Origin of the sequence: Pseudomonas sp. SMN5 (genome assembly GCF_052041925.1) — a bacterium.
Classification (GTDB): Bacteria; Pseudomonadota; Gammaproteobacteria; order Pseudomonadales; family Pseudomonadaceae; genus Aquipseudomonas.
Window position 1 is genome coordinate 1 of the sequence record NZ_JBKGGX010000016.1, and the last position, 111,078, is coordinate 111,078.

Annotated in this window: 114 protein-coding genes and 2 tRNA genes (1 of these 116 only partly in view); 39 read left to right on the forward strand and 77 right to left on the reverse strand. The window is 61.2% G+C overall.

Annotated features, from left to right (window positions below):
• Nucleotides 1-293 precede the first annotated feature (293 nt).
• On the reverse strand, nt 294-758 hold the full coding sequence (locus ACLEJR_RS17125; protein WP_245138243.1) for a glycine zipper 2TM domain-containing protein: 465 nt from the start codon (nt 756-758) through the stop codon (nt 294-296).
• A 169-nt stretch (nt 759-927) separates the two neighbouring features.
• Here ACLEJR_RS17125 and ACLEJR_RS17130 point away from each other — a divergent pair, with 169 nt between their 5' ends.
• Nucleotides 928-1,212, forward strand: coding sequence for a hypothetical protein (locus ACLEJR_RS17130; protein WP_440815295.1), 285 nt, complete (start codon nt 928-930; stop codon nt 1,210-1,212).
• Here the strand turns inward: ACLEJR_RS17130 and pdxH are convergent.
• The 4 genes from pdxH to dinG form a co-directional block, all read right to left on the reverse strand.
• Entirely contained in the window at nt 1,160-1,807 is a 648-nt protein-coding gene (pdxH, locus tag ACLEJR_RS17135) for a pyridoxamine 5'-phosphate oxidase (RefSeq protein WP_440815298.1), read from the reverse strand. The two genes, ACLEJR_RS17130 and pdxH, sit on opposite strands and share 53 nt — an antisense overlap.
• A gap of 24 nt (nt 1,808-1,831) precedes the next feature.
• Complete coding sequence (locus ACLEJR_RS17140; RefSeq protein WP_440791034.1) at nt 1,832-2,947, reverse strand: OmpA family protein; 1,116 nt, start codon at nt 2,945-2,947, stop codon at nt 1,832-1,834.
• Nucleotides 2,948-3,064: 117 nt separating this feature from the next.
• Nucleotides 3,065-4,210, reverse strand: coding sequence for a serine hydrolase domain-containing protein (locus ACLEJR_RS17145; protein WP_440815300.1), 1,146 nt, complete (start codon nt 4,208-4,210; stop codon nt 3,065-3,067).
• A 266-nt stretch (nt 4,211-4,476) separates the two neighbouring features.
• Nucleotides 4,477-6,621: an ATP-dependent DNA helicase DinG gene (gene dinG, locus ACLEJR_RS17150; RefSeq protein WP_440815301.1), complete on the reverse strand. Its 2,145-nt coding sequence runs from the start codon at nt 6,619-6,621 to the stop codon at nt 4,477-4,479.
• 100 nt (nt 6,622-6,721) lie between these two features.
• Between dinG and ACLEJR_RS17155 the strand changes: the two genes are divergently transcribed.
• Entirely contained in the window at nt 6,722-7,186 is a 465-nt protein-coding gene (locus tag ACLEJR_RS17155) for a CopD family protein (protein WP_440815302.1), read from the forward strand.
• Nucleotides 7,187-7,318: 132 nt separating this feature from the next.
• Here ACLEJR_RS17155 and ACLEJR_RS17160 read toward each other — a convergent pair whose 3' ends face one another.
• From ACLEJR_RS17160 to ACLEJR_RS17175, 4 genes are all read right to left on the reverse strand, one after another.
• The gene (locus ACLEJR_RS17160) at nt 7,319-8,077 is read right to left on the reverse strand and encodes a collagen-like protein (protein ID WP_440815305.1); all 759 of its coding nucleotides are present in this window, start codon (nt 8,075-8,077) and stop codon (nt 7,319-7,321) included.
• Entirely contained in the window at nt 8,070-8,342 is a 273-nt protein-coding gene (locus tag ACLEJR_RS17165; protein WP_440791042.1) for a DUF1145 domain-containing protein, read from the reverse strand. The genes ACLEJR_RS17160 and ACLEJR_RS17165 overlap by 8 nt, the downstream gene beginning before the upstream one ends.
• Before the next feature lie 143 nt (nt 8,343-8,485).
• Nucleotides 8,486-9,211: an OmpA family protein gene (locus ACLEJR_RS17170; protein ID WP_440791043.1), complete on the reverse strand. Its 726-nt coding sequence runs from the start codon at nt 9,209-9,211 to the stop codon at nt 8,486-8,488.
• A gap of 90 nt (nt 9,212-9,301) precedes the next feature.
• Complete coding sequence (locus ACLEJR_RS17175; RefSeq protein ID WP_440815307.1) at nt 9,302-10,000, reverse strand: OmpA family protein; 699 nt, start codon at nt 9,998-10,000, stop codon at nt 9,302-9,304.
• 191 nt (nt 10,001-10,191) lie between these two features.
• Here ACLEJR_RS17175 and ACLEJR_RS17180 point away from each other — a divergent pair, with 191 nt between their 5' ends.
• From ACLEJR_RS17180 to ACLEJR_RS17195, 4 genes are all read left to right on the forward strand, one after another.
• Nucleotides 10,192-10,689, forward strand: a complete 498-nt coding sequence (locus ACLEJR_RS17180) for a DUF6231 family protein (RefSeq protein ID WP_440791047.1) — start codon at nt 10,192-10,194, stop codon at nt 10,687-10,689.
• Nucleotides 10,690-10,700: 11 nt separating this feature from the next.
• Nucleotides 10,701-11,177: a YchJ family protein gene (locus ACLEJR_RS17185; RefSeq protein ID WP_440791627.1), complete on the forward strand. Its 477-nt coding sequence runs from the start codon at nt 10,701-10,703 to the stop codon at nt 11,175-11,177.
• A 68-nt stretch (nt 11,178-11,245) separates the two neighbouring features.
• Nucleotides 11,246-11,731, forward strand: coding sequence for an LEA type 2 family protein (locus ACLEJR_RS17190; RefSeq protein WP_440815310.1), 486 nt, complete (start codon nt 11,246-11,248; stop codon nt 11,729-11,731).
• A gap of 5 nt (nt 11,732-11,736) precedes the next feature.
• Nucleotides 11,737-11,940 (forward strand): SEC-C metal-binding domain-containing protein, encoded by a 204-nt coding sequence (locus tag ACLEJR_RS17195; protein ID WP_003198420.1) that lies wholly within the window; start codon nt 11,737-11,739, stop codon nt 11,938-11,940.
• Nucleotides 11,941-12,127: 187 nt separating this feature from the next.
• On the opposite strand, the gene ACLEJR_RS17200 is transcribed toward ACLEJR_RS17195, so the two are convergent.
• Nucleotides 12,128-12,685, reverse strand: coding sequence for a cysteine hydrolase family protein (locus ACLEJR_RS17200; protein WP_440815313.1), 558 nt, complete (start codon nt 12,683-12,685; stop codon nt 12,128-12,130).
• A gap of 358 nt (nt 12,686-13,043) precedes the next feature.
• Here ACLEJR_RS17200 and ACLEJR_RS17205 point away from each other — a divergent pair, with 358 nt between their 5' ends.
• The 11 genes from ACLEJR_RS17205 (at nt 13,044) to pdeM (ending at nt 27,936) form a co-directional block, all read left to right on the forward strand.
• A complete protein-coding gene (locus ACLEJR_RS17205) occupies nt 13,044-15,494 on the forward strand; it encodes a penicillin acylase family protein (RefSeq protein WP_440815316.1) in 2,451 nt (816 codons plus the stop codon).
• Nucleotides 15,495-15,742: 248 nt separating this feature from the next.
• A complete protein-coding gene (locus tag ACLEJR_RS17210; RefSeq protein WP_440815319.1) occupies nt 15,743-16,771 on the forward strand; it encodes a ligase-associated DNA damage response exonuclease in 1,029 nt (342 codons plus the stop codon).
• The gene (locus tag ACLEJR_RS17215) at nt 16,768-18,456 is read left to right on the forward strand and encodes an ATP-dependent DNA ligase (protein ID WP_440815322.1); all 1,689 of its coding nucleotides are present in this window, start codon (nt 16,768-16,770) and stop codon (nt 18,454-18,456) included. Before ACLEJR_RS17210 ends, ACLEJR_RS17215 begins: the two co-directional genes overlap by 4 nt.
• 495 nt (nt 18,457-18,951) lie before the next feature.
• Entirely contained in the window at nt 18,952-20,085 is a 1,134-nt protein-coding gene (locus ACLEJR_RS17220; protein WP_440815324.1) for an acyltransferase family protein, read from the forward strand.
• A 270-nt stretch (nt 20,086-20,355) separates the two neighbouring features.
• Nucleotides 20,356-21,138 carry a transporter substrate-binding domain-containing protein gene (locus tag ACLEJR_RS17225; protein WP_440791059.1) on the forward strand — a complete coding sequence of 261 codons (783 nt, stop codon included), beginning with the start codon at nt 20,356-20,358 and terminating at the stop codon, nt 21,136-21,138.
• A 57-nt stretch (nt 21,139-21,195) separates the two neighbouring features.
• Nucleotides 21,196-21,924, forward strand: a complete 729-nt coding sequence (locus ACLEJR_RS17230) for an ABC transporter permease (protein WP_003198406.1) — start codon at nt 21,196-21,198, stop codon at nt 21,922-21,924.
• Nucleotides 21,921-22,631, forward strand: coding sequence for an ABC transporter permease (locus ACLEJR_RS17235; protein ID WP_440791061.1), 711 nt, complete (start codon nt 21,921-21,923; stop codon nt 22,629-22,631). Before ACLEJR_RS17230 ends, ACLEJR_RS17235 begins: the two co-directional genes overlap by 4 nt.
• A 28-nt stretch (nt 22,632-22,659) precedes the next feature.
• Nucleotides 22,660-23,778: a succinylglutamate desuccinylase/aspartoacylase family protein gene (locus tag ACLEJR_RS17240; RefSeq protein WP_440791063.1), complete on the forward strand. Its 1,119-nt coding sequence runs from the start codon at nt 22,660-22,662 to the stop codon at nt 23,776-23,778.
• Nucleotides 23,779-23,791: 13 nt separating this feature from the next.
• A complete protein-coding gene (locus tag ACLEJR_RS17245; protein WP_440791065.1) occupies nt 23,792-24,556 on the forward strand; it encodes an ABC transporter ATP-binding protein in 765 nt (254 codons plus the stop codon).
• 228 nt (nt 24,557-24,784) lie between these two features.
• A complete protein-coding gene (locus tag ACLEJR_RS17250; protein ID WP_440815326.1) occupies nt 24,785-27,271 on the forward strand; it encodes a ligase-associated DNA damage response DEXH box helicase in 2,487 nt (828 codons plus the stop codon).
• Nucleotides 27,271-27,936, forward strand: a complete 666-nt coding sequence (gene pdeM / locus ACLEJR_RS17255; protein ID WP_440791068.1) for a ligase-associated DNA damage response endonuclease PdeM — start codon at nt 27,271-27,273, stop codon at nt 27,934-27,936. Before ACLEJR_RS17250 ends, pdeM begins: the two co-directional genes overlap by 1 nt.
• Before the next feature lie 58 nt (nt 27,937-27,994).
• Here the strand turns inward: pdeM and ACLEJR_RS17260 are convergent, their stop codons facing one another.
• Nucleotides 27,995-28,201, reverse strand: coding sequence for a hypothetical protein (locus ACLEJR_RS17260; protein WP_440791070.1), 207 nt, complete (start codon nt 28,199-28,201; stop codon nt 27,995-27,997).
• A 104-nt stretch (nt 28,202-28,305) separates the two neighbouring features.
• Entirely contained in the window at nt 28,306-28,872 is a 567-nt protein-coding gene (gene dcd / locus ACLEJR_RS17265) for a dCTP deaminase (RefSeq protein WP_017126297.1), read from the reverse strand.
• A gap of 354 nt (nt 28,873-29,226) precedes the next feature.
• Here dcd and ACLEJR_RS17270 point away from each other — a divergent pair, with 354 nt between their 5' ends.
• Nucleotides 29,227-29,436, forward strand: a complete 210-nt coding sequence (locus ACLEJR_RS17270) for a cold-shock protein (RefSeq protein ID WP_002554837.1) — start codon at nt 29,227-29,229, stop codon at nt 29,434-29,436.
• Between the two features lie 194 nt (nt 29,437-29,630).
• On the opposite strand, the gene ACLEJR_RS17275 is transcribed toward ACLEJR_RS17270, so the two are convergent.
• A complete protein-coding gene (locus ACLEJR_RS17275) occupies nt 29,631-30,638 on the reverse strand; it encodes a DUF481 domain-containing protein (protein ID WP_440791072.1) in 1,008 nt (335 codons plus the stop codon).
• Nucleotides 30,639-30,798: 160 nt separating this feature from the next.
• On the opposite strand from ACLEJR_RS17275, the gene ACLEJR_RS17280 reads away from it, so the two are divergent.
• From ACLEJR_RS17280 to ACLEJR_RS17295, 4 genes are all read left to right on the forward strand, one after another.
• Nucleotides 30,799-31,152 carry an MGMT family protein gene (locus ACLEJR_RS17280; protein ID WP_440815329.1) on the forward strand — a complete coding sequence of 118 codons (354 nt, stop codon included), beginning with the start codon at nt 30,799-30,801 and terminating at the stop codon, nt 31,150-31,152.
• A gap of 44 nt (nt 31,153-31,196) precedes the next feature.
• On the forward strand, nt 31,197-32,756 hold the full coding sequence (locus ACLEJR_RS17285; RefSeq protein ID WP_440815330.1) for an AmpG family muropeptide MFS transporter: 1,560 nt from the start codon (nt 31,197-31,199) through the stop codon (nt 32,754-32,756).
• Nucleotides 32,757-32,864: 108 nt separating this feature from the next.
• Nucleotides 32,865-34,580, forward strand: a complete 1,716-nt coding sequence (locus tag ACLEJR_RS17290; protein WP_440791077.1) for a proline--tRNA ligase — start codon at nt 32,865-32,867, stop codon at nt 34,578-34,580.
• A gap of 17 nt (nt 34,581-34,597) precedes the next feature.
• Complete coding sequence (locus tag ACLEJR_RS17295) at nt 34,598-35,551, forward strand: hypothetical protein (protein ID WP_440791078.1); 954 nt, start codon at nt 34,598-34,600, stop codon at nt 35,549-35,551.
• 176 nt (nt 35,552-35,727) lie between these two features.
• On the opposite strand, the gene dinB is transcribed toward ACLEJR_RS17295, so the two are convergent.
• Complete coding sequence (gene dinB, locus ACLEJR_RS17300; protein ID WP_440791080.1) at nt 35,728-36,789, reverse strand: DNA polymerase IV; 1,062 nt, start codon at nt 36,787-36,789, stop codon at nt 35,728-35,730.
• A gap of 279 nt (nt 36,790-37,068) precedes the next feature.
• On the opposite strand from dinB, the gene ACLEJR_RS17305 reads away from it, so the two are divergent.
• Nucleotides 37,069-37,145: transfer RNA gene (locus tag ACLEJR_RS17305), tRNA-Met, on the forward strand.
• A 59-nt stretch (nt 37,146-37,204) separates the two neighbouring features.
• Here the strand turns inward: ACLEJR_RS17305 and ACLEJR_RS17310 are convergent.
• Nucleotides 37,205-37,351, reverse strand: coding sequence for a hypothetical protein (locus ACLEJR_RS17310; protein ID WP_440791082.1), 147 nt, complete (start codon nt 37,349-37,351; stop codon nt 37,205-37,207).
• Between the two features lie 96 nt (nt 37,352-37,447).
• On the opposite strand from ACLEJR_RS17310, the gene ACLEJR_RS17315 reads away from it, so the two are divergent.
• The 3 genes from ACLEJR_RS17315 (at nt 37,448) to ACLEJR_RS17325 (ending at nt 41,608) form a co-directional block, all read left to right on the forward strand.
• Nucleotides 37,448-37,524: transfer RNA gene (locus tag ACLEJR_RS17315), tRNA-Met, on the forward strand.
• 152 nt (nt 37,525-37,676) lie between these two features.
• Nucleotides 37,677-40,319, forward strand: a complete 2,643-nt coding sequence (gene mprF, locus ACLEJR_RS17320; RefSeq protein ID WP_440791084.1) for a bifunctional lysylphosphatidylglycerol flippase/synthetase MprF — start codon at nt 37,677-37,679, stop codon at nt 40,317-40,319.
• Nucleotides 40,319-41,608 carry a virulence factor family protein gene (locus ACLEJR_RS17325; protein WP_440815332.1) on the forward strand — a complete coding sequence of 430 codons (1,290 nt, stop codon included), beginning with the start codon at nt 40,319-40,321 and terminating at the stop codon, nt 41,606-41,608. Before mprF ends, ACLEJR_RS17325 begins: the two co-directional genes overlap by 1 nt.
• 242 nt (nt 41,609-41,850) lie before the next feature.
• Here the strand turns inward: ACLEJR_RS17325 and ACLEJR_RS17330 are convergent, their stop codons facing one another.
• Nucleotides 41,851-43,692, reverse strand: a complete 1,842-nt coding sequence (locus ACLEJR_RS17330) for a potassium transporter Kup (protein WP_440791628.1) — start codon at nt 43,690-43,692, stop codon at nt 41,851-41,853.
• A gap of 335 nt (nt 43,693-44,027) precedes the next feature.
• On the opposite strand from ACLEJR_RS17330, the gene rimO reads away from it, so the two are divergent.
• From rimO to tsaA, 5 genes are all read left to right on the forward strand, one after another.
• Complete coding sequence (gene rimO, locus ACLEJR_RS17335) at nt 44,028-45,368, forward strand: 30S ribosomal protein S12 methylthiotransferase RimO (RefSeq protein WP_440791088.1); 1,341 nt, start codon at nt 44,028-44,030, stop codon at nt 45,366-45,368.
• Nucleotides 45,369-45,615: 247 nt separating this feature from the next.
• Nucleotides 45,616-46,089 carry a GNAT family N-acetyltransferase gene (locus tag ACLEJR_RS17340; protein ID WP_440815335.1) on the forward strand — a complete coding sequence of 158 codons (474 nt, stop codon included), beginning with the start codon at nt 45,616-45,618 and terminating at the stop codon, nt 46,087-46,089.
• Nucleotides 46,090-46,171: 82 nt separating this feature from the next.
• Nucleotides 46,172-46,882, forward strand: a complete 711-nt coding sequence (locus tag ACLEJR_RS17345) for an rRNA pseudouridine synthase (RefSeq protein ID WP_440815338.1) — start codon at nt 46,172-46,174, stop codon at nt 46,880-46,882.
• Between the two features lie 56 nt (nt 46,883-46,938).
• On the forward strand, nt 46,939-47,400 hold the full coding sequence (locus ACLEJR_RS17350; RefSeq protein ID WP_440815340.1) for a DUF1456 family protein: 462 nt from the start codon (nt 46,939-46,941) through the stop codon (nt 47,398-47,400).
• Between the two features lie 194 nt (nt 47,401-47,594).
• The gene (gene tsaA, locus ACLEJR_RS17355; RefSeq protein WP_440815342.1) at nt 47,595-48,293 is read left to right on the forward strand and encodes a tRNA (N6-threonylcarbamoyladenosine(37)-N6)-methyltransferase TrmO; all 699 of its coding nucleotides are present in this window, start codon (nt 47,595-47,597) and stop codon (nt 48,291-48,293) included.
• A 202-nt stretch (nt 48,294-48,495) separates the two neighbouring features.
• Here tsaA and fpr read toward each other — a convergent pair whose 3' ends face one another.
• A complete protein-coding gene (fpr, locus tag ACLEJR_RS17360) occupies nt 48,496-49,275 on the reverse strand; it encodes a ferredoxin-NADP reductase (RefSeq protein WP_003198368.1) in 780 nt (259 codons plus the stop codon).
• A gap of 121 nt (nt 49,276-49,396) precedes the next feature.
• Between fpr and ACLEJR_RS17365 the strand changes: the two genes are divergently transcribed.
• Nucleotides 49,397-50,323 carry a LysR family transcriptional regulator gene (locus ACLEJR_RS17365; RefSeq protein WP_440815344.1) on the forward strand — a complete coding sequence of 309 codons (927 nt, stop codon included), beginning with the start codon at nt 49,397-49,399 and terminating at the stop codon, nt 50,321-50,323.
• A gap of 4 nt (nt 50,324-50,327) precedes the next feature.
• On the opposite strand, the gene ACLEJR_RS17370 is transcribed toward ACLEJR_RS17365, so the two are convergent.
• The 3 genes from ACLEJR_RS17370 to ACLEJR_RS17380 form a co-directional block, all read right to left on the reverse strand.
• Nucleotides 50,328-50,690 (reverse strand): diacylglycerol kinase, encoded by a 363-nt coding sequence (locus tag ACLEJR_RS17370; RefSeq protein ID WP_063322710.1) that lies wholly within the window; start codon nt 50,688-50,690, stop codon nt 50,328-50,330.
• Between the two features lie 71 nt (nt 50,691-50,761).
• On the reverse strand, nt 50,762-51,415 hold the full coding sequence (gene erdR, locus ACLEJR_RS17375) for a response regulator transcription factor ErdR (protein ID WP_440815346.1): 654 nt from the start codon (nt 51,413-51,415) through the stop codon (nt 50,762-50,764).
• 211 nt (nt 51,416-51,626) lie between these two features.
• On the reverse strand, nt 51,627-52,376 hold the full coding sequence (locus ACLEJR_RS17380) for a tRNA-uridine aminocarboxypropyltransferase (RefSeq protein ID WP_440791100.1): 750 nt from the start codon (nt 52,374-52,376) through the stop codon (nt 51,627-51,629).
• 181 nt (nt 52,377-52,557) lie between these two features.
• Here ACLEJR_RS17380 and ACLEJR_RS17385 point away from each other — a divergent pair, with 181 nt between their 5' ends.
• Entirely contained in the window at nt 52,558-52,980 is a 423-nt protein-coding gene (locus ACLEJR_RS17385) for a quorum-sensing-regulated virulence factor family protein (protein WP_245138880.1), read from the forward strand.
• Here the strand turns inward: ACLEJR_RS17385 and ACLEJR_RS17390 are convergent, their stop codons facing one another.
• On the reverse strand, nt 52,981-53,172 hold the full coding sequence (locus ACLEJR_RS17390) for a hypothetical protein (RefSeq protein WP_440815348.1): 192 nt from the start codon (nt 53,170-53,172) through the stop codon (nt 52,981-52,983).
• A gap of 464 nt (nt 53,173-53,636) precedes the next feature.
• On the opposite strand from ACLEJR_RS17390, the gene ACLEJR_RS17395 reads away from it, so the two are divergent.
• Complete coding sequence (locus tag ACLEJR_RS17395; RefSeq protein WP_440791104.1) at nt 53,637-54,755, forward strand: TIGR00730 family Rossman fold protein; 1,119 nt, start codon at nt 53,637-53,639, stop codon at nt 54,753-54,755.
• 46 nt (nt 54,756-54,801) lie between these two features.
• Here ACLEJR_RS17395 and recX read toward each other — a convergent pair whose 3' ends face one another.
• The 26 genes from recX to ACLEJR_RS17525 all read right to left on the reverse strand — a co-directional run bounded on the left by recX (nt 54,802) and on the right by ACLEJR_RS17525 (nt 72,449).
• Nucleotides 54,802-55,269, reverse strand: coding sequence for a recombination regulator RecX (recX, locus tag ACLEJR_RS17400; protein WP_440791106.1), 468 nt, complete (start codon nt 55,267-55,269; stop codon nt 54,802-54,804).
• 8 nt (nt 55,270-55,277) lie between these two features.
• Entirely contained in the window at nt 55,278-56,330 is a 1,053-nt protein-coding gene (recA, locus tag ACLEJR_RS17405; protein WP_440791108.1) for a recombinase RecA, read from the reverse strand.
• A gap of 83 nt (nt 56,331-56,413) precedes the next feature.
• On the reverse strand, nt 56,414-56,914 hold the full coding sequence (locus ACLEJR_RS17410) for a CinA family protein (protein ID WP_440815350.1): 501 nt from the start codon (nt 56,912-56,914) through the stop codon (nt 56,414-56,416).
• Nucleotides 56,915-56,985: 71 nt separating this feature from the next.
• Nucleotides 56,986-57,519 carry a lysis system i-spanin subunit Rz gene (locus ACLEJR_RS17415; RefSeq protein WP_440791111.1) on the reverse strand — a complete coding sequence of 178 codons (534 nt, stop codon included), beginning with the start codon at nt 57,517-57,519 and terminating at the stop codon, nt 56,986-56,988.
• Entirely contained in the window at nt 57,501-58,064 is a 564-nt protein-coding gene (locus ACLEJR_RS17420) for a glycoside hydrolase family 19 protein (protein ID WP_440815436.1), read from the reverse strand. The genes ACLEJR_RS17415 and ACLEJR_RS17420 overlap by 19 nt, the downstream gene beginning before the upstream one ends.
• 101 nt (nt 58,065-58,165) lie before the next feature.
• Complete coding sequence (locus ACLEJR_RS17425; RefSeq protein ID WP_440815352.1) at nt 58,166-59,182, reverse strand: phage late control D family protein; 1,017 nt, start codon at nt 59,180-59,182, stop codon at nt 58,166-58,168.
• A gap of 9 nt (nt 59,183-59,191) precedes the next feature.
• Nucleotides 59,192-59,404, reverse strand: a complete 213-nt coding sequence (locus ACLEJR_RS17430; RefSeq protein ID WP_440791115.1) for a tail protein X — start codon at nt 59,402-59,404, stop codon at nt 59,192-59,194.
• Nucleotides 59,397-59,780 carry a phage tail protein gene (locus ACLEJR_RS17435; RefSeq protein ID WP_245138891.1) on the reverse strand — a complete coding sequence of 128 codons (384 nt, stop codon included), beginning with the start codon at nt 59,778-59,780 and terminating at the stop codon, nt 59,397-59,399. Before ACLEJR_RS17435 ends, ACLEJR_RS17430 begins: the two co-directional genes overlap by 8 nt.
• A complete protein-coding gene (locus ACLEJR_RS17440; protein WP_440815354.1) occupies nt 59,780-61,978 on the reverse strand; it encodes a phage tail tape measure protein in 2,199 nt (732 codons plus the stop codon). The genes ACLEJR_RS17435 and ACLEJR_RS17440 overlap by 1 nt, the downstream gene beginning before the upstream one ends.
• Before the next feature lie 128 nt (nt 61,979-62,106).
• Nucleotides 62,107-62,673: a phage tail assembly protein gene (locus tag ACLEJR_RS17445; protein ID WP_440815357.1), complete on the reverse strand. Its 567-nt coding sequence runs from the start codon at nt 62,671-62,673 to the stop codon at nt 62,107-62,109.
• Between the two features lie 183 nt (nt 62,674-62,856).
• Nucleotides 62,857-63,363, reverse strand: coding sequence for a phage major tail tube protein (locus tag ACLEJR_RS17450; protein WP_440815359.1), 507 nt, complete (start codon nt 63,361-63,363; stop codon nt 62,857-62,859).
• A complete protein-coding gene (locus tag ACLEJR_RS17455) occupies nt 63,363-64,529 on the reverse strand; it encodes a phage tail protein (protein WP_440791123.1) in 1,167 nt (388 codons plus the stop codon). Before ACLEJR_RS17455 ends, ACLEJR_RS17450 begins: the two co-directional genes overlap by 1 nt.
• A 2-nt stretch (nt 64,530-64,531) precedes the next feature.
• A complete protein-coding gene (locus ACLEJR_RS17460) occupies nt 64,532-64,759 on the reverse strand; it encodes a hypothetical protein (protein ID WP_440815362.1) in 228 nt (75 codons plus the stop codon).
• An 88-nt stretch (nt 64,760-64,847) separates the two neighbouring features.
• Entirely contained in the window at nt 64,848-65,105 is a 258-nt protein-coding gene (locus tag ACLEJR_RS17465) for a tail fiber assembly protein (protein ID WP_440815363.1), read from the reverse strand.
• Nucleotides 65,106-65,114: 9 nt separating this feature from the next.
• A complete protein-coding gene (locus ACLEJR_RS17470; RefSeq protein WP_440791129.1) occupies nt 65,115-65,735 on the reverse strand; it encodes a hypothetical protein in 621 nt (206 codons plus the stop codon).
• A 24-nt stretch (nt 65,736-65,759) separates the two neighbouring features.
• The gene (locus ACLEJR_RS17475; protein WP_440815365.1) at nt 65,760-66,290 is read right to left on the reverse strand and encodes a hypothetical protein; all 531 of its coding nucleotides are present in this window, start codon (nt 66,288-66,290) and stop codon (nt 65,760-65,762) included.
• The gene (locus ACLEJR_RS17480; RefSeq protein WP_440815368.1) at nt 66,287-66,931 is read right to left on the reverse strand and encodes a phage tail protein I; all 645 of its coding nucleotides are present in this window, start codon (nt 66,929-66,931) and stop codon (nt 66,287-66,289) included. Before ACLEJR_RS17480 ends, ACLEJR_RS17475 begins: the two co-directional genes overlap by 4 nt.
• Nucleotides 66,928-67,923, reverse strand: a complete 996-nt coding sequence (locus ACLEJR_RS17485) for a baseplate J/gp47 family protein (protein WP_440815371.1) — start codon at nt 67,921-67,923, stop codon at nt 66,928-66,930. Before ACLEJR_RS17485 ends, ACLEJR_RS17480 begins: the two co-directional genes overlap by 4 nt.
• Nucleotides 67,920-68,252, reverse strand: a complete 333-nt coding sequence (locus ACLEJR_RS17490) for a phage baseplate protein (protein WP_245139372.1) — start codon at nt 68,250-68,252, stop codon at nt 67,920-67,922. Before ACLEJR_RS17490 ends, ACLEJR_RS17485 begins: the two co-directional genes overlap by 4 nt.
• Nucleotides 68,253-68,262: 10 nt before the next feature.
• A complete protein-coding gene (locus tag ACLEJR_RS17495) occupies nt 68,263-68,874 on the reverse strand; it encodes a phage baseplate assembly protein V (RefSeq protein WP_440791137.1) in 612 nt (203 codons plus the stop codon).
• Nucleotides 68,875-68,877: 3 nt separating this feature from the next.
• Entirely contained in the window at nt 68,878-69,390 is a 513-nt protein-coding gene (locus ACLEJR_RS17500; protein ID WP_440815374.1) for a hypothetical protein, read from the reverse strand.
• Between the two features lie 38 nt (nt 69,391-69,428).
• Nucleotides 69,429-69,779, reverse strand: coding sequence for a phage holin family protein (locus ACLEJR_RS17505; RefSeq protein WP_440791141.1), 351 nt, complete (start codon nt 69,777-69,779; stop codon nt 69,429-69,431).
• A 109-nt stretch (nt 69,780-69,888) separates the two neighbouring features.
• A complete protein-coding gene (locus ACLEJR_RS17510) occupies nt 69,889-70,533 on the reverse strand; it encodes a hypothetical protein (protein ID WP_440815376.1) in 645 nt (214 codons plus the stop codon).
• A gap of 18 nt (nt 70,534-70,551) precedes the next feature.
• A complete protein-coding gene (locus ACLEJR_RS17515) occupies nt 70,552-70,734 on the reverse strand; it encodes a Com family DNA-binding transcriptional regulator (RefSeq protein ID WP_440791144.1) in 183 nt (60 codons plus the stop codon).
• A gap of 73 nt (nt 70,735-70,807) precedes the next feature.
• Nucleotides 70,808-71,236 (reverse strand): hypothetical protein, encoded by a 429-nt coding sequence (locus ACLEJR_RS17520; RefSeq protein WP_440815378.1) that lies wholly within the window; start codon nt 71,234-71,236, stop codon nt 70,808-70,810.
• A 478-nt stretch (nt 71,237-71,714) separates the two neighbouring features.
• Nucleotides 71,715-72,449 (reverse strand): LexA family transcriptional regulator, encoded by a 735-nt coding sequence (locus ACLEJR_RS17525; protein ID WP_440815439.1) that lies wholly within the window; start codon nt 72,447-72,449, stop codon nt 71,715-71,717.
• A 197-nt stretch (nt 72,450-72,646) separates the two neighbouring features.
• On the opposite strand from ACLEJR_RS17525, the gene ACLEJR_RS17530 reads away from it, so the two are divergent.
• The 4 genes from ACLEJR_RS17530 to fdxA all read left to right on the forward strand — a co-directional run bounded on the left by ACLEJR_RS17530 (nt 72,647) and on the right by fdxA (nt 76,918).
• The gene (locus ACLEJR_RS17530) at nt 72,647-73,372 is read left to right on the forward strand and encodes a zeta toxin family protein (RefSeq protein WP_440815442.1); all 726 of its coding nucleotides are present in this window, start codon (nt 72,647-72,649) and stop codon (nt 73,370-73,372) included.
• Nucleotides 73,369-73,536, forward strand: coding sequence for a hypothetical protein (locus ACLEJR_RS17535; RefSeq protein WP_245139393.1), 168 nt, complete (start codon nt 73,369-73,371; stop codon nt 73,534-73,536). The genes ACLEJR_RS17530 and ACLEJR_RS17535 overlap by 4 nt, the downstream gene beginning before the upstream one ends.
• Nucleotides 73,537-73,878: 342 nt before the next feature.
• The gene (mutS, locus tag ACLEJR_RS17540; protein WP_440815381.1) at nt 73,879-76,446 is read left to right on the forward strand and encodes a DNA mismatch repair protein MutS; all 2,568 of its coding nucleotides are present in this window, start codon (nt 73,879-73,881) and stop codon (nt 76,444-76,446) included.
• 148 nt (nt 76,447-76,594) lie between these two features.
• Complete coding sequence (gene fdxA / locus ACLEJR_RS17545) at nt 76,595-76,918, forward strand: ferredoxin FdxA (protein ID WP_072387901.1); 324 nt, start codon at nt 76,595-76,597, stop codon at nt 76,916-76,918.
• Between the two features lie 684 nt (nt 76,919-77,602).
• Here the strand turns inward: fdxA and rpoS are convergent.
• The 8 genes from rpoS to ACLEJR_RS17585 form a co-directional block, all read right to left on the reverse strand.
• Nucleotides 77,603-78,613 (reverse strand): RNA polymerase sigma factor RpoS, encoded by a 1,011-nt coding sequence (gene rpoS / locus ACLEJR_RS17550; protein WP_440791150.1) that lies wholly within the window; start codon nt 78,611-78,613, stop codon nt 77,603-77,605.
• A 106-nt stretch (nt 78,614-78,719) separates the two neighbouring features.
• Nucleotides 78,720-79,565, reverse strand: coding sequence for a peptidoglycan DD-metalloendopeptidase family protein (locus ACLEJR_RS17555; RefSeq protein ID WP_440815384.1), 846 nt, complete (start codon nt 79,563-79,565; stop codon nt 78,720-78,722).
• A 211-nt stretch (nt 79,566-79,776) separates the two neighbouring features.
• A complete protein-coding gene (locus tag ACLEJR_RS17560; protein ID WP_171061419.1) occupies nt 79,777-80,412 on the reverse strand; it encodes a protein-L-isoaspartate(D-aspartate) O-methyltransferase in 636 nt (211 codons plus the stop codon).
• Between the two features lie 41 nt (nt 80,413-80,453).
• The gene (surE, locus tag ACLEJR_RS17565; protein WP_440815386.1) at nt 80,454-81,203 is read right to left on the reverse strand and encodes a 5'/3'-nucleotidase SurE; all 750 of its coding nucleotides are present in this window, start codon (nt 81,201-81,203) and stop codon (nt 80,454-80,456) included.
• Complete coding sequence (gene truD / locus ACLEJR_RS17570) at nt 81,191-82,249, reverse strand: tRNA pseudouridine(13) synthase TruD (protein ID WP_440815388.1); 1,059 nt, start codon at nt 82,247-82,249, stop codon at nt 81,191-81,193. The genes surE and truD overlap by 13 nt, the downstream gene beginning before the upstream one ends.
• On the reverse strand, nt 82,246-82,719 hold the full coding sequence (gene ispF / locus ACLEJR_RS17575) for a 2-C-methyl-D-erythritol 2,4-cyclodiphosphate synthase (RefSeq protein ID WP_440791158.1): 474 nt from the start codon (nt 82,717-82,719) through the stop codon (nt 82,246-82,248). The genes truD and ispF overlap by 4 nt, the downstream gene beginning before the upstream one ends.
• A 43-nt stretch (nt 82,720-82,762) precedes the next feature.
• On the reverse strand, nt 82,763-83,608 hold the full coding sequence (gene fghA, locus ACLEJR_RS17580) for an S-formylglutathione hydrolase (protein WP_440815391.1): 846 nt from the start codon (nt 83,606-83,608) through the stop codon (nt 82,763-82,765).
• A 93-nt stretch (nt 83,609-83,701) separates the two neighbouring features.
• Complete coding sequence (locus ACLEJR_RS17585) at nt 83,702-84,814, reverse strand: S-(hydroxymethyl)glutathione dehydrogenase/class III alcohol dehydrogenase (protein WP_440815393.1); 1,113 nt, start codon at nt 84,812-84,814, stop codon at nt 83,702-83,704.
• A 107-nt stretch (nt 84,815-84,921) separates the two neighbouring features.
• On the opposite strand from ACLEJR_RS17585, the gene ACLEJR_RS17590 reads away from it, so the two are divergent.
• A complete protein-coding gene (locus ACLEJR_RS17590; RefSeq protein WP_440815395.1) occupies nt 84,922-85,818 on the forward strand; it encodes a LysR substrate-binding domain-containing protein in 897 nt (298 codons plus the stop codon).
• 167 nt (nt 85,819-85,985) lie between these two features.
• On the opposite strand, the gene ispD is transcribed toward ACLEJR_RS17590, so the two are convergent.
• From ispD to tsf, 22 genes are all read right to left on the reverse strand, one after another.
• Nucleotides 85,986-86,693 carry a 2-C-methyl-D-erythritol 4-phosphate cytidylyltransferase gene (gene ispD / locus ACLEJR_RS17595; RefSeq protein ID WP_440791163.1) on the reverse strand — a complete coding sequence of 236 codons (708 nt, stop codon included), beginning with the start codon at nt 86,691-86,693 and terminating at the stop codon, nt 85,986-85,988.
• Nucleotides 86,690-86,968 (reverse strand): cell division protein FtsB, encoded by a 279-nt coding sequence (gene ftsB, locus ACLEJR_RS17600; RefSeq protein WP_030139474.1) that lies wholly within the window; start codon nt 86,966-86,968, stop codon nt 86,690-86,692. The genes ispD and ftsB overlap by 4 nt, the downstream gene beginning before the upstream one ends.
• Nucleotides 86,969-87,139: 171 nt before the next feature.
• Nucleotides 87,140-88,429 carry a phosphopyruvate hydratase gene (gene eno / locus ACLEJR_RS17605; RefSeq protein WP_144923449.1) on the reverse strand — a complete coding sequence of 430 codons (1,290 nt, stop codon included), beginning with the start codon at nt 88,427-88,429 and terminating at the stop codon, nt 87,140-87,142.
• 247 nt (nt 88,430-88,676) lie between these two features.
• On the reverse strand, nt 88,677-89,522 hold the full coding sequence (gene kdsA / locus ACLEJR_RS17610) for a 3-deoxy-8-phosphooctulonate synthase (RefSeq protein WP_053152762.1): 846 nt from the start codon (nt 89,520-89,522) through the stop codon (nt 88,677-88,679).
• A gap of 4 nt (nt 89,523-89,526) precedes the next feature.
• Nucleotides 89,527-91,158 (reverse strand): CTP synthase, encoded by a 1,632-nt coding sequence (locus ACLEJR_RS17615; protein ID WP_440815399.1) that lies wholly within the window; start codon nt 91,156-91,158, stop codon nt 89,527-89,529.
• Between the two features lie 274 nt (nt 91,159-91,432).
• The gene (gene tilS / locus ACLEJR_RS17620; RefSeq protein ID WP_440815402.1) at nt 91,433-92,761 is read right to left on the reverse strand and encodes a tRNA lysidine(34) synthetase TilS; all 1,329 of its coding nucleotides are present in this window, start codon (nt 92,759-92,761) and stop codon (nt 91,433-91,435) included.
• 134 nt (nt 92,762-92,895) lie between these two features.
• Nucleotides 92,896-93,843 (reverse strand): acetyl-CoA carboxylase carboxyltransferase subunit alpha, encoded by a 948-nt coding sequence (locus tag ACLEJR_RS17625; protein ID WP_440815404.1) that lies wholly within the window; start codon nt 93,841-93,843, stop codon nt 92,896-92,898.
• Nucleotides 93,844-93,991: 148 nt separating this feature from the next.
• On the reverse strand, nt 93,992-97,513 hold the full coding sequence (dnaE, locus tag ACLEJR_RS17630; RefSeq protein ID WP_440815406.1) for a DNA polymerase III subunit alpha: 3,522 nt from the start codon (nt 97,511-97,513) through the stop codon (nt 93,992-93,994).
• A 212-nt stretch (nt 97,514-97,725) separates the two neighbouring features.
• The gene (gene rnhB, locus ACLEJR_RS17635) at nt 97,726-98,379 is read right to left on the reverse strand and encodes a ribonuclease HII (RefSeq protein WP_440791175.1); all 654 of its coding nucleotides are present in this window, start codon (nt 98,377-98,379) and stop codon (nt 97,726-97,728) included.
• Complete coding sequence (lpxB, locus tag ACLEJR_RS17640; protein WP_440791177.1) at nt 98,379-99,506, reverse strand: lipid-A-disaccharide synthase; 1,128 nt, start codon at nt 99,504-99,506, stop codon at nt 98,379-98,381. The genes rnhB and lpxB overlap by 1 nt, the downstream gene beginning before the upstream one ends.
• A gap of 2 nt (nt 99,507-99,508) precedes the next feature.
• Complete coding sequence (lpxA, locus tag ACLEJR_RS17645; protein ID WP_440815409.1) at nt 99,509-100,285, reverse strand: acyl-ACP--UDP-N-acetylglucosamine O-acyltransferase; 777 nt, start codon at nt 100,283-100,285, stop codon at nt 99,509-99,511.
• A complete protein-coding gene (fabZ, locus tag ACLEJR_RS17650) occupies nt 100,282-100,722 on the reverse strand; it encodes a 3-hydroxyacyl-ACP dehydratase FabZ (protein WP_440791181.1) in 441 nt (146 codons plus the stop codon). Before fabZ ends, lpxA begins: the two co-directional genes overlap by 4 nt.
• A gap of 105 nt (nt 100,723-100,827) precedes the next feature.
• Nucleotides 100,828-101,883 carry a UDP-3-O-(3-hydroxymyristoyl)glucosamine N-acyltransferase gene (gene lpxD / locus ACLEJR_RS17655; protein WP_440791182.1) on the reverse strand — a complete coding sequence of 352 codons (1,056 nt, stop codon included), beginning with the start codon at nt 101,881-101,883 and terminating at the stop codon, nt 100,828-100,830.
• A gap of 3 nt (nt 101,884-101,886) precedes the next feature.
• A complete protein-coding gene (locus ACLEJR_RS17660; RefSeq protein WP_024779019.1) occupies nt 101,887-102,390 on the reverse strand; it encodes an OmpH family outer membrane protein in 504 nt (167 codons plus the stop codon).
• A 45-nt stretch (nt 102,391-102,435) separates the two neighbouring features.
• The gene (gene bamA / locus ACLEJR_RS17665) at nt 102,436-104,823 is read right to left on the reverse strand and encodes an outer membrane protein assembly factor BamA (protein WP_440791183.1); all 2,388 of its coding nucleotides are present in this window, start codon (nt 104,821-104,823) and stop codon (nt 102,436-102,438) included.
• Between the two features lie 74 nt (nt 104,824-104,897).
• Nucleotides 104,898-106,250, reverse strand: coding sequence for an RIP metalloprotease RseP (gene rseP / locus ACLEJR_RS17670; RefSeq protein ID WP_440815411.1), 1,353 nt, complete (start codon nt 106,248-106,250; stop codon nt 104,898-104,900).
• A 52-nt stretch (nt 106,251-106,302) separates the two neighbouring features.
• Nucleotides 106,303-107,493, reverse strand: coding sequence for a 1-deoxy-D-xylulose-5-phosphate reductoisomerase (ispC, locus tag ACLEJR_RS17675; protein ID WP_440791187.1), 1,191 nt, complete (start codon nt 107,491-107,493; stop codon nt 106,303-106,305).
• A complete protein-coding gene (locus ACLEJR_RS17680; protein WP_440815413.1) occupies nt 107,490-108,296 on the reverse strand; it encodes a phosphatidate cytidylyltransferase in 807 nt (268 codons plus the stop codon). The genes ispC and ACLEJR_RS17680 overlap by 4 nt, the downstream gene beginning before the upstream one ends.
• Nucleotides 108,296-109,051, reverse strand: coding sequence for a polyprenyl diphosphate synthase (uppS, locus tag ACLEJR_RS17685; RefSeq protein ID WP_440791190.1), 756 nt, complete (start codon nt 109,049-109,051; stop codon nt 108,296-108,298). The genes ACLEJR_RS17680 and uppS overlap by 1 nt, the downstream gene beginning before the upstream one ends.
• 13 nt (nt 109,052-109,064) lie before the next feature.
• Nucleotides 109,065-109,622, reverse strand: a complete 558-nt coding sequence (frr, locus tag ACLEJR_RS17690; RefSeq protein ID WP_440791192.1) for a ribosome recycling factor — start codon at nt 109,620-109,622, stop codon at nt 109,065-109,067.
• Entirely contained in the window at nt 109,619-110,362 is a 744-nt protein-coding gene (pyrH, locus tag ACLEJR_RS17695; RefSeq protein ID WP_003189161.1) for a UMP kinase, read from the reverse strand. The genes frr and pyrH overlap by 4 nt, the downstream gene beginning before the upstream one ends.
• 213 nt (nt 110,363-110,575) lie before the next feature.
• Nucleotides 110,576-111,078 carry the 3' portion of a translation elongation factor Ts gene (gene tsf, locus ACLEJR_RS17700; protein WP_440791194.1) on the reverse strand. The gene runs 364 nt beyond the window's last position, so 503 of the gene's 867 nt are visible here — the last part of the coding sequence; its start codon lies off the right edge, out of view; its stop codon occupies nt 110,576-110,578.

Here is a 111,078-nt window from a genome sequence, read left to right on the forward strand (position 1 = left end):
CGCCCCATCAACCACAAGGGCCGAACGCAGGCATTGCGTAGTGGGCAACCCGGCATGGATGCCGGGTTAGCCGCGCAGGGCCATGGATGGCCCATCGCGGCGGGCCCACGGAGCAATGCCGGAGTGAGGGAACACCTCGCCTTGGCGAGGTGCCCAGTGGTGGGGCAAAGCGCTTTTGGTTACTTTTGGCGCTTCCAAAAGTGACCCGCCGTAAGGGCGGAACCCTAAGCAGCCATTACCGCAGCAACGGATCTGCCCCCAATCCCAACCCCAACAACCCCAACAACCCCAACTCAGTGCGACACCCGACTCGTCCCCCCCACAGTCGAAATCCGCACCCGCTCACCCACACGGAACACCTCATTCTCCTGCACCTGCTGCACATAGGCACGCATGCTGCCATCATCTTCACGAACGGTAATTTCCACACCCTGGGTCCGGGTCAGGCCTTCTTCAGTCGCGGAGCCAAGCAACCCGCCCGCAACGGCACCGATCACCGCCGCGACGACGCTACCGCGACCACCACCGATCGCACTGCCACCCACACCGCCCACCACAGCACCGGCCGCGCCGCCGATCGGGGTCTTGGTGCCTTCGATCTTGACCGGACGCAGAGACTCGATGGTCCCCATGCGAATCGTCTGCACGCGACGCGCTTCGTCACGGGAGTAGGAGTCGCCGGTCAGGCTGGACTGGCAGCCGGTGAGCAACATCGCCATCGTGGAAAAGGAAGCAACCAGCAAAACAGACTTACGCATAGCATCACTCCAAAAGACAGGTATTCATTAAACTCCGCGACTTGACGCCTGTCACGGCCTCGCCGGGATAAAATTGTTTTCATTCAGGTGGGATACAGGCGCACCTGAAAAATTCACCCAACAGTAGCGCCAATTTCAGAAACCTGCGTCATCAACGCCGAGATTTTTCATGGATTACTTCATCATCATCGCCACCACCGTCGCCGGTTTGTACTTCCACTGGTGGCTGTACGTACGCATCAAACGCTGGGTGGACCGCGACCTGGCGCTGTCGCTGGCGGGGCAGGATGAGCAGAAGAAAACCTATATGCTGCAACAACTGGCCCGTGCCCGGGCACAAGGCATCAAGCGCCGCGACCTGCCGCAATGGCTCCATACCGCTGCGGCAGCTTACCCCGACACTAAGGCGCCAGACGCTCGCGAGTCCAGTCCGCCCCTTGCAGGCGGTAATTGAGGCGGTCATGCAGACGGCTGGGGCGGCCCTGCCAGAATTCGATGCGCTCGGGCAGCAACCGATAACCGCCCCAGTGCTCCGGACAATGGGGCTGGCTGTCGGTGAAACGCCTTTCGGTGGCCTTGAGCAACTCTTCCAGCTCACCGCGCCCTGCGATGACCCGGCTCTGGGGTGAAGCCCAGGCACCAAGGCGGCTGCCCAATGGGCGGACCTGGTAGTAGGCGTCCGACTCTTGCGGCGTCACCTTTACCACCTTGCCCTCGATACGTACCTGGCGCTCCAGGGTCGGCCAGAAAAACGTCATGGCGGCGAATGGGTTCACCGCCAGTTGCTGGCCCTTGGCGCTCTCGTAGTTGGTGAAGAAGGTGAAGCCCTGGGCGTCCAGGCCCTTGAGCAGCAGGATCCGACAATGCGGGCGGCCTTCTGCGTCCACCGTCGCCAGGGTCATGGCGTTGGCCTCCACCGGGGCCTGTTCGGTTTTCACCGCGTCGGCAAACCATTGGTGGAACAGGGCGAACGGCTCGGACGGGGCTTGCGCCTCGGCCAGGCCATCACGGGTGTAGTCGCGGCGCATATCAGCCAACGCTTGGGTCATGGCGCATTCCTTGTGGTTAGCCCATCACTGCTTGGGGGTATTGGTGGCCGCGACCTTCTTGGTATCGCTGGCGGCCTTGGCCGGTTGGGGTTTCTTTGCCGGCGTGGCGGGCTTGGCCGGGGCTTTCTTCGCCGGGGCCTTCGCTGCAGCTTTTTTCGCCGGGGCTTTCTTGGTGGCCGGCGCCGCCGCTTTCTTCGCTGCGGGGGCCGGCGCCGGGGCGGCCGGCTTGACGTCCTGGGCGGCCACCATCGTCACCGGTGCCGGGGCCGGCATGTTGTACTTGCTCAGCAGTGCCACCATCGTATTGGCCGGGGTCACCAGCAATTCCACACGGCGGTTCAGAGCGCGGCCTTCAGCACTGTCGTTGGCCGCACGGGGCGCCACTGCGCCCATGCCGCGCAGCATCAGGCGATCGCGCTGCAGGCCGCTGAGACGGAAGATCGCGGCCACGGCCTGGGCACGTTCCTGGCTGAGTTTCTGATTGGCCGGCGCGGCGCCCGAGGTATCGGCGTGCCCCAGGACCAACACAGCCGTCTTCGGGTCAGCTTCGAGTACCTTGGCGACGCGAGTGAACGGGCCGAGGGTCACCGGCAACAGCATGGCCGGGCGATCCGGGTTGAAGGAACTGTCCACAGGTGCGGTTACGACCAACACGTTATCGCGGCGCTCAAGTTCCAGCTTGCTGTCCTGGATCGCGGTACGCAGCTTCGGCTCGTAGTCGTCTAGCCAGGCCTGGGTGACCTTGGGATCAGGCATCGGCGCCGCCTTGGTGGTTTCCTGATCCTTACCGCCAAACGGCCACCACCATTTGCCGTTGCTTTCGGCTTCGACCTTGGCAACGGCTGCCGGGGCCTTGGCTTCAGGCTTTGCTTCAGGCTTCACATCGGTTTTTTTGGCAACGTCGCCGGCGTCATCGGAGGAGAACGGCCACCACCAGTGAGTGGCGCTCTCGGCCTTGGCTTGCGGCGCGACGGCGGCCGGCTTCAAAGGCGCAGCAGGCGCCGGCTCCTTGTTCGCGACCTTATCGGAACCGCCGAACGGCCACCAACCACCGCCGCCCTCGGCGTCATTCTGTGGAGTTTGTGCGCAACCGGTAATAGCGAAGCACAGCGCCAGAGCGAGGGTTTTATTCGATGACATTGGATATCCACAAAATGAACTGAAGGAAAAAATGAAGGGCCGGATTCGGCCGCATAAACAGACGCTTGGAAACGAAAAAGGGCACCGGGTTCCCCCGGCCGCAACCCTCGAAGCGGTTTACAGACAAGTGGCAAGCACCCTTGCAAGGTTCTGCGCGCGCGGATCCATCAAAACATAGGGCCCGAGGGTATTGGTCACAAAGCCGAACGCCACGTCATGTTCCGGGTCGGCAAAACCGATGGAGCCCCCCGCCCCTGGGTGGCCGAACGCCCGTGGGCCGAGACCGAATGTTGCATTTGCCACATCCGGCTGGTCGAGCATGCAACCCAGGCCGAAACGGGTCCGAGTCAGCAATGTCTTGTCCTCGCCGAAACTGTGCTGACGTGTCAGTTCATCGAGCATTTCACCTTCCAGCAGGCTGCCATCGAGCAGGCCGGCATAGAAACCGGCCACGCTGCGCGCATTGCCATGGCCGTTGGCCGCCGGTTGCTGCATGCGGCGCCACTCCGGTTTGTTGGTGCTGGTCATGATCGAAGGCGGATTGGTAAAGGCCCGGGTGGTCATGGCCGTGGGTTCTCGCATGGTCACCTGCAGCAGGCGCTGGGCCGCCGCGTCACCGACGTTGCCTTTGCCACGGGCGATGTGGGCCACGCGATGAAATTCTTCATCGGCCAGCCCCACGTGGAAATCCAGGCCCAACGGCTTGGCGACCCGCGCCACGATCGACTCTCCCGGCCCACGCCCGTCCGCCCGGCGCAACAACTCGCCGAGCAGCCAGCCGTAAGTGATCGCGGCGTAGCCATGGCCCTCGCCGGGTGTCCACCAGGGTGCTTCAGCGGCCAGCGCATCGGTCATGGCTTGCCAGTCATAAAGCGCTTCGGGCGGCAGTAAATCACGCAGCGCGGGAAGCCCGGCCTGATGACAAAGCAACTGGCGCAAGGTGATGGAGGCCTTGCCGGCTGCCGCAAACTCGGGCCAGTAACGAGCGACCGGGGCGTCAAGTTGCAGCTTGCCTTCGGCCACCAGTTGCAGGGCGGTAACGGCGGTGAAGGTCTTGGTGCAGGAGAACAGGTTGGCAATGGTGTCGCTGTGCCAGGACTCATGACCATCCTTGTCGGCAGTGCCAGCCCACAAATCGATCACCGTGCGGCCGCCGACCTGGATACACAACGCCGCGCCGCGTTCCTGAGGATCGTCGAACAGCGCCGCGAAGGCTTCGCGCACTGCTTCGAATTGAAGCTCGTAATGGCCTTGAATCTGCACCCGCAACTCCCCTGCTCAAGCACTTCTGGACTGGCCGGCATTGTTCCAGCCATTGGTTCATTTGAAAACAACCGCGGGGCGGTTGGCCTGGGCACCTACCGCTCTTGTGGCGAGGGAGCTTGCTCCCGCTGGGTCGCGCAGCGACCCCAAGGAAAACCAAGGCGATCAGCCTGACAGACCGCAGTGTCTGGCTTTGGGGCTGCCTCGCAGCCCAGCGGGAGCAAGCTCCCTCGCCACGAAAGCCCCCAGCACGATGGCTGTGTCTATCAGGAAATCTCCCGCCGAAACGGCGGCAATGCATTGAGGATCGCCTTGCCATAGCGCTGGGTCACCAGCCTGCGGTCGAGCAAGGTGATGGTGCCGCGGTCTTCCTCGGTACGCAGTAGTCGACCGCAGGCCTGGACCAGTTTCAACGAAGCGTCGGGCACTGAGATTTCCATGAACGGGTTGCCGCCGCGGGCTTCGATCCACTCGGCCAGCGCGGCTTCCACCGGATCGTCGGGGACGGAAAAGGGGATCTTGGCGATCACCACATGTTCGCAATAGGCGCCGGGCAAATCCACGCCTTCGGCAAAGCTCGCCAGGCCGAACAACACGCTGGAATCGCCACCGTCCACTCGCGCCTTGTGCTTGTTAAGGGTTTCCTGCTTCGACAGGTTGCCCTGGATGAAAACCTGCTTGCGCCAGTCACGGTCGAGCCCGTCGAATACGTCCTGCATTTGTTTGCGCGAGGAAAACAGCACCAGCGTACCTCGCGAGCCCTCCACCAGCTCCGGCAGGTCGCGAATGATCGCGGCGGTATGGCCTGCGGCATCCCGAGGATCGGCCTTGAGGTCCGGTACCCGCAGCACGCCGGCGTCAGCATGGTGAAACGGGCTCGGCACCACAGCGGTCACGGCTTTTTTCGGCAGGCCGGCGCGCATACGGAAACGGTCGAAGGTGCCCAGTGCGGTCAAGGTGGCGGATGTCACCAACGCGCCGTAGGCCACGTTCCACAAATTGCGCCGCAGCATCTCGGCCGCCAGGATCGGGCTGGCGTTGACCTCGATATCGAACAGCGAACCGCTTTCGGCCAGGGTCAGCCAGCGCGCCATCGGCGGGTTGTCTTCCGGGTCTTCGGTGGTGAAGGCGGTCCACAACTCCCAGTTGCCCTGTGAGCGCGACAGCAGACTGCCGAACAGCGGATACCACTCCTCGGCCTGGTTGCTGGCGATGCCGATATTGACCTCGCCGTCCATGCCTTCCTTGAGCAGATCGGTCAGGCGCGTGAACAGGTCGGTCAGGCGCGCAAAACCTTTCTTGAGCTCGATGCCCATTTCGCGCATGTGCTCGGGAATCACCCCGCCGACAAACCGATGGCGTGGTCGCTCGCGGCCTTCGACGTCTTCACCGGGCTTGAAATCGGCCACCTGCTCGCAAGCGGTGAACATGAACTGCTGGTGCGTCTTGATCTCCCGCGCAAGCTCGGGCACCTGCTCGATGAACTTGCCCAGGTCGCCCGGCAGCGGGTGCTGGGCCAACAGCTTGGTGAGGTTCTTGGCGGTGGTTTCCAGCCAGTCGGCGGTGGAACGCAGCCGGGTGTAATGGGCGAAATGACCGATGGCCTTGTCCGGCAGGTGATGACCTTCGTCGAACACGTAGATCGTGTCTCGCGGGTCGGGCAATACCGCACCGCCGCCCAGGGCCAGGTCCGCCAGGACCATGTCATGGTTGGTCACGATGACATCGACCTTGCCCATGCCTTCGCGGGCCTTGTAGAACGCACACTGGCCGAAGTTCGGGCAATGGCGGTTGGTGCATTGGCTGTGATCGGTGGTCAGGCGCGACCAGTCGGCGTCTTCCAGCGCCGTGGACCAACTGTCGCGGTCGCCGTCCCACTTATTGCCGGCCAGTTTCTCGATCATGCTGGTGAACAGCTTCTGGCTGGCCTCGTCGACCTCGATCTTGAAGCCTTCTTCCTCGAACAACTGGGCCGTGGCGGTCTGCGCGTGACCTTCCTGGAGCAACATGTCGAGCTTGGACAGGCACAGGTAGCGCCCACGGCCCTTGGCTAGGGCGAAACTGAAATTCAGCCCGCTGTTGCGCATCAGGTCGGGCAGGTCCTTGTAGACGATCTGCTCCTGGAGGGCGACCGTCGCCGTGGCGATCACCAGGCGTTTGCTGGCGGCCTTGGCGGTGGGAATCGCCGCCAGGCTGTAGGCCACCGTCTTGCCGGTACCGGTGCCGGCTTCCACCGCCACGACCGCAGGCTCGCCGCTGCGCCGGCCTTCGTCGTCGGTGTCGATGTCACCTAGGACTTTCGCCACTTCGGCGATCATCAGGCGCTGGCCATATCGCGGCTTGAGGCTCTTGGCTTCGAGAAAACGCGAATAGGCGCCCTGGATCGTGGTTTTGAGTTCGGTGCTGATCATGAATGGTCGGGCGCTAAAAAACGCTGGATAAATTTTCAGTGGTTCGGATCGGCGGCTATCATACCCCGCGAATCGATCCTGCGCAGAACGGAGTAACCCAATGACACTTTTCGCCCTTGTCTACACCCTGCATTTATTGGCGGCCCTGGTCTGGGTCGGCGGCATGTTCTTCGCCTGGATGATCCTGCGACCCGCCGCAATGGCGGCACTTGAAGGTCCTGCCAGGCTCAAACTGTGGTTAGAAGTGTTTCAACGTTTTTTCATCTGGGTCTGGGTCGCGGTGGTACTTTTGCCGATCAGCGGCACAGGCCTGATCCACCTGCGCTTCAGCGGTTTTGAAACCGCCCCGCGTTATGTGCAGATCATGATGGGGTTGTACGTAGTGATGGCGGCCCTGTTCATCCGCATCCAGGCCTTGCAACTGCCGTCATTGCGCAGCGCCGTGGAGGGGCAGGACTGGCCGGCGGGTGCGGCAGTGTTGGGCAAGATTCGCCAGCTGGTGGGCATCAACCTGCTGATCGGGTTGCTGGTGGTGGCGATCGGCGCGGCGCGGCCGATGTTTTGATGGGATTTGCCCGGACACTGGACCCTGTGGGAGCGAGCCTGCTCGCGATGGCGTCGGTTCACTTGACATCTACCTCGACTGACATTCCGCCATCGCGAGCAGGCTCGCTCCCACAGGTTTAATCCGTAGCATTCAAAACCGCTGCACCGTCACCGACCCCGCCGCGCCGACAGGCCCTGGCTGGCCATCCGCACCGGGACGACCGCTTTTGCCACCGTCGGCGGTGTAGACCAGGCAGCCCTTGGCCTTGCCTCCGCTACCGGGCTTGCCGCCCTGCCCGGCGGCACCACCGGCGCCGCCATCGACCGCCACCTTGATCTGCTCGGCAGGGTATGTGCGGGGCAGTTCCAGGCGCACCAGCGCGCCGGCCGCGCCCGGCTGGCCATCGCTGCCATTGCTGCCATCGGCGCCGCGTCCGGCCGAACCCCAGGTGCAACCCGGTGCCTGGCCGTTGGCGCCATCGAGACCGACGTAACCCGGCGCACCGGCGCCACCGCGGGCATCCACCGACAACAACGGTGCATTCAGTGCAGCGAATCGCAGGTTCAGGTCGCGTCCTGGCTTGGCCGCCTTCGTATAAGTACCGGGTGCGCCACGGGCCGTGATCTGGCTGCCATCGGCCAGCTCGGCCTGGGCAACCTTCATGTCCAAGGCCTGTTGCGCCGGCACGATGGCGATCCGCGCTTCGCGCCCCAGGTGCAGTTGTTCGATGGACAATTGGGTGACGTTGGACGGCACCAGCAGCGTACCGTAGTCGGCCACATCCAGCCGCTCCAGGGTCAAGGTGCTGGTGGTGTTGGGCAGGCGCAGCAACGAGTGGCTTTCGACCTGGACGACCTGGGCACTGGCCAAGGGGCACACAAATGCAGCGAGCAGACACAATTTACGCATGGGAAGCCTCTGGCGCGGTCGGGAGGGTTTGCAGGTGGAAGATGCCGAACAGCAGCACGCGCAGCCGATCACGGCCGGAAGAGGGTTGGCCGCCTAAATTCGCTCTGAACAGCAGCAACTCCAGCACATGAACCGCCAGCAGCAGCGCCCCCGCCAGATTGACCAACAGATGCAGCGGATGGACGAACGGCATGATCAGGTTGACCAGCACCACCAGCCAGAACAGCAGGGTCAGCAAGCGCCCCAGCCCCCATAACACCTTCATACGCCCCCCGGGGAACATTATTCTTTGAGGCACAGTAACGGCTCACGCGCGGGCTACGCCAGAGGGCGGGGCAAATTTAATTTGCCGTCCGGCCAGAGTCTCCGGATCGCTTGCCTGGCGATCCGGCGGCTCTGGGTCGGGGCTTAACGTTGCAGGTGCAGTTCAACCCGACGGTTCTGCGCTCGTCCTTCGTCAGTGGTGTTATCGGCCACCGGCTCGCTTTCGCCCTTGCCTTCGCTGGTGAGCTTGTCTGGCGCCAGCCCCTGGGTCAGCAGATATTCCACGACGCTGCTGGCACGCCGTTCGGACAACCGCTGGTTATAGGCATCGGTCCCGACACTGTCGGTGTGACCGACCACGCGGATGCTGACGACATTGGCATGGCTCAGCTTACTCATCAGCCCGTCGAGCTGGCTTCGAGCTTCTGCGGTGAGATCGGATTGATCGAAATCGAACAACACCTTGCCGGCATCGTTGAGGGTGATGACTTCGCTCGCCGGTGCCTGTGGCTCGACCGGCGGAGCACTGGCCGGGTATTGAGGCAGCGGGCAACCATGATGCTCGACGGGAGTATTGGCTGGCGTGTCGGGGCAACGGTCGCGGCGGTCGAACACGCCGTCGCCGTCTTCATCGCCATCCTGGGCGTAGCAGATCAAACCGCCACCCAATACGCCCAGCGCGGCGCCGCCTGCAGCCCAGCCGCTGCTTTCGATGGCCCCCAGGCCGCCGCCGACAAGACCGCCGATCAAGCTGCAGATCGGCCAGGTACGTTGATTGAGAGAGGCGCTGCCGTCGCTGTGAGTGGCGCAACCGGACAACAGGCTGCTGGTCAGCAGCACCGGTAAGACGGCTCTGATGAGAACGTTCATGGTGAAGGCTCCTGTGTCACCGGCCCATACCGGTCACACAGGAGTAAAGACCCGCCTACGCAACTCTACAAGCCGCGCAGGGCTTGGGGTTCAGCGATTTATCCGGATCTCGGTACGGCGGTTCAGGGCACGGCCGTCGGCAGTCTTGTTGTCCGCCACCGGTTGGCTTTCCCCGGCCCCGGACACCGAGACGAAACTGGCACGCGGCACACCCTGTTCGACCAGGTACTGCACCACCGAATCGGCCCGTTTTTGCGACAAGCGCTGGTTATACGCATCGCTGCCGACGCTGTCGGTGTGCCCGGTGACTCGCAGTTGGGCGGTGGACGACTCTTCCTTGAGTCGGGTCGCGACGGTGCTCAACGCCTGCTTGTCAGCCGGGGTCAGCGTGGCTTTGTTGAATTCAAAGTGCACATCCCGGATCACGATGGTTTCTTCCTTGACCACCACCACCGGCTCTTCAACCACTGGCGCCGGGGCGGGTGGAGGGCAACCATCGGCGTCGACCTGCACGCCCTTCGGCGTGCCCGGGCACTTGTCGCGGCTGTCCGGTACGCCGTCACCGTCTTCGTCGCCGTCACCATGGGCCCAGCACCAGGCTCCCGCCACGGTGCCGGCCACCAGCGCGCCAGGGCCGATCCAGGAACTGCTTTCAATGGCGCCCAATCCCGCGCCAACGACGCCGCCGGTGGCCGCACAGATCGGCCAGTCGGTTTTTTGCAAACCTGCGCAACCAGTCAACACACTGGTTAGCAGAACCAGGGGTAACGCTGTGCGAACTATGCTCATCGGGTGTTCTCCTTGAGGGATCGGCTCGGCGCCGATTCAAGGGAGTAAAGACCCGAGTTCGGATCTGCGCCAGCCTTGTGCATTTGCGATGTTCACCCCTGTTTGCGACCCATCGACTCGTTTAAGCACATACCGCTCTAGGCCACGGCGTCCGGGCAGGCTATCGTGGCGGTTCTGAACGAGGATCTCCGATGACCGTTGCCATTTCCGCGCGCACACCCCAGCAAGCCCTGGCGGCCGTGCTAGACCGCTATGCTCCGCAAACCCTGCTGTTGATCGGCGCCAGCGGCTTTCCCGCACTCGACGCGTTCCAGCAGGCCCACCCGGACACCGAGGTGGTTCATGCCGGGCCCGGTCCACTGCCGGATACCGTGGCGGCGCGGCGTTTTGACCTGGCCCTGGCGCTCGATTGCCTGGAGCATTTGCCCAAGCGCGACGGTCTGAACCTGTTGGGCGGCATCCGCAATCTCAACGCCAGCCGTATCGCGGTGCTGGCCGATCTCACCGCCTGCGGTTGGCAGGAAACGGACTTTTTTTCCCTGGCCCTGCAAGCCAGTGAGCGATTCCAGCGCGACGAGCAGGTGCTGACCCTGTTCACCTACGATCTGCTTGAATACAAGCAGGTCCCCGACTGGCTCAACTCACGTTTTTGGGCCAACCCGGAAAACTTTGGAAAATATTGGTGGTAGCCGTGAACACAATGCACACAACCATCTGCCCTTGCGGCAGTGGCATTTCACTGGAGGCCTGCTGCGGTCATTACCACGACGGCCATCCGGCGCCCTGCGCCGAAGCCCTGATGCGCTCGCGCTACAGCGCCTACGTGCTGGGACGGGTGGATTACCTGGTACGCACTACCCTGCCCGCCCAGCAGGGCGGCCTCGACCGCCAGTCCATCAGCGAGTGGAGTGCCAACAGCACCTGGCTGGGGCTGGAGGTGGAGAGCAGCGAGGTGTTCGGCGGGCAACCGGAGCACGCCTTTGTCACCTTCACCGCACGCTGGCACGACGGCCAGGGGGAACACAGCCACCGAGAACAGTCCTCGTTCGTGCAAAACAATGGGCACTGGTACTTCATCGACCCGACCGTGCCGGTCAAGACTGGACGCAACGACAGCTGCCCATGCGGAAGCGGGCACAAATTCAAGAAGTGCTGCGCGGGCTACTTCGCGCGTTGATTTGGGAAAGGTCCGACGCCCCACCCTCTCGCCTGCGGGCTAGACTGAGATAAACCCGAGGCGCGGATATGACCCGTTCATCACCCCTGCTACGCATTGCTTGCCTGCTGCTGTTCGTCGCGCTTGGCGGCTGTGCGTCCTGGTACGGGGAAGACGCCCCGGAGCCGCAGGTGCACCTGGTCAAGGTCGAAGTGGTGCGGGCCCGGCTGCTGGAACAGAAGTTCATGCTGCACTTTCGTGTCGACAACCCCAACGACAGTGACCTGACAGTGCGCGGCCTGAGCTACCGCATCCATCTGGGGGACCTGCTGCTGACCGAAGGCGAGCATGAGCACTGGTTCACGGTCAGCCCGCGACATAGCGCGTACTTCAAGGTGCCGGTGCGCACCAACCTGTGGCCGCAGGTGCGCGAGGTGGTGAAACTGCTGCAAAATCCCCGGGAGCAGATCCCCTATCGGCTGGAAGGCGAACTGGAAACCGGTTTATTCATCGCCCACTACGTGCACCTGGAGCGCAATGGCGTGATAATCGCCGCCGATTTTATTGCGGAGTAACCCCGATGACCCAGCAACCTCACGTTCACGGCCCTGATTGCAACCACGATCACGACCATCATCACGACCATGACCACGGCCACGTCCACGGCCCGAACTGCGGCCATGCCCACCAGGAACCGGTGCGCAATGCCCTGAAAGATGTCGGTCGCAACGACCCTTGCCCATGCGGCAATGGCAAGAAATTCAAGAAGTGCCACGGGGCTTGAGGATTCTGGCGCAGAACTTCTTCGCCTGTTGATCCGTCATCGCGAGCAGGCTCGCTCCCACTGAGGGATGGGCGGTGTGCACTGATCCGGCATCCACCACCGACCAACTGTGGGAGCGAGCCTGCTCGCGATAGCGGTGGATCAGCCGACATCGATCCACCTGTTGCCGACCAAACCCACAGCTCCATCACCCCGCCTCAAGAATCCGCTGCACACTGACCACCGTTGCATATTCGCCATGCAGGTTGCCCAGGGACATGGCATGCACCTCACTGGCCGAACGCGGGTTACCGAAATAATCGGCCTTGTCGAAAGTAAAACAGGCATCCTCAGCGACCCAGGTGTCGAACCCCAGATTGCCCGCCGTGCGGGCCGTGGACTCCACCGAGTTGTTCGTCGCCACACCTACAATCACCAGTTGCCTGGTCCCGGCGCTGCGCAGGTCTGCTTCCAGGCGCGTGCCGCTGAACGCATCCGGCACCTGTTTTTGCACCAGGCATTCCCCGGCCATCGGCTCGAATCGCGGTTGAACCTCGACCCCCGACTGCCCCGGCCAGAACACCGAATCCGGCGAGCGGGACAAATGATGGACATGGATCACCGGCCGCGCCGAGTGCCGCCAGAACGCCAATAACTCCAACATCCGCAGCTCCGCCTCGGGATTGTTACGCGGGCCGAGCCTGGGATGGAGGATGCCTTTCTGTTGATCGATGAGAATCAGCGCCGCGTCTTTGTGTAGCTGCATGCCGGTTTTTCCTTGCTCGGCCCCTTTGGTGTCCCGCACTTGAGCATCACGGGCTGCTACAGGCAAGCCCTCGATCATCGGGTTCACACAAATCCTGTGGCGAGAGAGCTTGCTCCCGCTGGGGCGGTCCGACGTCTCGGGCGAAGCCGCCCTCGCTTTTCAATCGTCAAAGTTGATTGCGCCTGCTGCGCAGCCGAGCGGGAGCAAGCTCCCTCGCCACGGGTAACGGGGCCAGACCGCCATATTCGGGTTTCATCGGCAAAACCACAAATAACCCCCGCCCCCGCTTGCGCGGCCTTCGCCCGCTCACTAACGTAGCGCCTTTATTGGTGCCACCCCCTCCCGCAGGAGCTTTGCCATGGCCTCGCCAGCCTCTATTTCCCTCATCCCCCGGCTCGGCCTTGCCGCCACAGTAGCCAGTGTGCTCGGTTTGAGCGGGTGCCAGACCTGGAATACCCAGGATTCGGTACCGCCCACTTCAGGCGTGCAACCGCTCAAGGGGCTGGCGCAGAACGTCTCGGTCCGGCGCAATGCCATGGGCATGCCGCTGATCGAAAGCAACAGCTTCCATGACGCCCTGTTCACCCTCGGTTATGTCCACGCCAGCGACCGCATCACGCAGATGGTGACCCTGCGCCTGCTGGCCCAGGGGCGGCTGGCGGAAATGTCCGGCGCCGAGCGGCTGGAGGTCGACCGCTACATGCGCGCCGTCAACCTGAAGAAGAACGCCGACGAGCTGTACAAGGCCTCTTCGCCACGGCTCAAGCGGTTCTTCGAGGTCTACGCCCGTGGCGTCAACGCCTACCTGTTCCGCTACCGCGACAAGCTGCCGTCGGACCTGGCCGCCAGCGGATACAAACCTGAATACTGGAAACCCGAAGACTCGGCGTTGATGTTCTGCCTGCTGAATTTCAGCCAGTCGGCCAACCTGCCGGAAGAAATCGCCAGCCTGGTGCTGGCCCAGAGCGTCAGCAACGACAAGCTCGCCTGGCTGAGCCCGTCCTATCCGGATGAGCAATTGCCTTTGGCCGAAGCCGATAAACTCCAAGGCATCCGGCTCAACGGCCAGGTGCCGGGCCTCGCCGAAATCAGTAAGGCCACCGGTCAATTGGCCGAGCTGAACCTGTTGAACGTGGCGTCATCAAGTAACTGGGCCATCGCCCCGCAACGCAGCCGCAGCGGCAAGAGCCTGCTGGCCAGCGACAGTCACGGACCGCTGGTTGCCCCGTCGCTGTGGAGCCCGGTGCAGATCCGTGCGCCCAAGTATCAGGCCGCCGGGGTGTCGGTGGCGGGTATTCCGATGATCCTCGCCGGCTTCAACGGTAAAGTCGCGTGGAGCATGACCAGCGTACTGGGGGACAACCAGGACCTGTTCCTGGAAAAAATCCGACGTCAGGGCAATGGTCTGTCCTACGAGGTCAACGGCAAATGGCAGCCGGCAACGGTGCGCAACGAAACCTACTTCATCAAAGGTCAGCGGCCGATTCGTGAAGCGGTGTTCGAGACCCGCCACGGCCCGCTGCTCAACAGCGCCCAAGGCCCGGCTATGGCCAACGGTTTCGGCCTGGCCTTGCAGACGCCGAGCTTCAGCGACGACAAGACTCTGGACGCGTTCTTCGACCTGTCCCGGGCCCAGAGCGCCGAGAAAGCTTCCGATGCCAGTCGGGAAATCCGTGCCCTGGCCGCCAACCTGGTCTTTGCCGATGCCAGCCACATCGGCTGGCAGGTCACCGGGCGCTATCCGAACCGCCGTGAAGGCGAAGGCCTGCTGCCGTCGCCGGGCTGGGACGGCCGCTACGATTGGGACGGTTACGCCGACCCGATGCTGCACCCCTATGATCAGGACCCCGCCCAGGGCTGGCTCGGCACCGCCAACCAGCGCGTCATTCCCCACGGTTACGGCATGCAGCTCTCCAACTCCTGGGCCGCACCGGAGCGCGGCGAGCGCCTGGCCGAACTGGCCAATGCCGGCAAGCACGACAGCCGCAGCCTGACCGCGATGCAATATGATCAGACCACCCCGCTCGCGGCCAAGCTCAAGAAAGTCTTCGAAGCGCCCGGCATGGCCCAACCGCTCAAGCAGGCAATCGACGGACTGCCTGCGGCGGACCGGGCCAAGGCCCGCGAAGCCTATACCCGCCTGATGGCCTTCGATGGCCGGCTCAGCCCGACCTCGGCCGACGCGGCGATTTATGAGCTGTTCCTGCAAGAAAGCATGAAGCAGATTTTCCTCGACGAACTGGGCCCCGAGAACAGCCCGGCCTGGAAAGCGCTGGTGGCCAACGGTCAATTGTCCTACTCGGCCCAGGCCGATCATCTGTTGGGTCGCGAGGACAGCCCGTTCTGGGATGACGTGCGCACCCCTCAGAAAGAAGACAAGGCCGTGATTCTCGCCCGCAGCCTGGTTGCGGCCATCAATGCCGGCGACAGCCAGTTGGGCGGCGACCACAAGGCTTGGCAGTGGGGAAAACTGCACAGCTACGCCTGGAAAAACAGCAGTGGACAGACCGTGCGCGGTCCAGTCGCGGCCGGTGGTGACGCCAGCACGCTCAATGTTTCGGCGTTTGCCTGGGGCCAGGACTTCAATGCGGTCCAGGCGCCGTCGATGCGCTTGATCGTGGACTTCGGCCAGCCTGAACCGCTGTTGGTCCAGGGCGGCACCGGCCAGTCCGGCAACCCGGCCAGCCCGAACTACGTCAACGGCATCGATCCGTGGATCAAGGGCCAATATCAGAACCTGCCGCTGCAACCGCAGAACTTTGACCGGGCGTATGGCAAGACGCGGTTGACCTTGGTGCCCGGCAAATAATCGCAACCACAATCCTGTGGCGAGGGAGCTTGCTCCCGCTCGGCCGGGCTGGCGCTCCAGCGCGCAGCGTCCGCAAATGAGGGGCTGCTACGCAGCCCAGCGGGAGCAAGCTCCCTCGCCACAAGGACTCAAGCGCACCTGGGATCAGGGTGTAACAACAGAATCCTTAACCCTTTGGGCGCAACCCAATAGAACTTCTCCCCCCGCCCTCGCCTCTACCTGACAAGCCCATCGCCACGGTTGTTCGCATGGACCTTGTCATTGCCCGCCCCGAAGGCCTGTATTGCCCGCCGGGGGATTTCTACATCGATCCCTGGCGCCCGGTGGAGCGCTCGGTCATTACCCACGCCCATGGCGATCATGCCCGTGGCGGCAATCAACATTACCTGGCCGCAGCCCCCGGCGAGGGGATCCTGCGTTCGCGACTCGGCCAGGACATCAACCTGCAGACCTTGCCCTATGGCGAGCGCCTGGTGCATCACGGCGTGACCTTGAGTTTTCACCCCGCCGGCCACGTGCTCGGCTCGGCCCAGGTGCGTCTGGAATACCAAGGCGAAGTCTGGGTCGCGTCAGGGGACTACAAAGTCGAGCCCGACGGGACCTGCACGCCATTCGAGCCGGTGAAATGCCACACCTTCATCACCGAATCCACCTTCGGCCTGCCGATCTATCGTTGGCAGCCCCAGGCGCAGATCTTCGACGAAATCAATCAGTGGTGGCGGGCCAACATCGCCCTGGGTCGGGCCAGCGTGCTGTTCTGCTATTCGTTCGGCAAGGCCCAGCGGATCCTCCACGGCATCGACGAAAGCCTCGGCCCGATCCTGGCCCACGGCGCGGTGGAACCGTTGAACCGGGTCTATCGCGAAGCCGGGGTTCATCTGCCACCGACGATCTACGCCGGCGAGGTGAAAAAGAATGACCCGCTCATCGGCCAGTCACTGGTGATCGCCCCGCCCTCCGCTGGCGGCAGCTCCTGGATGCGCCGTTTCGGCGACTACAGCGATGCCTTCGCCAGCGGCTGGATGCGCCTGCGCGGTACCCGCCGGCGGCGCGGGGTGGACCGCGGCTTCGTGCTGTCGGACCACGCCGACTGGCCCGGCCTGCTCTGGGCCATCGAACAGACCGGGGCCGAGCGAGTCATGGTCACCCACGGTTCGGTGGGCGTGCTGGTGCGTCACCTGTGCGAGCTAGGCCTCGACGCCCAAGGCTTCACCACCGAATACGGCGACGATGAAGAAGACGTCAGCGCCACCGCCCCTGGCGAGGACGCACCATGAAGGCCTTCGCCCAGTTATATGCCGACCTGGACGCCACTACCTCCAGCAATGCCAAGCTTGCCGCGATGCAAGACTACTTTCGTCACGCCGCCCCCGAAGACGCGGCGTGGGCCGTGTACTTTCTGTCCGGTGGCCGCCCGCGACAACTGGTGCCGGTGAAGATTCTGCGGGAACTGGCCGTGCAGGTGTCGGGGTTGTCCCCCTGGTTGTTCGAAGAGAGCTATCAGGCCGTGGGCGACCTGGCGGAAACCATCTCGCTGGTGCTGCCGGAGTCGCCTCACAGTTCAGATGAAGGGCTGGCGCTGTGGATCGAGAAAAAACTGCTGCCGTTGCGCGGCGAATCGCCCGAGGTCCTGGCACAGCGGTTACCGACGCTGTGGGCGCAACTGGACCGGTCGAGCCTGATGCTGTGCATCAAACTCATCACCGGCAGTTTTCGCGTCGGCGTGTCGAAACTGCTGGTCACTCGGGCCCTGGCCGGGCTCGCCAGCCTCGACAGCAAGCGGGTGGCCCAGCGCCTGGTAGGCTACACCGACCTGTCCCACCGCCCGACGGCGGGCAGTTATCTCAAGCTGATTGCCCCCGAGTCCGATGATGAACATGCCCAACGCGGCGGCCAGCCGTATCCGTTTTTCCTGGCCCACGCCCTGTCGCAACCAGTGGAGCAATTCGACGCGCTGCTGGGACCGGCCAGTGACTGGCAAGTGGAATGGAAGTGGGACGGCATCCGCTCTCAGGTAATCAAGCGTGACGGGCATTTGTGGGTCTGGTCCCGGGGTGAAGAGCTGGTGACCGAGCGCTTTCCCGAGCTGCACGGCCTGGCCCAGGCACTGCCCGACGGCACGGTGATCGACGGTGAAATCGTCGTGTGGAAAAGCGCCCGACCGCCGGCCGAAGACGCCTTCGATCCGGATGCGCCTTTGCAACCGACCGTCCAGCCCTTCGCCCTGTTGCAGCAGCGTATCGGTCGCAAAACCCTGAGCAAGAAAGTCCTGGAGGACGCTCCCGTGGTGGTGATGGCCTACGACCTGCTGGAATGGCGGGGCGAGGACTGGCGCAGTCGGCCCCAGGCCGAGCGCCGAGACCAACTGGAGGCGCTGATTGCCCGCGTCCACAGCCCGGTGCTGCTGCCGTCGCCGATTGTCACCGGCGCGGATTGGCTCGATCTCGCCCGACAGCGCGAAGCCTCCCGCAGCCTCGGGGTCGAAGGCATGATGCTCAAGGCGCGTAACGCGTTGTATGGGGTCGGGCGCACCAAGGACATGGGCGTATGGTGGAAGTGGAAGATCGACCCGTTCAGTGTCGACGCGGTGCTGATCTACGCCCAACGTGGCCATGGCCGACGCGCCAGCCTGTACAGCGACTACACCTTCGCGGTGTGGGACAACCCACCGGGCAGCCGCGAACGCACGCTCGTTCCCTTCGCCAAAGCCTATTCGGGCCTGACCGATGCCGAAATGCGCCAGGTCGATAGCATCGTGCGCAAGACCACCGTGGAAAAATTCGGCCCGGTGAGCAGCGTTACACCCACGCTGGTATTCGAACTGGGCTTCGAGGGCATCGCCCTGTCCAAGCGCCACAAAAGCGGGATCGCCGTGCGCTTCCCACGGATGTTGCGCTGGCGCCAGGACAAGCGCGTCGAGGAAGCCGACACCCTGGCGACGCTGCAGGATTTATTAAAATGACGACCGATCGCTCCCCGGCCTGAACCTCCATCAGCACACTGCGTTCATCGCCAGGGACCATCGCCAGGGCATCGACCTCGAACGCGCCGTTGCGACACGTTGCATCTGACATGAAAACGACAGCCTTCAGCGTCAATGAACGGTATCTAATAAATAGTTACCGCGTACGGTCCGGTAAGTTTGTGGAAAACTATGACACCCGTACCGGTGACTTTTCTGACGCCGTAATTGCGTCACTCACATCAGTCACAATAAATAAAACCGACTGGCCCTTTGAAAAAGCGGTGCTAACGTGACAGCAGTTCTCCAATTATCAATTGGCTCTAGTCGTCCAGATCCTGCGCCCAGCCTCTTACGCAACCGTGAAGGGCATAAATCATTCAAGGAACGGACAGCCCCTTCCCGCCAGGGTGAGCCGAGCAAGGCCACCGCCGGTGCGAGGGTGATCCAAGTGAAGCCCAAGGCCCGCCACCCGCACGCGCAAGGGAGCCTGATATGCACGCAGAAAAGCGCTTTCAGTCGCTGGACAGTTTCAGGGGCCTGATGGCTATTTCAGTAATGTTCTACCACTTGCGCGTCAGCGGCAGTTTCACCGAGTGGCAGTTATTCCGCCACGCCGATGTATTTGTCTCGTTCTTTTTTGTCTTGAGCGGCTTTGTCATGACGCACGCTTATGGCAACCCCACGCGGTTTAATTTTCGAAAATTCTTTATAACCCGAACCTTCCGCTTGCTACCCCTGCATCTCGTCATGCTGAGCGTCTTTATATTGTTGGAGTTCGGTAGGTATACAGCAGCGCAAAAAGGCATGGACTTCAACAATCAGCCATTTTCAGGAAAGTTCGCCCCTTCTGAAATCCTTCCGAATGCAATGCTGTTGCAGTCCTGGACACACTTGACCAATCCGCTGTCGTTCAACTATCCGTCCTGGAGCATCAGTATCGAGTACTACACTTACATGCTCTTCGCCTTGATCCTTAACCTCGCTTTCGGCGTCAGGACGTGGGTATGGATGACCGTGGTCCTGGTGGCTCTGGCGTTGATATATACAGGCAATAGCTTCTTCACTGTCGAGTCATTGCGGGGCTTGGCCTATTTTTTTACGGGCTGCCTGGCTTACGCCGTGTATCAGAGGCTTCCCCATCCTACCCCGGCCCACACTGGGCTGCTGACCGCGCTTGAAGTGATGGCGGTGGCAGCGGCACTGGTGTTCGTGATCAATGATTTTGCGGCCAAGCAGCTGTGGGCCAGCCCGCTGTTTGGTGTCGTCGTTGTGATATTCGCCTTTGATCGCGGCGCTGTCTCGCGGTTGTTGGCGCGCCGCAGCTTCGGTTTTCTCGGCAAGTTGTCTTACTCCATCTACCTGACTCATGCGGCCGTTCTGTTTTGCGCGGTCTCGGTGTTCATGGTGGCAAAGAACATCCTGGGGTTTGATGTTGCACCGGTGATCGACGGCACTCGTTACCTGGATCTCGGTCATGCGGCGCTCAATCACCTCGTCGCTTTGCTGATTGCAGGATCGGTAGTCCTGGTGTCCATGTTTACCTACCGATATGTCGAAATGACCGGGCAATCCCTCGGCCGGGCCCTCAGTAGGCCTCGAACGCAGCGGTCCGGCCTGAAGGTCTGATACCGAAGCTTGAAAAACCGTGGCGAACTTCGGACCGCACTGGCGTGCTCATCAAGCGCCTGCGCCGAGGCGCCATTACGGTGCACCTTTTATGACCTGCTCATCCCCGCGCACCATCACGCCCCGCCTGCTGTCCCTAAATTTTTTAAAACGTTTGTTCGGCACTCTGGTTCGGAAATTGCTATCTTTTTGCCGTCATACCGTTCTCGCCTTCACCGGTAACAATACTTACGCGCCACAAGCGCTCATATTGGTTTTAGGGATTGAATAATGAAAAAAGCACTGCTGACCCTTTCCGCACTGGCGTTGTGCATGGCGGCCGGCGCCGCCACGGCCAAGGAATACAAGGAACTGCGTTTTGGTGTCGACCCGTCCTACGCTCCATTTGAATCCAAGGCCGCCGACGGCAGCCTGGTCGGTTTCGACATTGACCTGGGCAATGCGATCTGTGCTGAACTGAAGGTCAAATGCAAATGGGTCGAAAGCGATTTCGACGGCATGATCCCTGGCCTCAAGGCCAATAAATTCGACGGTGTCATTTCCTCAATGACCGTTACCCCGGCCCGTGAAAAAGTCATCGACTTCTCCAGCGAGCTGTTCTCCGGACCGACCGCCTACGTGTTCAAGAAGGGTTCGGGCCTGAGCGAAGACAAAGCCTCGCTCAAGGGCAAGACCGTCGGCTACGAACAAGGCACCATTCAGGAAGCCTACGCCAAGGCTGTGTTGGACAAGGCCGGCGTGAAGACCCAGGCCTACCAGAACCAGGACCAGGTCTACGCCGACCTGACCTCCGGCCGTCTCGATGCTGCCATCCAGGACATGCTGCAGGCCGAACTGGGCTTCCTGAAATCGCCAAAAGGCGCTGACTATGAAGTCAGCAAGCCGGTGGACAGCGAACTGCTGCCGTCCAAGACCGCCATTGGTATCAAGAAAGGTAACAGTGAGTTGAAAGCGCTTTTGGATAAAGGTATCAAAGCGTTACACGATGACGGCAAGTACGCCGAAATCCAGAAAAAACACTTTGGCGATCTGAATCTGTACAGCGGCAAATAATGCGCTGCGCCCATCCGGTTTCGGATGGGCGCTTTTTTCCTGCCAAAGGCTTCTTCCATGTTCGAACAACTCCTACAAAATCTGGGGCTCTCGGCCTTCAGCCTGCAGGGCTTTGGCCCGCTGCTGATGCAAGGCACCTGGATGACCATCAAGCTCTCGGCCCTGTCGTTGCTGTTGAGCGTCTTGCTCGGCCTGCTCGGCGCCAGTGCGAAACTGTCGAGCGTCAAGCTGCTGCGAATCCCGGCCCAGCTCTATACCACCCTGATTCGTGGCGTGCCGGACCTGGTGCTGATGCTACTGATCTTCTACAGCCTGCAAACCTGGCTGACTTCTCTTACCGACTTCATGGAATGGGAATACATCGAAATCGACCCATTCGGCGCCGGGGTGATCACCCTGGGCTTCATCTATGGCGCGTACTTCACCGAGACTTTCCGCGGCGCGATCCTCGCCGTGCCCCGCGGCCAGGTCGAAGCCGCCACGGCGTATGGCCTCAAGCGTGGCCAGCGCTTTCGCTTCGTGGTGTTCCCGCAAATGATGCGTTTTGCCCTGCCGGGGATCGGCAATAACTGGATGGTCATGCTCAAGGCCACCGCACTGGTGTCGATCATCGGTCTGGCCGACCTGGTCAAGGCCGCCCAGGATGCGGGCAAGAGCACCTACCAACTGTTCTACTTCCTGGTATTGGCCGCGTTGATCTACCTGCTGATCACCAGCGCGTCCAACTTCATTCTGCGCTGGCTTGAACGCCGCTACGCCGCCGGAGCCCGGGAGGCCGTGCGATGATCGAACTTCTACAGGAATACTGGCGGCCGTTCCTCTACAGCGACGGCGTCAATGTCACCGGCCTGGCGATGACCCTCTGGCTGCTCAGTGCCGCGCTGCTGATCGGCTTCGTGGTATCGATCCCGCTGTCGATTGCCCGGGTTTCGCCCAGGTTTTACGTGCGCTGGCCGGTGCAGTTCTACACCTACCTGTTCCGGGGCACGCCGCTGTATATCCAGCTGCTGATCTGCTACACCGGCATCTACAGCATCGCGGCAGTGCGGGCCCAGCCGCTGCTCGACAGTTTCTTTCGCGATGCGATGAACTGCACGATCCTGGCCTTCGCCCTGAACACCTGCGCCTACACCACGGAGATTTTCGCCGGGGCGATCCGCAGCATGAACCACGGTGAAGTCGAGGCCGCCAAGGCCTATGGCCTGACCGGCTGGAAGCTTTACGCCTACGTGATCATGCCTTCGGCGCTGCGACGCTCGTTGCCGTACTACAGCAACGAAGTGATTTTGATGCTGCACTCGACGACCGTGGCATTCACCGCTACCGTTCCAGACGTGCTCAAAGTCGCCCGGGATGCCAACTCGGCCACCTTCCTGACGTTCCAGTCGTTCGGAATCGCCGCGTTGATCTACCTGAGCGTCACCTTCGCCCTGGTGGGCCTCTTCCGCCTCGCCGAACGCCGTTGGCTGGCTTTCCTCGGCCCGGCCCACTAAGGGCTTCCGTTTCAGGACACACACGCAAATGCGCCACCAGATTCATGACTTGCAGTCCCCGGTTCCGGGGACCGCACGCAAGATCCACAGCTTTCACTTCGGCCCGGAGCAAGCCGCTGGCAAGATCTACATCCAGGCCTCTCTGCACGCCGATGAACTGCCCGGCATGCTGGTTGCCTGGCACCTCAAGCAACGCCTGGCCGAGCTCGAGGCCTCCGGCCACCTGCGCCACGAGATCGTCCTGGTGCCGGTCGCCAACCCCATCGGCCTGGAACAGGTCTTGATGGACGTGCCCCTGGGCCGCTACGAAATGGAGAGCGGGCAGAACTTCAATCGCCGCTTCGTCGACCTGAGCGAAGAGATCGGCAACGAAATCGAAGAGCTGCTCACCGACGACCCGCAGCACAACCTGATGCTGATCCGCACCAGCCTGCGCGATGCCCTCGCCCGCCAGAGCGCCAGCACGCAATTGCAGTCCCTGCGGCTGGTGTTGCAGCGGCTGGCCTGCGACGCTGACATGGTGCTGGACCTGCACTGCGACTTCGAAGCCGTGGCCCATCTCTACACCACCCCCGAAGCCTGGCCGCAGGTCGAGCCGCTGGCACGCTACCTCGGCGCCGAAGCGTGTCTGCTGGCCACCGATTCGGGCGGCCAATCCTTCGATGAATGCTTCACCCTGCTCTGGTGGCAGCTCAAGGAACGCTTCGGCGAGCGCTTCGAGATTCCCCTGGGCAGCTTCTCGGTGACGGTCGAATTGCGTGGCCAGGGCGACGTCAACCACGGATTGGCGAGCCTCGACTGCCAAGCCCTGATCGAATACCTGATTCACTTCGGTGCCATCGACGGCGAACCGATGCCCCTGCCCGAACTGCCCTACCCGGCCACGCCGTTGGCCGGCGTCGAGCCCGTGGCAACGCCGGTGGGTGGATTGCTGGTCTACAGCGCCCTGCCCGGTGAATACCTGGAAGCGGGGCAACTGATCGCCGAGATCATCGATCCGGTCAACGACACCGTCACCCCGGTCCACTGCCGCAACGCCGGGCTGCTGTACGCCCGTTCGCTGCGCCGCATGGCCACGGCCGGCATGGTGATCGCCCATGTCGCCGGCGCCGAAGCCTATCGCAGCGGCTACCTACTTTCGCCTTGAGGATGCATGTTCCATGTACAAACTGACCATCGAAGGCCTGCATAAAAGCTATGGCCAGCATGAGGTGCTCAAAGGCGTTTCGCTCAAGGCCAGGACCGGCGACGTCATCAGCCTGATCGGCGCCAGCGGCTCGGGCAAAAGTACCTTCTTGCGTTGCATCAACTTTCTCGAACAACCCAACGACGGCGCCATGAGCCTGGACGGCCAATCGATCCGGATGATCAAGGACCGCCACGGCATGCGCGTGGCCGACGACGCCGAACTGCAACGCATCCGCACGCGCCTGGCCATGGTCTTCCAGCACTTCAACCTGTGGAGCCACATGACCGTGCTGGAAAACATCACCATGGCCCCACGCCGGGTGCTGGGCGTCAGCAAGCAGGAAGCCGACGAGCGCGCCCGGCGCTATCTGGACAAGGTCGGCCTGCCGGCACGGGTCGCCGAGCAATACCCGGCCTTTCTTTCCGGCGGCCAGCAACAACGCGTGGCAATCGCCCGGGCGCTGGCCATGGAGCCGGAGGTGATGCTGTTCGACGAGCCGACCTCGGCCCTCGATCCGGAACTGGTGGGTGAAGTCTTGAAGGTGATCCAGGGCCTGGCCGAAGAAGGCCGGACTATGATCATGGTGACCCACGAAATGAGCTTCGCCCGCAAAGTCTCCAACCAGGTACTGTTCCTGCACCAGGGCCTGGTGGAAGAAGAAGGCGCACCGCAAGACGTACTGGGCAACCCCAAGAGCGAACGGCTCAAGCAGTTTCTCAGTGGCAACCTGAAATAACTGCGCTACCCGTGGCGAGGGAGCTTGCTCCCGCTGGGCTGCGAAGCGGCCCTCTGATTCTGGCTGACACACCGCAAGGGGACGCTGCGCGTCCAGCGGGAGCAAGCTCCCTCGCCACCAGAGCCTCGCGTGCCCAGTGCTTTCCTTCGCCAGCGGGGCTACGCCATTAAACCTTTCGCGTTCCTGCGTGGTCACTGAGAGAACACTCCCAGGGCGCACGCGGCAGGCATGGCGACATCCAACGACTTCGCAAGACAATGGTTCAGCGCCCGCGGCTGGAAGCCGTTCGCTTTTCAGAAGCAGGTCTGGGCCGCCGTCAAGCGTGGGGAATCGGGGTTGTTGCATGCCAGCACCGGCGCCGGCAAGACCTATGCAGTCTGGTTCGCCGCCCTCAACCGCTTCGCCCGACACCTTCCACCTGCGGATAAGCCGCGCAAACGCAAACCGCCGGCCGAACCGCTGACGGTGCTGTGGATCACACCGATGCGGGCCCTGGCCGCCGATACCGGCAAAGCCCTCGAAGCACCGCTGGCCGATCTGCAACTGCCCTGGAGCGTCGGCCTGCGCACCGGCGATACCAGCGCCAGCGAACGGGCCCGCCAAGGCCGACGCTTGCCCAGCACGCTGATTACCACCCCCGAAAGCCTGACCCTGATGCTCGCCCGGGCCGACGCGCAAACCGCGACTTCGACCCTACGCATGGTCGTGGTGGATGAGTGGCACGAGTTGATCGGCAACAAACGGGGGGTGCAGTTGCAATTGGCCCTGGCGCGCCTGCGCCACTGGAATCCCGGACTCATCGTCTGGGGTGTGTCCGCCACCTTGGGCAATCAGGCCCATGCCGAACAGGTGCTGCTGCCCCAAGGCAATGGCGTGAGCGTGCAAGGGGCCAATGGCAAGGAACTGCTGGTCGACACGCTGTTGCCGCCAGCCCTCGAGCGTTTTCCCTGGGCCGGACACATCGGCCTGAAAATGCTGCCCCAAGTGGTGGCAGAGATCGACGCCAGCAGCAGTTGCCTGGTGTTCACCAACACCCGGGCCCAATCGGAAATCTGGTATCAGGCGATCCTCGAGGCGAGACCCGACTGGGCCGGGCTGATCGCCCTGCACCACAGCGCGCTGTCCCGCGAGACCCGCGACTGGGTCGAAAGCGCCCTGAAGGACGGCCAGCTCAAAGCCGTGGTCTGCACCTCCAGCCTGGATCTGGGCGTGGACTTCCTGCCAGTGGAACGCGTGCTGCAGATCGGTTCGGCCAAGGGCGTGGCGCGCCTGATGCAGCGCGCCGGGCGCTCCGGTCACGCGCCGGGACGCGTCTCGCGAGTGACCCTGGTGCCAACCCATAGCCTGGAGTTGATCGAGGCCGCCGCTGCCCAGGACGCCGTGGCCCAACGGCGCATCGAACCTCGCGAATCACCCTACAAGCCCTTGGACGTGCTGGTGCAGCACCTGGTCAGCATGGCCCTGGGTGGCGGTTTCGTTCCCGAGGAACTGTTTGAAGAAGTGCGCGGCGCCTGGGCCTATCGCGACCTGAACTCGGCCGAATGGGCCTGGGCCTTGGCCTTCGTGCGTCACGGCGGCCTGTCGTTGACTGCCTACCCGGATTACCGGCGGGTCGAACCGGACGAGCATGGAATCTGGCGTGTGCCTGACGCCCGCCTGGCCCGCCGTCATCGCATGAGCATCGGCACCATCGTCAGCGATGCCAGCCTGCAATTGAAGTTCTGGAGCAAGGGCGGTGGCGGCAAGACCCTGGGCAGCGTGGAAGAAGGCTTTATCGCCCGTCTGCGACCCGGTGACGGTTTCCTGTTCGCCGGGCGGCTATTGGAACTGGTACGGGTCGAAGACATGACCGCCTACGTGCGACGCAGCCAGGCCAAAAAAGCCGCCGTCCCACGCTGGAACGGCGGGCGGATGCCGCTTTCCAACGAACTGGCGGCCGCTGTCGTGGCCCGTCTCAGCGAGGCCGCCGCCGGCCGCTTCGCCGGCCCGGAGATGCAAGCGGTAAAGCCCCTGCTGCTGACCCAGCAACGCTGGTCCGGCTTGCCCACGCTAGACTCGCTGCTGGCTGAAGCACTCAAGTCCCGGGAAGGCTGGCACCTGTTTCTGTACCCGTTTGCCGGGCGCCAGGTGCATCTCGGGCTGGCAAGCCTGATGGCCTGGCGCGTCAGCCAGCAGCAACCGGTGACGTTCTCCATCGCGGTCAATGACTACGGGCTGGAATTGCTCAGCGCCACGGCAGTGGACTGGTCCCGCTACCTGACCCCGCAACTGTTGAGCACCGAACATCTGCTGGCCGATGTGCTCGCCAGCCTCAACGCCGGCGAACTGGCCCTGCGGCGCTTTCGGGAAATCGCCCGGATCGCCGGGCTGGTGTTCGCCGGCTACCCCGGCGCGCCGAAAAGCACCCGCCAGGTCCAGGCCTCCAGCGGGCTGTTCTTTCAGGTTTTCAAGCAGTACGACGCCGACAACCTGCTGCTGGCCCAGGCCGGCGAGGAAGTCTTGCGGGAAGAATTGGATATCCGTCGACTGGAGCAGACATTGGAACGCCTCAACGCGCTGAAGCTGGACCTGCATGTGATCAAACGCCCGACGCCCCTCGGCTTTCCGCTGTTGGTGGAGCGATTCAGGGAAAGCATGAGTTCGGAGAAGCTCGCCGATCGCATCCGGCGGATGGTCAGCGAGCTGGAGAAAACCGCCGATGACGGTGACGCCTGATGCCGGCGCCCTATCCAGTCAATCTGGCCGGTGAGGAACTCTGGCTGCTGCCGGAAAAAGCCCTGTATTGGCCCGCCCAGGAAACCCTGATGGTGGCCGATGTACATTTCGGCAAGGCTGCCGCCTATCGCAGCCTCGGCCAACCGGTGCCCCATGGCACCACGGCCAGTAACATCACAGTGCTGGACGGCCTGCTGGCTACCCTGCCCTGTCGACAGTTGATCTTTCTCGGGGATTTTCTCCACGGCCCCGGCTCCCATGCGACCGGCACCCTGAAAGCGCTTCACGACTGGCGTGGGCGTCATCCGCAGTTGGCGATAACGCTGATTCGCGGCAACCATGACAAACGCGCCGGCGATCCACCGTCGACCCTGAACATCCGCGTGGTGCCGGAGCCGCTGCTACTGGGCCCGTTCGCCGTGCAACACGAGCCCGACCCGCATCCCAGCCGTCATGTGCTCGCCGGGCATGTGCACCCGGTCTATCACCTGCGGGGCAAAGGGCGGGAACGCTTGCGCCTGGCGTGCTTTCGTCTGGGCAGCGAGATCAGCCTGCTACCGGCCTTCGGGGCATTCACGGGCGGTTATCGGGTCGAGCAAGACAACGACTGCAGGATTTTCGTCATCGGCGACGGCGAAATATGGCCCGTCAGCGCCACGCCTTAAGCTGCAAGCGAAGCACCGCGCCTCCTTGCAGCTTGTGGCTTTCAGCGTGCAGCTGAAGTCATGCTACAGGCGCAGGAGGCGGCTCGTCCGGAAGGGTGGGTTCGCCGGGCTCGGTAGGTTGTTCGTTAGGGGTGTCGGGATCAGGCTGGCCGGGGATGCCGCCCGCCGATTCGGCAGGATGGGCCAGCAGCGACCAGGCCATGACGCCGATCTGATTGGGCTCAAGCCTTGCCAGTTCGGCACTGATTCGCGGATCGATCTTCATAGAGCAACTCCTGAGCGAAGGCCCGCTGCGCTGACGCGAAAAAAAGCGGGCAGTACACCCAATAGAGTGCCTGCCCGCCCAGGAATTCCCTCAGCTCGTCAGATTCAGGTACGCGGCAGGGTCACACCGCGCTGGCCCTGATACTTGCCGCCCCGATCCTTGTAGGACACTTCACACTCCTCGTCGGACTCCAGGAACAGCATCTGCGCCACGCCTTCGTTGGCGTAGATCTTTGCCGGCAAGGTCGTGGTATTGGAGAACTCCAGGGTCACATGGCCCTCCCATTCCGGCTCCAGCGGCGTGACGTTGACGATGATGCCGCAGCGGGCATACGTGCTCTTGCCCAGGCAGATGGTCAGGACATTGCGCGGTATGCGGAAATACTCGACGGTGCGGGCCAGCGCGAACGAGTTCGGCGGGATGATGCAGACGTCGCTCTTGATGTCGACGAAGCTCTTCTCATCGAAATTCTTCGGGTCGACGGTCGCCGAATTGATGTTGGTGAACACCTTGAATTCGTCGGCGCAACGCACATCGTAGCCGTAGCTGGAGACACCGAAGGAGATCAGCCGGTCGGCACCTTCGCCACGCATCTGGCGTTCGACGAAGGGCTCGATCATGCCGTGCTCCTGCGCCATGCGGCGAATCCACTTGTCCGATTTGATGCTCATGGCGTGTGTCCTGAATAGCGAGGTGGAAAAAATACGTCCGGCATCTTACCGGGGCGCGGGGCCGGGTTCAAAGCGCAGGACGCAATTCTCGCCGATCCGCCTGGATTTACGGGGCCCTGCGGGCAGCGTCGGCGCCGTCAGTCACCAAATCCGAGAAACCTTCGCAAAGACCATTGGCACGTTCCGGAAAAAGGGTTAAGGTGACGCCACTGTGCTGCTTGTGTCACTGAGAATCTCTACACGATATGTTGAATTTCGATCCAACCATCTACAAGAATTTTTCCTGCTCTTTGCACTCAGTCTCGGCCAGGGTTCTTCCTGAGTCGCAGTTATCTTTGTTCAAGGAGTTACACCATGTCTAATCGCCAAACCGGTACCGTTAAGTGGTTCAACGATGAAAAAGGCTTCGGCTTCATCACCCCACAATCCGGTGACGACCTGTTTGTTCACTTCAAAGCTATCCAATCCGACGGCTTCAAAAGCCTGAAAGAAGGCCAACAGGTTTCTTTCATCGCTACCCGCGGTCAGAAAGGCATGCAAGCTGAAGAAGTACAAGTTATCTAACTTGTCCTTGCTTTAGTAAAAAGCCCCGCCCTCAGAAGCGGGGCTTTTTTGTGTCTGTCAGTTTTGCCAGCGCACAAAGAACTGTGGGAGCGAGCTTGCTCGCGATAGCGGTCTGTCAGCTAACGTTGATGTTGCTGATCCACCGTTATCGCGAGCAAGCTCGCTCCCACAGGGGGGATATGGGTGAGCCTGGATTACCAGGTCACGCCGAACCCGGCCGTATAGCGGGTCTTGCTCAGGTCGCTGTCTTCGGAACCCTCGATGACATCTTTCTCGGCCTTGAGATTGAGCGATGCCCAGTCGGTGACCTTGTAGCGCAGCCCCACTTCCGTGTCGTAGGCGTACTCCGCCACGCCGGACAGCGGCTTGCCAACCTCTCCGTTGGTGAAGAACTCGACGCGCTTGCCTATCAGGTAGCGGTTGTAGTCCCATTTCATGGCGACGGAATAGAAGTTGTCCTTGCCACCGTCCTTGTATTCGTAATCGGTGCGGTTGAGCAACGAACCGAGGGAGAATGCACCCAGTTCGTCGTCCCAGAACTGGTAGCCCGGGCCGGTACCGACCACGCGCTGGCGAGCCAGGTCTTCGACCTTGTCGCGCTTGTAATTCAGGCGCCCCTGCCAGAACCATTTGTCCGTCAGGAACCGGTCGAGGGAATATTCCAGGCGCCAGTTATCGGTGGACACCACGTCATCCTGGAATTCGCGGTTGTATTCGCCTTCGGCGTTATGCCGCCAGCGGCCGTGGCGCGCCGAGGTCTTGAAGTCGATGTCGTAGTCGTCTGTATCGTTTTCCGCCCGCTTGTAATCCAACGCGGCGTCGATATTGCCCTTCCAGACGAGATCCTCGACGACTGGCTTGGGCTTGAGGATCTGCTGGATGCTGGCAAGCTCGACCGTCTTGGGCGCCTCGCCATTGGCCAGGGTCACCTTGCCATCTTCGGCCGCCTGCAACGACTTGGCTTTTTCGCCGCTGTAGGCGTCCTGCTTGACCAACAGCTGCTGATCGCTTTCAAGGGTCTTGACCTGTTTCCAGTCGATGGGAATCGCACCGGCGTAATCGGTCTGGATCAGCAGTTTGCCGCCATCGAAGACGGTGATCTTGCCGCTGAGTTTGTCACCGTTCTTCAACCAGACGGTATCGGCAAGCAAGGGCATGGACACGCTGGTAACGGCTAGGCATAGCAGGGTTCTGGACAACATAAGCGTATAAAGAGCTCAAGTTTGCGTTGAAAAGGCGGCATTATCCCCCAGGACGACACCTCAGGAACGACTGACCCGAGTATTCCCGTTGAGTTCATTTCTCACCCGGTCCTGTAGGAATTAATCTACAAACGGACTCTTCCTACAGGAACCCTGCACCGTGACTGACAACCCCACGGACACCGAAAGCGCCGCTCACATTCGCCGCACCACCCTTTATCTGACCCTGGCCCAAGTACCGGCGGGCAAAGTGGTCACCTACGGCCAGCTCGCCGAGATGGCCGGTCTCGGTCGTGCCGCACGCTGGGTCGGGCGCACCCTGAGCCAATTGCCCGATGACACCAGGCTGCCCTGGCACCGCGTGCTCGGTGCCGGCGGGCGAATCAGCCTGCCGGCGGGGAGCGTCTCAGGCGATGAACAACGCGCACGGCTGCGCACCGAGGGGATCAGTGTCCTGAATAATCGTGTTGATATTCAGCGCCATGGCTGGCGCCCGGTAGAGGACAGCGGTTAGAGTGCGCGCTTTGTTTTCGCAATTTTTGAGGCAGACTCCAGCCCATGCCCCGTAAAACCTGGCGCGCCGCCCTCGCCGCCTATGCCAGTCCCTCGACGCTCGTGCTGTTGCTGCTTGGCTTCGCCGCTGGCCTGCCCTACATGCTGGTGTTTTCCACGCTTTCGGTCTGGTTGCGCGAGGCCGGCGTGGCCCGCGAAACCATCGGCTATGCGAGCCTGATCGGTCTGGCTTACGCTTTCAAGTGGGTCTGGTCGCCGCTGCTCGACCAGTGGCGCCTGCCTCTGCTCGGCAAACTGGGCCGGCGCCGTTCCTGGCTGGTGCTCTCCCAGTCCCTGGTGATCCTGGGCCTGATCGGCATGGGCTTTTGCGATCCGCAAAAACACTTGTCATGGTTGATCGCCATCGCGGTGATCGTCGCCTTCGCCTCGGCCACGCAGGACATCGCCGTCGATGCCTATCGACTGGAAATCGCCGACGACACCCGCCAGGCCGCACTGGCCGCCAGCTACATGTCCGGTTATCGGGTCGCCGCCCTGCTGGCGACCGCCGGTGCGCTGTTTTTCGCCGAAGGCTTCGGCTCCACCGGTTTCAGCTACAAGCACTCGGCCTGGGCGGGCACGTACCTGTTGTTCGGCGTGCTGATGGTCCCGGCGCTGCTCACCTCGCTGCTCATGCGTGAACCGCCGGTACCGCTGCGCACGCAATTGCAGGCCGGACGCTACACGTTCGTCCACCAGTTGGCCTCGGTATTCGTGCTGATCGTGTTGCTGGTATCAGTCCCGGCGATGTTCACCCAGCTCTATAACACCGACTTCGCCAGCGTACTGTTCGAGGGCGTCAGCCTGCTCGACCTCCTGCTCGAAGACCGCGCCTTCCTGCGGGCGATCCTCTACATCATCCTGACCGCCCTGTGCCTGTCGTCCATGGGCCGCCGCGGCCTGGCGCCAGTACTGACACCGGTCAATGACTTCATTGTGCGCTACCGCTGGCAGGCCCTGCTGCTGCTCGGGCTGATCGCGACCTACCGGATGTCCGACACGGTCATGGGCGTCATGGCCAACGTCTTCTATATCGACCAGGGTTTCACCAAGGATCAGATCGCCAGCGTCAGCAAGATCTTCGGGCTGATCATGACCCTGGTCGGCGCCGGCATGGGCGGCCTGCTGATCGTGCGCTTCGGCATCCTGCCGATCCTGTTCATCGGCGGCGCCGCCTCGGCCGCTACCAACATCCTGTTCCTGATGTTGACCGACATGGGCGCCAACCTGAAGATGCTGATCCTGACCATCTCTCTGGACAACTTCAGCTCCGGCCTGGCGACATCGGCCTTCGTGGCCTACCTGTCGAGCCTGACCAACCTGAAGTTCTCGGCCACCCAATATGCGCTGCTCAGCTCGATCATGCTATTGCTGCCGCGCCTGATCGGGGGTTATTCAGGGGTGATGGTGGAAAAGTTCGGCTATCACAACTTCTTCCTGATTACCGCGCTGCTGGGCGTCCCGACCCTGTTGCTGATTGCGCTGCACTGGTTCCAGGAAAATCGCCGTCAGGGTGAGGCGCCCACCGTCGAACCGGCGCCCACCCGCCCGGCGGAAGAATCGTAGGAAACTTCAGTTTGTCCCTGGCGTCCGGCCACGCGCCTGTACGCCAGGGCATCTCGCCCGTACAATGCTCCGTCATTTCTCGTCATCAGCAACCGACAACGGCCAACCATGCGCACCAGTCAATTTTTGCTCGCCACACAGAAAGAAACGCCTTCCGACGCCGTCGTGATCAGCCATCAGCTGATGCTGCGTGCCGGCATGATCCGCAAACTCGCTTCGGGCCTGTACACCTGGCTGCCGATGGGCCTGCGGGTCATGCGCAAGGTTGAAGCCATCGTTCGCGAAGAAATGGACGCCGCCGGCTCTCTGGAAGTGTTGATGCCGGGTACCCAACCGGCCGAGCTGTGGCAGGAATCGGGACGCTGGGAAGAATACGGCCCCGAGCTGCTGCGCATCAAAGACCGCCACGGTCGTGACTTCTGTGCAGGTCCGACCCACGAGGAAGTGATCACCGATCTGATGCGCAATGAGCTGAGCAGCTACAAGCAGTTGCCGATCAACCTGTATCAGATCCAGACCAAGTTCCGCGATGAAATCCGCCCGCGCTTCGGCCTGATGCGCGGTCGCGAATTCATCATGAAGGACGCTTACTCGTTCCACACCGACCTGGCTTCGCTGCAAGTCACCTATGACCGCATGCACCAGGCGTATTGCAACGTGTTCAGCCGCCTGGGCCTGAAATTCCGCCCGGTCGAAGCCGACAACGGCTCCATCGGTGGTGCCGGCTCCCATGAATTCCACGTACTGGCCGAGTCCGGTGAAGACGACATCGTCTTCAGCAATGGCTCCGACTACGCCGCCAACATCGAGAAAGCCGAAGCCGTGCCACGGGAAACGTCTCGCGCCGCGCCGACTGAAGAACTGCGCCTGGTCGACACACCGAACGCCAAGACCATCGCCCAGTTGGTGGAAGGCTACAACCTGCCCATCGAACGCACCATCAAGACCCTGATCGTGCGCGCCGAAGAAGCTGGCAAGCTGATCGCCCTGATCGTGCGCGGCGACCACGAACTCAACGAAATCAAGGCCGCCAACCAGCCAGGCGTCGCCAGCCCGCTGGTCATGGCCACCGAAGCCGAGCTGCGCGATGCCATCGGCGCCGGTGCCGGTTCCCTCGGCCCGCTGAACCTGCCATTGCCAATCATCATCGACCGCTCGGTGGAACTGATGAGCGACTTCGCCATCGGCGCCAACATCGATGACAAGCACTACTTCGGCGTGAACTGGGAACGCGACCTGCCGGTTCCCACCGTGGCGGACCTGCGCAACGTCGTGGCCGGCGACCCGAGCCCGGACGGCAAGGGCACGCTGGAAATCAAGCGTGGCATTGAAGTCGGGCACATCTTCCAGCTGGGCAACAAGTACAGCAAGGCGATGAAGTGCGAGGTGCTGGGCGAGAACGGCAAGCCGGTGACCCTTGAAATGGGTTGCTACGGTATCGGCGTTTCCCGCGTGGTGGCAGCTGCCATCGAACAGAACAACGACGAGAAGGGCATTATCTGGAGCGACACACTGGCGCCGTTCCAGATCGCCCTGGTGCCGCTGCGCTACGAAACCGACCTGGTGCGCGAAGCCACCGACAAGCTCTACGCCGAACTGACGGCCGCCGGCTTCGAAGTGCTGCTGGACGACCGTGACAAGAAAACCAGCCCCGGCATCAAGTTCGCCGACATGGAACTGATCGGCATCCCGCACCGGATCGTCGTCAGTGACCGAGGCCTGGCCGAAGGCAACCTGGAATACAAGAGCCGCACCGAAGCAGAGCCGCAAGCACTGCCGGTCGCCGAGGTCCTGTCGTTCCTCCAGGCCCGTATCCGCCGCTGAGACCAGATAGAGACGTCATGTTCAAGCGAAACACCTTAGGCCTCGGTGGCGTCGCCCTGTGCGGCGCCCTGCTGGTCAGTGGCTGTGCCAACCACATGTCACAACGCAGCGAGCACGAAGAGCGGGTCGAGCGCAAACTGCTCGACCACAGCCTGCAGATCGATGTTGGCGAACCCAAGGTGCTCGACCTGCCGCAGCGTCGGGTGCGGATCAATGAGCAGAAGACTTTCGAAGTCACGGAGTTCGAGGTCACCCGCCGTTACGATCGCTACACACCGTACCAACCTTGGCGAGAGATCTATGAGATCCCCCTCGGCGCGGTGGCGGTGGTGGCCGGTGTCGGCGCGAACGTGGTCAATGTGTTCGCCCTCGGCAACCTGCCGGAGTCGGTAACCCATGACTGGCTGAGCTATGGTTTCGCCGGGCTCAACCCGTTCATGAACGTCCCGTCCCATGGCCGCGCACAGCAGAATCTGGCGGGTATCGATGAAATCCAGCGGGACAAGCGTACGGAGCATTCGAGCCTGCCCTGGAGCGAGCGCCCGGTGGAGGTCAAGGCCGCCCGGCAGACATTCGAGCTGAGCACCGACCGCAACGGCGTGCTTCGCCTGAACCTGCTGGAAAGCCCGTTCGCCGAGCAGGACCTGAGCCAGTTCGGCAAATTGCAGATCAGCGTCACCGACGCCCAGGACGAGGTCCACACCGACTCATCCCTGAGCCTGAGCAGCACCCTGCGCAGCAAGTTGGTGGAAGCCCACGCCTTGATTTATGACGACCTGGAAGACGACGAGGTGAGCCAATGGGTCCACCGGGTCAAGCGCCTGTCGGAACTGGGCCTCGAAGAAGAAGCCAGCGAACTGGAACAGAGCCTGATCGAACTCACACGCAACGATCCGGAGTTGCAGACTGAATTCATGAAAGCGCTGACCAAGGATGGCGGGCGGTTGGTGGCGGATCCGGGGGCTCACTGAGACACACAGCCCCTGTGGCGAGGGAGCTTGCTCCCGCTGGGTCGCACAGCGACCCTGAAACCGCCGCCTCGGTGTATCAGCCAAATTGAATCCACTGTTTTGGGTCTGCTTCGCAGCCTAGCGGGAGCAAGCTCCCTCGCCACAAAAGCAGATCCATATTGCCTTTCCCGGCAACCTCACCGCTCAAACAACTCCAACTGCTCGAACCCACCGCGCAAATCTTCCAGCCGCACCCCGATCCCCAACAATCGCACCGGTTTGCCACCACGGTTGAACGCCTGGGTCAGCAGCAATTGGTAGCTGCCCAGGTCCCGCCCCGCCCCGGCCTGTTCCAGCGTGGTCTGAGTAAAGTCGTGGAACTTCACTTTGACGAACGGCTTGCCCGGTCGGTAGCTGCTGTCGATCCGCGCCATGCGTCCACTGAGGGTCTGCATCAATTCCGGCAGTTTCGCCAGACAACTGGCCAGATCCGGCAGGTCGACGTCGTAGGTATTTTCCACACTGATGGACTGCCGCCGGCTGTCGTTGTGCACCAGCCGATCGTCGATCCCACGGGCCAGGCTCCAGAGTCGCTCGCCGAAACTGCCGAATTCACGCACCAGCGCCAGCTTGTCCCATTGCCGCAAGTGCAGGCAATCGACGATGCCAAGGCGGTTCAGCTTGTCGGCGGTGACTTTGCCTACCCCATGAAGCTTGCTGACAGGCAGCGCCGCGACGAAATCCTCGACCTGGTCCGGCGTAATGACGAACAGCCCGTTGGGCTTTTTCCAATCGCTGGCAATCTTGGCGAGGAATTTGTTCGGCGCGACCCCGGCGGACACCGTGATGTGCAACTGATTGGAAACCCGTCGGCGAATGTCCTGGGCGATGCGAGTGGCGCTGCCACCGAAATGCGCGCTGGCGGAAACATCCAAGTAAGCCTCGTCCAGGGACAACGGCTCGATCAGGTCCGTGTAATCGCGGAAAATCCCCTGGATTTCCTTCGACGCCTCCCGATAGGCCTCCATCCGTGGTTTGACAATGATCAGGTCAGGGCAAAGCTTCAGCGCATGCCCGGAGGACATCGCCGAACGCACCCCGTAGGCCCGCGCTTCATAGTTACAAGTGGCAATCACACCCCGCCGATCCGCGGAGCCGCCCACCGCCATGGGTTTGCCGGCCAGCCGCGGGTCGTCGCGCATTTCGATGGCGGCATAGAAACAGTCACAGTCGACATGGATGATTTTACGTTGCGTCATAACGAGCGAGATGTGCGACGGATCGGGCGCTCAGTATCGCATCGGTCACTGTATATAGCACCAGTACTGCGAAAGATCCTTCGACTACGCGCGAAAGCGCCTACGTAAATGTGTTTCTTCAATCGCAGCGAACCTTGCGATAGAGCGCCAGCCCTTGCCAGATCTGCGTTACAGCGCTGTCACATTTCATCTCATAGGCTAAACGCTTGAACCGAAACAGGTTTTTTTGCAGTTGGGGTTGACAGTCGCTCGATCCTCTGTAGAATGCCGCCTCACAGACGCGGGATGGAGCAGCCTGGTAGCTCGTCGGGCTCATAACCCGAAGGTCGTCGGTTCAAATCCGGCTCCCGCAACCAAACATCAAAAAAGGCCATTCGAAAGAATGGCCTTTTTTGTGCCTGTAAATCCTTGCAGCTCACGCACGCACCTCCTGTGGGAGCGAGCCTGCTCGCGATAGCGTCGGCACCTTCCACATCAATGCAATCTGATCCAGCGCCAAAATGGGCTGGCGGCGACTTGTGAGCGCCAGTTGTAGGACAATTTCCTTTTTGATTTCGCGCATTTAACCGCGCCGCACGTGAATTGGCCGCTTATTTGAACCTACCCTCGTTTAACGGTTGACACTCAAGCGTTCGCCTGTAGAATGCCGCCACACAGACGCGGGATGGAGCAGTCTGGTAGCTCGTCGGGCTCATAACCCGAAGGTCGTCGGTTCAAATCCGGCTCCCGCAACCAAATATCAAGAAAGGCTGCTCGAAAGAGTGGCCTTTTTTGTGTCTGCCGAAAAAAGGCTACATTACAAATTTTTTGTAATTATTTTCTGCCGCAGGGATTGGTAACTTGGCTGGATAGCCCCATCCTGTCGCGCATAGCTCAAGAGGTGATTGATGCGCGCCCACTCGTCTGACCCGCAAGACCCCGCTACTGCGACACAGCCGATCAAGGCCGAGCGACTGCGTTGGATGGATCGTATCAGCCAGTACCGCCAGCCCATCGGCCTTGCCGTCACGCTGTTGTTGTTTGCGATTGCATTGATTGCCTGCCGCCACCTGTTGAGCGAACTCGACCTATATGCCCTGCACGACTCCATCCTGGACGTGCCGAGGCCTGCCCTGCTCGGCGCGATTGCCGCCACCGTCGCCGGTTTCATCATTCTGCTGGGCTATGAGTGGTCCGCCGCTCGTTATGCTGGAGTGACACTGCCACCGCAAACGATGATCCTGGGTGGATTCAGCGCCTTTGCCATCGGCAACGCCATCGGCCTGTCGCTGCTATCGGGTGGGTCGGTCCGCTATCGTCTGTATGCGCGCCATGGCCTGGGGGCGTCGGACGTCGCCCACATGACGCTGTTCGCCAGCTTGTCCCTGGGTTGCGCACTGCCGCCACTGGCGGCGCTGGCAACGCTCAGTAACCTGCCAGCCGCCTCCGCTGCACTGCACCTGCCTGCAGCCTTGCTGGGCTCGATCGCCCTGGCGGTGTTGTTGCTCACCAGCGTCCTGGCCATCGGCATTTACCGTCGGCGCCTGCCGGAACAGCCCCATCGCGACAGCCTGCTGGTCAAGGCCGGGCGCCGCACGCTGCGCCTGCCGGGCCGCCGCCTGACTTTCCTGCAACTGGTCATCACCGCCCTGGATGTGGCCGCAGCTGCCACCGTGCTGTATCTGTTGCTGCCTGAAGCACCGCCGTTTGGCGCGTTCCTGCTGGTATACCTGTTGGCGCTGGCCGCCGGTGTGCTCAGTCATGTTCCGGGCGGGGTCGGGGTTTTCGAAGCGATCCTGCTGGCCGCGTTTGCCGACAAACTGGGGGCCGCGCCGCTGGCCGCCGCCCTGCTGTTGTACCGCCTGATCTACGTGTTGTTGCCGATGCTGGTGGCCTGTGTGCTGCTGCTGATCAACGAGGCACAACGACTGTTCCAGACGCGCCAGACCTTGCGGGCGGCTTCGGGTTTCGCCGCGCCGATCCTGGCGGTGCTGGTGTTCTTGTCTGGTGTGGTGCTGCTGTTTTCCGGAGTGACGCCGGAAATCGATACTCGCCTGGAGCACATCGGTTTCCTGATCCCTCATCGACTGGTGGATGCCTCGCACTTCGGCGCCAGCCTGGTGGGCGTGCTCTGTCTGTTGCTCGCCCAGGGCCTGCGCCGACGCTTGTCGGCCGCCTGGATGCTGACCACCGTTCTGCTGCTGGTGGGCGCCCTGCTCTCGCTGCTTAAAGGCTTCGATTGGGAAGAAGCCACCCTGCTGACGCTGACCGCCGCCCTGCTCGCGATCTTCCGGCGCTCCTTCTATCGCCCAAGCCGCCTGACAGAACTGCCCTTTTCGCCGCTGTTCCTGATCGCCAGCCTCTGCGTGCTCGGCGCATCGATCTGGCTGCTGTTGTTCGCCTATCAGGACGTGCCCTACAGCCATCAACTGTGGTGGCAGTTCACCCTGGATGCCGACGCCCCGCGTGGCCTGCGCTCGCTGCTGGGCGCTGCGGTGTTGTTGGTGGTGGTGTCGCTGACCTGGCTGCTGCGCACGGCTCGCCCGGTGATCCACTTGCCCACGGCCGAAGAGCTGGAACGGGCCAGGACCATCCTCATGGCCTCCTCGCAGCCCGACGGCGGTCTGGCCCTGACCGGTGACAAGGCGCTGCTGTTCCACCCCGACGACCAGGCATTCCTGATGTATGCCCGCCGTGGCCGCAGCCTGGTGGCGCTGTATGACCCGATCGGCCCGACCCAGCAACGTGCCGAGATGATCTGGCAGTTCCGCGACCTGTGTGACGTCTACCATGCTCGCCCGGTGTTCTATCAGGTGCGCGCCGAGAACTTGCCGTACTACATGGACATCGGTCTGACGGCGATCAAGCTGGGCGAGGAAGCACGGGTCGACCTTAAGCGGTTCGATCTGGAGGCCAAGGGCAAGGAGATGAAAGACCTGCGCTACACCTGGAACCGTGGCACCCGTGACGGCCTTTCGCTGGAGATCCACGAACCGGGCCAGGCGCCGATGGAGGAGCTCAAGGTCATTTCCGATGCCTGGCTGACGGGCAAGAACGTGCGCGAGAAAGGCTTCTCCCTGGGGCGCTTCAGCGATGACTACCTCAAGCATTTCCGCATCGCGGTGATTCGTTTCGAAGGTCGCCCGGTGGCGTTCGCCAACCTGCTGGAAACCCACAGCCATGAGCTGGCGAGCCTGGACCTGATGCGCGCCCACCCCGACGCCCCGAAGCTGACCATGGAATTCATGATGGTCGGCCTGATCCAACATTATAAAAACCATGACTACGCCCGCTTCAGCCTCGGCATGGTCCCGTTGTCGGGCCTGCAACCGCGCCGCGGTGCGCCGCTGACCCAACGCCTGGGTTCGATGGTGTTCCGCCGTGGCGAGCAGCTCTACAATTTCCAGGGGCTGCGCCGCTTCAAAGATAAATTCCAGCCTGACTGGGAACCTCGTTACATGGCCGTGCCCGCCGGACTCGATCCACTGGTGGCGCTGGCCGATACCGCCGCCCTGATTGCAGGCGGCCTGACTGGACTGGTGAAACGCTGATGATGCAACGCTCCTGGCGATATGTAGTGGCCGCCCTGCTGGTACTGGCGGTGATTCTCGGTGGCGGCTACTGGTACTGGAACCGCCCCGCCCCGCAACCGACCCTGGAACAGCTGGCGCCTGCCGACGGCGTAGCCATGACCCGTGTCATCCCCGGCACCAAGCCGCGCGCCCAGGTACTGGTGGCCGTCAATGTAGACCAGAAACTCAGCGACACCCAACTGACCACCCTCAGCCGCAGCGGCTCGGCGCAGATCGTCCAGGTGATCCTGCCCCAGGATTGCATGCTGCAAGGACGCGCCCTGCAAGCCGGCCTGCGCCAGCTCCAGGGACCGGCCACGCTGGTCAGCGGCATCGGCCCGGGTGCCGTGTTGGCCTGGCGCTGGCTGGCCGAGCAGAAGGATGACAAGGCCAAGGCCGTTTCGGTGGACCTGGCCCTGGAAAAACCCGGCTGCACCCATCTGCTGCCTAAAAGCGCAGCCCACGGCCACTGGCTGGTGGCCTGGAACGACAACCCCGACGACACCAGTGCCGGTTTCGTACGGGACCAGAAAAACGCCGAAACCAGCATCAGTGACTACGACATCAACCTGCCGCAAGTGCTGAACAATGAACTGCGCAAGATCCTGGTCGGTGCCGAGAAAGGCAAGGGCGGCCTGGCCATCCCGGTAGTCGAGGTTCCAGCCAGCCAGGCCCGGGACACCGTGACCTTGTTCCTTTCCGGAGACGGCGGCTGGCGCGACCTGGACCGCGACGTGGCCGATGAAATGGCCAAGATCGGTTATCCGGTGGTCGGCATCGACACCCTGCGCTACTACTGGCAGCACAAGAGCCCTGAGCAAAGCGCGCTGGACCTCGCGGAATTGATGCAGCACTACCGGCAGATCTGGGGCGCCAAGCGTTTCATTCTGACCGGCTATTCGTTCGGCGCCGATGTGTTGCCGGCCATCTACAACCGCCTGCCGGCCACCGAACAACAGCGGGTCGATGCGATCATCCTGCTGGCCTTCGCCCGCACCGGCAGCTTCGAAATCGAAGTCGAAGGCTGGCTCGGCAACGCCGGCACCGAAGCGGCCACCGGCCCGGAAATGGCCAAGCTGCCAGCCGAGAAGGTGGTGTGCATCTACGGTGGCGAGGAAGCCGACGAAAGCGGCTGCACCGACAAGACTGCGGTAGGCGAAGCGATCAAGCTACCGGGCGGTCATCACTTCGACGAAAACTACCCGGCACTGGCCAGGCGCCTGATCGATGAGATCAACAAGCGCCAGGCCAAGCCTGCCGATCAGTAAACCGATCGAGCCCGACAGAAAAGCCCTTGCCGTCTCAGGACCGCAGGGGCTTTTTATCTAATAGGCGCTGCAAACCCACCGTGGCGAGGGAGCTTGCTCCCGCTCGATTGCGCAGCAATCGCAAAAAGCGGGGGCCGCTGCGCGACCCAGCGGGAGCAAGCTCCCTCGCCACAGGTGCCTCATGCCACTCACAAAAAAGCCCCCGCTGCCGCAAGACAACGGGGGCTTATTGTGGATCGGAGCTACATCTCCACCTGCGTCCCCAACTCAATCACCCGGTTCAGCGGCAGATTGAAAAAGCGCAGGTTGCCGTTGGCATTCTTCAGCAGGAAGGCGAACAGCAGCTCGCGCCAGCGGGCCATGCCTTCGAGCTTGGAGGCGATGATCGTTTCGCGGCTGAGGAAGTAGGTGGTCCGCATCGGGCTGAAGTCCAGCTCATCCAGGTGACACAACTTGAGTGCCTGCGGGACGTCCGGTTCGTCGGTGAAGCCGAAGTGCAGGATCACCCGGAAGAACCCTTCGCCATAGGCGTCGACCTCGAAGCGGCGCTGCGGCGGGACGCGGGGGATGTCCTCGTATACCACCGTCAGCAACACCACTTGTTCGTGCAGCACCTGGTTATGCAACAGGTTGTGCAACAACGCATGGGGCACAGCGTCCGAGCGCGCCGTGAGGAAAACGGCAGTGCCTTGCACGCGATGGGGTGGCTGCACGCGGATACTGCTGATGAAAATCGGCAGCGGCAACGCGCCTTCGTCCAGGCGCTCGACCAGGATCTGCTTGCCACGCTTCCAGGTGGTCATCAGCACGAACAAGGCAATCCCCGCAACGACCGGGAAGGCACCACCCTGGATGATCTTCGGCACGTTGGCGGCGAAGTACAGGCCGTCTACCAAGAGGAAGCCGATCAGCACCGGGACCGCCAGCAGCGGCGGCCATTTCCACAACAGCAGCATGACCGCCGACACCAGAATCGTGGTCATCAGCATGGTGCCCGTCACCGCAACACCATAGGCCGAAGCCAGCGCGCCGGAGGATTCGAATCCCAGTACCAGCAGCACCACGCCAACCATCAGCGACCAGTTCACCGCACCAATGTAGATCTGCCCCTGTTCGGCGCTGGACGTGTGCTGGATGTACATGCGCGGAATGTACCCGAGTTGGATCGCCTGGCGCGTCAAGGAGAACGCCCCGGAGATCACCGCTTGCGAGGCGATCACGGTCGCCAGGGTCGACAGACCCACCAGCGGGATCAGCGCCCAGCTCGGTGCCAGCAGATAGAACGGGTTGCGCGCCGCCTCCGGATCGCCCAGCAGCAATGCGCCCTGGCCGAAGTAATTGAGCACCAGCGCCGGCAGCACCAGGATGAACCAGGCGCGGGCAATGGGCTTGCGGCCGAAGTGGCCCATGTCGGCGTACAGCGCTTCGGCGCCGGTCAGCGCCAGCACCACGGCGCCGAGGATTGCCACGCCCATGCCCGGATGAACGACAAAGAACCGCACGGCCCAGACCGGGTTCATCGCCTGCAGCACTTCCGGGTGCTGGATGATGCCGTACACGCCGAGGGCGCCGAGCACCAGGAACCAGGTGACCATGATCGGCCCGAACAGAATGCCGATCCGCGCGGTGCCGTGGCGCTGGATCAGGAACAGCGCCACCAGCACCACCAGTGACAGCGGCACCACCCAGTGATCGATGCCGTCAAAGGCCAGACCCAGGCCCTCGATGGCCGAGAGCACCGAGATCGCCGGGGTGATCATGCTGTCGCCGTAGAACAGCGCCGCGCCGATCAGGCCGCAGACCACCAGGAAGGTACGCAGGCGCGCCCTGCCCGCGGCCGCCCGTCGAGCCAGGGCCGTAAGCGCCATGATTCCACCCTCGCCCTGGTTGTCAGCCCGCAGGACGAACATCATGTACTTGATTGAAACGACCCAGATCAGCGACCAGAAAATCAGTGACAGGATTCCCAGCACCCCGTCGTGGTTGACAGGCACGCCGTAGCCGCCGGAAAACACTTCTTTAAGGGTGTACAACGGGCTCGTGCCGATGTCGCCATAAACCACCCCGACCGCCGCGACCAGCATGCTCAGCGGTTTTGCTGCCGAATGCTCGGCACCTGCCGCCTGACTACTTGCATGAGCCATCCAACACTCCCGATTCCCAGACCTGTCTTCTTCAACGAGGCACTATGCTTTTGTAGATGCAGCATGCGCTGTTTTACGCATTGTTACAGACGTTTCCTTGACTCAGTAAACCGTCAGGACACAAAGGCGCGAAGCATAGCGCAGCACTCGTCGTTTTTCCCTGTATAAAGCTGGTCAAGTGCCTCGGCCACCGCTAGAATTGCGCACTTTTTGATCAGAGGCGCGTCAGGCGTCCTGTCTCGGCCAGAGACGATCCCCCTACACCGAGGTTAGACATGTCCACCACTACCGCGCCAGCCAACCCGAAGGTCGGCTTCGTATCCCTGGGTTGCCCGAAGGCTCTGGTCGACTCCGAGCGCATCCTGACCCAGTTGCGCATGGAAGGCTATGACGTCGTGTCCACGTATCAGGACGCCGACGTGGTGGTGGTCAATACCTGCGGCTTCATCGACTCGGCCAAGGCCGAATCCCTGGAAGTCATCGGCGAAGCCATCAAGGAAAACGGCAAGGTCATTGTTACCGGCTGCATGGGCGTGGAAGAAGGCAACATCCGCGACGTGCACCCCAGCGTGCTGGCCGTGACCGGTCCGCAGCAGTACGAGCAGGTGGTCAGCGCGGTGCACGAAGTGGTTCCGCCGAAACAGGACCACAACCCGCTGATCGACCTGGTGCCGCCACAAGGTATCAAGCTGACCCCGCGCCATTACGCTTACCTGAAGATTTCCGAAGGCTGCAACCACAGCTGCAGCTTCTGCATCATTCCGTCGATGCGCGGCAAACTGGTCAGCCGTCCGGTGGGCGATGTACTCGACGAGGCCCAGCGCCTGGTCAAGTCCGGCGTCAAGGAACTGCTGGTGATCTCCCAGGACACCAGCGCCTACGGCGTCGATGTGAAATACCGCACCGGCTTCTGGAACGGCGCGCCGGTGAAGACCCGCATGACCGAACTGTGCGAAGCCCTCAGCACCCTCGGCGTCTGGGTCCGCCTGCATTACGTCTACCCGTACCCGCATGTCGACGAGCTGATCCCGCTGATGGCCGCCGGCAAGATCCTGCCGTACCTGGATATCCCGTTCCAGCACGCCAGCCCGAAAGTCCTCAAGGCCATGAAACGCCCGGCTTTCGAAGACAAGACCCTGGCCCGCATCAAGAACTGGCGTGAAATCTGCCCGGACTTGATCATCCGCTCGACTTTCATCGTCGGCTTCCCCGGCGAAACCGAAGAAGACTTCCAATACCTGCTGGACTGGCTGACCGAAGCCCAGCTCGACCGCGTCGGCTGCTTCCAGTACTCCCCGGTCGAAGGCGCACCGGCCAACGACCTGAACCTGGACGTGGTGCCGGACGACGTCAAGCAGGACCGTTGGGAACGCTTCATGGCGCACCAGCAAGCCATCAGCTCGGCCCGCCTGCAAATGCGCATCGGCCGTGAAATCGAAGTGCTGGTGGATGAAGTGGACGAACAAGGCGCCGTGGGCCGCTGCTTCTTCGACGCCCCGGAAATCGACGGCAACGTGTTCATCGACAATGGCAGTAACCTCAAGCCGGGGGACAAGGTCTGGTGCAAGGTGACGGATGCCGATGAATATGACTTGTGGGCTGAGCAGATCGGCTGACCAATTTCCAGCGTTGTAACGACCACCCGTGGGGAGGGAGCTTGCTCCCGCTGGGTCGCGCAGCGGCCCCGGCTTTTTGCGATGGCTACGCAATCGAGCGGGAGCAAGCTCCCTCGCCACAGGTCCGCATCCCCCGTCACTGTTTCGCCTGTCTCAAAAAAAATCATAAAGCCCCGCTCTTGCGACAAGATGCGGGGCTTTTTTACGACTATCGTGTGGAAACCTCCAGCACAAGGAACAGGCGGGCATGCGCCAGCATTCGGTCATTCATACACCCAAATCCAGCGATTACCAGGAACTGACCGAGGTCTGGGAGGCCTCGGTACGGGCCACCCACGATTTCCTGCCGGACAGCTACATCGAGCTGCTGAAAAACCTGGTGCTCACCCGCTACCTGGACGCGGTGATGCTCATCTGCACCCGGGACGCTCGCCAGCGCATCACCGGTTTCGCCGGGGTGGCCGCCGGCAAGATCGAGATGCTCTTCATCGACCCGCAACATCGGGGCCAGGGCCTGGGCAAACTGTTGCTGAACTATGCCATCGAACACCTGAACGCCGATGAACTGGACGTCAACGAACAGAACCCGCAGGCGCTGGGCTTTTACCTCAAGCAAGGCTTCGAGGTGGTCGGCCGTTCGGCGCGGGACGGCATGGACCAGCCCTACCCACTGCTGCACATGCGTTATAAACAACCTGACCTGAAGGCCCGGCGCGGCTAAAAGCCACACGACGCAAATGGACCCGCGATTAACCGGCGCCAGGCAGGTACAATGCCCACCCCCTTTTTGTTACGGCCCTGTCATGACTGACCCGATTCGCCTCTCCAAACGCCTCATCGAACTGGTCGGCTGCTCCCGCCGGGAGGCTGAGCTGTTCATTGAGGGCGGCTGGGTCACGGTCGATGGCGAAGTGATCGATGAGCCACAATTCAAGGTCACCACCCAGAAGGTCCAGCTCGACCCCGACGCCAAGGCCACCGCGCCGGAGCCAGTGACGCTCCTGTTGAACGTCCCGGCGGGCATGAATGTGGACACTGCCATGGCCTCCCTCGGCCCGCAGACCCTGAGCGAAGAACACCGCTTTGGCAAACGGCCACTCAAGGGCCACTTCCTGCGCCTGACCGCCAGCGCCGACTTGCAGGCCAACGCCAGCGGCCTGCTGGTGTTCACCCAGGATTGGAAGATCCTGCGCAAGCTCACCGCCGACGCGGCCAAAATCGAGCAGGAATACGTGGTGGAAGTCGAGGGTGAGATGGTCGCCCATGGCCTCAATCGCCTTAACCATGGCCTGACCTACAAAGGCAAGGAACTGCCGGCAGTCAAGGCCAGTTGGCAGAATGAGAACCGCTTGCGCTTCGCCATGAAGAACCCGCAGCCGGGCATCCTCGCGCTGCTCTGCCAGGCGGTCGGCCTCAGGGTGGTTTCCATCCGCCGTATCCGCATTGGCGGGGTGTCCATCGGCAAGGTGCCTCTGGGGCAGTGGCGCTACCTGTCCCCTAAAGAGAAATTCTAATTTCCGGCGTCCCGCCGAGCCGGGACGCCCATTGCAGCTTGATCGGGATTGCACACATGATTCACAACGACGTACTGCGCAGCGTGCGCTACATGCTCGACATCAGCGACAAGAAAGTCATCGAGATCATCAAGCTTGGCGGCCTGGACGTCTCCTTGACCGACCTGGCGGGCTACCTGAAGAAAGACGAGGAAGAAGGTTTTGTGTTCTGCCCGGACGAAGTCATGGCGCACTTTCTCGATGGCCTGGTGATCTTCAAGCGTGGCAAGGACGAAAGCCGTCCGCCGCAGCCTATCGAAGTGCCGGTGACCAATAACATCGTCCTCAAGAAACTGCGGGTGGCCTTCGAGTTGAAGGAGGACGACATGCACGCGATCCTCAAGGCCGCCGACTTCCCGGTGTCCAAGCCGGAACTGAGCGCGCTGTTCCGCAAATTCGGCCACACCAACTACCGCCCCTGTGGCGACCAGTTGCTGCGCAACTTCCTCAAGGGCCTGACGCTGCGCGTTCGCGGCTGATTTTCCTGGTTCCAAAATTCCTGTGGCGGGGGAGCTTGCTCCCGCTGGACGCGCAGCGTCCCCTCGTGGCGTGTCAGACAAAACCAGGGGGCCGCTGCGCAGCCCAGCGGGAGCAAGCTCCCTCGCCACGGGACAATGTCGAACTCAGCTCTCGCGTTATCATGTCCTCTCCTCCTCGTCCCCGATCCTAATCCATGACCTATAACGTCTCCCCCATCGGCTTCGTCCGCTCCTGCTTCAAGGAGAAATTCGCCATTCCGCGCCAACCGCAACTGGCTCCGGCCGCACGCGGCGTGCTGGAATTGGTGGCGCCGTTCGACCAGGGTGAGGCGGTGCAGGGCCTGGAGCAGGTCAGCCATGTCTGGCTATTGTTCCTGTTTCACCAGGCGCTGGAAGACAAGCCACGCTTGAAAGTGCGGCCGCCGCGCCTGGGTGGCAACAAATCGATGGGCGTGTTCGCCACCCGCGCCACCCACCGCCCCAACGGCATCGGTCAGTCGGTGGTGAAGCTGGACCGGGTCGAAGCCGGGCGCCTGTGGATCTCAGGCATCGATTTGCTGGACGGCACACCGGTGCTGGACATCAAACCCTACGTGCCCTACGCCGACATCATCGGCTCGGCGTCCAACACCATCGCCAGCGCCGCGCCTGAGTTGATTGCGGTGCAGTGGGCAGACACAGCCCTGCAACAGGCCCACGAGCACGCCATACGACTGCAAGAGCCACTGATGGAGCTGATCGAGCAGTGCCTGGCCCAGGATCCACGCCCGGCGTATCAGCTTCCTGCGGCAGAGCGAGAATATGGCGCGCAGTTCTGGGATCTGGATGTGCGCTGGCATTACCCGCAGCCGGGGTTGATCCGGGTGTTGGAAGTGGTACCGGCCAGATCCTGAGTGTCGGAAACGAAAAAGCCCGCGCTGCCTTTATCAGGCAGCGCGGGCTTTTCTGCGGGTAACTGTTGGATCGAGTCGCTGCCATCGCGAGCAAGCTCGCTCCCACACCCGATCTGGGTTGTTCACCAAATATGACTCAACACAAACCCTGTGGGAGCGAGCTTGCTCGCGATAGCGATCTATCAGACTCCACAAATACGGCTTACTTCTCCACAAACGCCCGCTCGATCAGGTAATCACCCGGCTCGCGCATACGCGGCGAAACGGTCAGGCCGAAGCTGTTGAGCACTTCGCTGGTCTCGTCGAGCATGCTCGGGCTGCCGCACAACATGGCGCGGTCGTCCTGCGGGTTGATCGGCGGCAGGCCGATGTCGCGGAACAGCTTGCCGCTGCGCATCAGGTCGGTCAGGCGGCCTTCGTTCTCGAACGGCTCGCGGGTCACGGTCGGGTAGTAGATCAGTTTTTCCCGCAGGGCTTCGCCAAAGAACTCGTTCTGCGGCAGGTGCTCGGTGATGAACTCGCGGTAGGCGACTTCATTGACGTAACGCACGCCGTGGCACAGGATCACCTTCTCGAAACGCTCGTAGGTTTCCGGGTCCTGGATGACGCTCATGAAAGGCGCCAGGCCGGTGCCGGTGCTGAGCAGGTACAAATGTTTGCCGGGCTTGAGATCGTCCAGCACCAGGGTGCCGGTGGGTTTCTTGCTGATGATGATCTCGTCGCCTTCCTTCAGATGCTGCAACTGGGAAGTCAACGGACCATCAGGCACCTTGATGCTGAAGAATTCGAGGTGTTCTTCCCAGTTCGGACTGGCAATCGAGTAAGCGCGCATAAGCGGGCGGCCATTGGGTTGTTGCAGGCCGATCATCACGAACTGACCGTTCTCGAAGCGCAGGCCCGGATCGCGGGTGCACTTGAAGCTGAACAGAGTGTCGTTCCAGTGATGAACACTGAGGACACGCTCGTGGTTCATGTTGCTCATGTACGGGGACTCCTGGGAATGATGCCTGCGCCGTTGATCTGCGCAATTGCATCGCATTCTAATGGCGACGACAATATCTGTTAACTGAATTATTAAGATAAGGGTTATCGGTTATATCGATATGCGATTTACTCTCCGTCAACTGCAAGTCTTCGTCGCCGTCGCCCAGCAGGAGAGCGTTTCCCGTGCTGCGGGTCTGCTCAACCTATCGCAATCGGCGGCCAGCACCTCCATTACCGAACTGGAGCGCCAATCGAGCTGCCAGCTGTTCGACCGCGCCGGCAAGCGCCTGAGTCTAAATGCCCTGGGCAAACAGCTGTTACCCCAGGCGGTGGCGCTGCTGGACCAGGCCAAAGAAATCGAAGACCTGCTCAACGGCAAGTCCGGTTTCGGTTCACTGGCGGTCGGCGCCACCCTGACCATTGGCAACTACCTGGCAACCCTGTTGATCGGCGGCTTCATGCAGCGTCATCCGGAAAGCCAGGTGAAGCTGCACGTACAGAACACTGCCAATATCGTGCACCAGGTCGCTCATTATGAAATTGACCTGGGTCTAATCGAAGGCGATTGCAGCCATCCGGACATCGAGGTGCAAAGCTGGGTAGAGGACGAACTGGTGGTATTCTGCGCGCCCCAGCATCCACTGGCCAAGCGCGGCCAGGCGACGATGGCGGAGTTGACCCATGAGGCGTGGATTCTGCGGGAGCAGGGTTCAGGCACGCGACTGACCTTCGACCAGGCGATGCGTCATCATCGCAGCGCGTTGAATATTCGCCTGGAACTGGAGCACACCGAAGCCATCAAGCGGGCCGTCGAGTCGGGCCTCGGGATTGGCTGCATTTCACGCCTGGCCCTGCGCGATGCCTTCCGCCGTGGCAGCCTGGTGCCGGTGGAAACCCCGGACATGGACCTGGCGCGGCAGTTCTATTTCATCTGGCACAAACAGAAATACCAGACCTCGGCCATGCGCGAGTTCCTCGAATTGTGCCGGGCCTTCACGGCCGGGGCCCAGCGCAGCGATGAAATCGTCCTGCCGGCCATCGCCTGAGCGGTCAGAGCAGGACCACGCCCCAGACCAGGGCAATCATCGTCAGAGCAACGAGTTGGGCCGCACTGCCCATGTCCTTGGCGTTCTTCGACAGCGGGTGCAGTTCCAGGGAGATACGGTCGATGGCCGCTTCCACCGCCGAGTTGAGCAACTCCACGATCAATGCCAACAGGCAGACTGCAATCAACAGCGCCTGCTCGACACGGCTAACGTTGAGGAAGAACGACAAGGGGATCAACACGACGTTGAGCAGCACCAACTGACGGAAAGCCGCCTCGCCGACGAAGGCCGCGCGCAGGCCGTCCAGGGAATAGCCAGAGGCGTTGAGGATGCGTTTAAGGCCGGTTTGGCCTTTGAAAGGTGACATAGGTTGGGCACTGATCGAAAAGGAATGGAGAAGCTAATGCAAACCCGGTCAAAAAAGCGTGAACACGCACATTAAGTCTGCGATGAAATTGACTCAAGTTGTTGCAGCAGCAAGGCAGCCTGAGTCCGCGTACGCACATTCAATTTGCGAAAGATTGCCGTGACGTGAGCCTTGATGGTGGCTTCCGACACGTTCAATTCATAGGCGATCTGCTTGTTCAGCAGGCCCTCGCAGACCATGGTCAACACGCGGAACTGCTGCGGCGTGAGACTGGCCAGGCCCTCGCTGGCAGCCTTGGCTTCTTCGGAGACGCTCACGGCTTCGAACGCCTGGGGCGGCCAGCTTGCATCGCCATCCAGAACGGCCCTGACGGCCTGCTGGATCATCTCCAGGGAGCTGGATTTGGGGATGAAGCCACTGGCGCCGAATTCACGGGCCTTGACCATCACCGAGGCCTCTTCCTGGGCCGAGACCATGACCACCGGGATCTGCGGGTACTGCCCGCGTAACAGCACCAAGCCTGAGAAACCATAGGCGCCGGGCATGTTCAGGTCCAGCAGCACCAGGTCCCAGTCGGCCTTCTCGGTGAGCCGACCCTCCAGTTCCGCGATACTGGCCACCTCCGTCAACCGGACATCCGGGCCAAGGCCCAGGGTCACTGCCTGACGCAACGCGCTGCGAAAGAGCGGGTGGTCATCGGCAATCAGGATTTCGTATGTGGCCATTGTTCAAATGATCCTGTTTTTAATGGCAGGCCCGATGCATTCGCGCCTCGCCAAGACAACTCAAGACACTGCTCGCCGCAGCCTCCACAGGGGCGCGTCCAACGCCAGAAACGGCGTCTGAAACGTGGGCTGCCCCAAGTCGGCGCCCAGCATGCCCAGCGAAGCCAGGGTGGTCAAGCAGCACGGCCGCTCTTGCCTCCAGTATGGGCCACTATTGGGCCAACATGTTTTGCGGCGGGCGGATAAAGGGCTGCAACTCGGCATGGGCCGGGGTCGCCAGATTCACCTCTTGTTGACGCTTGGCGCCCAGGTAATGCTGGCTGAACACGTCGAAATAGGCATCCAGGGCCGACGCGGCGTCGCTATCGCCCGCCAGCTCCAGGCACAGCGCCGCCACTTCGGCGGTGCACAGGTGATCGCTACGGGTCGACCGGCGCAAGCGATAACGCGACAGTCTGTCGGGAAGCAGGCTCAGGATCGGCAGCCGATCGAAGTATGGGCTTTTACGGAATATCTTCCGGGCCTCGGTCCAGGTTGCGTCCAGCAGGATGAACAGCGGGCGCTTGGACTGATCGAGGTCGACCGTGTGCGTCACCCGCGACGGCTCGACGTATTCGCCAGGAAACACCAGGTACGGCTGCCATTGCGGGTCGTTCAGCAGCGTCAATAGTTGCGGGTCGACATCGGTACGCGACCAGATGAATGCATGATTATCACGGACCACATCGGCAATCAGCCAACCGGTGTTGCTTGGCTTGAACACCTCCTTGTTGGTCATGATCAGACAGACCCCGGAACGGGTCTCGACACTCGGGCGCCAAGCGCACAGGCAATGGCTCTCGATCACCCGGCAAGCGCTGCAACGGGGCGCACGCCAGCCACGGGCCTGGAGTGGCTTGATACCTTCATCGATGCGTTGGTCACGCAGACGGGCAACAGCATTCGGGGCTTGCAGGCTCATGGGCGACGCCGCCAGAAAGAAAAACTCGACACGAACGACACTCGGCAGGACAACAAAGCCCGGCAGTCTACCAGAGCGCGCAAGCCTGTACCGTCCAACCCGCCTCCCCTATAATTCCCGGCCACTGAACGCACAGTCATGTGATCGGTCGAACAACCCGTCACTGAACCAGGAGAGTTTCATGCTGCGCCTTATCGTCCCCACCGTTGCCGTGTTGCTGGCGACGTCCATCAGCGCTCAGGCTGCCTCGCTGAAAGAACTCGAACTGAACAAGATGCTGCAGAACGTCGCCAGGGAAAGCAGCGTCGGTACGCCACGGGCGATCAACGAAGATATCCTCGACCAGGGTTATACCGTTGAAGGCACCGAGCTGATCAACCACCTCAGCGTGCAAAGCAGCCATGCCCAGAAAATGCGTGCCGACCCAAAGGCCGTGTATTTCCAGTTGGGCTCCACGGTCTGCACCAACCCGGGCTTCCGCAAGCTGATGGCCAAGGGCGCAACGATGCGCTACGAATTCACTGAAGTTAAGACCAACCGTCCGGTCGCGACCGAACGCTTCCAGGAATCGGATTGCCCGAAACCGGCCAAGACGAAGAAGTAATCAACCCGAGCGTGCGCGCCGCTGCTCATCGTCGGCGCGCAGTTCTGCTACCAGTGCCTGTAGATAGCGCGAGCGCCATGTCCTCCCTTCCAGTCGGCGGCAGCATTCTTCTTCAAGACTCATCCGATTGGCCTGGGCCGCTTCCAGCAGTGTCAGGTACAGCTGCCTGTCGAGTTCCAGAGTCACCCTCATTTTCTCCCGCCTCCATGCCCGATCCGCTTCAATCCATCGCGTGCCGCCTGGCCCAAGGCGCCGAGGACATTGACACGCTTGCTGATCAGTAAATCAGAACGGTACCCAGCCGGTCGGCAATCTGACGAGCGGCACGGTGCTCCACAGTCTTGGAACTTCGGTTGCCAACGGTCGCTCCCGGGCGCCATGATCAGGTCTGCGAAGATCGGTGCGACGGTCTAGATTCAGAGGTATCTCTTGTGGTGTCGGGCAGAACGAGGCTGCCCAGCCGCGTCATGCCGTGCAATTGTTTTGAATCCAAGGAAAAGCAGGACCTGCTGGATGACCGGGTTGCCCCGCGCAGACCGCGTCGAGCCAGGTCAATGTCCAGGCACCGAGCCTGGGCGGACAACGACACATGGATTGTCGTGGCCCTGACGAATGTCTCGTTCGGGGCGGGAGTCCTGCCAAGAAGGAGAAGCTGAATGCCTTACAAACCGAATGACCTGCTCAACCGTCATTTTGAGAGCCATGGCCACGACCTGATCCACAAGGTCGAAGAGCAACTCAACCTGGTGTCACCCAACAGTCCGAACCTGCCCATCTACCGCGACATGATCCTGACCGTGTTGCGCATGGCCCAGGAGGATCACAACCGCTGGAATGCCAAGATCACCCTCCAGGCCCTGCGGGAGTTGGAGCATGCATTTCGCACACTCGAACAGTTCAAGGGACGACGCAAGGTGACCGTCTTCGGCTCGGCCCGGACCCCCATCGAGCATCCGTTGTATGGCATGGCCCGTGAACTCGGGGCAGCGTTGGCCCGCTCGGACATGATGGTCATCACCGGCGCCGGCGGCGGTATCATGGCCGCTGCCCATGAAGGCGCCGGCCGGGACCACAGCCTGGGCTTCAATATCACCCTGCCCTTCGAACAACATGCCAACCCGACCGTCGAGGGCACGCCGAACCTGTTGCCGTTCCACTTTTTCTTCACCCGCAAACTGTTTTTCGTCAAGGAGGCCGACGCCCTGGTCCTTTGCCCGGGAGGCTTCGGCACCCTTGACGAGGCACTGGAAGTCCTGACGCTGGTGCAAACCGGCAAAAGCCCCCTGGTGCCGGTGGTCCTGCTCGATGTACCGGGCGGCAGATTCTGGCAAGGCGCCCTGGACTTCATCCGTGACCAACTGGAGGAAAACCGCTACATCCTGCCCACCGACCTGAAGCTGATGCGCCTGGTGCACAATGCCGAAGATGCCGTCGAGGAGATCAACCGGTTCTACCTTAACTTTCACTCCAGTCGTTGGCTCAAGCATCAATTCGTGATCCGCATGAATCACAAGCTCAGCGAGCAGGCCATGCAACTGATGCAGGCGAACTTTGCCGACCTGTGCCTGAATGATTGTTTCCGTCAGCACGACTCCAGCGACGATGACCACGACGAAGCCCGGTTCAGTCATCTGACCCGACTGGCCTTTACCTTCAACGCCCGGGATCACGGGCGCTTGAGGGAACTGGTGGACTACATAAATCTGCCGGAAAACTGGGCCGAACCCACCCAGGAAGTCCAACCCCTCACTTGGGAGCCGATCAAGGTGACTTGAGACGCAAAAAAAAACGGCCCGCTATAAAAATAGCGGGCCGTTTCATTCAATCGTCCATGCCGCGACCGCTGAATAAGCGGTTGATCATCTCCATGGAGTACCCTCGGTACGCCAGGAAGCGCCCCTGCTTGGCTCGTTCCCGTGCATCGATAGGCAAATGCCCCGAGAACTTGCGGTGCCAGGTATCAGTAAGCTGCTCCTGCCAATCGATCCCACTTTCGCGCAAGGCAATCTCAATATCCGAACGTTGCAACCCGCGCTGGCCCAGTTCTTCACGAATACGCAATGGTCCGTAACCTGATCGGGCGCGATAAGAGACAAAGCTTTCCAGGTAGCGGGATTCCGACAGCAGACCCTCTTCAGTCAAACGGTCGAGGGCCGGGTCGATCAACTCATCCGGCGCACCGCGCTGACGCAGTTTACGCGTCAGCTCGACTCGACCGTGCTCGCGCCTGGCGAGCAGGTCCATTGCGGTTCGTCGCACCGCGACGAGGGAATCGAGTACGGCGGTCATTGAATCGATCAGATATCAGCGTCAGCCAGATCATCAGCCGTTTCACGGCTTGCCAGTGCCTTGACGTCTGCAACCGGGCTCAGCAGCTTGTCGCGCAGTTGCTTTTCGAGCGCCGCTGCAACTTCCGGGTTGTCCGCCAGGAACTTGGCCGAGTTGGCCTTGCCCTGACCGATCTTGGTACCGTTGTAGGCATACCAGGCGCCGGACTTCTCGACAAAGCCGTGCAGCACACCCAGGTCGATCATCTCGCCATTGAGGTAGATGCCCTTGCCGTAGAGAATCTGGAACTCTGCCTGACGGAACGGCGAAGCCACTTTGTTCTTCACGACCTTGACGCGGGTTTCGCTGCCGACCACTTCGTCACCTTCCTTCACCGCGCCGGTACGACGAATGTCCAGGCGAACCGAGGCGTAGAACTTCAACGCGTTACCACCGGTGGTGGTCTCGGGGCTGCCGAACATCACGCCGATCTTCATGCGGATCTGGTTGATGAAGATCACCAGGCAATTGGCGTTCTTGATGTTACCGGTGATCTTGCGCAGGGCCTGGGACATCAGACGAGCCTGGAGGCCGACGTGCATGTCGCCCATTTCACCTTCGATTTCAGCTTTTGGTACCAGCGCTGCCACGGAGTCGACGATGATCACGTCCACCGCGTTGGAACGCACCAGCATGTCGGTGATTTCCAGGGCCTGTTCACCGGTGTCCGGCTGGGAAACCAGCAGGTCGTCGACGTTGACGCCCAGCTTGCCGGCGTATTCCGGGTCCAGGGCGTGTTCGGCGTCGACGAAAGCGCAGGTCGCGCCAGCTTTTTGAGCCTGGGCGATCACGGACAAGGTCAGTGTGGTTTTACCGGAAGATTCAGGACCGTAGATTTCAACAATACGGCCTTTTGGCAGGCCGCCGATGCCAAGCGCGATGTCCAGGCCCAGGGAACCGGTGGAGATGGAAGGAATAGCCTGACGGTCCTGATCGCCCATACGCATTACGGCACCCTTGCCGAATTGACGTTCGATCTGACCCAAGGCCGCAGCCAAGGCTTTCTTCTTGTTGTCGTCCATTAAAGTCCTCACGTAATCAATAAGGCCTGACGGCCAACACCTGTATAAGTAGCCAGTATTATTCCACAGCGATTGAGGATCGCCTACCCCTGATTTGAGATTTCTCCGCTGGCATGTTGTAACAGCCCCTCTAGCGCGGCCTTCACCGTTTGTCGGCGGATCTCGTCGCGGTTGCCTGGAAAGAATCGCTGCTCGCTGATGACCGTCTCGCCAACGCCCCAGGCCAGCCACACGGTGCCCACCGGTTTATTCGGCGTGCCCCCGTCCGGCCCGGCCACGCCGCTGACCGCCACGGCATAACGCGCCAGGCTTTGCTGCTGGGCGCCCCGTACCATGGCCTCGACCACTTCGCGACTGACCGCTCCCACCGTCGCGAACAATTCTTGCGGCACGTTCAACTGCTGGGTCTTCTGGCGATTGGAATAGGTGACATAACCGGCCTCGAACCAGGCTGAGCTGCCGGGAATACGGGTGATGGCCTCGGCAATCCCGCCGCCGGTGCAGGATTCGGCCGTGGTGACATGGGCGTTGAGCAGTTGCAGGCGCCTGCCCAGTTCAGCCGCCAGTTCGGTAATCTCCCCCATGACCTTCTCCTGATGTCGACGCAATGAGGCCTACCGTACACGAGCACTCGAAGCTTGCAAGGGGCGTCGGACTACTGACCCAACGCTCTGATATAGGCCTGGCAAGCCTGCAAGGCGATCAATCCACGGTCCCCTTCGTCGGTGATGGCGATAATTCGTTGAGCATGCGCCGGGTCAAGTCGGGCGCGTGAGGCGCCATGATCCAGGCCGCCGGGGCCGGCGGTGGCAGGCACCGCACAACCGGCAACATCGTCGGCGTCGAGGAGGACTGACAGCCGGACATCGGCAGTAGCAAGGCGATCGCGCAAGCGATCCTGGTCTCGTTGGGCATCGCTCAAGGCTCGGTAGTGTTTTTGTTCGCTGGCAGAGAGTTTCTGCTCCAGGGCGAGGCGTTTATCCTGTTCGGCTGTTTGTTGCTGCGCTGCCGCCAGGGTGATTTGATTCATGGTTTCGGCCTGGGAGCGGGCCATTTGCGCCAATTGTCGACCATAGCGCCAGTCCTGAAGCCGCCACGCCAGCGTCGCCGGACCACCGATCAACAGCGCCAGCAACGCAACGATGCCGAGCGTGCGCGAAGAAAACGGCATCAGGCCGAAGACTGGCATAGCACCGCCCTCGCCCGTGCCCACAATTCCAGACGATCCTTCAGACCGTTCAATCCGCCGTTGATGCGCCGGGTGATGAGGTTGAACTGGTCGCGGTCAGCCAGTTCGTTCAAGCCGTTCTGCTCCCAGAACCATGCCGCGGATTCGGCTGCCCACTGCGGTTTCTCAAGCAACTCGGGCAGCGCCAGCAAACGCTCGTCGCCAAACAGGCCCAGGCTGCAACGTCGATAATTGTCATGCCCGGTAATCTGTATCAGCCCTCGACCGCAGTATTTCTGACCGTCACCGTCGGCCTGGGGACTGTTACCCAAGCGAACGGCCAACATGCCGGTGTCGTACTTGCTCAGATACTGCTCATTGCCCAGTTCCCGCACGTAACGCAGTTGCCCCGACTCATGACCGACCTGCGCCAGGAACGCAGCGATGCGTTTGGGCGTGACGATATGGTGACGGGACATTGCAGTGTTCAGCGCAGAAACAAAAACGCCCGCTTGGGAGCGGGCGTTGGGCATGATCTTGATGAGTTGCTGTTGGGTGACGTCCATGTTCAGACCGTTGAAAGACAGATTATTGAAGAGAGTGATGCGGACTGACACACCGCTATCGCGAGCAGGCTCGCTTCCACAAGGGCGCAGGCGTCTGGGGGTTATGCCTTGGCATCCAGGCATGTGGCGTGGATCGAGCAGCGATAGCTGCTGGCCCGGTCGCCGCTGGCGGTGACTTTGTCGATGGACCAGCGGCCGCGCATGAAGTCCGGCCAGCTGGGGTCCAGCAGTACGATGCCTTCGGCGCACAGGCTCGGGTTGCCAGGACAGTCGATGGTCACCTTGAGGGATTCGCGCAGCATCCGGCGCACTTCGCCTTCCCCAGCGGCGCGAGCATCGTCGGCACTCTGAAAGCGCTGGCGCAGGGTCTTGAACGGCGCGATGCCGCTCTCTTCGATGCGCAACGTGCCGCTCGCCGCCTCCCACCAGGCGGTCTTGCAGCCCTGGTATTTGGCCCGGGCGGTCTCATCGAACTTGGCCGAGATAAAAGCAGCGTCGCCCGGACGGTTATTGGTGGTCACCGAGAGTTTGATCTCTGGCAGTACCTTGCCCGACAACGATTTCGCCTGGCCGCGCCGGGCCAGCACGTAAAGCTCGTTGATCGGCTTGGCGACCGCGTCGTAACGGTGAGCGAGCCGCGTCAGGAACCCCATGTCGGTTTCGTTGGACTGATCGATGTGTTCGATTTTGATCAGCGACAACTCTGGCGCAACACGAGGGGAAAACCCGTGCCTGGAAGTCAATTCGCGAAACAGCGCCCCCAGCGTCGTCGGACCGTGGCTGACGGAGCGGCGCTGTTTGAATCCGGTCTGATCCGCTGCACTGAATGGCGCCGCCGTGGCGACCAGGGTGAGTGTCAGGGGAAACAACGAAGGCGTGCGCCGAGTAATGACAAACTGGCCTTTATCCACCAGCCCCGATTCCAGGTAGCCGACCCGCAGGCCGATTCTGCCTTCCAGGCTGGGCAAGCCTTCCAGCCCTTCCAGATTGATGAGTAGGGTCAGTTGGTCGGACTCGATGCCCGCCGCGTCGATATGCGTCCATTTGAGCAGGCGTTGATTGATCAGCGCCGCATTGGCGCCGTAGATTTCCACCGCTGGCGTGAAACCCAAAGCCATGTCGCCTCCTTAATCCCAGGCTGAAACGGGGGTGGATGCGGCGGGTTTGAGCTCCAATTCCGGCAGCACCACCCATACGCCCGCCGGCAGCACCGGCCCCCACTCGGCCAGTTGCGGATTGAGGCGCCAAAGCGCCTCCTCGGCCGCATCGTCACCGCGCTCAAGCTCGCGGTACAGCAACAGGTTCACCGAATCACCGGCGATGCTTCGAACCCTACGCATTGGCAAACTCCGTCAATTCAATCGTCCAGCCGACCACCATCGCGGTGCCGTCATCGATGATCTCGCTCTGGGTTTCCGAGACCTTGTTGATCTGCCACAGGCCCCAGTTGCGGCCGATGCCGTCGATCAACGGCACCGGAGCACGCAACGCCTGCAATGCACGCAGCTCATCGAGGCGATCCATGGCCGTCGCGTACATCGACTTGCCGGTGATGGTCAGCCCTTGCAGGCCTTGGCCGACTTGGCTGGACTTGGGTTTGCTGGTGAGAATATCGATGCTCTTCCAACCGCCGTCTGACGTACGTGACAGGCTGTGGTAAGCGAAATCCCTGGACAGTCCGAAGATGAAACTGCCAAGGGCCATTTGTTGGCGCATCAGGTGGCTCCGTCGGTCAGGGCCGCGTCACTGCGCATGGCGAGTGAATCGGGCGTGGTGGTCAGGCCGAACTGGCCCGTGATCTGCTGCACGACCAGGTTGGCCAGCTGACTGGCACTGGCCTGGTCCTGGCCGTTGATGTAGATGTTGGCCGTCATGGTATTTTGTTGGGTGCTGGTCTGGGTGCTGGTCAGGTCCTTGCTGACCTGTTCCGGGGTGGCGAGTTTGTCGACGGGCGCGGCAAGCTTTTCGCCCAGCCAGGAACCGGACTCACCGCCCAGCCAGCTTCCCCCCAGCCCACCGATGATCGCGCCGAGCGCTCCACCGATGGCCGTGCCAATCACCGGTGAGATAAAGGTGCCCAAGGTGGCCCCCACACTCGCTCCGGCCGATGCCCCTGCCCAGCCGCCGCCCGCCGCTCCGAGGCCCGCGCCGACCATCCGGGCATCGCCGCTCAGCGCGCCTTCGACCACCTGCGGGGCGGCAGTTAACACAACCGCCGCAGGAACCATTCGAGTCAATGGTCGCAATGCAGCACTGGCACCGCGCAGGGAACCACTGGCACTCATGCCCGCCTCGGCTTTCGCCACGCTGGTTGGCTCGAGTCGGCTTGTCTCCCTGAAATCCAGCCGGCCCGTAGGCCTGCCCTTGCTGACGTCCTCGGAAATCACCTCACCCAAACGCCCCGGCAGCCGCGTCGCCACACCGCCCAGGACACGCTTGGCCACTTGACTGCCTAATTCGTCCGTGATGGCCTTGAGCAACGCGCTCGCCAGAGGCTTGATCGCGGCTGCTACCAGCACAAGTGCAGCGGCGGCCTTCGGTGAGGTTTCAGCCAGCTCGCTCATGCCGTCCACCAGCGAACCCGACATCTTGAGCGAGCTGTCCATCAATGGCGCCAGGGCATCACCCGTAGCCACCGACAGTCGCTCGCTGCGCGCACTCATGGCGTTCAACTGACCCTGCCGGGTTTGCGACAGCGCCAATGCGTCCTGCCTGACCGAGCCCTGGTTACCTAATTGCGAAGTGGCATACTGCGCGGGGTCTTTTACTTGCCCGAAGGCTTCGTTCACATCGCTGATTTTGCGCGCCATGCGCAGCACGGCTTCATCGCCATTGCTGAACAGCGTGGCGGCAAGCGTCGAGCGTTTTTCGGTCGGTTGCGCGCTCAGTGCCGCCAGCACCGTCATCGAAGTGCCAGGCGCGGTGTCCTTGTCGCGCAAGCCATTGGCTACCGCATCGGGCGCCAGGCCCAATTGCTTCCAGGCCGCTTGTTCGGTGGCGGAGGCGTGCTCTCCCTTGCCCAACGCCGTGGTGAATTTATCGAGGGCTACGCCGGCTTCAGCCTGTTGCGTACCGGTATTGAGCAAAGCCGCCGTCAATGCAGCGGCTTGCGCCGGGGCCAGGCCCGCTTGCGTCGCAGCGGCACCGTCACGCTGCAGGACCGTGCCGATGTCACTCGCTTTTGCGCCACCCTGGATTTTGCCCAATTGGTTGGTGGCATCTGCCAGGTCGAACGCCTCGGCGCCGCTGAGCTTCATCGAGGTGCGCCAGGAGGCCAGCATCTCGGCGACCTCCATAGCCGGTATCTTGAACGCCGAGGCGACCACTCCCACATCGCTGGCAAAACGCAGTAATTCGAACTTGCGGTCCGAGGCATCGGGCAGATTACTGGCGATTCCGGCCCTGGCTGCCAGGCTTTCAATCCGCACCAAGTCCACCGCTTTGGTCCCACCGGCCGACACTAGGGCAGCACTGGCGATGTGCTGCGTGTCCCGAGCCATTTCCTGGCTCTGGCGAGCGGTGAATCGGGTAGCCAGTTTCAAATCGGCGACGGCCGAATCCATTTCTATCGCAGGTTTAAGTAGATCCGGCGGGTCAAAAAAGCCAGAAGTCTTAGCCGCGTCTTTTTGCTGAGCGCCAGCTTCACTTTTGGACCCGGCGGACGTCGTCTGGGACAACAATCGTTGGGTCGAGAGCTTCAACGTCAACGCCTCGATCGCGGTCGTCAGCAGGCCGAGCTTGAGCCCGACGTTATTCAGCGCCAGCCCCAGGCCAGACAGCGGATCCGCGGCGAATAGGCCCGCCTTTTGGGCGGTTGCGCCGCTCATTGCGGCCGGACTGAGGCCGATGTTACCGAACGCCAGGCCACTCTGATCGAAGGCTGCGTACTTGAGCGAATATCTATCGTCCGCCATTGCGCTTTACTCCTGTTTCACGCCGAGGCGAGTGATCGCGATGTCGTAACGGCGCAGTGCCTTGCCGGCGTCCCACTCCAGAATTTCCGCCTCACTTACCGGGTAAATGAGCGGCACTACATCGAGGATCACTTCGATGTCGCGCTCCGAAAGAAGGCCGCCGGTTTGTTTAAAAAATCGTCGATGCGCACCTGCAGCTGGGTCCAGTCAGGCACGCTCAACAAGTCGAGATCGGGGATCATCAGGCCCGTGCAATGGGCGGTGATGAACTCGGCGCGTTCCTTGGCCGTCTTCAGCTTTTTCATCGCCTTGGTAGCGCGCAGCACCGGCATTTCCAGGGTCAGCGACGTCACGCTGCGGCCTGCCACGCTGATCGGTTGCAGCAACTGCACCTGATCGGGGTCAGCCTGTGAGATCTCCAGGAAGTGCGACGTCGGGCGGGTCGACATTTCTTGGACGTACAGGGCGATGCTCACGTAGTCGGGACGCTTGAGCTGCTCCAGCTCCTTGACCGACAGGCCGGTGGCCAGCCTGGCCAGTTCGAAGAACTGATCGTCTTCGTCGTCACCGGCACGCGCCAGCGCTTCTTTCTGCGCGGCGTAGAACAGCGGTTTGAGTTGTAGCTGGTCGATCTGCGTTCCATCGTCGGCAGTGATCGGCGACAACAGGACATGGATGGGAGGGGTCCAGGACATGGATCGGGGTTCCTTGGAGAGCAGAGGGAAACACAAAGCCCGGTGTACAACCTGTGGGAGCGAGCCTGCTCGCGATGGCAGCGGTAGATTCAATATCAAGTGGTCTGATACACCGCTATCGCGAGCAGGCTCGCTCCCACAGGGACTGCGTTTAATTGACGGGCATTGGAAGTGTTGCGGTGATTAAGGCAACAACACCGCACGGCGGGCATCGCCAAGGATGTCGACGCCGTTGAGCACGAACTTCTGAGTGCGCACGTCGATGTCAATCACCGGGACACCGTTTTCCAGGCGGCTGTAGGTGCGGCAGGAGAGCTCCAGGGCGGTGGTCGGTTTTTCACCCATTTTCAGCGCCGTTTCGGTCAGGGATTTCAGCTTGCCACCCACGGTGTGGTAGGTGAACCAGGTGTTGCCATCCTGATCCTGGCCGGCCTCGCGCACATTCAGCAGGATGTCGTCGCCCAGGTTCACACCCAGGGCCAGCATGACTTCCGGCCCCATGCCTTGCAGCGTCAACGAAGCGCCGAGCACGGTGCCGCTCTTGGCCATTTCCTCGGCGATGAAGCGCCCGCCTGTCATCGACTCCATGGCGAACTCGATCTTTGGTGGGGTGAAGGTTTCCACGGTCGCCGACAACGGCAAGCCTTGCAGGGTGGCCGCGATGGCCTGTCTTACGCGGTTGGTAAACATTAGAGAACGTCCTCCAGGAACTGCTCGATGATTTCATCGCGGGCGTTGAGTTGATAAATCATGTGTTCGTTTGGCGCGTAGCGGCCGTAGTCAATCACCACGTACCAGGTGCCGTTCTTGTACTTCTCGACGCTGTTGAGTTCCGGGTGCAGGTAGACGCTGCCGCCAGGGATGGTTTCGTCGGCGACCAGGGTTTGCAGCCAGTCGTTGATGCGCTTGACCTCCTGGTCCATGAACGACTTGGTCAGATTCTTGGCCATGGCTTTCTGCCCGGCTTTCACCAGCTTACGGCTGATCGCATCCTCCAGGCCCACGTAGCTGATGAACTTGCCCGTGACTGAGCGGTTGCCCAGCAACGAAAAGCCGCCCAGGACGGTGCGGGCGTAGTAGCTGACGCCGTAGCGGTTGAGCAGATCGCCTTCGGTGGAGGTGTCGAGGATGTTGTATTCCACGGTGCGGGAAACGTCTTCGGCAAAGGTCACCTGGTTGCCCGGGCTTTCCCATTGCTTGACCTTCGCGAGTGCGGCAATCGCCAGGCTCGACGGCGCCAGGAAAACGTTTTTCTTGGCGGCCTTGGAGTACACCGCCGGCATGTTGTGCACCACCAGGCAACGATCGAAACCCAGGTCCGCACCGCCCAGTTCCTGGCTGTAGGTCACCTGGTCGGCGACCGAGGCGTCCTTGCCGTCGAGTACCACCCGCGCCTTGATGCGCTTGCCGAACGAGGCAAACTCACCGGCCACCGCCTTGCTCCCGGTGAAGCCCGGCGCACCGATGATCGTCAGGTCTTCGGCGACGCCACTCAGTGCGGCCAGGCCCAGCTTGCGACCAGTCTGTGCTTCGATGCCGCCGATGACGTTGTTCTGCGTGTCGGCCAGGGTCGCGCCTTCTTCGACGATGACCACGTAGACCGGCACCTTGACCACTTTGAGGATCTGGTAGACCGCCTGGAACAGCGTCCCCGCCTCGGCACCCGTCGGGTCCAACTGGGCCTGGGTGGTGAAGCTGTTGATGCGGAACGGGGTGTTTTTCGGAATCAGCGGATTGGCATTCGGCGCGGTGCCGACCAGCCCGATGACGTTGTCCCCCAGGCCACCCATGGCCTCGGGAGATTCAGTGGCATTGACGGTAATGCCGTTGTGCTCGAAGTTCAAAACCTCAGCCATGGTTATTCAGCCTTCTTGGTGGCGGCCTTCTTGGCCGGGGTGGTGGGGATAGCTTGCGTGTCGGCGGCCTGCGTGTTGGTTTGCAGAACGCTGGTCAATTCAAGGCGACCGGCACTGCGCAAGGCGCTGGCCTCAACATCCAGCAACTCCAGCTTCTGGTCGACACTCGACCAGTGGCCACCGCCAATGGGGAAAGGCAGCAGCACGGTGTATTGCTTTCGAATGGGCATCTTTGGGTTCCTTCAGACGCAAAAACGCAAAAGCCCCGATCATTGGGGCTTATTGCGGGCGAAAAAAAACCGCTCTCGCGGTCGGGGGTTACTTAATGAAGGTCGGCAGCACAGGCCAGACGAGCTTGGACGGATCCTCGGCCTGCTCGGGAATGTCACGCAACGCCTGACGGTATGCTTTCACCTCGGCTCGCTGGGCGTCTGTCGCAGGATAGTCCAGCAGTTGGGTGAAATCCGTATCTCGCAAAAACTGGTTGCGGCGGGTACGAATGGTGGCCCATTCAATTTCGCGTGACGGTATGGCGAGTGGAAATTCGAAGGTATCTACAAAAGGGGTATCAGACATGTTCGCTCCTTAATTGAAAACGACGGTATCGGACAGCGACAACTTGGTCTTCAAATCGCCCAGGTTGAACAACCGACCGTTGCCGACACGCATGGTGTCAATTCGGATGGTGGTGTAATAAATGTTGGGAATCAGGATGCGCATGACAATGTTACCGCTCGTATCAACGTAGACCGCCGGCGTCATGTTCCCAAAAGTGGAGACACTCTGTAGAACCCGAGACGGCTGATAGCAATATCCGACCAGGGTCTCTTCGATAATTTTTGCCGTGCCGTAGCTATACCCTTTGATGTTGAACCAAAACATTTCCGAGTTGGCATTGACGTTCAATGGCACCTTGAAATGCATGTATACATTTGTGCTGGAACCGAGCTCGGTGGATGTAAAATCGCCTTGCGCGCTAGAACCATAGGTTCCTCCGGTCCCGTTGACATGTCCTTGCAAGACATTGCGCCGAATGGTACCGAGCGCAGTCGGATCTCCTTCCACATCCTTCAGGCTTCGCCATTCATTGAACTGTGCCAATGCGGTCGCCATGGTTGTATTGATACTGCCAATCTTTCCATTGACCACCGTGGTCAAGTTATTGGCCGCTGTGACCAGTGACGCGATAGTAGTTTCCAGACTCACGTTTCAAACTCCTTGTGCAGTTGATTATTTGGCTTCAAGCGTCATGACCCGGAACATCAGGCCGACATGCCGCGCCATGTTGTCGATATTGGCCGTCGCCAGCGCAGCGATCTCCTCGCTGACCAGGATGTTCAGGTTCTCGGAGCCGATAACCACCGTGACGCTTTGCGCCGGTAACGGTGAAATATCCAGCGTAAATTTTTGCAGCACACGCGCCGCAGCCGCCTTGTACGTCAGTAACTTTCCAGCCACCGAATACACCGCCAGCAACGTGCCGGTAGACAAGTAAAAACCGAACTCACCGATTTCGTATTCATCCACCCCATCGAACAACGCAGCCATCCTCAACTGTCCAGGACCTAAGTCTTCGTAATCCACGATCGCCCCACGTTGTCGTTCATCGCGCAGCGCAGTCTCCGATCCGGTCGGATCGTAGCGGGCGGTGCCCGCACCGATGTGGGTGATCTCCCCTTTCAAGCCTTGGCTCTTTGCCTGCAACACTTCCGCCAGGCCGGCGGAAGTGAAGCGAACCAAACGCGTAATATCTTCTGTCATGGCTGCGCCCTGAGGTCGTAATCGTTAATGGTATAGGGTTGAGAAACCCCGATCTGGGTCAGCCTCGCGCGAAGTTCGAGCGCCGGCAGTGCGCCGCATAGAAACAACTCGCCATCGCTCAATGGCCGGTGCATGGCCGCTGTTACCGCGAGAACGCCACTGGTTTGATGCACCACGGTGATGGTGGCCTGGTCACGCTCGCTCTTGGCTGCATTGATTCGTTGGATCAGGCGATTGTGGTCACCGCCGGCCCAGCCTTGGCCGATGATGGCTTGCACATCAAAGGTGTAAGGCTGAGCATTGGGTTGCTGTTCGTACCAGGCGGTGACGCGGGGCGTGAATCCCATAGACTCGACAGCGTGGTTCAACGCCTGACGGGTGCCAGCCTGGCGCTGAATCTGCCAGGACAATGAAACCGTCAGGCGTTTCTCCAGGTCGTTCGCCCCTGCATCCCACTCGCTCACACCACGATCAGCTGCCAGATAAGGCAGGAACGCTGCCGGGGTCTGACTCGGGCTCATCAATTCGGGAAACGGCGGTTGGACACGATCGAGCAGCTTGGCGAACCCCAGGTCCAGCGCCTTCTCCAGCATCGAACTGTTGGCCGGCAGCAGACTGGAGCGAGAAACAGAGTCACTCATAGTGTCGACACCTCCACGTCTACCGACGTGCAGTACGGCGCTTCGAAGGCACTGGCAACGATGGGCTCCAGCGGTTCTAGGACTTGGAGCTGCACCGCACCCGCCGAATGGAGTGTGTAATCGATCCAACTGGGATCCACTCGACCTTCCAGTCGGTGGCAGGCGTGCGCATAACTCTGCAACTGCTGCTGCGCCGCCATGCGGGTCAGCCCCGAGTCCGGCCCACCGTTGATTCGCGCTATCACGCGGATGCGGTAGGGTTTGATCTGCGCCCCCTGTACCGTCACACGGTCGGTTTCCGGCCGGACGTCCGGCCGGGCAAAATGTCGGCGTACACCGTCGAGCAACGCCGAAGAAGGCACGCCATTGCCTTCACGCGACAACACGGTGACCATCACCTTGCCGGGAGCAGTGCGACGTGCGTTCCCATCCTTGACCTGCGCCGCGAGACCATCCGGGTCAAAGGTATAGGTCACCGTCACGACGCCGGCTGCGCTGCTGTCCACCTTCACCGCCGGTCGCTCGCCCAGCGTGAAGATCTCCCGCCGATACTGCATCCGCGAACCTGCCGCCGGTGCATGGGGCGCCAGGTAATAACGCAACCGCGCGTCATCATCGCTCTCGTAGATAGGGGGAATCGGCGGGAACGCCGCCGGATCGCCCGGGTCGATCAACTGGCGCTCCAGGCCCATGTCCGCTAGACGGGCGTCGAGGTTGCTGCCCGTGGCCCACCACGCCAGCATCTGCTTGATCCGGGCGTTGTACTTGCGTTCGTGGGTTTGCAGCCGTACGCAGAACGCTTCGAGGGCCAGGGTCAGCAGCTCGCTTTCGTTTTCCAGGCTATCGACCAGTTTGGCCGCGCTTGCCGGGGAACGCGCGCCGACGTACTCGACCACGAAAGTCTTGAATTCGGCCAGCAGGTCCTCGAACGCCTCGACGGTGACGATAGCCGGTTCAGCCAACTGGTTCTGACCGGGGATCAACATGCTCATGTCACCACCTCGAAGGTCTGCTTGCGGTTTTTCCAGGTGCCGGCGAAGCGCAATAACAATCCGGCGCCCTGCCGGCTGGCCACGATGACTTGCGGTTCGAAATCACCAATGCCGTTGTGCGGGTTGTAGAAGGCTTGCGCCGCATGGCTCTGGGCGAGCATCAGCAGGTCATCGCCCAGGTTCTGGCCCAGCAACCGGGTCAGTGCGCAGCCATACAGTGGCCGCTTCTGCCGGGTGCCCAACGGCGTGGTCAGTGCCCGGGTGGCGCGCTGTACGAACTGCAGCCAATCATCGACTGTCGCGCCGGTGTTGCGATCGATACCAATCATGGGAAACCTCTTATGCGGTACTGATGACGCGGCCCTGGTGCTCCACCAACGGGCCGCTGAAGTGCGCACCGGACGCATCGAGACGAATGCCGACTGCGCCCATTTGCACCTCAATGGACTGCGGCGTCATCGTCAGCCTCGACGGGCCGATGCTCAGCTCCAGGGATTCACGGGAACCACTGAACGCCGCCGGGCCGTTTATCCAGTGCAAGACATGTCCTGCGTGGTCGTAGCCATTTTCCGTACCGTCCTGATAGAGGCGACGCGTCAGCGATGCCTGCGTCGAGACGGGCGGAAACTGACCACCGTTGAGGCCGAACAACGCCACCGACAGCCCGCCGCCATCACCGCCGCCATGGTTGAGCAACAGGCATTGCTCGCCCACGGAAGGGATCCGCGACTCGCTCTGCGCTCCGGCACTCGGGTTGAAGAAGCGGATTGCCGGCGTCAACAGCCCTCCATGGCTGACCTTGCAGGTGTTGCTCACAGCGTCGACCTCCTGGCAGACGCCGATGCGACAGACGCTGTCGGCACGCCGATGCAGGTCTTCGAGCTCGGTTTCCATCTCGGCCAGACGCTCGATGATCGGCGCCAGATGCAGGCGCAAAAGCGCATCGAACATGGCTCAATCCTCCAGCGCGGTGTATTGATCCGGGTCGTCGATGTCCGAAACTTCCCAGGTCCGGGCAAATCTCGGCGTGCCCAACGGGTCCTCCAGCAGCGTCGGACCGAGGTACAAGGTTTGGGTGAATGAAAGAGTCCAGGCGGTATACGGCCGAGTCCCGGCGCTGAAGGCGGACGCAATACCCTCGATGTCTGCTGGCCGGCTGCATTGCTCGGCCGACAGGTTCCAGCGGTTGTCGACGATTACGCGTTTCAACTCACTGGCCAGATCGCACGCCGTCAGGCCCGTGCCGGGCGACACGACCTGCATGGACAGCGTCAGGACATGGGCAATACGTCCGTCGTTGGCACGGTTGCCTGATGCGTCGCGCTCGATGGCGATCAAGACCCAAGATTGATCGCCCGTATCGTCAAAGTCTCGGGGACTCCCGACCTTCAGGCCGGGAAGCGTGGTACGCAGCGTCTCGGCGATGGCGGAAAACAGCTGCGATGGTTTTTCAATGGGAGCGGGCATGGAATAGCCTCTTTCCTGAGGATCGGTGGCACCGGGGCTCAATGTTGGTCGGAACGGGAATCCGGCGGCGGTGCTTCGCACACACCGATCCGCTTGGCGACCCAGCGTTCGTAGAGACCGATAGCCACATCGGCACCGGCCATCGCGGTCAGGCAACCCAGGGCGCAGGCGCTCCAGATCGACATGCCGAGGGCATACAACAGCATGGTCGCCGAGACCCCGCAGACCACGCAGGCACCGGACCGCAGGGCGACACGACGCAGCAATGGCCAGCCGCGGGCGCCCTCCTTGTCGGCGCGCCACATCTCGCCGGACACCCCGCCCACCAGGGCGAGCACGATGACCAGCCAGATCGGCATTTCCAGCAACGCTTGTTGCTCGTTTGTCATTCACGCCTCCTGGGGGGCGACGATTCGAAAGCTCAGGGCCTAATTGCAGGCTCCCGAGCCGTTCAAATTGGATGTAAAACTCAAGCCGGCACGCATTACTCGATGACAATCAGCGAGTGATGAGCATGTCGACGCTGGTCGCGTCGCAGGTGTTGTTGGCCTTACGGTCAATCACCAGATACAGCAAAGACGCAGGCGTGACCGCGACATTGTTGAGCATGAAGGTACTGCTGCCGCCGTTTGCCAGGCTGCCAGACTGGAGCACGGTGTCGCCCAGGTTGACCGACCAGCCAATGCCGTCACCACAAGCGTTGTGCAAGTCATTGACCCGCCCCAACACGTTGATATTGCCGGTGACCGGACTGGCCCAGCGGAAGATGCTCTGGCTGGCGGTCCCTGGATGCGTCGCTACGTCGCCCTGCTTGAACACGAAGCTGGTGCCCGAACCGGTGAAGGTGAAGCTTGCGTTGGGAATGGAAATCCAGGCACCGGTGGCATCGTCCCGCCAACAGGTGGTTGGCTTTCCGTTGCAGACCCCGCCCTGGAACGTCGGGAAAAGCGTGTAGTTGGCCGAAGCATTTATCCCCGATTTGTTTTGCATGAAGGACCAGGGCGACCCGGCAGGCGCGGCTTCGGTCATCAGGTACATGTCCCGGGCCAGATTCCACGACATGGCCGTATCCGCCAGGGCGTTCAGGGAGGAAAAGGACGACAGAAGCGCCGTTGCCAACAGAAGAGTCTTGAGCAGTTTCATTTGTGACCTCGATAGATGTCATTGAGCTATGGTTGTACGGTCTATCCCGCAAACTTTTCGCTCGCCGGCGTTCACTCGAGGCTCAACGGCCTTCACATGATTCAACGTCCCGCATCGGGAGCATTTGATCTGGAGTTCGGTGTTCTCGCCCACGCGGGCCAGAAGTCGATTGCACTGACCGCATCTGAAATCCTTCAGCATTGAAAACCCTCCTTGGGCGACGGCGAGATGCGTTCGGCTCAAGCCTTTGTTGCTCGATTGAACAAGACTGGCTTCACTTCGGAGCGCCGCAGGTCGCGCCTTTGTAAGTCATGGTGTAGGTGTAATGCCTGTCCCACGACAGCGGCAGCGTGCTGGGTGCAGCCCATTCCGCATAGCTACCCGACATCGCACCTGCGGCGGTGATCTTGCCCATGGCGATGGTGGCGAGATTGTTGGCGCTTCCTGCGCCCTTCATTGGCACACTGCCATTCCATTGCAGGTCATCCCCGTTCTGGAACCACGCGCCATTCCAACCGGCCTGCGAACTGGAATACCAAGTGTTGTCCTCCTTGAAACAGATCGTCTGGTTGGCATAAAAGCCACCGCCTGGAACATGGTAGGCAGCGAATTGCCAGGAACCGACAGGCGACGTTTCGGCAAACGCCTGGAAGGTCTGGCTCGCCAGGACCGCCGCGATAAGCACTCCGAACAGTTTTTTCATGGGTCTAATTCCTTTAGGTAAATAGGGTTCGAGACGTGGGTACAACGCTGCCTATTGGCACAGGCATTCCAAAAAGCCCGGTCGCCCAGGCTTTTCAGTAATGCGCTTGATCTTTCGGCGCGACTGGCGCGGTACGGATCCATTCAAATTGTTCCTCCGACCGCGGCCCCTGCCCGCCGGATAACTGCTTCTGGTGCTTTACGCTGCACACCTGGGTCAGTTGCCAACCCTCTGAACCGTCAAGGCCGGTTCATCGCTGCCTGTTGGTGCCACTAAAGAGCTTTGCTGCCAGCCGCTTTGTCGAGCGGCTTGGACACAGAATATGCATGTATGCATATACAGTCAATGCGTAAATGCATTTATTTATGCACCCAGAATGCATTAACGCATCGCAGTTCAATGAACACGGGGATCGGAGGGGAATTCATGGGCGAAAAAAAACCCGCACGGTGGCGGGTTTTATCTGACAGCGATGGGGTTAACGGGCGTACATGCCCCACCAGAAGACGTGGCCGAGAATGACGATCTGCTCGTCCTGCATTTCCTGGAAGCTATAGTCTTCATCCGGATGTTCATCGCGGTTGAAGCTGCGCAGGCGGATACCGGTGGGCAGACGATAGAGTTGCTTCACCCGCAGCTGGCCGTTGTGATTGATGGCGTAGAGATCGCCGTCGACGATGTCGCCGATCCCGCATTTGCCCGCATTCACCCCGACCGTGGCGCCGTCGCGCAGCACCGGCAACATGCTGTTGCCGCGCACCGTTACGCATTTGGCCTGGTCGAACTGCACGCCGTTATGCCGCAGGCTGCGCTTGCCGAAACGCAGGCTGGAGCGCTCGCTCTCCTCGATGACGAATCTTCCTGATCCAGCAGCCAATTCGACCTCACGCAGAAAAGGGACCGACACCTCGTCTTCCTCGACCGGTGTTTCGTCATCCCAAAGGCTTATGTCCTTGAGCTCGGCATGCAAAGCGTCACGACGAACGCCGCCCAACGGCACAACCTCCGCACGCCCGCGCAACTGATCGGTACTCACGGCGAAGTACTCGGCGATTTTCGAGATGTGTTTATCCGAAGGATCGACAATCTTGCCGCTGAGAATCCGTGAGAGGGTGGATTGGGGCACGCCGGTACGACGGTGAAGCTCCGTGGGGGAGATCCCGTGCTGATCGAGCAATGCTCTTAATACGGTAGATACGTTGCGTTTTTGCATAACGCGCATGATGCTTGTTCTTTTTGCGGAAGACAAATGCTGATTCGCATAAATCCGCATATAAATGAAGAAACACTCCGTCCGCAGCGTCCCTGGTCGGTGGTGCTAACCTGACTCGACTGCGAAAGGTCTGGCCCGAATAGTACAGACGTTCGAACTTACATGTAGGAGCGGGTGCTGATGGAGGACGCTGCTTGATGACGCCAGCAGAGCAAAGCCTTTGCGAAGATGCACTGCGTTTCGCTCGCTCGAACAAGAAAATTGTTGCAAGGCGGCGCACCGACAAGCTGCTTTACCCGCCGGAAGAAGCCCCCGTTTCAGTTTTCATGGCAGGATCACCCGGCGCAGGCAAAACCGAAGCTTCAATTGCTTTGGTGAATCTATTTGCGGATGCCGCAATCCTACGTATAGATCCTGATGAACTGCGCCACGAATTTCCAGATTACCAGGGGAAGAACTCCTGGCTCTTTCAGGGCGGCGTATCGATTCTCGTTGAAAAAATCCTGGATTTTGCGCTGGATCAAAGACAGTCCTTCATCCTCGATGGAACGTTTTCAAACATTGACGTGGCCAGAAGAAATGTGGACCGCTCCTTGAAAAAGGGCAGGTTCGTGCAAATTTTATACGTGTACCAGGCGCCGCAACTGGCCTGGGGCTTTGTAAATGCCCGCGAGGCTGCCGAGGGCAGGAGGATTCATAAGGAACATTTCATCGACCAGTACTTTGCCGCACGTGACGTGGTGAACGCGCTTAAGCTAGAGTATCGAGGCGATGTTCATGTAGATCTTCTGCTCAAGCATATCGACAACTCGGGACGACTTTACAAGGCTGGTGTCGATAAAATTGACTACCATATCCCTGAGCAACACACGCGAGCCGACCTAGAGGCTACGCTCGGGCCGCTATCTGGAGCGCACTTATGATCTCGATCAAGCTAGGCTTGTCCAAGGGCACCAAAAGTACATTTGCCGACTTCATCCGTCACGCCAAATCGGATCAAAAAAAACGTGTCTACAGCGAAGTTTTGACTGAGGCTACCAAGCAACAGAACTTGGTGATGATGCAAGCCGAATCGAAACGAGCCTGACATCAAGTTTTTCAGAGACACCCGGCCAAGTGCCGGGTTTTTTAACTCGATATTGAGCTAGCTGATACTCCGCTGTCGCAAACAAGCTTTGCCGCCACAAGTGAATCCAGGTACAGCCAGGGGGCTGGTCGGCTTTTGATCTGGCGCCCCGTTAACCGCTTAGGCCGAACGCAGGCATTACGCGATAGGCATCTCCATACCCTCGACCCCAAATTCACTCATCCCTGGGTCGCCCCCGCCCCCCCATGTTAACCTTGCGCCCATCGCGGAAAAGCCGGGCCGATGCCCCTCCTTTTGCCCTACACCTTTCAACGAGTTTGCCTGACACCGATGAATACCGCCGTGAACGATCTGTCCTCCCACACCCCGATGATGCAGCAATATTGGCGTCTGAAGAACCAGCACCCCGATCAGCTGATGTTCTATCGCATGGGCGACTTCTACGAGATCTTCTATGAGGATGCGAAGAAAGCCGCCAAGTTGCTGGACATCACCCTGACGGCGCGTGGGCAATCGGCGGGCATGGCGATTCCGATGTGTGGGATTCCTTACCACGCGGCGGAAGGTTACCTGGCGAAACTGGTCAAGCTGGGCGAGTCGGTAGTGATTTGCGAGCAGGTTGGCGACCCGGCCACCAGTAAAGGGCCGGTGGAACGCCAGGTGGTGCGGATCATCACCCCGGGGACCGTCAGTGACGAGGCCTTGCTGGATGAACGCCGCGACAACCTGATTGCTGCGGTGCTGGGGGATGAGCGCCTGTTCGGCATGGCAGTGCTGGACATCACCAGCGGCAATTTCTCGGTGTTGGAGATCAAGGGCTGGGAAAACCTGCTGGCGGAGCTGGAGCGGGTCAACCCGGTCGAGCTGTTGATCCCGGACGACTGGCCCAAGGACCTGCCGGCGGAGAAACGTCGTGGGGTTCGGCGTCGGGCGCCGTGGGATTTTGAGCGCGATTCGGCGTTGAAAAGTCTCTGCCAGCAATTTTCCACCCAGGACCTCAAGGGTTTCGGCTGCGAGAACCTGACCCTCGCCATCGGCGCAGCGGGCTGCCTGTTGGCCTATGCCAAGGAAACCCAGCGCACCGCCCTGCCCCACTTGCGCAGCCTGCGCCATGAACGCCTGGATGACACTGTTGTGCTGGATGGCGCGAGCCGCCGCAACCTGGAACTGGACACCAACCTCGCCGGCGGACGGGACAACACCCTGCAATCGGTGGTCGACCGTTGCCAGACCGCAATGGGCAGTCGCCTGTTGACGCGCTGGTTGAACCGACCGCTGCGGGACCTGACGGTTCTTCTTGCGCGGCAGTCTTCCATTACCTGCCTGCTGGATCGTTATCGTTTCGAGCAACTGCAACCGCAGCTCAAGGAAATCGGCGATATCGAGCGGATCCTGGCGCGGATCGGCCTGCGCAACGCCCGTCCCCGGGACCTGGCCCGGCTGCGCGATGCCCTCGGTGCCCTGCCGGAATTGCAAGCGGCGATGACCGATCTTGAAGCGCCGCACCTGCAACAACTGGCACGCACCACCGGCACGTATCCTGAGCTGGCGGCGCTGCTGGAAAAAGCCATCATCGATAACCCGCCGGCGGTAATCCGTGACGGCGGCGTACTGAAAACCGGCTATGACGTCGAACTCGACGAACTGCAATCGCTGAGCGAAAACGCCGGCCAGTTCCTGATCGACCTCGAAGCCCGGGAAAAAGCCCGTACCGGCCTGACCAACCTCAAAGTCGGCTATAACCGTATCCACGGTTATTTCATCGAGTTGCCCAGCAAACAGGCCGAACAGGCCCCGGCAGACTACATTCGCCGTCAGACCCTCAAGGGTGCCGAGCGTTTCATCACTCCGGAACTCAAGGCGTTCGAAGACAAGGCATTGTCGGCCAAAAGCCGCGCCCTGGCTCGGGAAAAGATGCTCTACGAAGCGCTGCTCGAGGACCTGATCAGCCAGCTGCCGCCGTTGCAAGACACCGCCGCCGCCCTGGCGGAACTGGACGTGCTGAGCAACCTGGCCGAGCGTGCGCTGAACCTGGACCTCAACTGCCCTCGCTTCGTCAGCGAACCGTGCATGCGCATCAGCCAAGGCCGGCACCCGGTGGTCGAGCAAGTGTTGACCACACCGTTCGTAGCCAACGACCTGAGCCTGGACGACAACACCCGGATGCTGGTGATCACCGGACCGAACATGGGTGGTAAATCCACCTACATGCGCCAGACCGCACTGATCGTCTTACTGGCCCACATCGGCAGCTTCGTGCCGGCGGCCATTTGCGAGCTGTCGCTGGTGGACCGGATCTTCACGCGGATCGGTTCCAGTGACGACCTGGCCGGCGGCCGTTCGACCTTCATGGTGGAAATGAGCGAAACCGCGAACATCCTGCACAACGCCACTGAGCGCAGCCTGGTGCTGATGGACGAAGTCGGCCGCGGCACGAGTACGTTCGACGGCCTGTCTTTGGCCTGGGCGGCAGCTGAGCGGCTGGCGCAACTGCGGGCCTACACACTGTTCGCCACGCACTATTTCGAACTGACGGTGTTGCCGGAGAGCCAGCCGTTGGTGGCTAACGTCCACCTCAATGCCACCGAGCACAACGAGCGTATTGTGTTCCTGCACCACGTGTTGCCTGGCCCGGCCAGCCAGAGCTACGGCTTGGCCGTGGCGCAACTGGCCGGCGTACCCGGTGAGGTGATCAGCCGCGCCCGCGAGCACCTGAGCCGTCTGGAAACCACCAGCCTGCCACACGAGGCGCCGCGCCCGACCAAAGGTAAGCCGGCCGCGCCGCAGCAGAGCGATCTGTTCGCCAGCCTGCCGCACCCGGTGCTCGACGAGCTGGCCAAGCTCGACCTGGACGACCTGACCCCGCGTCGAGCCCTGGATTTACTCTACACATTGAAGACGCGGATCTAACGCACAGGGCTTTCAAGCTGTTAGAATCTCGCGCGGTTTGGGATGCTGCGGGCTATTAGCCTGGCCCGCAGGCAGACTATCGCTCCCAAACCTGGCGACCCCACCCGTGAAGGGGCTTCGCCGTAGCCGCCTGAGGAGAGAATTAGAAATGACCTTCGTCGTCACCGACAACTGCATCAAGTGCAAGTACACCGATTGCGTAGAAGTCTGTCCGGTGGACTGCTTCTACGAAGGCCCGAATTTCCTGGTCATTCACCCGGACGAGTGCATCGACTGCGCCCTGTGTGAACCGGAATGCCCGGCACAAGCCATTTTCTCCGAGGACGAAGTGCCGGCTGGCATGGAGAATTTCATCGAGCTGAACGCCGAATTGGCGGACATCTGGCCAAACATCACCGAGAAGAAAGACGCTCTGCCGGACGCTGAAGAGTGGGACGGCAAGCCAGGCAAGATCGCTGATCTCGAACGCTGATCGCCCTGCTTTCTCAAAAAAGGCCCCTTGCGGGCCTTTTTGCTTTTCCGGATTTGCCAAAACGCAGGCAAAAAAAAGGGGCGGTTTGACCCGCCCACATTTTTTCCCTAATCCCTTTAATCCTTTTCATCGTCCTGATGAATCGCATCCTGCGATGTCCTTCCTGTCCCATCATCCTTGACGGGTGTGTCTGTCCGTCGACACAGGACTGATATTAGTGTCTTCCTGAGCGAGTGCAATGGAGCCCGGAGCGTCCACAGGCGCTGTAACAGGACGGTCACAAAATAAAAATCTTTATAGATCAGCTAGATATAAATGTCCGACGTATTTTATGGGTGTCTATCCCTGGGCAGGAAATCCGAACGCTTACGCAACAGTAGGCAAAGGCTTACAAACTGAGCTGGAAAATGGAAGGAAGCAGAAGCTGTCTCTCGCGGGAATGGAAAAGCCCTGATGATTCGCCGAGGTCACTTGGGTAAGCCACAGACTCTGTGGCGAGGGAGCTTGCTCCCGTTGGACGCGCCAGCGTCCCCTGCAGTATGTCGGCTGAAAACGCCGGGGCCGCTTCGCAGCCCAGCGGGAGCAAGCTCCCTCGCCACAGGTGGTCTTGAGTCATGCATCATCAAAAACAGAAGAAGGGCGCCTCATAGCGCCCTTCTTCACATGCTCATACAACAATGGCTGCTATTGAAACAGCGACTCACTCGACAAGCCGTTCTTCTCCAGGATCTCCCGAAGACGCTTCAGACCTTCGACCTGGATCTGCCTGACCCGCTCACGGGTCAACCCGATCTCCAGGCCAACGTCTTCAAGGGTGCTGCTCTCATGACCGCGCAAGCCGAAGCGCCGGATCACCACTTCCCGCTGCTTGTCCGTCAGTTCGGAAAGCCATTGGTCGATGCTCTGGGAGAGGTCATCGTCCTGCAGCAACTCACACGGGTCGGTGGGTCGGTCATCGGTGAGGGTATCGAGCAGGGTCTTGTCCGAGTCCGGCCCCAGGGAGACATCCACCGAGGAAACCCGCTCGTTGAGCCCAAGCATGCGCTTGACCTCGCCTACCGGTTTTTCCAGCAGGTTGGCGATTTCCTCCGGCGAAGGTTCATGGTCGAGCTTCTGGGTCAGCTCACGGGCGGCCCGCAGGTAGACGTTCAGCTCCTTGACCACATGAATCGGCAGCCGGATGGTCCGGGTCTGGTTCATGATCGCCCGCTCGATGGTCTGGCGGATCCACCAGGTCGCGTAGGTCGAGAAACGGAAGCCTCGCTCGGGGTCGAATTTCTCGACCGCCCGAATCAACCCCAGGTTGCCCTCTTCGATCAGGTCCAGCAGCGAAAGCCCGCGATTGACGTAGCGCCGGGCGATTTTCACCACCAGGCGCAGGTTGCTTTCAATCATGCGTTTTCGACCGGCCGGATCGCCACTTTGCGAAAGCCGCGCAAAATGAACTTCTTCCTCGGGGGAGAGCAGTGGCGAGAAACCGATTTCGTTGAGGTACAGCTGAGTGGCGTCCAGCGCCCGGGTGTAGTCGATGTACTTATGTTGTTTAAGCGAAGCGGAGTGTCTGGATTTGGCACGAACGGAAGGTGGAGACGACGCCCCTTCATCATTCGACATCGAATCCATAGCGATGCCGGTCTCCATCAGGAGAACCTCATCGTCGATGTCAAACTCCGGCACTTCTTTACTGAGAGCCATTGTTATAGTCCTTTGGTGAGTTCGACCTCAAGCTCAAGCGACGCCTTTATCCTTGGCAACGCTGGAGCCTGTTCCCTCTACGTGACGGAACAGGCTGACAATCAAATCAACGCCGTGGCAGGAATTGCAGCGGATCCACAGGTTTACCTTGTCGGCGAATCTCAAAATGCAGTTTCACCCGGTCCGTTCCTGTCGATCCCATTTCGGCAATTGTCTGTCCGACCTTGACCTGCTGCCCCTCCCGAACCAACAGCCTGCGGTTGTGACCATAGGCACTGACGTAGGTATCGCTGTGTTTGATGATGACGAGTTCGCCGTAGCCCCTCAAACCACTCCCGGCGTACACAACCGTGCCATCAGACGCAGCTAAAACAGGCTGTCCCAAATCCCCGGCGATATCAATTCCTTTATTCAAACTACCGTTTGAAGAGAATTTTCCAATGAGAACGCCATTAGAAGGCCATCCCCAGCCCGTCGGGGCGGGGCCTGCCGGGGGCATCGGCGCCGGGGCCGGTTTGCTCGCGACGGACGGTACTGTCGCCGTTTCCGGCCCGGCCGGACGGCGAATGACCGTGGTTTTACTCGATGACGAAGGGGTCGAACCCGACTGCGTGACGACAGCGGTCGGTGTTGATCCACTACGACCGTCGAAGCGAATCGTCTGACCCGGGTGAATCGTATAAGGCGCAGGAATGTTGTTCCGTGCTGCGAGAGCCTTGTAGTCCCAGCCGTACCGAAAAGCGATGGAAAACAGCGTATCGCCGCGACGGACTACATACTGGCCGGTCGTTACTGTAGGACGCTGAGGTGCTGCACTGTTGCGATCGACCACTCGGACATTACCCGATGGCGTACTGGAGCAACCGACCAGCAAGGTACTCAAGACGAGGCCAGTCACCAGGCGCTGAAAGCTCGTGATACCCATACGCTGCGCAATGACTGTGAGACTCACCCGCCGCTCCCTTTGTGGTGGCTGAAAAATGGAAAACTGCCTGTCCAGGCAGAGGTCACGCAAATCAGGCTGGCTGCAACCCTGCCTCTATTAATGAAGCGAAAAACGCCACCGCACACGTTTGCCTGACACCAACGGACGTTGTTCATGCACACGGTGCCGCTGTAAGACAAAATCGCCGCCGCGCAATTCAACGTTTGTTCATAAATGCTCAGGCCAATGGCCCGTTGAGCAGCGGCACGAAACGCACCGCTCCCAGCACGTGTCGGGAGAAACCCTGTTCTTCGCGCACGATCAGCATCAGTTGCTGCACTTCGCCGGCGCCCACCGGAATGACCAATCGCCCACCCGGTGCCAGTTGGTCCAGCAGGGCCTGGGGCACATCGGTGGCGACGGCAGTCACGATGATGCCGTTATAAGGCGCCAGGGCCGGCCAGCCTTCCCAGCCATCGCCCCAGCGAAACACCACGTTGCGCAGGTTCAGTTCAACCAGGCGCTCCTTGGCGCGATCCTGCAGCACCTTGATCCGCTCTACCGAGAACACCCGTTCTACCAGTTGCGATAACACGGCCGTCTGATAACCCGAGCCGGTACCAATCTCCAGCACCTTGTCCAGCGGCCCCGCCTCCAGCAGCAGCTCGCTCATGCGCGCCACCATATAAGGCTGGGAAATGGTCTGGTTGTGGCCGATAGGCAGCGCCGTGTCTTCATAGGCGCGATGGGCCAGGGCTTCGTCAACGAACAGATGCCGGGGCGTACGGCGGATCACTTCCAGGACCTGGGCGTTGGACAGGCCTTCTTCGTAAAGACGCTGGATCAACCGCTCACGGGTCCGTTGGGAGGTCATGCCGATTCCGCGGCGCAACATATCGTCTTGCTCACGAGGCATCAGTGCAGCCCCTCCAGCCAGCCATCGAGACTCCGAAAGGCATCGTTGAAGGTGCGGTCCAACTGCAACGGCGTGATCGAGACATAGCCTTGCATCACCGCATGAAAATCGGTGCCCGGCCCACCATCCTCGGCATCACCGGCAGCGGCGATCCAGTAACCGGCCTTGCCGCGCGGGTCGACCACGTGCATCGGCTTGGCGGCGCGGGCGCGATGGCCCAGGCGCGTGAGCTGGATACCACGGATATGATCGAGCGGCAGGTTCGGGATATTCACGTTCAACACCGTACGCGGCGGCAAGTCGAGCTCGCCATGGGCCTCCACCAGTTTACGGGCGAAGTAGGTTGCGGTCGGCAGGTTATCGACCTGGCGCGAAACGAACGAAAAGGCAAACGACGGTCGTTCCAGGAACCGCCCTTCCAGGGCGGCGGCCACCGTGCCGGAATACAGCACATCGTCGCCGAGGTTGGCACCCAGGTTGATGCCTGAGACGACCATGTCCGGCTCACGCTCCAGCAACCCGTGGATCCCCAGGTGCACACAGTCGGTCGGTGTCCCGTTGACGCTGATGAAACCGTTATCCAGATAGCAAGGATGCAACGGACGGTCGAGCGTCAGCGAACTGCTGGCGCCGCTCTTGTCCTGGTCCGGAGCGATGACCACGCACTCGGCATAATCGGCCAGCGCAGCATAAAGCGCGGCAAGACCGGGTGCTGTCACCCCGTCGTCGTTAGAAATCAGAATACGCATGGGCTGTCCGTCTGCCCCACCGGCACCAGATCGACGAGTTCGCGCACCAAGACAGTGGCGAAACATCCGGCCGGCAGGACGAATTCCAATTGCAGAATGTCTAGCGAGGGATAATGCCACGACAGCCCGCCAATGGGCAGTCGCAGGATGCGACGTTCGTGACTCATCCCCGCGTTTACCAACCAGTCGCGCAGCTCGGCCTCGCCTTCGGCGACCGCCTGTTCAAGCTCGAAAGTGGCGCCGGCGGCAGGCGAAGGCCCCTCGCCCCACTGTGGCCCGGTCGGGTGCAGGTCCAGAATCGCCAGGCGCGGGTCGCTGCACTCGACCTCGCCAGCGGGGAAAAAGCTGCGGCTGTCGGTGAAGGCCAGCAAATCGCCGACCTGGGCGCGCTGCCAGGAACCATCGGCGACCCGGGCCGCCAAGACCTTGTTGAACAGAAAGCTGCGGGCCGCCGACAGCAGCCGCGAACGCACGTTGCGTTGTTCGGGCAAGGCCTTGCGCGACGCCCAGCCACGGGCATCGACGACATTGCCGCCATCGTGGCCGAACCGCTGGGCACCGAAATAGTTGGGGATGCCCTGGCGGACAATCTGTTGCAGGCGCGCATCGATCGCCGCCGCGTCGCCCTTGAACTGGGTCAGGCGCAGGGTGAAACCGTTGGCCGAGTGCGCGCCGCGTTGCAGCTTGCGTTTATGCCGGGCGGTCTTGAGGATCTTCAGCGTGTCGTTCTCGGCCGCCGACAGGTCCGGATCGGCCTTGCCGGGCAATTGAACGCTGAACCACTGGCGGGTCAGGGCCTGTCGATCCTTGAGCCCGGCGTAGCTGACGGTGCGCAACGGCACGCCGGCGGCCTTGGCAATTCGCCGGGCGGCCTCTTCGGTGTTCAGGCCGCGTTTCTCGACCCAGATCCACAGGTGTTCGCCATCACCGGTCAACGGGATGTCGAGCACTTCATCGACCTGGAAATCTTCAGCGGTGGCCTTGAGCACCGCACTGCCCAGCGACTCGCCATAGGCTCGTGGGCCCAGCAGTTCCAGTTCGGTCATGAGCGCAGCAACAAGGCAACGGAGTGAACGGCGATGCCTTCCTCGCGACCGACGAAACCGAGTTTTTCAGTGGTGGTGGCCTTCACGTTCACCTGGTCCGGCTCCACTTGCAGATCTTCGGCAATCAACTGGCGCATCGCCTCGATGTGCGGCGCCATCTTCGGTGCCTGGGCAACGATGGTGTTATCAACATTGCCGACTTTCCAGCCCTTGGCGTGAACCAGCGAGACCACATGACGCAACAGCACGCGGCTGTCGGCGCCCTTGAATTGCGGGTCGGTGTCAGGGAAATGTTTGCCGATATCACCCAGCGCCGCTGCGCCGAGCAATGCATCGCTCAGGGCGTGCAGCAGGACATCACCGTCAGAATGCGCGAGCAGCCCGAAGCCGTGTGCGATACGCACGCCGCCCAGAGTAATGAAGTCGCCTTCAGCGAAACGGTGAACATCGTAGCCGTGGCCAATACGCATAAAAAAACGCCCCGATTTTTGTCAGGGCGTGATTCTACCTGCATTAGCGGCTCAGGGCGCGTGCATGATGCTGCAAGTGTTCATCAATGAAGCTGGCGATGAAGTAGTAGCTATGGTCGTAGCCCGGTTGCAAACGCAACTCCAGCGGATGATCGGCCGCCTTGGCCGCTTGCTGCAGGGCCTGGGGCTTGAGCTGGTTGTCGAGGAAATCGTCGCGATCGCCCTGGTCCACCAACAGCGGCAGCTTCTCGGTAGCCTCGGCGATCAACGCACAGGCGTCCCATTCGCGCCATTTCGAACGATCCTCTCCTAAGTAACGAGAGAAAGCCTTCTGGCCCCACGGGCAATCCATTGGGTTGTTGATTGGCGAAAAGGCCGACACCGAACGGTAACGCCCGGGGTTGCGCAGCGCGCAGACCAGCGCGCCATGGCCGCCCATGGAGTGACCGCTGATGCCGCGCTTATCCGAGGCCGGGAAATGGGCTTCGACCAGCGCCGGCAACTCCTGCACCACGTAGTCATGCATCCGATAATGCCGCGCCCAAGGTTCCTGCGTGGCGTTCAGATAAAAGCCCGCCCCCAGGCCGAAGTCCCAGGCACCGTCCGGATCGCCCGGCACCTCGGCGCCGCGAGGGCTGGTGTCCGGCGCCACGATGATCAGCCCCAGTTCGGCGGCCATGCGCTGGGCGCCTGCCTTCTGCATGAAATTTTCATCGGTGCAGGTCAGCCCGGACAGCCAATACAGCACCGGCAACTTGCCGCCCTGCTCGGCTTGCGGCGGCAGGTAGACGGCGAACACCATGTCGCAACCCAGCACTTCGGAACGGTGCCGGTAACGCTTGTGCCAGCCGCCGAAGCTTTTCTGGCAGGAAATGTTTTCGAGGCTCATAACTTCACCTCAGCTACAAACTGCACGCTTCAAGCTGCAAGAAAAGCACTGCGCTTCATTTGCAGCTTGTAGCGTGCAACTTGCAGCTGCTCCTTAAAAATGAATAACGGTACGGATGCTCTTGCCTTCATGCATCAGGTCGAACGCCTTGTTGATATCTTCCAGGCCCATGGTGTGGGTGATGAAGGTGTCCAGCGGGATCTCGCCCTTCTCGGCCATGTCCACGTAGCTCGGCAACTCACTGCGCCCGCGCACGCCGCCGAATGCCGAACCGCGCCAGACGCGCCCGGTGACCAGCTGGAACGGACGGGTAGCGATTTCCTGGCCGGCCCCGGCGACGCCGATGATCACCGACTCGCCCCAACCCTTGTGGCAGCACTCCAGGGCGGCACGCATCAACTGGACATTGCCGATGCACTCGAAGGAAAAGTCCACGCCGCCGTCGGTCATGTCGACGATGACTTCCTGGATCGGACGGTCGAAGTCCTTCGGGTTGACGCAATCGGTGGCGCCCAGTTGCCTGGCGATTTCGAACTTGGCCGGGTTGATGTCGATGGCGATGATGCGCGAAGCCTTGGCCTTGACCGCGCCAATCACCGCTGACAGACCGATGCCGCCCAGACCGAAGATCGCCACGGTGTCGCCCGGTTGGACCTTGGCGGTGTTGATCACCGCGCCGATCCCGGTGGTGACGCCGCAACCCAGCAGGCAGACTTTCTCCAGAGGGGCTTCTTTAGGGATCTTCGCCACGGAGATTTCCGGCAGCACGGTGTACTCGGAGAAAGTCGAGGTGCCCATGTAGTGGAAAATCGTCTCGCCCTTGTAGGAGAAACGCGAGGTACCGTCCGGCATCAGGCCTTTGCCCTGGGTGGCACGAATTGCCTGGCAGAGGTTGGTCTTGCCCGACTTACAGAACTTGCACTGGCCGCATTCCGGTGTGTACAGCGGGATCACATGATCACCCACGGCAACCGACGTCACGCCTTCGCCAATGGCTTCGACAATCGCACCGCCTTCATGGCCTAGGATCGACGGGAAAATCCCTTCCGGGTCGGCACCCGACAACGTGTAGGCGTCGGTGTGGCAGACCCCGGACGCGACCACCCGCAGCAATACTTCACCCGCCTTGGGCATGGCGACGTCGACTTCAACGATTTCCAGGGGTTTCTTGGCCTCGAAGGCGACAGCGGCGCGGGACTTGATCATCCGGATTCTCCAGCAAATAAAAACGAGATCGGGAGTGTAATCCGCTGCCGGACAATGAATAATCCAGCCGAAAGCAAAACATTATTGCCGCACAGGGATAATCCTTCATGTCGGATAACCGCTGGGATGGGATCGACGAGTTTGTCGCCGTGGCTGAATGCAGCCAGTTCACTGCGGCGGCTGAGCGTCTGGGGGTTTCTTCTTCCCATATCAGTCGCCAGATCGTACGGCTGGAAGAGCGCCTGCAGACACGCTTGCTTTATCGCAGCACCCGTCGGGTCACGCTGACCGAGGCCGGCCAGACCTTCTTGCAGCATTGCCAACGCTTGCAGGATGGCCGTGAGGAAGCGCTGCGGGCGGTAGGGGACCTGACCAGCGAGCCCAAGGGCATGTTGCGAATGACCTGTGCAGTGGCTTACGGCGAGCGCTTTATCGTGCCGCTGGTGACGCGCTTCATGGGGCTTTACCCGCAATTGCGGGTCGACATTGAATTGAGCAACCGCCCGCTGGACCTGGTCCACGAGGGCTTGGACCTGGCGATTCGCCTGGGTCGCTTGCAGGACTCTCGCCTGGTAGCCACCCGCCTCGCGCCGCGGCGCATGTACTTATGCGCTTCGCCTTCCTATCTGGAACGCTACGGTCGCCCCCACAGCCTGTCGGAACTGAGCCGCCACAACTGCCTGATCGGCAGCTCCGATCTCTGGCAACTGGAGCAGAACGGGCGGGAGTTTTCCCAGCGCGCTCAGGGTAACTGGCGCTGCAACAGTGGGCAGGCGGTGCTGGACGCTGCCCTGCAAGGCGTGGGTTTGTGTCAGTTGCCGGATTATTACGTGCTGGAGCATCTGCACAGCGGGGCGTTGATCTCGCTGCTTGAAGCCCACCAGCCACCCAACACGGCGGTGTGGGCGTTGTATCCACAGCAGCGGCATTTGTCACCGAAGGTGCGCAAGTTGGTGGAGTATTTGAAGGAAGGGTTGGCGCAGCGGCCGGAGTATCGGGGATGACAGTGTTTTTTTGTCGTCCGGGGTGACGCCATCGCGAGCAAGCTCGCTCCCCCAGGGGTTATCGTAGAATGATGGTCAAGTGTTCACACCAACTCACTGTGGGAGCGAGCTTGCTCGCGATGGCGCCGGCCCAGACGATGACAATCTAACGAGGAAACAGATCCGGCTCAATGCCGATTCGCCCAACGCTGGCGCAACCACTCCAGATCCTCGGGACGAGTGATCTTGAGGTTGTCCGACCGCCCTTCGATCAACCGGGGCGCCTGCCCTGCCCACTCCATCGCCGAGGCCTCGTCGGTGATCAAGGCATCGGCCACCAGGCTATCCGCCAACGCCCGATGCAACGCGCCAAGGCGGAACATCTGCGGGGTGTAGGCTTGCCAGATCACGCTACGGTCAACGGTTTCCAGCACCCGGCCCTGCTTGTCGACGCGCTTGAGGGTATCGCGCGCCGGGACCGCCAGCAGGCCGCCGACCGGGTCGTTCGCCAACTCACTGAGCAGCGTGTCCAGGTCGTGCCGGGACAGGTTGGGTCGGGCGGCGTCGTGCACCAGCACCCAATCGTGAACGTCCGCGCCCTGCCCGTGCAGATGCAGCAAGGCATTGAGCACTGAATCGCAGCGCTGCTCGCCACCATCCACGCGCTGGATGCGCGGGTCGCCGGCGCAGGCCAGGGTCGGCCAGTAAGGATCATCGTGTGCGACACTGACCACCACGCCCTTGACGGTCGGATGATCGAGGAAACAGCCAAGGCTGTGTTCGAGAATTGTGCGTCCGCCCAGTTGTAGGTATTGCTTGGGACGGTCAGCGGCCATCCGGGCTCCAACGCCCGCGGCAGGAATCACGGCCCAGAAGGCCGGTAGACGAATACTCATTGGGCCAACTGGTAGAGGGTTTCACCCTCCTTGACCATGCCCAGTTCATGACGAGCCCGCTCTTCGACGGTCTCCATGCCTTTTTTCAGCTCCATCACTTCGGCGTCCATCACCCGATTGCGCTCCAGCAGCGCCTCGTTCTCGGCATGCTGGTCGGCAATCTGCTGAGTCAGCTCGGCCACTTGCGCGAGACTGCCATTGCCCACCCACAGGCGGTACTGCAGACCGGCCAGCAACAGGAGCAAGACAAGAAACAACCAATTGGGACTGCGCATCGAATATCAGGTATCCAGTGGAAAAAGACCGCCATGCCGAACTTTGAAGCGTCTGATAGCACGAAGCCTGGAAGAACCAGGCTTGTGCTTGATAAGGCATCAGATTAGAGGGAAAAGCGCCGTCATGACGACTTTTCCGAGCCAACCCGCTGTCTTTTTATCATTTACTGCTTAACCGCGAAACTCGCCACGACCGTTGTACTTGGCCTTGCCGTTCAACTGCTCTTCGATACGCAGCAGCTGGTTGTACTTGGAAACACGGTCGGAACGGCACAGCGAACCGGTCTTGATCTGGCCCGCCGCAGTGCCCACGGCCAGGTCGGCAATGGTCGAGTCTTCGGTTTCGCCGGAGCGATGGGAGATCACGGCAGTGTAACCGGCAGCCTTGGCCATCTGGATGGCTTCCAGGGTTTCGGTCAGGGTGCCGATCTGGTTGAACTTGATCAGAATCGAGTTGGCGATCTTCTTGTCGATGCCTTCTTTCAGAATCTTGGTGTTGGTCACGAACAGGTCGTCGCCCACCAGCTGGGTTTTCTCGCCGATCTTGTCGGTGAGGATTTTCCAGCCAGCCCAGTCGGACTCGTCCAGGCCGTCTTCGATAGAGATGATCGGGTAGCGTTCGGTCAGGCCCTTGAGGTAGTCGGCGAAACCTTCGGCGGTGAACACCTGACCTTCGCCGGACAGGTTGTACTTGCCGTCTTCGAAGAACTCACTGGCGGCGCAGTCCAGGGCCAGGGTCACGTCGGTGCCCAGCTTGTAGCCGGCGTTGGCCACGGCCTCGGAGATCACTTTCAGCGCATCTTCGTTGGAGGCCAGGTTCGGCGCGAAACCACCTTCGTCACCTACGGCAGTGCTCAGGCCACGGGCTTTGAGCACGGCCTTGAGGTGATGGAAAATCTCGGTGCCCATGCGCAGGCCTTCGGAGAAGGACTTGGCGCCCACCGGCTGCACCATGAATTCCTGGATGTCGACGTTGTTGTCGGCGTGTTCGCCGCCGTTGATGATGTTCATCATCGGCACCGGCATCGAGTAGACGCCCGGCGTACCGTTGAGATTGGCGATGTGTGCGTACAGAGGCAGGTCCTGGTCCTGGGCAGCGGCCTTGGCGGCGGCCAGGGACACGGCGAGAATCGCGTTGGCGCCCAGGGAGGCTTTGTTTTCAGTACCGTCGAGCTTGATCATCGCCAGGTCGAGGGCTTTCTGGTCGGCCGGATCCTTGCCCAGCAACAGGTCGCGGATCGGACCGTTGATGTTGGCGACGGCTTTGAGCACGCCCTTGCCCAGGTAACGGCTCTTGTCGCCATCACGCAGCTCCAGCGCTTCGCGCGAGCCAGTGGAAGCACCGGACGGCGCGCAGGCGCTGCCGATGATACCGTTGTCGAGAAGCACGTCCGCTTCAACAGTGGGGTTGCCGCGGGAGTCGAGAACTTCACGACCTTTGATGTCGACGATTTTTGCCATTGTTGTAAACACTCCAAAGTTGACTAGAACGTTGCAGAAAACGTGCTCACGCTCAGCTGCGATGCAGCCCAGAGCCTGGATGGGGAGCGCTTCGCGCTCCAGCGGGAGCAAGCTCCCTCGCCACAAGAAGCAAGGCTTGCCGACGATGAGCCCTGAAGGACACCATCGCAAGCCATGCTCCCACAAGAGCAATGCGGCCCGCAGGCCAGAGCGATAATCGAGCGGTACTTTACCGGAGAAAACCGCGTTACGCGGTTTCTATCGTCGGAAAACCCTTGACCAGCTCATCCAGAGCCTTGAGCTGAGACAGGAACGGTTCCAGCTTGTTCAAGCGCAGCGCGCAAGGGCCATCGCATTTGGCATTGTCCGGGTCCGGGTGGGCTTCCAGGAACAGGCCGGCCAGGGACTGGCTCATGCCCGCCTTGGCCAGGTCCGTCACCTGGGCACGGCGACCACCGGCAGAGTCGGAACGGCCGCCAGGCATCTGCAAGGCGTGGGTCACGTCGAAGAACACCGGGTACTCGAACTGCTTCATGATGCCGAAGCCGAGCATGTCCACCACCAGGTTGTTGTAGCCGAAGCTGGAGCCCCGCTCGCAGAGGATCAACTGGTCATTACCGGCCTCTTCGCACTTGCTCAGGATGTGTTTCATCTCCTGGGGCGCGAGGAACTGCGCTTTCTTGATGTTGATCACCGCGCCGGTCTTGGCCATCGCGACCACCAGGTCGGTCTGGCGCGACAGGAAGGCCGGCAGCTGGATGATGTCGCAGACTTCGGCCACGACCGCGGCCTGGGCAGGTTCGTGGACGTCGGTGATGATCGGCACGCCGAAGGCTTGCTTGATGTCCTGGAAAATCCGCATGCCTTCTTCCAGGCCCGGACCACGGTAGGAGGTCACGGACGAACGGTTGGCCTTGTCGAAGCTGGCCTTGAACACGTAGGGGATGCCCAGTTTCTGGGTGACCTTCACGTATTCTTCGCAGACCTGCATCGCCATGTCGCGGCTTTCCAGCACGTTCATGCCGCCGAACAGCACCATGGGTTTGTCGTTGGCGATCTCGATGTCGCCGACGCGGATGATCTTCTGGGCCATCGTCTTATGCCTTTTTCTGATGTTGGGCCAAAGCGGCTTTCACAAAACCACTGAACAGCGGGTGACCGTCGCGCGGCGTCGAGGTGAACTCGGGGTGGAACTGGCAGGCGACGAACCATGGGTGGTCCTGGGCCTCGACGACTTCCACCAGCGCGCCATCACCGGAACGACCGGAGATTTTCAGGCCGGCCTCGATCAGTTGCGGCAGCAGGTTGTTGTTCACTTCGTAGCGGTGACGGTGACGCTCTACGATCACGTCCTTGGCGTAGCACTGGTGCACCAGGGAGCCAGCTTCGAGCAGGCATTCCTGGGCGCCCAGGCGCATGGTGCCGCCCAGGTCGGAGGCTTCGGTACGGATTTCCACGGCGCCGGTGGCGTCTTCCCACTCGGTAATCAAACCCACGACCGGGTGGCCGCTGGCGCGATCGAACTCAGTGGAGTTGGCGTCTTTCCAGCCCATGACGTTACGGGCGAACTCGATGACCGCCACTTGCATGCCCAGGCAGATACCCAGGTAAGGCACCTTGTTTTCGCGAGCGTACTGCACGGCGGTGATCTTGCCTTCCACGCCGCGCAAGCCGAAGCCGCCCGGTACGAGGATCGCATCGGCGCCTTCGAGCAGGCCGGTGCCCTGGTTCTCGATGTCTTCGGAATCGATGTAGCGCAGGTTGACCTTGGTGCGGTTGCTGATACCCGCGTGACTCATCGCCTCGATCAGCGATTTGTAGGCGTCCAGCAGTTCCATGTACTTGCCGACCATGGCGATGGTGACTTCATGCTCCGGATTGAGCTTGGCATCGACCACCGCGTCCCATTCGGACAGGTCGGCGCCGGCGCATTGCAGACCGAAGCGCTCGACGACGAAATCGTCCAGGCCCTGGGAGTGCAGGATGCCCGGGATCTTGTAGATGGTGTCGGCGTCTTCCAGGCCGATGACCGCACGCTCTTCAACGTTGGTGAACTGGGCGATCTTGCGGCGCGACGAGATGTCGATCGGATGATCGGAGCGGCAGATCAGCACGTCAGGTTGCAGGCCGATGGAGCGCAGTTCCTTGACCGAGTGCTGGGTCGGCTTGGTCTTGGTCTCGCCGGCAGTGGCGATGTAGGGAACCAGCGTCAGGTGCATCAGCATTGCGCGCTTGGCGCCGATTTCGAAACGCAGCTGGCGGATGGCTTCCAGGAACGGCTGGGACTCGATGTCGCCCACGGTACCGCCGATCTCGACCATGGCCACGTCGGCATCGCCGGCACCCTTGATGATGCGGCGCTTGATTTCGTCGGTGATGTGCGGGATGACCTGGATGGTCGCGCCCAGGTAGTCACCACGGCGCTCTTTGCGCAGCACGTGCTCATAGACACGGCCGGTGGTGAAGTTGTTGTTCTGGGTCATGGTCGTGCGGATGAACCGCTCGTAGTGGCCCAGGTCCAGGTCGGTCTCGGCGCCGTCGTGGGTGACGAACACCTCACCGTGCTGGAACGGGCTCATGGTGCCCGGGTCGACGTTGATGTAGGGGTCCAGCTTGAGCATGGTGACTTTAAGCCCCCGCGCCTCCAGGATGGCCGCCAATGAAGCCGAGGCAATGCCTTTCCCCAATGAAGAAACAACACCGCCCGTGACGAATATGTAGCGCGTCATGAAAAACCCTAGAAGTCTGCGTTAAAGCGGTCCGAGCCGCCGGGGAAAGCGAAGGAAGGCCGAAGCCCCCGATCACCTGCATTAATCACAGTGCACCTTTCAAAAAAACCGCCGCGTTGGGACAGACCGGAAGTGAAATCACCGGTACGTTGCTCGCTACACATTTTTTGGAATCGCCCAGCAAAGACTGCTTGGTAATCGGCAACTCCTGCAATTCAGGCGAATCCACAGAAGTTGTATCAAGAAGGGAGCGTAGTCTACCGGAAACCCCCTATCAGCTCAAACCCCGATCTTGGCCTCCTGGTGCCCAGTTCAATTGCCAACTGTCATCAGTTGCGCTGTCGAGCCTCGGCAGATTGGCCACCGCCAGCAATTGTTCACCTCGAAAAAGCAGCGGCCATCGGCTGCGAATGAACGCCGGCACGGCGCGCTCATTGAGCAAACGCTTGAGATCACGATGACCTCGACCCGATAACTCCATCACCTCGCCGCCCCGACGATAGCGTATGCAAAGTGGCCCCGGCGGCGCGGTGCCGCTGAAGGCCAGCGAGCCATTGCCAGGCAAGTACAACGCTATCGTCGGATCCGGCCAGGGTACGATGCCTGCAACCGGACGTAGCCAGTGGTCGGATAGCCACCAGACCCGCCCGCCGGCCCGATGCAACTCACCTGCCGCCAACCGCCACATGGGTCGGGCATCGCTGTCGGCATCGCGCAGCGATTCCCAGCCAGACCAGTGATCGCTATCGGGCAACGGGGTCATTGACGCCAGCCAGTGGCTCAACGCATTGCGCTGACGAGCCGGCGACAACGCCTGCAACGGTGCCAGCGCCAAGGAGCGCAAACCGAGCCAGTCGAACGCGCAGGGGGTCGAGGCCTGGGCCAGGTCGAGCTGCGCCAGCTCCTCCAGCAAGCCCTGGGCCTCAGCCATGTGCCCGGCGCTACGCGCCAGCGTCTGCGAGCCTTGCGGCCACTGTTCGGCCAATACCGGGAAAACCCGCTGGCGCAGGTAATTGCGGGCGTAGCGGAGGTCGGCATTGGACGGGTCTTCGATCCAGCTCAAGCCGTGCTGCGTGGCGTAACCTTCCAGCTCGGCTCGTGAAACATCGAGCAGTGGTCGCAGCAGCTGTCCCTGCCCCAACGGGCGTTGTCTCGGCATCGCCGCCAGCCCCCGCACCCCTGCCCCACGCAGCAAGCGAAACAGCAGGGTTTCGGCCTGGTCGTCGCGGTGCTGGGCAGTGAGCAGCACCTCATTACTGTGGAGCGCGGCGCAGAATGCCGCGTAACGCGCATCCCGAGCAGCCCGCTCGACACTGGCGCCGGGCAGCACCTGGACATTCACGACCTCCAATGGCACGCCAACAGCCTCGCACACCGAACGGCAATGATCTGGCCAGGCATCCGCCGCCGATTGAAGGCCGTGGTGAACATGGATGGCGCCGAGGGGCGGCAGGGAATGGCGGGTTGCGAGAGACGCGAGCAGGTGCAAAAGGACAGTGGAATCGAGGCCGCCGGAGAAGGCGATGCGCCAGGTGGCGGCGTTGCGCCAGGGGGCAAGATTCAGCAGCAGCCGGGCTACAAGATCAATCGTTGGCTGGCTCATATCGATTACCTTGCACAAAACAAATGTGGGAGCGAGCCTGCTCGCGATGACTGCTTAACATTCAACCTATCTGTTGGCTGTCAGACCGCAATCGCGAGCAGGCTCGCTCCCACATGGGATGAGGCAGGGTCAGGTCAGAGACCGTAGCTCATCAACCGCTCGTAGCGACGAGCCAGCAGCGCGTCGTTGTCGAGTTTCTTCAGCATCGCCAGTTGCGAACTCAGCTCGGTGCGAATCAATGCTGCGGCTGCGGCCGGGTCGCGGTGAGCGCCGCCCACGGGCTCGTTGATCACCTTGTCGACAATGCCCAGGCCCTTGAGCCGCTCGGCGGTGATGCCCATGGCTTCGGCCGCATCCGGCGCCTTCTCGGCGGTTTTCCACAGAATCGAGGCACAGCCTTCCGGCGAGATCACCGCATAGGTGGAGTACTGCAGCATGTTCAACTGATCGCAGACACCGATGGCCAGTGCACCGCCGGAACCACCTTCACCGATCACGGTGGCGATGATCGGGGTTTTCAGGCGGGCCATGACGCGCAGGTTCCAGGCGATCGCTTCGCTCTGGTTGCGCTCCTCGGCGTCGATGCCCGGGTAGGCGCCCGGGGTGTCGATGAAGGTCAGGATCGGCATCTTGAAGCGTTCGGCCATTTCCATCAGGCGGCAGGCCTTGCGGTAGCCTTCCGGACGCGGCATGCCGAAGTTGCGGCGCACCTTCTCGCGGACTTCGCGACCTTTCTGGTGACCGATCACCATGACCGGCTGGTCGTCCAGGCGGGCGACACCGCCGACGATCGCGGCGTCGTCGGCAAAATGACGATCGCCGTGCAGTTCGTCGAACTCGGTGAAGATGTGATCGATGTAGTCCAGCGTGTACGGACGGCGCGGATGACGCGCCAGGCGAGCGATCTGCCAACTGGTCAGCTTGCCGAAGATGTCTTCGGTCAGCGTACGGCTCTTGTCCTGCAGACGAGAGATTTCATCGCCGATATTCAGCGAATTGTCGTTACCGACCAAGCGCAACTCTTCGATCTTGGCTTGCAGGTCGGCGATCGGCTGTTCGAAATCTAGAAAATTCGGGTTCATAGGCGTCCGTCTTGGGTCGACGTCCAAGAGAGCTTGGGCCGGCCGGTTGTCTATTCGCGCCTACCTTAAGGGAGAGGCGCGTTCAGGTCGAGATTAAAATCCGGGTCGAGATCAGGGGCACACAGGTTTGGACAGTGGCCCCTGGCCGTCAACGGTATTGGAGGAAGACGTTGTCTTTGCCGAACTGGTCACGCAAGGCTTGAATCAACGCATCCGCCGGGTCAATTCGCCAGCCTTCGCCGAACTGCAACACCGCCTTGGCGTCGGGGCGCATGTACTCCATGGTGATCGGGCAGGCGCCGCGATGGCGCTTGAACAACTCACCCAACCAGCGTAGCTGATCGCCCTTGAGATCCTGGGTCTGCAATTTCAGGCGCAGGCTCTCGGCAAGGTTGGTGCGGGCATCCTCCATGCTCATCACCCGCTTGACCCGCAGCCTCAGGCCACCGGAAAAGTCGTCGTTGCTGACCTCGCCTTCGACCACCACCATCGCGTCGGTCTGCAAGAGCGATTGCGCCGAGTGGAACGCATCGGCAAACAATGATGCCTCGATGCGCCCGGAGCGGTCATCGAGGGTGATAAAGCCCATCTTGTCGCCCTTTTTGTTCTTCATCACCCGCAGGGCGATGATCATGCCGGCGACGGTCTGGGTGTCGCGGGCCGGCTTCAGATCAATGATGCGCTGGCGGGCGAAGCGACGGATCTCGCCTTCGTATTCGTCGATCGGGTGCCCGGTCAGGTACAGGCCCAAGGTGTCTTTCTCGCCTTTGAGGCGTTCCTTGAGGGTCAGCTCCTTGGCCTTGCGATGGTTGCCATAGACATCGGCATCCTCCTCGACGAACAGCCCGCCAAACAGGTCGGCATGACCGCTGTCGTGAGTGCGGGCGGTTTGCTCGGCGGCCTTGATCGCTTCTTCCATGGCTGCCAGCAACACCGCGCGATTGCGGTCGATGTTGGCCTGATAGGCCTTGGGCTCATCGTGAAAATAGGGACCCAGGCGGTCCAGCGCGCCACTGCGGATCAAACCGTCGAGGGTGCGCTTGTTGATACGCTTGAGGTCAACCCGCGCACAGAAATCGAACAGGTCCTTGAACGGCCCGTCCTGGCGCGCTTCGGTGATGGCCTCCACCGGCCCCTCGCCCACGCCCTTGATCGCGCCGAGGCCATAGATGATGCGACCTTCGTCATTCACCGTGAACTTGAACTCCGAAGCGTTCACGTCCGGCGCGTCGAGGCGCAGCTTCATGGTGCGCACTTCCTCGATCAAGGTCACGACCTTGTCGGTGTTGTGCATATCCGCCGACAGTACCGCAGCCATGAACGGCGCCGGATAGTGGGCTTTCAGCCAGGCGGTCTGGTACGACACCAGGCCGTAGGCGGCGGAGTGGGATTTGTTGAAGCCATAACCGGCGAACTTTTCCACCAGGTCGAAGATGTTGCCGGCCAGGTCTGCATCGATGCCGTTGTTCGCACAACCCTCGATGAAACCACCGCGCTGCTTGGCCATCTCTTCAGGCTTTTTCTTACCCATCGCCCGACGCAGCATGTCCGCGCCGCCGAGGGTGTAACCCGCCATGACCTGGGCGATCTGCATCACCTGTTCCTGATACAGGATGATGCCATAGGTAGGCGCCAGGACCGGCTTGAGACCGTCGTACTGATAATCCGGATGCGGGTACGCCAGTTCGGCGCGACCGTGCTTACGGTTGATGAAGTCGTCCACCATGCCCGATTGCAACGGGCCCGGACGGAACAGGGCCACCAGGGCGATGAGGTCTTCCAGGCAGTCGGGCTTGAGCTTTTTGATCAGCTCCTTCATGCCCCGGGATTCAAGCTGGAACACCGCAGTGGTTTCGGCTTTCTGCAACAGACTGTAGGTCGGTTTGTCGTCCAACGGAATGAACGCGATGTCCAGCGGTTCTTCGCCGGCCTTGGCCCGGTCGCGATTGATGGTCTTGAGTGCCCAGTCGATGATGGTCAGGGTCCGCAGGCCGAGGAAGTCGAACTTCACCAGGCCCGCCGCCTCGACGTCGTCCTTGTCGAACTGGGTGACCAGGCCGTCGCCCTCTTCATCGCAATAGATCGGCGAGAAGTCGGTCAGCTTGGTCGGCGCGATGACCACACCACCGGCGTGCTTGCCGACGTTACGGACGATGCCTTCGAGCTTTCGGGCCATCTCCCAGATTTCCGCCGCCTCTTCGTCGACCTTGATGAAGTCCCGCAGGATTTCTTCCTGCTCATAGGCCTTTTCCAGCGTCATGCCGACTTCGAACGGGATCATCTTTGACAGGCGATCCGCCAGGCCGTAGGACTTGCCCTGCACCCGCGCCACGTCCCGCACCACCGCCTTGGCAGCCATGGAACCGAAGGTGATGATCTGGCTCACGGCGTTACGGCCATATTTCTCGGCCACGTAGTCGATCACCCGGTCACGGCCGTCCATGCAGAAGTCAACGTCGAAGTCGGGCATGGAGACCCGTTCCGGGTTGAGGAAACGTTCGAACAGCAGGTCGTATTCCAACGGGTCGAGGTCGGTGATCTTCTGCACATAGGCCACCAGCGAGCCTGCACCCGATCCACGCCCCGGGCCTACCGGCACGCCGTTGTTCTTGGCCCACTGGATGAAGTCCATCACGATCAGGAAGTAACCGGGGAAACCCATCTGGATGATGATATCCAGCTCGAAATTCAACCGGTCGACGTAGACCTGGCGCTTGGCTTCGTAATCTTCGGTGGTGTCCTTGGGCAGCAGGACGCTGAGGCGCTCCTCCAGGCCATCGAAGGAAACCTTGCGGAAGTATTCATCAATGGTCATGCCATCGGGAATCGGGAAGTTGGGCAAGAAGTGCTTGCCCAGCTTCACTTCGATATTGCAGCGCTTGGCGATTTCGACCGTGTTTTCCAGCGCCTCGGGCAGGTCGCTGAACAGCTCGGCCATTTCCTCGGCGCTCTTGAGGTATTGCTGGTCGCTGTAGTTCTTGGAGCGACGCGGATCATCCAGGGCCCGGCCTTCGCCGATGCAGACGCGGGTTTCATGGGCCTCGAAATCTTCCTGCTTGATGAAGCGCACATCGTTGGTCGCCACCAGCGGCGCGCCGATCCGGTCTGCCAGGGCAACGGCGGCGTGCAGGTGTTCTTCGTCGTTGGGGCGGCTGGTGCGCTGCACCTCGATGTAGAAGCGGTCCGGGAATACCGCCATCCAGTCACGCGCCAGGGTCTCGGCCTCTTCGGCGTTGCCGCTGAGCAGGGCCAGGCCGATCTCGCCTTCCTTGGCCGCCGACAGCATGATCAAGCCTTCGCTGGCCTCGGCCACCCACTCACGCTCGATGATGATCGAGCCGTTGCGCTGGCCGTCGATAAAGCCACGGGAAATCAGCTCGGTCAGGTTGCGATAACCCACGGCGTTCATCACCAGCAGGCTGATACGGCTCAGCGGGGCGTCCGGGTCCTTGTTCGACAGCCACAGGTCGGCGCCGCAGATCGGCTTGATACCGGCGCCCATGGCGGTTTTGTAGAACTTGACCAGCGAGCACATGTTGTTCTGGTCGGTGACCGCCACGGCCGGCATGTTCATGCCCACCAGGGTCTTGACCAGGGGCTTGATCCGCACCAGACCGTCGACCAGGGAGTATTCAGTGTGCAGGCGTAGATGAACGAATGAAGCCGGCATAGTGATCCTGCGTAAAGTCATGAAAACAACAAGGCCCGGATTGTACCGGGCCTGGGGTAAAACATCAGCCAGCAACTCATGCTCTTCAGGACGGAAACCGTGGCGAGGGAGCTTGCTCCCGCTGGACTGCACAGCAGTCCCCCCTTCTTATGGGCGCTTCGCCCGAGACGTCGGACCGCCCCAGCGGGAGCAAGCTCCCTCGCCACAATGAGTCAGGCGAATCTCTCGCTTTCGATCAGCCCTTCGCGCGCTTCATAAGCCAGCCGCACCGGGGCGAATGAGCGCCGGTGGATCGGCGTTGGCCCGAGGCGCGCCAGGGCTTCCAGATGAACGGGCGTCGGATAACCCTTGTGGCCGCCGATGCCGTAGCCTGGGTAGATCAGTTCAAAAGCGCTCATCTCCCGGTCGCGGCTGACCTTGGCCAGAATCGATGCCGCCGCGATGGCGGGCACCTTCGCGTCGCCCTGGACCACCGCCTCGGCGCGCATCGACAGTTTCGGGCAACGGTTGCCATCGATCATCGCCAGTTTCGGCCTGATGTGCAGGCCTTCCACGGCGCGCTGCATGGCGAGCATGGTCGCGTGCAGGATGTTCAACTCATCGATTTCTTCGACCTCGGCGCGGGCAATGCACCAGCTCAGGGCCTTTTCGCAGATCTCGTCGTAGAGCTTTTCACGGCGGGCCTCGGTGAGTTTCTTCGAGTCGTTGAGTCCCAGGATGGGCCGGTTCGGATCGAGAATCACCGCCGCCGTCACCACCGCACCGCACAAAGGGCCACGGCCCACTTCATCGACGCCGGCCACCAGCGCGTCGACTTCAGCGACCAGATTGAAGTCCAGGCCCATCTGTAGCTTCGAGTTAATCATTATTTCGCGCCGATCAGGGTCAGTACCGCGTCGGCGGCCTGATTGGAAGCATCGCGACGCAAGGTACGGTGAATTTCGTCAAAGCCCCGGGTCTGCTCCTGCCCGCCGTCGATCAATGGCGCCAGCGTATCGGCCAACGCATCGGCCGTGGCGGCATCTTGCAACAGTTCAGGCACCAGCAGCCGTTGGGCCAGCAAGTTGGGCAAGGACACGTATGGACTCTTGACCATGCGCTTGAGGATCCAGAACGTCAGCGGCGCCAGGCGATAGGCGACCACCATCGGGCGTTTGAACAGCAACGCCTCAAGCGTAGCAGTGCCGGAGGCAATCAACACGGCATCGCACGCGGCCAGCGCGTCATGGGAGCGCCCGTCGAGCAGGGTCACCGGCAGATCGCGTCCGGCCAGCAGCGCTTCAAGCTGGGCCCTGCGCTCCGGGCTGGCACACGGCAGGACAAATCGCACATCCGGACGCTTCGCCAGCAGACGTTCGGCGGCGTCGAAAAACAGCCCGCCCAGGCGACTCACTTCACCGCCACGGCTGCCAGGCATCAAGGCTACCAGCGGACCGTCCGGCAGGCCCAGCAGTTGCCGGGCAACCGGGCGGTCGGCTTCCAGCGGGATGGTATCGGCCAGGGTATGGCCGACAAACCGCACCGGCACGCCCTTCTCTTCGTAGAACCGGGCTTCGAAGGGCAGCAAAGTCAGCATCAGGTCGCAACCTTCGCGGATCTTCAGCACTCGCTTCTGCCGCCAGGCCCAGACCGAAGGGCTGACGTAGTGCACGGTCTTGATACCGGCCTGGCGTAGCTTGAGCTCGATGTTGAGGGTGAAATCCGGGGCATCGATACCGATGAACACATCCGGTTGTTCGGCGATCAGGGTTTCGATCAGTTTCTTGCGCCGCGCGAGCAGTTCCCGAAGGCGACCGAGGACCTCCACCAGGCCCATGACCGACAGGCGTTCCATCGGGAAGTAGGACACCAGCCCTTCGGCCTGCATCAACGGCCCGCCGACACCGATGAACTGCACCGCCGGATGCTGCGCCTTGAGCGCCCGCATCAGGCCTGCGCCCAAAATGTCGCCGGAAGCCTCTCCTGCCACCAGCGCGATACGCAGATTGGCCATGATTAACGCGTGATGCCGCGGGTCGAAGACTGGATGGAGTCGCGGAATATCGCGACTTCCGGGTGCTGGGCCGCGGCCTCGGCCAGCTCGGTGAGTGCCTGCTCCACCGTCAGGCCCTGGCGATACACAACCTTGTAGGCGCGGCGCAATGCAGTGATGGCCTCTTCGCTGAAGCCCCGTCGGCGCATGCCTTCGAAGTTCATGCTGCGGGCCTCGGCCGGGTTGCCGAATACCGTGACATAGGCCGGTACGTCCTTGCCAATGGCGGTCCCCATGCCGGAAAAGCTGTGGGCACCGATATGGCAATACTGGTGCACCAGGGTGAAGCCGGACAGGATCGCCCAGTCGTCCACGTGCACATGGCCGGCCAGTGCGGTGTTGTTGACCAGGATGCAATGGTTGCCGATCACGCTGTCATGGCCGATATGAGCATAGGCCATGATCAGGTTGTGGTCGCCCAGGGTCGTTTCGGAACGATCCTGGACGGTGCCACGGTGAATCGTCACCCCTTCGCGGATCACATTGTGATCGCCGATGACCAGGCGGGTTTCTTCACCTTTGTACTTGAGATCGGGGGTGTCCTCGCCTACCGAGGAAAACTGGTAGATGCGATTGTGACGGCCGATCCGGGTCGGTCCCTTGAGAACCACGTGGGGACCAATCACCGTACCCTCGCCGATTTCCACACCTGCGCCGACGATCGACCACGGGCCGACCTCGACATCGGCGGCCAGGACGGCCGTCGAATCGATGATTGCGCGAGGGTCGATCAAACTCATAGCTTGCGTTCCGCACAGATGATTTCAGCCGAGCAGACCGGTTTGCCATCGACCGAAGCCTGGCATTCGAACTTCCAGATCTGGCGTTTGCAGCTGATGAACTTGGCTTCCAGGATCAACTGATCGCCCGGGGTGACCGGCTGGCGGAAACGCAGCTTGTCGGAGCCTACGAAGTAGTAGAGCGTGCCGTCGGCAGGCTTTACGTCGAGCATTTTGAAACCAAGGATCCCGGCAGCCTGAGCCATCGCCTCGATGATCAACACGCCCGGCATGATGGGATGCGCGGGAAAGTGACCATTGAAGAACGGTTCGTTGATGCTGACATTCTTGTAGGCGCGAATGCGCTGGCCTTCGACATCCAGTTCCACCACCCGGTCCACCAGCAGGAACGGGTAACGGTGAGGCAGGTATTCGCGAATCTCGTTGATGTCCATCATTTCGGGGGGAAGCCTATGTAAAGATTGGGAGCGCACGAGTGACGCGCACTCCGCTAGCAAATCAAGATGCCCTAACGGCTGTGCACACTTGATATGGAAATGGTATCAGCCATCTGATGAAGCATTACCGTCAGGGGTCACGTCCCCTACACGCTTTTCCAGTTGCCGCAGACGTCGCGCGATGTCATCGAGCTGACGAATGCGGGCCGCGCTCTTGCGCCATTCGGCCGCCGGTTGCATCGCCGTACCGGAAGAATAGGCACCCGGCTCGGTAATCGAGTGGGTCACCATGGTCATCCCGGTCAGGAACACGTTGTCACAGATATCGATATGCCCCACCAGCCCGACGCCACCGGCGAGCATGCAGTGCTTGCCGATCTTGGTACTGCCGGAAATACCCACGCAGGCAGCCATGGCGGTGTGGTCACCGACCTGGACGTTGTGAGCGATCTGGATCTGGTTGTCGAGTTTGACGCCATTGCCAATGATCGTGTCAGCCAGCGCACCACGGTCAATCGCCGTGTTGACGCCGATTTCAACGTCATCGCCAATGGTGACGCCACCAATCTGAGCGATCTTCTGCCAGACGCCCTTCTCGTTGGCGAAACCGAAGCCTTCACCGCCCAACACCGCGCCCGATTGAATCACCACCCGCTTGCCGATGCGCACGTCGTGGTACAGGGTCACACGTGGCGCCAGCCAGCCGCCTTCACCGACTTCACTGCGTGCACCAATGACGCAATGAGCGCCCAGGGTGACACCGGCGCCGATCCGCGCCGCGCTTTCGATGACCACGAATGGACCGATGCTGGCGCTGGGATCGACTATCGCGTCCGGTGCGATCACCGCGCTGGGGTGAATACCGGCGGCCGACTTGGGCTTGGGATCGAACAGATGGGAAATCCGCGCGTACGCCAGGTACGGATCAGGCACGATCAAGGCATCGCCGGCAAACCCGTCGGCATCCGCCGCCTTAAGCAACAGCGCGCCGGCCCGGCTATTGGCCAGGTATTTACGATATTGGGGGTTTGCCAGGAAGCTCAACTGAGCTGGGCCAGCCTCTTGTAAAGTGGCTAGCCCAGTCATTGCCTTCTCCGGGTCGCCACGCAGGGTGGCGCCGAGGAACTCGGCCAACTGGCCGAGCTTGATAGTCGCTGTCATGGATTACTTCAGCTGATTCATGCGCTCGATGACCTGGCGCGTGATGTCGTACTGCGGTTTGACATCGATCACGGCACCCCGCTCGAACACCAGGTCAAAACCACCTTTCTTGATGACTTCTTCCACGGCGCTGTCGAGTTTCGGCTTGAGCTGCTTGAGCATCTCACGGTCGGCAACGGCTTTGGCTTCGTTCAGCTCCTTGGATTGGAACTGGAAGTCACGGGCCTTTTGCTTGAATTCAAGCTCCAGGCGCTCACGCTCGCCCTGGGCCATTTTGTCGCCACCGGCTACCAGGCGGTCTTGGATACCCTTAGCGCTGCTTTCCAGGCTCTTGAGCTTGGTCAGTTGCGGGCCGAACTTCTTCTCGGCATCCACGGCGTATTTCTTCGCCGCATCGGATTCCAGCAGGGCCATCTGATAGTTCAGCACGGCGATCTTCATGTCGGCAAAAGCCGGACCTGCGACCAGTACGGTCGCCAGGAGAACCAATTGAGTCAACTTACGCACGATGCACTCCTACAAAATCCATTGTCGTTGTCTTGGGTCAGGCGTTTAGAACGTCTGGCCGAGGGAGAATTGGAACACTTGGGTTTCAGCGTCATCCGGTTTCTTGATCGGCATCGCCAGGGCGAAGCTCAAAGGACCGAGCGCAGTGACCCAGGTCACACCCACGCCGACGGAACTGGCCATGTTGCTCAGGCTGATGTCGTTGCACGTCGTGTTGGACTTGGTCCCATTGGTATTGGTGGTGGTTTCGCACTTGGAGTCGAAAACGTTACCCACGTCCCAGAAAACCGAGGTACGCAGCGAGCGCTGATCCTTGACGAACGGCATCGGGAACAGCACCTCGAGACCGCCCTGGATGAGCACGTTGCCACCGAACGGCAACGGATCCTGATCCGGGTCCGCAATCGTACCTACGTTGCCTGTGGCGCCTACGCCGCGGCTCGGCGTACTGCGAGGCCCCAGCGTGCTGTCCTTGAAGCCACGAACCGAGTTGAAACCACCGGCGTAGTAGTTCTCGTAGAACGGCAGGCCGTCGGTCGAACCGTAGCCATCACCATAGCCCAACTCTGTGTGCAGGCGCACGGTGTAGTTGTCGGTCAACGGCTGGAACAACTGGCCGCGGTAATCGAGCTTGAAGAACGACAGATCGCTGCCAGGGGTCGTGGTTTCCAATACCAGGCTCTGGGAATGGCCACGCGTCGCCAGCACGCCTTTGTTCAGGGTCGATTCGGACCAGCCGGCCGAGGCCTTGAAGTTCAGGTAGTTGTCGCCTTCACGGTTCACGAAATCGAAGATCTCGTCGACGGTGTAGCGACCGGTATTGATCTTGTCCTGCTGAGCAGTAAGGCCGAAGGTCAGGCGCGAGGTTTCGCTGATCGGATACCCCACGTTGACGCCTGCACCCAGGCTGTCCACTGCATAGCTGGAGATATCGGAGTCGAGCTCGTCATAGTCGGTGGTGCGATAGAAGGCGTTGTAGCCCAGGCTGACGCCGTCGGCGGTCCAGTAGGGGTCCACATAGCCGAAGTTGTAACGGGTCTGGTACTCGCTGCGGGTCAGGCCGATGCTGACCTTGTTACCGGTACCCAGGAAGTTGTTCTGGGTGATCGAGCCACCGAGGATCAGGCCCGCGCTCTGGGCGAAACCGACACTGGCGGTGATCGAACCGGAAGCCTGCTCTTCCACGCTGTAGTTCACATCGACCTGGTCATCGACACCCGGCACCGCCGGCGTCTCGACGTTGACTTCCTTGAAGAAGCCCAGGCGCTCCAGGCGGGTCTTGGACTGGTCGATCAGGTAGGTCGAGGCCCAGCCACCTTCCATCTGGCGCATTTCACGCCGCAACACTTCGTCTTCGGACTTGGTGTTGCCACGGAAGTTGATGCGATTCACATAGGCACGTTTGCCAGGGTCCACGGCGAAGGTGATATCGACGGTGTGGTCGTCATCGTGCGGCTGTGGCACGCCGTTGACGTTGGCGAAGGTGTAGCCTTCGTTCCCCAGGCGACGGGTGATCAGTTCGGACGTGGTGGTCATCAGTTTGCGCGAGAACACCTGGCCCTTCTGCACCAGCAGCAGCGACTTGACCTGGTCTTCCGGGACTTTCAGGTCACCGCTGAGCTTGACGTCACGAACGGTGTACTTCTCGCCTTCATTGACGTTGACGGTGATGTAGACGTGCTTCTTGTCCGGGGTGATGGACACCTGGGTCGAAGCGATGTCCATGTTGATGTAGCCCCGGTCCAGGTAGTAGGAACGCAGCCGCTCCAGGTCACCGGAGAGTTTTTCACGGGCGTACTTGTCGTCGTTCTTGAAGAACGACAGCCAGTTGGTGGTCTTGAGTTCGAACAGGTCGGTCAGGTCTTCGTCAGGGAAAACCGTGTTGCCCACCACGTTGATGTGCTGGATGGCGGCCACGGTGCCTTCGTTGATGTTGACCTTCAGGCCCACGCGGTTGCGCGGCTGCGGTACGACTTCGGCGTCGACGGTGGCCGAGTAGCGGCCCTGGGCGACGTACTGGCGTTGCAGTTCGTTACGCACGCCTTCGAGGGTGGCGCGCTGGAAGATCTCGCCTTCGGCGAGGCCCGATTGCTTGAGGCCTTTCATCAGGTCTTCAGTGGAGATCGCCTTGTTGCCTTCGATCTCGATGCTGGCGATCGACGGACGCTCGACTACCGTGATGACCAGGACATTGCCGTCACGGCCCAGTTGGATATCTTGAAAGAAGCCGGTCTTGAACAGCGCACGAGTGGACTCCACCAGGCGCCGATCATCCGCCTGCTCACCGACGTTCAACGGCAAGGCACCAAAGACGCTGCCGGCGGAAACCCGCTGCAGGCCGTTGACGCGAATATCAGAGATAGTGAAGGACTCGGCGTGAACTTCGGCGATCATCAACACGGTAATAACCGCGGTTAGCAGCAGACGTTTCATGAAGTCCTTTCTTATTCCAACTGGCAATAAACAAACTGCCGCAAAATGCGGCAGATTCGCAATTCAGCAAAGCGTTACAGACGACCCAGATCGTTGACCAAGGCAAGCAACATCACCCCGACCACCAGACTGATACCAATCTGTATCCCCCAACCTTGAACCCGATCCGACAAGGGACGACCACGCGCCCACTCAATCAGATAGAACAGCAGATGCCCCCCATCCAGCACCGGGATGGGCAGCAAATTCAGAACCCCCAGGCTAATGCTCAGATAAGCAAGGAAATTCAGGAAATCAGCGACGCCCGACTGGGCAGAAGCGCCCGCCACTTTAGCAATGGTTATCGGTCCACTCAAGTTTTTTACCGAGAGCTCGCCGAACAACATTTTCTTCAGCGAGTCGAGGGTCAACACGCTCATGGTCCAGGTACGACGCACGCCCTCGCCAATCGCCGCCACCGGACCGAAACTGACTTCGCGGACCATTTCAGGCGGCCAGTCGACGGCCTTGACGCCCGCCCCGAGGTAGCCGGTCGGCGCCTTGCTCTCGCCACGGGCAGCCAGGGCGACCGGGACGTCGATCTGAGCCCCGTCACGCTCGACGCGCAGCACAATTTTGGTATCAGGATGTATACGAACCGCATCGACAACCTGTTGCCAGTCACTCACGGCCTGGCCATCGAGTGCCAGCAAACGGTCGCCGGCTTTGAGACCGGCAGCCTGGGCCGGGCCTTTGGGATCGAGTTCGGCGAGCACCGGCGGCAACGCAGGACGCCATGGGCGGATGCCCAGGGAGCGAATCGGATCCGGCTCGTCCGCACCCTTGAGCCAGTTATCCAGCATCAGCTCTCGCGGCGTGTCTACCGAGGAACCTTGCTCGCGCACCATCAATTGCAACGAGCCGCTCTCACCCAGACGACGCACCAGTTGCAGATTGACTGCGGCCCAGCCCGATGTCGGCTCGCCGTCGATGGCGACGATTTCCTGCCCAGCCCCCAATCCGGCCCGGGCTGCCACACTGCCCGCCTCTACCGCGCCGATGACAGGACGCACCTGTTCGCTGCCCAGCATTGCCAGCGCCCAGAAAAAAACCAGTGCCAGCAGGAAGTTCGCAATCGGCCCCGCAGCGACAATAGCGATGCGCTGGCGGACATTCTTGCGATTGAACGATTGATCGAGCTGATCGGCGGGCACTTCGCCTTCGCGCTCATCGAGCATCTTGACGTAGCCGCCCAGTGGAATCGCCGCCACGACGAACTCGGTGCCTTTCTTGTCGTGCCAGCGCACCAGGGGCATGCCAAAGCCTACGGAAAAACGCAGCACCTTGACGCCACAGCGACGTGCGACCCAGAAATGACCGAATTCGTGAAAGGTAACCAACACCCCCAGTGCGACCAGGGTGCCGACAATCATATAGAGCGCGCTCATCTGTTTTCTCCGCAATCCTGTCCAGGGCGACCCTGGCTAACGTATCGCAGCTTCAACGCCCGTGGCGCTGCAGCCATTGGCCCGCCAATTCACGAGCCCTGGCATCCGCCATGAATACCGCGTCGAGGTCGTCGACCGCGACCACGGCTTCCAGATTCAACACTTCCTCGATGATACTCGCGATCTCGAGGTAACGGACACGCCCATCGAGAAACGCCGCAACCGCCACTTCATTGGCCGCGTTGAGCATGGCTGGCGCACTGTTGCCCGCCTCGGCCGCCTGTCGGGCCAGGCGCAGGCAGGGGAAGCGCTGTTCGTCAGGCGCCTGGAAATCCAGGCGAGCGATGGCGAACAGGTCCAGCGGCGCGACGCCGGAATCGATCCGCACCGGCCAGGCCAGGGCGTTGGCGATCGGCGTGCGCATATCCGGGTTGCCCAACTGAGCCAGCACCGAACCGTCTATGTAGTCCACCAAGGAGTGAATCACGCTCTGCGGGTGAATCACCACCTCGACCTGAGACGGCTTGGCATCGAACAGCCAGCAGGCTTCGATCAGCTCCAGCCCCTTGTTCATCATGCTGGCCGAATCGACGGAAATCTTGCGCCCCATGGACCAGTTCGGATGCGCACAGGCCTGCTCGGGTGAAACATGCATCAATTCTTCCAGCGGTGTCTGCCGGAACGGACCGCCGGAGGCTGTCAGCAAAATCCGCCTGACCCCGACCGCGCCCAGGCCACGGGAAAAATCCTGCGGCATGCATTGAAAAATCGCGTTGTGTTCACTGTCGATGGGCAACAGCACCGAGCCGCTCTTGCGCACGGCCTGCATGAACAGTGCGCCGGACATGACCAGGGCTTCCTTATTGGCCAGCAGGATCTTCTTGCCGGCCTCCACCGCTGCGAGCGTCGGACGCAAGCCCGCCGCGCCGACAATTGCCGCCATCACGGCATCGACTTCCGGGTCGGAGGCTACCTGGCACAGGCCCTCCTCCCCCACCAGCACTCGGGTGGACAGCCCAGCGGCGCGCAGATCATCCTGCAAGGCCTGCGCTACGCCCGCCTCGGGCACCACGGCAAACCGAGGCGCGTGGCGCATGCACAACGCCAGCAACTCACTCAGGCGTGTGAAGCCACTCAGGGCGAATACCTGATAACGCTCGGGATGCCGAGCGATGACATCAAGCGTACTGAGCCCGATCGAGCCGGTGGCACCCAGTACTGTGATTTGTTGCGGCCGACTCACGAAGCCGCCATCCACAGCAGCACGGCGAAGATCGGAATCGCGGCGGTCAGGCTGTCGATACGATCCAGCACGCCGCCGTGACCGGGCAACAGGTTGCTGCTGTCCTTGATTCCGGACTGGCGCTTGAACATGCTTTCAGTCAGGTCGCCGACTACCGACACAAAGACGACGACAGCGGCGCCAAACAGGCCCATCAGCAACTGCGCGACCGTCCAGTCCCGCACGAGACCGACCACGGTCGTGATGACCAGACTCAAGACCAGGCCGCCATAGACCCCTTCCCAACTCTTGCCAGGACTGACCTTGGGGGCCAGCTTGCGCTTGCCAAAGGCCCGGCCGGAGAAATACGCGCCGACGTCGGCGCCCCAGACCAGCACCATGACCGCCATGATCTGCCAGTTGCCCAACGGTCCCTGTTTGATCCAGATCAGGCCTTGCCAGGCGGGCAGCAGGATCAGCAGGCCGATCATCAGTTTGGTGGCCGCATTGGCCCAATGATGAGTGGTGTTCGGATAGGTCAGCACCAGGAAGGTCGCTGTCGCCCACCAGAGCACCGCAGCCCCCAGCACCCAGGGCGCGAGGCCCGGTATCAGATGCATGATGAACAGCATGGCGGCCACCGCCATGGCGTAGGTCACACGTGCCGACTGCGCAGGAAAACCCGCCAGCCGCGCCCATTCCCAAGCGCCCAGTGTCACGACCAGCCCGATGAACAGGGCAAAACTGGCACCTTCGAGCAGGAAAAAGCCGCACAGGGCGATGGGCAACAGGATCAGGGCGGTGATGATTCGTTGTTTGAGCATTAAACCCGGGCTCCAGCCTCGATCTGCTCGCTCGTTTTACCGAAGCGACGCTGACGGGAAGCGAAATCGGCCAGTGCGGTGCGCATGGCTTCGTGTTTGAAGTCCGGCCAGAACAGGTCGGAGAAGTACAACTCGGCGTAAGCCAGTTGCCAGAGCAGAAAGTTGCTGATGCGGTGCTCGCCACCGGTACGGATACACAGGTCCGGCAACGGCAGGTCCCCGGTCGCCAGACAGGTCTGCAACAGGTCCGGAGTGATATCTTCCGGACGCAGATGACCGGCCTGGACTTCCCGTGCCAGCCGCTGGGCGGCTTGGGCGATGTCCCACTGGCCACCGTAGTTGGCGGCAATCTGCAGGACAAACCGGTCGGCACCGGCCGTTGCAGCCTCGGCTTCGCGCATCGCAGCCTGAAGCTCGGGGTGAAAACGCGAGCGATCACCGATGATGCGCAGGCTGATGCTGTTATCGTTGAGGCGCTTGGCCTCGCGGCGCAGGGCCTTGAGGAACAGGTCCATCAAAGCACTGACCTCATCGGCCGGGCGCTGCCAGTTCTCACTGGAGAACGCGAACAGGGTCAGCACTTCGACCCCGGCCTCGGCACACACCTCGATGACCGCGCGAACCGCGTCGACCCCGGCCTTATGCCCGGCAACGCCAGGCATGAAGCGTTTCTTGGCCCAACGGTTATTGCCGTCCATGATGATCGCCACATGGCGCGGCACCGCGAACGGCAAGGCCTGCTTGGTCTTTTCCATGAAAACGAGACCCTTATACGGCCATCAGGTCCGCTTCTTTTTGCTTGGTGGCCGCATCGATGTCAGCCTCTGCCTTGTCGGTCAGCTTCTGGATGTCGGCCGCTGCGCGACGCTCTTCGTCTTCGCTGATTTCCTTGTCCTTGACCAGCTTCTTCAGCTCACCCAGGGCATCGCGGCGGATGTTGCGCACAGCCACCCGAGCATCCTCGGCGGCGCTGCGCGCCTGCTTGGTGAAGCCCTTGCGGGTTTCTTCGGTCAGGGCAGGCATGGAGACCAGCAGCAACTCGCCCAGGTTGGTCGGGTTGAGGTTCAGGCCGGCGCTCTGGATCGCCTTGTCGACCGCCGCGAGCATGTTGCGCTCGAAGGCCACGACTTGCAGGGTTCGCGAATCCTTGACGGTGATGTTGGCAACGCTGCTGATAGGCGTGTCGGCGCCATAGTAAGGCACCATCACGCTGCCCAGGATGCTCGGATGCGCCTTGCCGGTACGGATCTGGCCAAACGCGTGGCTCAGAGACTCCAGGGATTTTTGCATACGCGCTTGGGCGTCTTTCTTGATTTCGTTGATCATTGTTGGCCTTCCTCGATCAGAGTCCCTTCCGCGCCGCCGTGTACGATATTCAGCAGGGCGCCGGGCTTGTTCATGTTAAAGACGCGCAGCGGCATCTTGTGGTCGCGGCACAGACAGATGGCCGTCAGGTCCATGACCCCCAGTTTGCGATCCAGTACTTCATCGTAGGTCAGATGATCGAACTTCTCGGCATGCGGGTCCTTGAACGGGTCGGCAGTGTAGACACCATCGACCTTAGTTGCCTTGAGCACGACATCGGCATCGATCTCGATCGCTCGCAGGCAGGCAGCCGAATCCGTGGTAAAGAACGGATTACCGGTGCCGGCGGCAAAAATCACCACTTCCTTGGAGTTGAGGTGGCGCATGGCCTTGCGGCGATCGTAGTGATCGGTCACGCCAACCATGGAAATGGCCGACATCACGATGGCCGAGATATTGGCACGCTCCAGCGCATCGCGCATAGCCAAGGCGTTCATCACGGTGGCCAGCATGCCCATGTGGTCGCCTGTGACCCGATCCATGCCGGCTGCGCTCAGCGCCGCGCCGCGAAACAGGTTGCCACCGCCGATGACCAGGCCGACCTGGACACCGATGCCGACCAGTTGACCGACTTCCAGGGCCATGCGATCCAACACTTTCGGATCGATTCCGAATTCTTCGGAGCCCATCAGGGCCTCGCCGCTAAGCTTGAGTAGAATGCGTTTATAGCGAGCCTGATAACCACTGCCCTGCTGAGCCATTGCGAATCTCTCCTGCGGCGTATTTTTGAAAATTCTCTGCGGCCGTTTTACAGCCTGCGTTCACTCTAGCTTGGCGCTGACACAGCGCCATCGGAACACGGCTTTGTAAGTCAGTTCCGACAGGAAACCAATAAAAATCGGCATCCTCATCCAAAAAGAGGCTGCGCGCGTGAGCGGGCAGCCTCTTCCGGGCGACAGTTGTAAAAACCTGTCTTATTGCTTGCTGGCAGCAGCTACCTGGGCAGCAACTTCTTCAGCGAAGTTGTCGACCGGCTTCTCGATGCCTTCACCAACCTTGAAGTAGGTGAACGAAACGATTTCGGCACCGGCTTTCTTCGCCAGATCGCCGACCTTGATTTCCGGGTTCTTGACGAACGCTTGCTCGACCAGGCTTGCTTCAGCCAGGAACTTGGAGATACGACCGGAAACCATCTTCTCGGCGATATCGGCAGGCTTGCCCTTGAGCTTCTCTTCGTTCAGTTGCAGGAAGACGTTCTTTTCACGCTCGATCGCTTCGGCCGATACGTCCGAAGGCAGCAGGAACTCAGGGTTGGACGCAGCCACGTGCATGGCGATGTCTTTCGCCAGCTCAGTGTCGCCGCCCTTGAGGACAACAGCCACACCGATCTTGTTACCGTGCAGGTAAGTACCGACCACGTCACCTTCGACGCGAACCAGGCGACGGATGTTGACGTTCTCGCCAGTCTTGCCGACCA

Bases quoted from the DNA above. Each gene is read 5' to 3' on its own strand.
- ACLEJR_RS17125 (WP_245138243.1), bottom strand. From the start codon at position 758: ATGCGTAAGTCTGTTTTGCTGGTTGCTTCCTTTTCCACGATGGCGATG.
- ACLEJR_RS17130 (WP_440815295.1), top strand. From the start codon at position 928: ATGGATTACTTCATCATCATCGCCACCACCGTCGCCGGTTTGTACTTC.
- pdxH (WP_440815298.1), bottom strand. From the start codon at position 1,807: ATGACCCAAGCGTTGGCTGATATGCGCCGCGACTACACCCGTGATGGC.
- ACLEJR_RS17140 (WP_440791034.1), bottom strand. From the start codon at position 2,947: ATGTCATCGAATAAAACCCTCGCTCTGGCGCTGTGCTTCGCTATTACC.
- dinG (WP_440815301.1), bottom strand. From the start codon at position 6,621: ATGATCAGCACCGAACTCAAAACCACGATCCAGGGCGCCTATTCGCGT.
- ACLEJR_RS17155 (WP_440815302.1), top strand. From the start codon at position 6,722: ATGACACTTTTCGCCCTTGTCTACACCCTGCATTTATTGGCGGCCCTG.
- ACLEJR_RS17160 (WP_440815305.1), bottom strand. From the start codon at position 8,077: ATGCGTAAATTGTGTCTGCTCGCTGCATTTGTGTGCCCCTTGGCCAGT.
- ACLEJR_RS17165 (WP_440791042.1), bottom strand. From the start codon at position 8,342: ATGAAGGTGTTATGGGGGCTGGGGCGCTTGCTGACCCTGCTGTTCTGG.
- ACLEJR_RS17170 (WP_440791043.1), bottom strand. From the start codon at position 9,211: ATGAACGTTCTCATCAGAGCCGTCTTACCGGTGCTGCTGACCAGCAGC.
- ACLEJR_RS17175 (WP_440815307.1), bottom strand. From the start codon at position 10,000: ATGAGCATAGTTCGCACAGCGTTACCCCTGGTTCTGCTAACCAGTGTG.
- ACLEJR_RS17180 (WP_440791047.1), top strand. From the start codon at position 10,192: ATGACCGTTGCCATTTCCGCGCGCACACCCCAGCAAGCCCTGGCGGCC.
- ACLEJR_RS17185 (WP_440791627.1), top strand. From the start codon at position 10,701: ATGCACACAACCATCTGCCCTTGCGGCAGTGGCATTTCACTGGAGGCC.
- ACLEJR_RS17190 (WP_440815310.1), top strand. From the start codon at position 11,246: ATGACCCGTTCATCACCCCTGCTACGCATTGCTTGCCTGCTGCTGTTC.
- ACLEJR_RS17195 (WP_003198420.1), top strand. From the start codon at position 11,737: ATGACCCAGCAACCTCACGTTCACGGCCCTGATTGCAACCACGATCAC.
- ACLEJR_RS17200 (WP_440815313.1), bottom strand. From the start codon at position 12,685: ATGCAGCTACACAAAGACGCGGCGCTGATTCTCATCGATCAACAGAAA.
- ACLEJR_RS17205 (WP_440815316.1), top strand. From the start codon at position 13,044: ATGGCCTCGCCAGCCTCTATTTCCCTCATCCCCCGGCTCGGCCTTGCC.
- ACLEJR_RS17210 (WP_440815319.1), top strand. From the start codon at position 15,743: ATGGACCTTGTCATTGCCCGCCCCGAAGGCCTGTATTGCCCGCCGGGG.
- ACLEJR_RS17215 (WP_440815322.1), top strand. From the start codon at position 16,768: ATGAAGGCCTTCGCCCAGTTATATGCCGACCTGGACGCCACTACCTCC.
- ACLEJR_RS17220 (WP_440815324.1), top strand. From the start codon at position 18,952: ATGCACGCAGAAAAGCGCTTTCAGTCGCTGGACAGTTTCAGGGGCCTG.
- ACLEJR_RS17225 (WP_440791059.1), top strand. From the start codon at position 20,356: ATGAAAAAAGCACTGCTGACCCTTTCCGCACTGGCGTTGTGCATGGCG.
- ACLEJR_RS17230 (WP_003198406.1), top strand. From the start codon at position 21,196: ATGTTCGAACAACTCCTACAAAATCTGGGGCTCTCGGCCTTCAGCCTG.
- ACLEJR_RS17235 (WP_440791061.1), top strand. From the start codon at position 21,921: ATGATCGAACTTCTACAGGAATACTGGCGGCCGTTCCTCTACAGCGAC.
- ACLEJR_RS17240 (WP_440791063.1), top strand. From the start codon at position 22,660: ATGCGCCACCAGATTCATGACTTGCAGTCCCCGGTTCCGGGGACCGCA.
- ACLEJR_RS17245 (WP_440791065.1), top strand. From the start codon at position 23,792: ATGTACAAACTGACCATCGAAGGCCTGCATAAAAGCTATGGCCAGCAT.
- ACLEJR_RS17250 (WP_440815326.1), top strand. From the start codon at position 24,785: ATGGCGACATCCAACGACTTCGCAAGACAATGGTTCAGCGCCCGCGGC.
- pdeM (WP_440791068.1), top strand. From the start codon at position 27,271: ATGCCGGCGCCCTATCCAGTCAATCTGGCCGGTGAGGAACTCTGGCTG.
- ACLEJR_RS17260 (WP_440791070.1), bottom strand. From the start codon at position 28,201: ATGAAGATCGATCCGCGAATCAGTGCCGAACTGGCAAGGCTTGAGCCC.
- dcd (WP_017126297.1), bottom strand. From the start codon at position 28,872: ATGAGCATCAAATCGGACAAGTGGATTCGCCGCATGGCGCAGGAGCAC.
- ACLEJR_RS17270 (WP_002554837.1), top strand. From the start codon at position 29,227: ATGTCTAATCGCCAAACCGGTACCGTTAAGTGGTTCAACGATGAAAAA.
- ACLEJR_RS17275 (WP_440791072.1), bottom strand. From the start codon at position 30,638: ATGTTGTCCAGAACCCTGCTATGCCTAGCCGTTACCAGCGTGTCCATG.
- ACLEJR_RS17285 (WP_440815330.1), top strand. From the start codon at position 31,197: ATGCCCCGTAAAACCTGGCGCGCCGCCCTCGCCGCCTATGCCAGTCCC.
- ACLEJR_RS17290 (WP_440791077.1), top strand. From the start codon at position 32,865: ATGCGCACCAGTCAATTTTTGCTCGCCACACAGAAAGAAACGCCTTCC.
- ACLEJR_RS17295 (WP_440791078.1), top strand. From the start codon at position 34,598: ATGTTCAAGCGAAACACCTTAGGCCTCGGTGGCGTCGCCCTGTGCGGC.
- dinB (WP_440791080.1), bottom strand. From the start codon at position 36,789: ATGACGCAACGTAAAATCATCCATGTCGACTGTGACTGTTTCTATGCC.
- ACLEJR_RS17310 (WP_440791082.1), bottom strand. From the start codon at position 37,351: ATGCGCGAAATCAAAAAGGAAATTGTCCTACAACTGGCGCTCACAAGT.
- mprF (WP_440791084.1), top strand. From the start codon at position 37,677: ATGCGCGCCCACTCGTCTGACCCGCAAGACCCCGCTACTGCGACACAG.
- ACLEJR_RS17325 (WP_440815332.1), top strand. From the start codon at position 40,319: ATGATGCAACGCTCCTGGCGATATGTAGTGGCCGCCCTGCTGGTACTG.
- ACLEJR_RS17330 (WP_440791628.1), bottom strand. From the start codon at position 43,692: ATGCTGGTCGCGGCGGTCGGGGTGGTTTATGGCGACATCGGCACGAGC.
- rimO (WP_440791088.1), top strand. From the start codon at position 44,028: ATGTCCACCACTACCGCGCCAGCCAACCCGAAGGTCGGCTTCGTATCC.
- ACLEJR_RS17340 (WP_440815335.1), top strand. From the start codon at position 45,616: ATGCGCCAGCATTCGGTCATTCATACACCCAAATCCAGCGATTACCAG.
- ACLEJR_RS17345 (WP_440815338.1), top strand. From the start codon at position 46,172: ATGACTGACCCGATTCGCCTCTCCAAACGCCTCATCGAACTGGTCGGC.
- ACLEJR_RS17350 (WP_440815340.1), top strand. From the start codon at position 46,939: ATGATTCACAACGACGTACTGCGCAGCGTGCGCTACATGCTCGACATC.
- tsaA (WP_440815342.1), top strand. From the start codon at position 47,595: ATGACCTATAACGTCTCCCCCATCGGCTTCGTCCGCTCCTGCTTCAAG.
- fpr (WP_003198368.1), bottom strand. From the start codon at position 49,275: ATGAGCAACATGAACCACGAGCGTGTCCTCAGTGTTCATCACTGGAAC.
- ACLEJR_RS17365 (WP_440815344.1), top strand. From the start codon at position 49,397: ATGCGATTTACTCTCCGTCAACTGCAAGTCTTCGTCGCCGTCGCCCAG.
- ACLEJR_RS17370 (WP_063322710.1), bottom strand. From the start codon at position 50,690: ATGTCACCTTTCAAAGGCCAAACCGGCCTTAAACGCATCCTCAACGCC.
- erdR (WP_440815346.1), bottom strand. From the start codon at position 51,415: ATGGCCACATACGAAATCCTGATTGCCGATGACCACCCGCTCTTTCGC.
- ACLEJR_RS17380 (WP_440791100.1), bottom strand. From the start codon at position 52,376: ATGAGCCTGCAAGCCCCGAATGCTGTTGCCCGTCTGCGTGACCAACGC.
- ACLEJR_RS17385 (WP_245138880.1), top strand. From the start codon at position 52,558: ATGCTGCGCCTTATCGTCCCCACCGTTGCCGTGTTGCTGGCGACGTCC.
- ACLEJR_RS17390 (WP_440815348.1), bottom strand. From the start codon at position 53,172: ATGAGGGTGACTCTGGAACTCGACAGGCAGCTGTACCTGACACTGCTG.
- ACLEJR_RS17395 (WP_440791104.1), top strand. From the start codon at position 53,637: ATGCCTTACAAACCGAATGACCTGCTCAACCGTCATTTTGAGAGCCAT.
- recX (WP_440791106.1), bottom strand. From the start codon at position 55,269: ATGACCGCCGTACTCGATTCCCTCGTCGCGGTGCGACGAACCGCAATG.
- recA (WP_440791108.1), bottom strand. From the start codon at position 56,330: ATGGACGACAACAAGAAGAAAGCCTTGGCTGCGGCCTTGGGTCAGATC.
- ACLEJR_RS17410 (WP_440815350.1), bottom strand. From the start codon at position 56,914: ATGGGGGAGATTACCGAACTGGCGGCTGAACTGGGCAGGCGCCTGCAA.
- ACLEJR_RS17415 (WP_440791111.1), bottom strand. From the start codon at position 57,519: ATGCCAGTCTTCGGCCTGATGCCGTTTTCTTCGCGCACGCTCGGCATC.
- ACLEJR_RS17420 (WP_440815436.1), bottom strand. From the start codon at position 58,064: ATGGACGTCACCCAACAGCAACTCATCAAGATCATGCCCAACGCCCGC.
- ACLEJR_RS17425 (WP_440815352.1), bottom strand. From the start codon at position 59,182: ATGGCTTTGGGTTTCACGCCAGCGGTGGAAATCTACGGCGCCAATGCG.
- ACLEJR_RS17430 (WP_440791115.1), bottom strand. From the start codon at position 59,404: ATGCGTAGGGTTCGAAGCATCGCCGGTGATTCGGTGAACCTGTTGCTG.
- ACLEJR_RS17435 (WP_245138891.1), bottom strand. From the start codon at position 59,780: ATGCGCCAACAAATGGCCCTTGGCAGTTTCATCTTCGGACTGTCCAGG.
- ACLEJR_RS17440 (WP_440815354.1), bottom strand. From the start codon at position 61,978: ATGGCGGACGATAGATATTCGCTCAAGTACGCAGCCTTCGATCAGAGT.
- ACLEJR_RS17445 (WP_440815357.1), bottom strand. From the start codon at position 62,673: ATGTCCTGGACCCCTCCCATCCATGTCCTGTTGTCGCCGATCACTGCC.
- ACLEJR_RS17450 (WP_440815359.1), bottom strand. From the start codon at position 63,363: ATGTTTACCAACCGCGTAAGACAGGCCATCGCGGCCACCCTGCAAGGC.
- ACLEJR_RS17455 (WP_440791123.1), bottom strand. From the start codon at position 64,529: ATGGCTGAGGTTTTGAACTTCGAGCACAACGGCATTACCGTCAATGCC.
- ACLEJR_RS17460 (WP_440815362.1), bottom strand. From the start codon at position 64,759: ATGCCCATTCGAAAGCAATACACCGTGCTGCTGCCTTTCCCCATTGGC.
- ACLEJR_RS17465 (WP_440815363.1), bottom strand. From the start codon at position 65,105: ATGTCTGATACCCCTTTTGTAGATACCTTCGAATTTCCACTCGCCATA.
- ACLEJR_RS17475 (WP_440815365.1), bottom strand. From the start codon at position 66,290: ATGACAGAAGATATTACGCGTTTGGTTCGCTTCACTTCCGCCGGCCTG.
- ACLEJR_RS17480 (WP_440815368.1), bottom strand. From the start codon at position 66,931: ATGAGTGACTCTGTTTCTCGCTCCAGTCTGCTGCCGGCCAACAGTTCG.
- ACLEJR_RS17485 (WP_440815371.1), bottom strand. From the start codon at position 67,923: ATGAGCATGTTGATCCCCGGTCAGAACCAGTTGGCTGAACCGGCTATC.
- ACLEJR_RS17490 (WP_245139372.1), bottom strand. From the start codon at position 68,252: ATGATTGGTATCGATCGCAACACCGGCGCGACAGTCGATGATTGGCTG.
- ACLEJR_RS17495 (WP_440791137.1), bottom strand. From the start codon at position 68,874: ATGTTCGATGCGCTTTTGCGCCTGCATCTGGCGCCGATCATCGAGCGT.
- ACLEJR_RS17500 (WP_440815374.1), bottom strand. From the start codon at position 69,390: ATGCCCGCTCCCATTGAAAAACCATCGCAGCTGTTTTCCGCCATCGCC.
- ACLEJR_RS17505 (WP_440791141.1), bottom strand. From the start codon at position 69,779: ATGACAAACGAGCAACAAGCGTTGCTGGAAATGCCGATCTGGCTGGTC.
- ACLEJR_RS17510 (WP_440815376.1), bottom strand. From the start codon at position 70,533: ATGAAACTGCTCAAGACTCTTCTGTTGGCAACGGCGCTTCTGTCGTCC.
- ACLEJR_RS17515 (WP_440791144.1), bottom strand. From the start codon at position 70,734: ATGCTGAAGGATTTCAGATGCGGTCAGTGCAATCGACTTCTGGCCCGC.
- ACLEJR_RS17520 (WP_440815378.1), bottom strand. From the start codon at position 71,236: ATGAAAAAACTGTTCGGAGTGCTTATCGCGGCGGTCCTGGCGAGCCAG.
- ACLEJR_RS17525 (WP_440815439.1), bottom strand. From the start codon at position 72,449: ATGCAAAAACGCAACGTATCTACCGTATTAAGAGCATTGCTCGATCAG.
- ACLEJR_RS17530 (WP_440815442.1), top strand. From the start codon at position 72,647: ATGACGCCAGCAGAGCAAAGCCTTTGCGAAGATGCACTGCGTTTCGCT.
- ACLEJR_RS17535 (WP_245139393.1), top strand. From the start codon at position 73,369: ATGATCTCGATCAAGCTAGGCTTGTCCAAGGGCACCAAAAGTACATTT.
- fdxA (WP_072387901.1), top strand. From the start codon at position 76,595: ATGACCTTCGTCGTCACCGACAACTGCATCAAGTGCAAGTACACCGAT.
- rpoS (WP_440791150.1), bottom strand. From the start codon at position 78,613: ATGGCTCTCAGTAAAGAAGTGCCGGAGTTTGACATCGACGATGAGGTT.
- ACLEJR_RS17560 (WP_171061419.1), bottom strand. From the start codon at position 80,412: ATGACCTCCCAACGGACCCGTGAGCGGTTGATCCAGCGTCTTTACGAA.
- surE (WP_440815386.1), bottom strand. From the start codon at position 81,203: ATGCGTATTCTGATTTCTAACGACGACGGGGTGACAGCACCCGGTCTT.
- truD (WP_440815388.1), bottom strand. From the start codon at position 82,249: ATGACCGAACTGGAACTGCTGGGCCCACGAGCCTATGGCGAGTCGCTG.
- ispF (WP_440791158.1), bottom strand. From the start codon at position 82,719: ATGCGTATTGGCCACGGCTACGATGTTCACCGTTTCGCTGAAGGCGAC.
- fghA (WP_440815391.1), bottom strand. From the start codon at position 83,608: ATGAGCCTCGAAAACATTTCCTGCCAGAAAAGCTTCGGCGGCTGGCAC.
- ACLEJR_RS17585 (WP_440815393.1), bottom strand. From the start codon at position 84,814: ATGATCAAGTCCCGCGCCGCTGTCGCCTTCGAGGCCAAGAAACCCCTG.
- ACLEJR_RS17590 (WP_440815395.1), top strand. From the start codon at position 84,922: ATGTCGGATAACCGCTGGGATGGGATCGACGAGTTTGTCGCCGTGGCT.
- ispD (WP_440791163.1), bottom strand. From the start codon at position 86,693: ATGAGTATTCGTCTACCGGCCTTCTGGGCCGTGATTCCTGCCGCGGGC.
- ftsB (WP_030139474.1), bottom strand. From the start codon at position 86,968: ATGCGCAGTCCCAATTGGTTGTTTCTTGTCTTGCTCCTGTTGCTGGCC.
- eno (WP_144923449.1), bottom strand. From the start codon at position 88,429: ATGGCAAAAATCGTCGACATCAAAGGTCGTGAAGTTCTCGACTCCCGC.
- kdsA (WP_053152762.1), bottom strand. From the start codon at position 89,522: ATGGCCCAGAAGATCATCCGCGTCGGCGACATCGAGATCGCCAACGAC.
- ACLEJR_RS17615 (WP_440815399.1), bottom strand. From the start codon at position 91,158: ATGACGCGCTACATATTCGTCACGGGCGGTGTTGTTTCTTCATTGGGG.
- tilS (WP_440815402.1), bottom strand. From the start codon at position 92,761: ATGAGCCAGCCAACGATTGATCTTGTAGCCCGGCTGCTGCTGAATCTT.
- ACLEJR_RS17625 (WP_440815404.1), bottom strand. From the start codon at position 93,843: ATGAACCCGAATTTTCTAGATTTCGAACAGCCGATCGCCGACCTGCAA.
- dnaE (WP_440815406.1), bottom strand. From the start codon at position 97,513: ATGCCGGCTTCATTCGTTCATCTACGCCTGCACACTGAATACTCCCTG.
- rnhB (WP_440791175.1), bottom strand. From the start codon at position 98,379: ATGATTAACTCGAAGCTACAGATGGGCCTGGACTTCAATCTGGTCGCT.
- lpxB (WP_440791177.1), bottom strand. From the start codon at position 99,506: ATGGCCAATCTGCGTATCGCGCTGGTGGCAGGAGAGGCTTCCGGCGAC.
- lpxA (WP_440815409.1), bottom strand. From the start codon at position 100,285: ATGAGTTTGATCGACCCTCGCGCAATCATCGATTCGACGGCCGTCCTG.
- fabZ (WP_440791181.1), bottom strand. From the start codon at position 100,722: ATGATGGACATCAACGAGATTCGCGAATACCTGCCTCACCGTTACCCG.
- lpxD (WP_440791182.1), bottom strand. From the start codon at position 101,883: ATGACAGCGACTATCAAGCTCGGCCAGTTGGCCGAGTTCCTCGGCGCC.
- bamA (WP_440791183.1), bottom strand. From the start codon at position 104,823: ATGAAACGTCTGCTGCTAACCGCGGTTATTACCGTGTTGATGATCGCC.
- rseP (WP_440815411.1), bottom strand. From the start codon at position 106,250: ATGAGCGCGCTCTATATGATTGTCGGCACCCTGGTCGCACTGGGGGTG.
- ACLEJR_RS17680 (WP_440815413.1), bottom strand. From the start codon at position 108,296: ATGCTCAAACAACGAATCATCACCGCCCTGATCCTGTTGCCCATCGCC.
- uppS (WP_440791190.1), bottom strand. From the start codon at position 109,051: ATGGAAAAGACCAAGCAGGCCTTGCCGTTCGCGGTGCCGCGCCATGTG.
- frr (WP_440791192.1), bottom strand. From the start codon at position 109,622: ATGATCAACGAAATCAAGAAAGACGCCCAAGCGCGTATGCAAAAATCC.
- pyrH (WP_003189161.1), bottom strand. From the start codon at position 110,362: ATGGCTCAGCAGGGCAGTGGTTATCAGGCTCGCTATAAACGCATTCTA.